95 protein-coding genes, 2 tRNA genes and 1 pseudogene (1 of these 98 cut by a window edge) are annotated in these 106,941 nt (G+C 64.8%); 41 read left to right on the top strand and 57 right to left on the bottom strand.

Features of this window, described 5'->3' with window-relative positions:
* The 3 genes from HZI36_RS14415 to HZI36_RS14405 form a co-directional block, all read right to left on the bottom strand.
* Positions 1-618 (bottom strand): porin (locus HZI36_RS14415; RefSeq protein ID WP_425485242.1); only part of this gene is annotated, 618 nt, incomplete at its 3' end.
* Between the two features lie 230 nt (positions 619-848).
* Positions 849-2,141 carry an MFS transporter gene (locus HZI36_RS14410; protein WP_179403314.1) on the bottom strand — a complete coding sequence of 431 codons (1,293 nt, stop codon included), beginning with the start codon at positions 2,139-2,141 and terminating at the stop codon, positions 849-851.
* 39 nt (positions 2,142-2,180) lie between these two features.
* The gene (locus HZI36_RS14405; protein WP_179403313.1) at positions 2,181-3,131 is read right to left on the bottom strand and encodes a hemerythrin domain-containing protein; all 951 of its coding nucleotides are present in this window, start codon (positions 3,129-3,131) and stop codon (positions 2,181-2,183) included.
* Between the two features lie 368 nt (positions 3,132-3,499).
* Here HZI36_RS14405 and HZI36_RS14400 point away from each other — a divergent pair, with 368 nt between their 5' ends.
* Positions 3,500-6,259 carry a LuxR C-terminal-related transcriptional regulator gene (locus HZI36_RS14400; protein ID WP_179403312.1) on the top strand — a complete coding sequence of 920 codons (2,760 nt, stop codon included), beginning with the start codon at positions 3,500-3,502 and terminating at the stop codon, positions 6,257-6,259.
* A 148-nt stretch (positions 6,260-6,407) separates the two neighbouring features.
* Here the strand turns inward: HZI36_RS14400 and HZI36_RS14395 are convergent, their stop codons facing one another.
* The 6 genes from HZI36_RS14395 to HZI36_RS14370 all read right to left on the bottom strand — a co-directional run bounded on the left by HZI36_RS14395 (position 6,408) and on the right by HZI36_RS14370 (position 13,090).
* The gene (locus tag HZI36_RS14395) at positions 6,408-7,046 is read right to left on the bottom strand and encodes a DUF2894 domain-containing protein (RefSeq protein ID WP_179403311.1); all 639 of its coding nucleotides are present in this window, start codon (positions 7,044-7,046) and stop codon (positions 6,408-6,410) included.
* Positions 7,039-7,722, bottom strand: coding sequence for an OmpA family protein (locus HZI36_RS14390; RefSeq protein ID WP_179403310.1), 684 nt, complete (start codon positions 7,720-7,722; stop codon positions 7,039-7,041). Before HZI36_RS14390 ends, HZI36_RS14395 begins: the two co-directional genes overlap by 8 nt.
* Positions 7,719-10,109, bottom strand: coding sequence for a DUF802 domain-containing protein (locus tag HZI36_RS14385; RefSeq protein WP_179403309.1), 2,391 nt, complete (start codon positions 10,107-10,109; stop codon positions 7,719-7,721). Before HZI36_RS14385 ends, HZI36_RS14390 begins: the two co-directional genes overlap by 4 nt.
* A gap of 10 nt (positions 10,110-10,119) precedes the next feature.
* Positions 10,120-10,962 carry a DUF3348 domain-containing protein gene (locus HZI36_RS14380; RefSeq protein ID WP_179403308.1) on the bottom strand — a complete coding sequence of 281 codons (843 nt, stop codon included), beginning with the start codon at positions 10,960-10,962 and terminating at the stop codon, positions 10,120-10,122.
* Positions 10,963-11,122: 160 nt separating this feature from the next.
* Positions 11,123-11,428: a hypothetical protein gene (locus tag HZI36_RS14375; protein ID WP_179403307.1), complete on the bottom strand. Its 306-nt coding sequence runs from the start codon at positions 11,426-11,428 to the stop codon at positions 11,123-11,125.
* A gap of 276 nt (positions 11,429-11,704) precedes the next feature.
* Entirely contained in the window at positions 11,705-13,090 is a 1,386-nt protein-coding gene (locus HZI36_RS14370; RefSeq protein WP_179403326.1) for a purine-cytosine permease family protein, read from the bottom strand.
* Between the two features lie 299 nt (positions 13,091-13,389).
* Between HZI36_RS14370 and aqpZ the strand changes: the two genes are divergently transcribed.
* From aqpZ to HZI36_RS14350, 4 genes are all read left to right on the top strand, one after another.
* The gene (gene aqpZ, locus HZI36_RS14365; RefSeq protein WP_179403306.1) at positions 13,390-14,094 is read left to right on the top strand and encodes an aquaporin Z; all 705 of its coding nucleotides are present in this window, start codon (positions 13,390-13,392) and stop codon (positions 14,092-14,094) included.
* A gap of 127 nt (positions 14,095-14,221) precedes the next feature.
* Positions 14,222-14,659: a nuclear transport factor 2 family protein gene (locus HZI36_RS14360; RefSeq protein WP_179403305.1), complete on the top strand. Its 438-nt coding sequence runs from the start codon at positions 14,222-14,224 to the stop codon at positions 14,657-14,659.
* Between the two features lie 75 nt (positions 14,660-14,734).
* Positions 14,735-15,745 (top strand): NAD(P)H-dependent flavin oxidoreductase, encoded by a 1,011-nt coding sequence (locus HZI36_RS14355; RefSeq protein ID WP_179403304.1) that lies wholly within the window; start codon positions 14,735-14,737, stop codon positions 15,743-15,745.
* A 49-nt stretch (positions 15,746-15,794) separates the two neighbouring features.
* Complete coding sequence (locus tag HZI36_RS14350; RefSeq protein WP_179403303.1) at positions 15,795-17,303, top strand: AMP-binding protein; 1,509 nt, start codon at positions 15,795-15,797, stop codon at positions 17,301-17,303.
* Here the strand turns inward: HZI36_RS14350 and HZI36_RS14345 are convergent.
* A complete protein-coding gene (locus HZI36_RS14345; RefSeq protein ID WP_246327077.1) occupies positions 17,296-18,084 on the bottom strand; it encodes a TetR/AcrR family transcriptional regulator in 789 nt (262 codons plus the stop codon). The two genes, HZI36_RS14350 and HZI36_RS14345, sit on opposite strands and share 8 nt — an antisense overlap.
* A 239-nt stretch (positions 18,085-18,323) precedes the next feature.
* Between HZI36_RS14345 and HZI36_RS27015 the strand changes: the two genes are divergently transcribed.
* The 3 genes from HZI36_RS27015 (at position 18,324) to HZI36_RS14335 (ending at position 20,642) form a co-directional block, all read left to right on the top strand.
* Positions 18,324-18,551, top strand: a complete 228-nt coding sequence (locus tag HZI36_RS27015; protein WP_246327083.1) for a hypothetical protein — start codon at positions 18,324-18,326, stop codon at positions 18,549-18,551.
* A gap of 136 nt (positions 18,552-18,687) precedes the next feature.
* Positions 18,688-19,473 (top strand): gamma-glutamyl-gamma-aminobutyrate hydrolase family protein, encoded by a 786-nt coding sequence (locus HZI36_RS14340; protein ID WP_179403302.1) that lies wholly within the window; start codon positions 18,688-18,690, stop codon positions 19,471-19,473.
* Between the two features lie 50 nt (positions 19,474-19,523).
* Positions 19,524-20,642 (top strand): polyamine ABC transporter substrate-binding protein, encoded by a 1,119-nt coding sequence (locus HZI36_RS14335; protein WP_179403301.1) that lies wholly within the window; start codon positions 19,524-19,526, stop codon positions 20,640-20,642.
* A gap of 134 nt (positions 20,643-20,776) precedes the next feature.
* On the opposite strand, the gene HZI36_RS14330 is transcribed toward HZI36_RS14335, so the two are convergent.
* The 7 genes from HZI36_RS14330 to HZI36_RS14300 form a co-directional block, all read right to left on the bottom strand.
* Complete coding sequence (locus HZI36_RS14330; protein ID WP_179403300.1) at positions 20,777-21,100, bottom strand: DNA-binding protein; 324 nt, start codon at positions 21,098-21,100, stop codon at positions 20,777-20,779.
* Positions 21,101-21,446: 346 nt separating this feature from the next.
* Positions 21,447-22,688, bottom strand: a complete 1,242-nt coding sequence (locus tag HZI36_RS14325) for a cystathionine gamma-synthase family protein (RefSeq protein WP_179403299.1) — start codon at positions 22,686-22,688, stop codon at positions 21,447-21,449.
* Positions 22,689-22,798: 110 nt separating this feature from the next.
* Entirely contained in the window at positions 22,799-23,371 is a 573-nt protein-coding gene (locus HZI36_RS14320; protein WP_343050182.1) for a cytochrome b, read from the bottom strand.
* A gap of 253 nt (positions 23,372-23,624) precedes the next feature.
* Positions 23,625-24,755, bottom strand: coding sequence for a porin (locus tag HZI36_RS14315; RefSeq protein WP_179403297.1), 1,131 nt, complete (start codon positions 24,753-24,755; stop codon positions 23,625-23,627).
* Between the two features lie 124 nt (positions 24,756-24,879).
* A complete protein-coding gene (locus HZI36_RS14310) occupies positions 24,880-26,475 on the bottom strand; it encodes a GMC family oxidoreductase (protein WP_179403296.1) in 1,596 nt (531 codons plus the stop codon).
* Between the two features lie 3 nt (positions 26,476-26,478).
* Positions 26,479-27,963 (bottom strand): APC family permease, encoded by a 1,485-nt coding sequence (locus HZI36_RS14305; RefSeq protein WP_179403295.1) that lies wholly within the window; start codon positions 27,961-27,963, stop codon positions 26,479-26,481.
* A 328-nt stretch (positions 27,964-28,291) separates the two neighbouring features.
* On the bottom strand, positions 28,292-29,053 hold the full coding sequence (locus HZI36_RS14300; protein ID WP_179403294.1) for a DeoR/GlpR family DNA-binding transcription regulator: 762 nt from the start codon (positions 29,051-29,053) through the stop codon (positions 28,292-28,294).
* A gap of 227 nt (positions 29,054-29,280) precedes the next feature.
* Here HZI36_RS14300 and HZI36_RS14295 point away from each other — a divergent pair, with 227 nt between their 5' ends.
* The 3 genes from HZI36_RS14295 (at position 29,281) to zwf (ending at position 32,808) form a co-directional block, all read left to right on the top strand.
* Entirely contained in the window at positions 29,281-30,318 is a 1,038-nt protein-coding gene (locus HZI36_RS14295) for an SIS domain-containing protein (protein WP_218883910.1), read from the top strand.
* On the top strand, positions 30,315-31,235 hold the full coding sequence (locus HZI36_RS14290) for an ROK family protein (protein WP_179403293.1): 921 nt from the start codon (positions 30,315-30,317) through the stop codon (positions 31,233-31,235). The genes HZI36_RS14295 and HZI36_RS14290 overlap by 4 nt, the downstream gene beginning before the upstream one ends.
* Positions 31,236-31,326: 91 nt before the next feature.
* Complete coding sequence (gene zwf, locus HZI36_RS14285; RefSeq protein ID WP_179403292.1) at positions 31,327-32,808, top strand: glucose-6-phosphate dehydrogenase; 1,482 nt, start codon at positions 31,327-31,329, stop codon at positions 32,806-32,808.
* Positions 32,809-32,833: 25 nt separating this feature from the next.
* Here zwf and HZI36_RS14280 read toward each other — a convergent pair whose 3' ends face one another.
* The 4 genes from HZI36_RS14280 to HZI36_RS14265 are packed head-to-tail and all read right to left on the bottom strand — an operon-like array spanning position 32,834 to position 37,098.
* Positions 32,834-33,022 (bottom strand): H-NS family nucleoid-associated regulatory protein, encoded by a 189-nt coding sequence (locus HZI36_RS14280; protein ID WP_179403291.1) that lies wholly within the window; start codon positions 33,020-33,022, stop codon positions 32,834-32,836.
* Positions 32,985-33,197, bottom strand: coding sequence for an OmpA family protein (locus HZI36_RS14275; protein WP_246327076.1), 213 nt, complete (start codon positions 33,195-33,197; stop codon positions 32,985-32,987). The genes HZI36_RS14280 and HZI36_RS14275 overlap by 38 nt, the downstream gene beginning before the upstream one ends.
* A gap of 51 nt (positions 33,198-33,248) precedes the next feature.
* A complete protein-coding gene (locus tag HZI36_RS14270; RefSeq protein WP_179403289.1) occupies positions 33,249-33,653 on the bottom strand; it encodes a hypothetical protein in 405 nt (134 codons plus the stop codon).
* A gap of 34 nt (positions 33,654-33,687) precedes the next feature.
* The gene (locus HZI36_RS14265) at positions 33,688-37,098 is read right to left on the bottom strand and encodes a YadA-like family protein (protein WP_179403288.1); all 3,411 of its coding nucleotides are present in this window, start codon (positions 37,096-37,098) and stop codon (positions 33,688-33,690) included.
* Positions 37,099-37,486: 388 nt separating this feature from the next.
* On the opposite strand from HZI36_RS14265, the gene HZI36_RS14260 reads away from it, so the two are divergent.
* A complete protein-coding gene (locus HZI36_RS14260; RefSeq protein ID WP_179403287.1) occupies positions 37,487-38,542 on the top strand; it encodes a helix-turn-helix domain-containing protein in 1,056 nt (351 codons plus the stop codon).
* A 2-nt stretch (positions 38,543-38,544) separates the two neighbouring features.
* On the opposite strand, the gene HZI36_RS14255 is transcribed toward HZI36_RS14260, so the two are convergent.
* From HZI36_RS14255 to HZI36_RS14220, 8 genes are all read right to left on the bottom strand, one after another.
* Positions 38,545-40,773 (bottom strand): xanthine dehydrogenase family protein molybdopterin-binding subunit, encoded by a 2,229-nt coding sequence (locus HZI36_RS14255; protein ID WP_179403286.1) that lies wholly within the window; start codon positions 40,771-40,773, stop codon positions 38,545-38,547.
* On the bottom strand, positions 40,770-41,234 hold the full coding sequence (locus HZI36_RS14250) for a (2Fe-2S)-binding protein (RefSeq protein ID WP_179403285.1): 465 nt from the start codon (positions 41,232-41,234) through the stop codon (positions 40,770-40,772). The genes HZI36_RS14255 and HZI36_RS14250 overlap by 4 nt, the downstream gene beginning before the upstream one ends.
* A 74-nt stretch (positions 41,235-41,308) precedes the next feature.
* On the bottom strand, positions 41,309-42,541 hold the full coding sequence (locus tag HZI36_RS14245; RefSeq protein WP_179403284.1) for an MFS transporter: 1,233 nt from the start codon (positions 42,539-42,541) through the stop codon (positions 41,309-41,311).
* A 132-nt stretch (positions 42,542-42,673) separates the two neighbouring features.
* Entirely contained in the window at positions 42,674-43,627 is a 954-nt protein-coding gene (locus tag HZI36_RS14240) for a fumarylacetoacetate hydrolase family protein (RefSeq protein WP_179403283.1), read from the bottom strand.
* A gap of 123 nt (positions 43,628-43,750) precedes the next feature.
* Positions 43,751-44,695 carry a 3,5-dioxohexanoate:acetyl-CoA acetone transferase gene (kce, locus tag HZI36_RS14235; protein ID WP_179403282.1) on the bottom strand — a complete coding sequence of 315 codons (945 nt, stop codon included), beginning with the start codon at positions 44,693-44,695 and terminating at the stop codon, positions 43,751-43,753.
* The gene (locus HZI36_RS14230) at positions 44,695-45,735 is read right to left on the bottom strand and encodes an NADP-dependent oxidoreductase (RefSeq protein WP_179403281.1); all 1,041 of its coding nucleotides are present in this window, start codon (positions 45,733-45,735) and stop codon (positions 44,695-44,697) included. Before HZI36_RS14230 ends, kce (HZI36_RS14235) begins: the two co-directional genes overlap by 1 nt.
* 36 nt (positions 45,736-45,771) lie before the next feature.
* Complete coding sequence (locus tag HZI36_RS14225; RefSeq protein WP_179403280.1) at positions 45,772-46,794, bottom strand: amidohydrolase family protein; 1,023 nt, start codon at positions 46,792-46,794, stop codon at positions 45,772-45,774.
* Positions 46,791-47,726 carry a VOC family protein gene (locus HZI36_RS14220; protein WP_179403279.1) on the bottom strand — a complete coding sequence of 312 codons (936 nt, stop codon included), beginning with the start codon at positions 47,724-47,726 and terminating at the stop codon, positions 46,791-46,793. Before HZI36_RS14220 ends, HZI36_RS14225 begins: the two co-directional genes overlap by 4 nt.
* 352 nt (positions 47,727-48,078) lie before the next feature.
* Here HZI36_RS14220 and HZI36_RS14215 point away from each other — a divergent pair, with 352 nt between their 5' ends.
* From HZI36_RS14215 to HZI36_RS14200, 4 genes are all read left to right on the top strand, one after another.
* Positions 48,079-49,551: a benzaldehyde dehydrogenase gene (locus tag HZI36_RS14215; protein ID WP_179403278.1), complete on the top strand. Its 1,473-nt coding sequence runs from the start codon at positions 48,079-48,081 to the stop codon at positions 49,549-49,551.
* A gap of 124 nt (positions 49,552-49,675) precedes the next feature.
* A complete protein-coding gene (locus HZI36_RS14210) occupies positions 49,676-50,383 on the top strand; it encodes an NAD(P)H-dependent oxidoreductase (protein WP_179403277.1) in 708 nt (235 codons plus the stop codon).
* A gap of 94 nt (positions 50,384-50,477) precedes the next feature.
* A complete protein-coding gene (locus tag HZI36_RS14205) occupies positions 50,478-51,278 on the top strand; it encodes an enoyl-CoA hydratase/isomerase family protein (RefSeq protein WP_179403276.1) in 801 nt (266 codons plus the stop codon).
* A 113-nt stretch (positions 51,279-51,391) separates the two neighbouring features.
* Positions 51,392-52,324, top strand: a complete 933-nt coding sequence (locus tag HZI36_RS14200) for an AraC family transcriptional regulator (RefSeq protein WP_179403275.1) — start codon at positions 51,392-51,394, stop codon at positions 52,322-52,324.
* A 34-nt stretch (positions 52,325-52,358) separates the two neighbouring features.
* Here HZI36_RS14200 and HZI36_RS14195 read toward each other — a convergent pair whose 3' ends face one another.
* The 4 genes from HZI36_RS14195 to HZI36_RS14180 form a co-directional block, all read right to left on the bottom strand.
* The gene (locus HZI36_RS14195) at positions 52,359-53,141 is read right to left on the bottom strand and encodes an enoyl-CoA hydratase (protein WP_179403274.1); all 783 of its coding nucleotides are present in this window, start codon (positions 53,139-53,141) and stop codon (positions 52,359-52,361) included.
* Complete coding sequence (locus HZI36_RS14190) at positions 53,138-54,190, bottom strand: alpha/beta hydrolase (protein ID WP_179403273.1); 1,053 nt, start codon at positions 54,188-54,190, stop codon at positions 53,138-53,140. The genes HZI36_RS14195 and HZI36_RS14190 overlap by 4 nt, the downstream gene beginning before the upstream one ends.
* A gap of 5 nt (positions 54,191-54,195) precedes the next feature.
* Positions 54,196-55,788, bottom strand: coding sequence for a PHA/PHB synthase family protein (locus HZI36_RS14185; protein ID WP_179403272.1), 1,593 nt, complete (start codon positions 55,786-55,788; stop codon positions 54,196-54,198).
* 229 nt (positions 55,789-56,017) lie between these two features.
* Entirely contained in the window at positions 56,018-57,202 is a 1,185-nt protein-coding gene (locus HZI36_RS14180) for an OmpP1/FadL family transporter (RefSeq protein ID WP_179403271.1), read from the bottom strand.
* A 613-nt stretch (positions 57,203-57,815) separates the two neighbouring features.
* Here HZI36_RS14180 and HZI36_RS14175 point away from each other — a divergent pair.
* The 6 genes from HZI36_RS14175 to HZI36_RS14150 are packed head-to-tail and all read left to right on the top strand — an operon-like array spanning position 57,816 to position 64,261.
* Entirely contained in the window at positions 57,816-59,423 is a 1,608-nt protein-coding gene (locus HZI36_RS14175; protein ID WP_179403270.1) for an FAD-dependent oxidoreductase, read from the top strand.
* 2 nt (positions 59,424-59,425) lie between these two features.
* Positions 59,426-60,502, top strand: a complete 1,077-nt coding sequence (locus HZI36_RS14170) for a VOC family protein (protein ID WP_179403269.1) — start codon at positions 59,426-59,428, stop codon at positions 60,500-60,502.
* Positions 60,503-60,559: 57 nt separating this feature from the next.
* On the top strand, positions 60,560-61,573 hold the full coding sequence (locus HZI36_RS14165) for a fumarylacetoacetate hydrolase family protein (RefSeq protein WP_179403268.1): 1,014 nt from the start codon (positions 60,560-60,562) through the stop codon (positions 61,571-61,573).
* The gene (locus tag HZI36_RS14160; protein WP_179403267.1) at positions 61,570-62,586 is read left to right on the top strand and encodes an NADP-dependent oxidoreductase; all 1,017 of its coding nucleotides are present in this window, start codon (positions 61,570-61,572) and stop codon (positions 62,584-62,586) included. The genes HZI36_RS14165 and HZI36_RS14160 overlap by 4 nt, the downstream gene beginning before the upstream one ends.
* A 4-nt stretch (positions 62,587-62,590) precedes the next feature.
* Entirely contained in the window at positions 62,591-63,517 is a 927-nt protein-coding gene (kce, locus tag HZI36_RS14155; RefSeq protein ID WP_179403266.1) for a 3,5-dioxohexanoate:acetyl-CoA acetone transferase, read from the top strand.
* Between the two features lie 60 nt (positions 63,518-63,577).
* Complete coding sequence (locus HZI36_RS14150; RefSeq protein ID WP_179403265.1) at positions 63,578-64,261, top strand: TetR/AcrR family transcriptional regulator; 684 nt, start codon at positions 63,578-63,580, stop codon at positions 64,259-64,261.
* A 12-nt stretch (positions 64,262-64,273) separates the two neighbouring features.
* Here HZI36_RS14150 and HZI36_RS14145 read toward each other — a convergent pair whose 3' ends face one another.
* A complete protein-coding gene (locus tag HZI36_RS14145; protein WP_179403264.1) occupies positions 64,274-65,458 on the bottom strand; it encodes an acetyl-CoA C-acyltransferase family protein in 1,185 nt (394 codons plus the stop codon).
* A gap of 136 nt (positions 65,459-65,594) precedes the next feature.
* On the opposite strand from HZI36_RS14145, the gene HZI36_RS14140 reads away from it, so the two are divergent.
* From HZI36_RS14140 to HZI36_RS14120, 5 genes and pseudogenes are all read left to right on the top strand, one after another.
* Positions 65,595-66,593 (top strand): GlxA family transcriptional regulator, encoded by a 999-nt coding sequence (locus HZI36_RS14140; protein ID WP_179403263.1) that lies wholly within the window; start codon positions 65,595-65,597, stop codon positions 66,591-66,593.
* A gap of 217 nt (positions 66,594-66,810) precedes the next feature.
* On the top strand, positions 66,811-67,374 hold the full coding sequence (locus HZI36_RS14135; RefSeq protein ID WP_179403262.1) for a TetR/AcrR family transcriptional regulator: 564 nt from the start codon (positions 66,811-66,813) through the stop codon (positions 67,372-67,374).
* A 913-nt stretch (positions 67,375-68,287) separates the two neighbouring features.
* Positions 68,288-69,298: a DAPG hydrolase family protein gene (locus HZI36_RS14130; protein WP_179403261.1), complete on the top strand. Its 1,011-nt coding sequence runs from the start codon at positions 68,288-68,290 to the stop codon at positions 69,296-69,298.
* Between the two features lie 45 nt (positions 69,299-69,343).
* Positions 69,344-69,544, top strand: a pseudogene (locus tag HZI36_RS27530) (helix-turn-helix domain-containing protein); the annotation flags it as partial.
* A gap of 133 nt (positions 69,545-69,677) precedes the next feature.
* Positions 69,678-69,881, top strand: a complete 204-nt coding sequence (locus HZI36_RS14120; protein ID WP_179403183.1) for a hypothetical protein — start codon at positions 69,678-69,680, stop codon at positions 69,879-69,881.
* Between the two features lie 72 nt (positions 69,882-69,953).
* Here HZI36_RS14120 and HZI36_RS14115 read toward each other — a convergent pair.
* Both HZI36_RS14115 and HZI36_RS14110 read right to left on the bottom strand, forming a co-directional pair.
* A tRNA-Arg gene (locus HZI36_RS14115) sits at positions 69,954-70,030 on the bottom strand.
* Positions 70,031-70,159: 129 nt separating this feature from the next.
* Positions 70,160-70,990: an undecaprenyl-diphosphate phosphatase gene (locus HZI36_RS14110; RefSeq protein WP_179403259.1), complete on the bottom strand. Its 831-nt coding sequence runs from the start codon at positions 70,988-70,990 to the stop codon at positions 70,160-70,162.
* A gap of 322 nt (positions 70,991-71,312) precedes the next feature.
* On the opposite strand from HZI36_RS14110, the gene HZI36_RS14105 reads away from it, so the two are divergent.
* The 6 genes from HZI36_RS14105 (at position 71,313) to HZI36_RS14080 (ending at position 77,324) form a co-directional block, all read left to right on the top strand.
* Complete coding sequence (locus HZI36_RS14105; protein WP_179403258.1) at positions 71,313-72,791, top strand: sensor domain-containing diguanylate cyclase; 1,479 nt, start codon at positions 71,313-71,315, stop codon at positions 72,789-72,791.
* A gap of 339 nt (positions 72,792-73,130) precedes the next feature.
* On the top strand, positions 73,131-74,042 hold the full coding sequence (locus HZI36_RS14100) for an aldose epimerase family protein (protein ID WP_179403257.1): 912 nt from the start codon (positions 73,131-73,133) through the stop codon (positions 74,040-74,042).
* 122 nt (positions 74,043-74,164) lie between these two features.
* Complete coding sequence (locus tag HZI36_RS14095) at positions 74,165-74,881, top strand: peptidoglycan DD-metalloendopeptidase family protein (protein ID WP_179403256.1); 717 nt, start codon at positions 74,165-74,167, stop codon at positions 74,879-74,881.
* Between the two features lie 395 nt (positions 74,882-75,276).
* Positions 75,277-75,600 (top strand): DUF2288 domain-containing protein, encoded by a 324-nt coding sequence (locus HZI36_RS14090; protein ID WP_179403255.1) that lies wholly within the window; start codon positions 75,277-75,279, stop codon positions 75,598-75,600.
* Between the two features lie 10 nt (positions 75,601-75,610).
* Positions 75,611-76,990 (top strand): MATE family efflux transporter, encoded by a 1,380-nt coding sequence (locus tag HZI36_RS14085; RefSeq protein ID WP_179403254.1) that lies wholly within the window; start codon positions 75,611-75,613, stop codon positions 76,988-76,990.
* Positions 76,991-77,153: 163 nt separating this feature from the next.
* Positions 77,154-77,324: a hypothetical protein gene (locus HZI36_RS14080; protein ID WP_179403253.1), complete on the top strand. Its 171-nt coding sequence runs from the start codon at positions 77,154-77,156 to the stop codon at positions 77,322-77,324.
* Positions 77,325-77,570: 246 nt separating this feature from the next.
* Here HZI36_RS14080 and HZI36_RS14075 read toward each other — a convergent pair whose 3' ends face one another.
* A complete protein-coding gene (locus HZI36_RS14075; protein WP_179403252.1) occupies positions 77,571-78,377 on the bottom strand; it encodes a GNAT family N-acetyltransferase in 807 nt (268 codons plus the stop codon).
* A 150-nt stretch (positions 78,378-78,527) separates the two neighbouring features.
* Complete coding sequence (gene sixA, locus HZI36_RS14070) at positions 78,528-78,989, bottom strand: phosphohistidine phosphatase SixA (protein ID WP_179403251.1); 462 nt, start codon at positions 78,987-78,989, stop codon at positions 78,528-78,530.
* A 106-nt stretch (positions 78,990-79,095) separates the two neighbouring features.
* On the opposite strand from sixA, the gene HZI36_RS14065 reads away from it, so the two are divergent.
* Positions 79,096-79,172 (top strand) — tRNA-Pro (locus HZI36_RS14065).
* A gap of 62 nt (positions 79,173-79,234) precedes the next feature.
* Here HZI36_RS14065 and HZI36_RS14060 read toward each other — a convergent pair.
* Together HZI36_RS14060 and HZI36_RS14055 are read right to left on the bottom strand one after the other, a co-directional pair.
* Positions 79,235-79,516 (bottom strand): helix-turn-helix transcriptional regulator, encoded by a 282-nt coding sequence (locus HZI36_RS14060; RefSeq protein WP_179403250.1) that lies wholly within the window; start codon positions 79,514-79,516, stop codon positions 79,235-79,237.
* 3 nt (positions 79,517-79,519) lie between these two features.
* Positions 79,520-79,837, bottom strand: a complete 318-nt coding sequence (locus HZI36_RS14055; protein ID WP_179403249.1) for a type II toxin-antitoxin system RelE/ParE family toxin — start codon at positions 79,835-79,837, stop codon at positions 79,520-79,522.
* A gap of 458 nt (positions 79,838-80,295) precedes the next feature.
* Here HZI36_RS14055 and fusA point away from each other — a divergent pair, with 458 nt between their 5' ends.
* Both fusA and rpoD read left to right on the top strand, forming a co-directional pair.
* Positions 80,296-82,344: an elongation factor G gene (gene fusA / locus HZI36_RS14050; protein ID WP_179403248.1), complete on the top strand. Its 2,049-nt coding sequence runs from the start codon at positions 80,296-80,298 to the stop codon at positions 82,342-82,344.
* Between the two features lie 240 nt (positions 82,345-82,584).
* Complete coding sequence (rpoD, locus tag HZI36_RS14045) at positions 82,585-84,537, top strand: RNA polymerase sigma factor RpoD (protein WP_425485241.1); 1,953 nt, start codon at positions 82,585-82,587, stop codon at positions 84,535-84,537.
* Between the two features lie 109 nt (positions 84,538-84,646).
* Here the strand turns inward: rpoD and HZI36_RS14040 are convergent, their stop codons facing one another.
* Complete coding sequence (locus tag HZI36_RS14040) at positions 84,647-84,850, bottom strand: cold-shock protein (protein WP_059610410.1); 204 nt, start codon at positions 84,848-84,850, stop codon at positions 84,647-84,649.
* 145 nt (positions 84,851-84,995) lie between these two features.
* Positions 84,996-85,262 carry a translation initiation factor IF-1 gene (gene infA, locus HZI36_RS14035; RefSeq protein WP_179403247.1) on the bottom strand — a complete coding sequence of 89 codons (267 nt, stop codon included), beginning with the start codon at positions 85,260-85,262 and terminating at the stop codon, positions 84,996-84,998.
* A gap of 795 nt (positions 85,263-86,057) precedes the next feature.
* Between infA and HZI36_RS14030 the strand changes: the two genes are divergently transcribed.
* The 3 genes from HZI36_RS14030 (at position 86,058) to HZI36_RS14020 (ending at position 88,524) form a co-directional block, all read left to right on the top strand.
* Positions 86,058-86,546, top strand: coding sequence for a TadE/TadG family type IV pilus assembly protein (locus tag HZI36_RS14030; RefSeq protein WP_179403322.1), 489 nt, complete (start codon positions 86,058-86,060; stop codon positions 86,544-86,546).
* A gap of 178 nt (positions 86,547-86,724) precedes the next feature.
* Positions 86,725-87,984: a pilus assembly protein TadG-related protein gene (locus HZI36_RS14025; protein ID WP_179403246.1), complete on the top strand. Its 1,260-nt coding sequence runs from the start codon at positions 86,725-86,727 to the stop codon at positions 87,982-87,984.
* 99 nt (positions 87,985-88,083) lie between these two features.
* Entirely contained in the window at positions 88,084-88,524 is a 441-nt protein-coding gene (locus tag HZI36_RS14020) for a hypothetical protein (RefSeq protein ID WP_179403245.1), read from the top strand.
* 73 nt (positions 88,525-88,597) lie between these two features.
* Here the strand turns inward: HZI36_RS14020 and ppx are convergent, their stop codons facing one another.
* Positions 88,598-90,112: an exopolyphosphatase gene (gene ppx, locus HZI36_RS14015; RefSeq protein WP_179403244.1), complete on the bottom strand. Its 1,515-nt coding sequence runs from the start codon at positions 90,110-90,112 to the stop codon at positions 88,598-88,600.
* 271 nt (positions 90,113-90,383) lie between these two features.
* Here ppx and ppk1 point away from each other — a divergent pair, with 271 nt between their 5' ends.
* Positions 90,384-92,447 carry a polyphosphate kinase 1 gene (gene ppk1, locus HZI36_RS14010; protein ID WP_179403243.1) on the top strand — a complete coding sequence of 688 codons (2,064 nt, stop codon included), beginning with the start codon at positions 90,384-90,386 and terminating at the stop codon, positions 92,445-92,447.
* A gap of 50 nt (positions 92,448-92,497) precedes the next feature.
* On the opposite strand, the gene phoR is transcribed toward ppk1, so the two are convergent.
* The 11 genes from phoR to HZI36_RS13955 form a co-directional block, all read right to left on the bottom strand.
* Positions 92,498-93,823 (bottom strand): phosphate regulon sensor histidine kinase PhoR, encoded by a 1,326-nt coding sequence (phoR, locus tag HZI36_RS14005; RefSeq protein WP_179403242.1) that lies wholly within the window; start codon positions 93,821-93,823, stop codon positions 92,498-92,500.
* A 56-nt stretch (positions 93,824-93,879) separates the two neighbouring features.
* Positions 93,880-94,581 carry a phosphate regulon transcriptional regulator PhoB gene (gene phoB / locus HZI36_RS14000; RefSeq protein ID WP_179403241.1) on the bottom strand — a complete coding sequence of 234 codons (702 nt, stop codon included), beginning with the start codon at positions 94,579-94,581 and terminating at the stop codon, positions 93,880-93,882.
* Between the two features lie 33 nt (positions 94,582-94,614).
* Entirely contained in the window at positions 94,615-95,319 is a 705-nt protein-coding gene (gene phoU, locus HZI36_RS13995; protein WP_179403240.1) for a phosphate signaling complex protein PhoU, read from the bottom strand.
* A gap of 23 nt (positions 95,320-95,342) precedes the next feature.
* Positions 95,343-96,146: a phosphate ABC transporter ATP-binding protein PstB gene (pstB, locus tag HZI36_RS13990; protein ID WP_425485240.1), complete on the bottom strand. Its 804-nt coding sequence runs from the start codon at positions 96,144-96,146 to the stop codon at positions 95,343-95,345.
* A gap of 60 nt (positions 96,147-96,206) precedes the next feature.
* Positions 96,207-97,103, bottom strand: a complete 897-nt coding sequence (gene pstA / locus HZI36_RS13985) for a phosphate ABC transporter permease PstA (protein ID WP_179403238.1) — start codon at positions 97,101-97,103, stop codon at positions 96,207-96,209.
* Entirely contained in the window at positions 97,100-98,086 is a 987-nt protein-coding gene (gene pstC, locus HZI36_RS13980) for a phosphate ABC transporter permease PstC (protein ID WP_179403237.1), read from the bottom strand. The genes pstA and pstC overlap by 4 nt, the downstream gene beginning before the upstream one ends.
* A gap of 94 nt (positions 98,087-98,180) precedes the next feature.
* On the bottom strand, positions 98,181-99,212 hold the full coding sequence (gene pstS, locus HZI36_RS13975; protein WP_179403236.1) for a phosphate ABC transporter substrate-binding protein PstS: 1,032 nt from the start codon (positions 99,210-99,212) through the stop codon (positions 98,181-98,183).
* A gap of 189 nt (positions 99,213-99,401) precedes the next feature.
* A complete protein-coding gene (glmM, locus tag HZI36_RS13970) occupies positions 99,402-100,757 on the bottom strand; it encodes a phosphoglucosamine mutase (protein ID WP_179403235.1) in 1,356 nt (451 codons plus the stop codon).
* A 21-nt stretch (positions 100,758-100,778) separates the two neighbouring features.
* Positions 100,779-101,687: a dihydropteroate synthase gene (gene folP, locus HZI36_RS13965; protein ID WP_425485239.1), complete on the bottom strand. Its 909-nt coding sequence runs from the start codon at positions 101,685-101,687 to the stop codon at positions 100,779-100,781.
* Between the two features lie 77 nt (positions 101,688-101,764).
* Positions 101,765-103,648 (bottom strand): ATP-dependent zinc metalloprotease FtsH, encoded by a 1,884-nt coding sequence (gene ftsH, locus HZI36_RS13960; RefSeq protein WP_179403233.1) that lies wholly within the window; start codon positions 103,646-103,648, stop codon positions 101,765-101,767.
* 166 nt (positions 103,649-103,814) lie between these two features.
* Positions 103,815-104,477, bottom strand: coding sequence for an RlmE family RNA methyltransferase (locus tag HZI36_RS13955; RefSeq protein WP_179403232.1), 663 nt, complete (start codon positions 104,475-104,477; stop codon positions 103,815-103,817).
* A gap of 158 nt (positions 104,478-104,635) precedes the next feature.
* On the opposite strand from HZI36_RS13955, the gene HZI36_RS13950 reads away from it, so the two are divergent.
* Positions 104,636-105,163 (top strand): YhbY family RNA-binding protein, encoded by a 528-nt coding sequence (locus tag HZI36_RS13950; protein ID WP_179403231.1) that lies wholly within the window; start codon positions 104,636-104,638, stop codon positions 105,161-105,163.
* Positions 105,164-105,241: 78 nt separating this feature from the next.
* Here HZI36_RS13950 and HZI36_RS13945 read toward each other — a convergent pair whose 3' ends face one another.
* From HZI36_RS13945 to carB, 3 genes are all read right to left on the bottom strand, one after another.
* Positions 105,242-105,700 carry a DUF4149 domain-containing protein gene (locus HZI36_RS13945; protein ID WP_179403230.1) on the bottom strand — a complete coding sequence of 153 codons (459 nt, stop codon included), beginning with the start codon at positions 105,698-105,700 and terminating at the stop codon, positions 105,242-105,244.
* 14 nt (positions 105,701-105,714) lie between these two features.
* Complete coding sequence (greA, locus tag HZI36_RS13940; RefSeq protein WP_179403229.1) at positions 105,715-106,191, bottom strand: transcription elongation factor GreA; 477 nt, start codon at positions 106,189-106,191, stop codon at positions 105,715-105,717.
* 119 nt (positions 106,192-106,310) lie between these two features.
* Positions 106,311-106,941, bottom strand: the 3' end of a protein-coding gene (gene carB, locus HZI36_RS13935; protein WP_179403228.1) for a carbamoyl-phosphate synthase large subunit. It continues 2,624 nt past the right edge of the window; the window shows 631 of its 3,255 coding nt (coding positions 2,625-3,255); its start codon lies off the right edge, out of view; it ends in the stop codon at positions 106,311-106,313.

Here is a 106,941-nt window from a genome sequence, read left to right as displayed (position 1 = left end):
CGGCACGCCGCCCGGCGCATACTCGAGCCCGAGCGACGCGCCGTAGAACTTCGGCGACTGGTAGACGAGCGCGTTGCTGTCGTACAGCGCGCCGATCGGCACGTTCGAGTTCGTGCCGGGCCAGCCGGCGGCCTGGTTCAGCCCGAGCCACGCGCTCAGGATGCTGCCGAAATACTGCGCGTTGCGCACGTCGGTATCGGCCATCGCATAGATCATCGGCGTGAACTGCCGGCCCGCGTCGAACGTGCCGAACGGCCCGGAGATGCCGACCGTCGTCTGCTGGTTGAACACCGCGGTGCCACCCGTCGTGTCCGCGAGCCCGAGCTTGCCGGTGCCGCTGTTGAACACGCCCTGCAGCCGGAAATTCACCTTGTAGCCGCCGCCGATGTCCTCGGTGCCCTTCAGCCCCCAGAAGCTCGAATAGATACCCGCATCCTTGTAACCGAACACGTGGCCGAGGTTCTTCGCGTTCGACGCGAACGACGCGGCCGCCGTGCTCTGGTAGACGAGCCCCGAATCGATCGCGCCATACAGCGTGACCGACGATTGCGCATGCGCGGTGCCGGCCACCGCCGTGAATGCCGCGAATGCCGCGATACCGCTCCACTTCAACTTCAGCTCCATCGACGTCTCCTCCGTTCCTTTTGATGGCCGGTCGGTGCCGGCCAGATGTTTGCGGGTTGTCGGGCCGGCCGGGATCGTCGATCCCGGCCACGGCCGGCTACGCTCTATCGGCGCACGCGTCGCGGGCACGGCTGACCCGGCGCGCGGCGCCATCGGCATCGCGGCGAGCACGCGTGCCGTTTCGTCGGCGCGGCCGGCACGCGGCCGCGCGTGAGGGGAATCGATCAGCCGGCGTCGCGCTGCGTGACCCGGCGCAGATCGTCCGGGTAGTAACGCTTGCCGATCAGGAACAGGATGGTCGCCACGACGGTCGCGAGCTGAACCAGCTGCAGCGCGCCGTGCAGGCCGACCCGGTCCGCGATGATCCCGGTTAGCACCGGGCCCGCCGCCAGGCCGAGCAGGTTGTTCGCGAGCGACCAGACCGCCATCGCGGTCGCGTGGATCGACGGCGGCGTCAGGTCGGCGACCATCGCGCCCGACGGCCCGACGGTGCCCGCCGCGAGGAACATCCCGGCGCCGATCAGCACGAGCTGCGCGGTGCCCGGCGGCAGCAGGAACGCGCCGCCGAGCGCCACGCCCGAGCCGACGCAAAACGCGATCGCGGTGATCCACTTGCGCTCGGAATGGCGGCGGCTCACGCGGTCGGTCAGCATCCCGCACAAGATCATGCCGACGCCCGTCGTCAGCACGAACACAGCGGCGAGCACGCTGGCGCGATCGACCCGGAGTCCGTAATAACGTACGAGGAAGCTCGGCAGCCACGCATACATCGCGCCCAGCGGAATCAGCTGCAAGCCGCAGCCGACGTACGCGAACTTCAGCGACTTCGACGCGAACAGCGCGGGCCCGAGGCTCTTCAGCGTGAATTTCGAGCGCGCCTTGCGCAGCGCGGCAAGCGCGGCGACGTCGCCGCCGGGCGCGAGGCGCCGCTCGGTCACGACGGCCCGGTACAGCAGCGCGAGCACGAGCCCGAAGATCGCCATCGTCGCGAACGACCAGCGCCAGCCGAAATGCGCGGCGACGATCCCGCTCAGCGCCATGCCGAGCATCGAGCCGAACGCGCCGCCCGCGAGGAACGCGCCGGACAGCGTCGCGCGCAGATGCGCGGGGAACACGCTCAGCACGACCGCGAGCCCGACACTGCCGTACGCGGCCTCGCCGACGCCGACGAAGAACCGCGCGGCAAACATCTCGCCGTAGTTCGCGGACACCGCGCAACCAAGCGTCGCGAAGCTCCACAGCACGGCCATCAGGATCAGGCTGCGCACGCGACCCCAGCGGTCCGCGAGCAGCGACAGCGGAAACGTCAGCACGCCCACCATCACCGACACGATGCTGCTCAGCGAGCCGAGCTGCGTGTCGCTCAGCAGCCACTGCACCTTCAGCAGCGGGAACACCGCGTTGAGCACCTGCCGCGACATGTAGTCCGCGAGCAGCAGGCCGAAGGTCAACGCGAACACACTCCAGGCGTACGCCCGGGATACGGCTGGTGCGGGCGCCAGGGCGTCGTCGTCCATTGCCGCGGTTGCATGCAATCCCACTTTCGTCTCCTTGATTTAATTATCGCGGCGGGGCATCGCCCGCGTCATATCGGCCCACGCGTCGCACGGCCGCGCGGCGGCCGCCGCCGAAAACGCGGCATCGACGTCGGCCCAGTCGGCGCCCGTCAGATAGCGCCGCGCGGCCGGCAGAATCACGCCCTCCTCGCGGCCGACTTGCTCCCACACGCCCTGCGCGTACTCCGTCACCTGCCGCGCGAGCGGCGCGAGCCCGCCACCCGCCGCATATCGGTCGAGCGCCGCCGCGAGCGCGTCCGCGCGCTGCGCGGCACGTTCGTGCTGGCGCTCGAGCTCGTCGAGCTCGGCGTCGAGCGTCGATGTCCGCTCGCGCAGACGGCCGAACAGCAGCGTCTCCTCGAGCGGGTCGTGATGCAGTGCATGAAACGTTTCGACGTAGCGGACGAACGGGCGCATCCGCGACGCGGCGGGCGCGCCGTCGGCGCCGTCGAGCAGATCGAGCCACGCGTGCAGCACGGCCGCGAGTGCGCGATGGTCGTCGAGAACGATGCGGATCGCCGGCGAGCGGACCGGCGCGGGCGCCGGGAGCGTCAGCGCCGGGATGCCGGCCCGCGCGAGCGCGGCTGGCGCGGCGCCGTCGCCCGCATCGGCATGGACAAAAACGAGATCGCAGCCGGCGTCGCGCGCCGCATCGGGCAGCGCGTCGGCCGGCACCGCGCCGCGCGCATCGGCCGACGCGCACGGCACGCCCTGAGCGCGCGCGACCGCCTCGGCCTTCGAGAGCCGTTCGCGCGCCACGTGCACGCGGCGCGCCGGCGACGCGTTCGCGCCGTCGGCCGCATTGTGCAGCGCCATGAATGTCACGCGCGCGCCGACCATTAGCGCGAGATCGACCGCCGCGATGACGACGGCGGTCGCGCCGTCGGTGCCGTCGACCGGCACCAGCAGATGGCGATACGCGATCGCGCCGCCGAGCGCCGGCGCGTTCATGCGCGCGAGCCTACCGGTAGAAGCGACCGAGGCGACCGGGCCGACCCGGCCGTGCAACGGACGGCGCGCCGGCACACGGCGTTCGCGCCGTCCGGCCTTGCCTGCGTCTGCGTCTGCGTCTGCGTGCCTGCGTCCATCGCCGCCTCCGTCACTTCGAGAGAAGTCCTGACCTGAGTGCATCGTAGGACGCCGCCGGGCCGCCCGCGCCCTCCTTGTAGGAGGGGGGGCGCCGATCGCCCCCTCCTTCCGGCGATGGGCATATAATCGCCGAGCCGCATGCCCGCCCGCCGCGGCGCCAGGTGGGCGAGCGAGCCAGCGAAAACGCCCCCAGCACGCATGCCGGTTCCCAGCCACCCCCGATCCGTCAGATGATTTCCGAGACCCGCGGCGCAGAGGCCGTGTATTCCGAACTCACGCTCAGGACCACACCGCCGCGCGCGCCACGGCATCTGCTCGCGCGGCCGCGCGTCAATCTCGACAGCGACGCGCTGCGCGACGTGCCCGCGATCATCGTGCAGGCGCCGCCCGGCTTCGGCAAGACGCTGCTGCTCGCGCAGTGGCGCCGCGAGCATCTGGCGCGCGGCGCCGCGGTGGCGTGGATCTCCGCCGACGCGCACGACGATCCGCAGCGCTTTCTGCATGGCCTCGTGCTCGCGGTGCGCGTCGGCTGCGCGCGGCCCGCGTTCGGCCGCACGCTGCTCGAAGGCGGGTCCGTCGCGCCGGACGGCACAGAGGGCCTGACCGTCTGGCTCGCCGAGATCGCGCAGACGCCGCTCGACGTCGTGCTGATCGTCGACGAGGCCGAGCGCCTGTCGCCGGTCGCGCGCGCCGCGCTGCTCTATCTGGTGCACAACGCGCCGCCGAACCTGCGCGTCGTGATCGCCGCGCGCGGCGGCTTCGACGCGGCCGTCGTCGACCTGACCGCGTACGGCCAATGCGTGTGCATCGGCGCCGAATCACTGCGATTCCGCCTCGACGAGACGATGGCGCTCGTGCAGCACCGCTTCGGCGAGCGCGTCGACGCCGACCGCTGCGCGCGTCTGCACGAGATGACCGACGGCTGGCCGCTCGGGCTGCAGCTCGTGCTCGCGGCGATGGAGCGCAGCGCCGATCCGCGCGGCGTCGTCGACGCGCTTGCCGAGCGCCCCGCGGACGAAGGCGAGCAGCTGGTCGGCAGCCTGATCGCGCAGCTCGCGCCGGACGACGTCGCATTCCTGACCCGGATCGCGGTCGTCGACATGCTGCATCCGGATCTGTGCCGGGCGCTCATTGACGGCGATGGCGACGATGGCGACGCCGACGCCGACGCCGACGACAAAGGCGACGGCAGCGCCGACGCCGACGCGCCCGCGCGGCTCGCGCGTCTCATGCGCGACACGCCGATCTTCATGGCCGGCGACGGCAGCGACTGGTGCCGGCTGCACACGCTCGCGCACGGCGTGCTCGGCGCACGCGCCGCGGAGCTGCCGGACGACGAGCGCCATGCACTGCACGTGCGCGCGATGCGCTGGCTCGCCGAGCATGGCATGAATGAGGAAGCGGCGCGCCACGCGCACGCGGCGGGCGAGCGCGAGACCGCGTACGACCTCGCCGGCCGGTCACTGTACGACGCGGTGATGCAGGGCCGCGTCGCGACCGCGCTCGACTGGCTCGAGCTGCTGCCCGGCGACGCGCTCGACCGTCATCCGGGCCTGCGCCTCGCGGCCGCGTGGGCGCTCGCGCTCAGCGAGCGGCACGGCGAAGCCGAGACGCTCATCGCACCGATCCTCGCGACGCCGGACGCCAGCGCCGCGCTGCGGTACGAGTGCGCGCTGATCCTGAGCGTCGCCGCGTACTACGCGGACGAACCCGACCGCTTCCTCGCGCTGCTCGCGCCGTGGAGCGAACGGCCGCCGCTCGACGGGCCGCGGCAGGTCCAGACGCACGCGAACCGCGTCGCGATGTCCGCGCTGCTGCACGGCCAGCCGGCGAACGCGCGTCGGCATCTGCAGCAGGCGCCGCGCGGCGACTTCGGCAAAGGGCATCGCTACGCGGCGCGCTGGGGCGAGTTCGTCGCCGGGCTCAGCTATCTGCGCGAAGGCCAGGTCGTGCTCGCCGAGGACGTGCTGCGGCCCGCGCTGACCGACGCGGAAAGCGACCTCGGCCGCCGGCATCCGCTGCCGTGCATGCTCGCCGCGCTGCTCGCGTCGGCCGCGTACGAGCGCGACCGCGTCGACGAAGCCGCCGCGCTGCTCGCGAACCGGCTCGACGTGCTCGAACGCGCGGGCGCGTCGGAGACGTCGCTGCTCGCGTACCTGAGCGCCGCGCGCGTCGCGGCCGCGCAGGGCGTCGAGCGCCGTGCGCTCGACCTGCTCGAGGCGCTGCACGCGGCCGGCATCGCGCGCGCGCTGCCGCGCCTGTGCATCGCGAGCGTCGCGGAGCAAGTGCGCATTCATGCGGGACACTCGCGCGCGGAGACGTGCCGCGCGCTGGCCGCGAAGCTCGACACGCTCGTTGCGCAGGCCAGCGGCTCGCACGGGCCGCTATGGCAGCGCGATATCGCGCTGCTGCAGGCGATCGCGCACGCGTATGCGGCCGTCGCCGCGCAGGACTGGCCGCAGGCGCTCGACGCGCTCGATCGCGCGCAACCGCTCGCCGACGAGACGGCAAGCGGCCACCAGCGGATCGAGATCCTCGCGCTGCGCGCGTTCGCGCGCCGCAACGCCGGCGACGGCCACGATGACGGCCGCCCGCTGATGCAGGAGGCGATCGACCTGACGCGCACGTACGGCCTCGCGCGCGTGTTCGTCGATGCGCATCCGGCGCTCGCCGACTGGGCGCGCGGCCTCGTCGAGGAAGGCGCGGGCGGCCCGGACGCCGGCCGCGCAATGCCGGTCGCGCGGATGCCGCGCCGCGCGCCGGCCGAGCCGCGCGCGGTGCCGAGCATGGTGCTGACGCCGAAGGAGCGCGAAGTGCTCGAGCTGCTCGCGCGCAATCTGTCGAACAAGGAGATCGCGCAGGCGATCGGCGTCGGCGAAGTCACCGCCAAGTGGCATGTGAAGAATCTGTTCGGCAAGCTGAACGCGAGCACGCGCAAGCACGCGGTGCTGCGCGCGCAGATGCTCGGGTTGCTGGAAGGCGGGGAGTGACGGCCGCGCCGCGCGACGTTACGCGGCTATTCGTGGGTTTCGGGCATTTCGTGCGCTTGGTGCGCTTGGTGCGCTTGGTGCGCTTGGTGCGCTTGGTGCGCTTGGTGCGCTTGGTGCGTTTCGTACGTTTTCGCGCGGATTCACTCAGTCAACGCGCCGTCAACGCGCGCGAGCCCTTCTTCGCGCCCTTCGCCCCTTTCACCCCCTTCGTCCCCTTCGCGCGCGGCGTCTCATCGGCGGCCGGCGCACCATCGCCGACCATCTGATCGAGCCACGACAACGTGTCCACGTACGACAGGAACTGCCGCAGATAATCGGGCGACAGCTCGCGCATCTGCGACAGCGCCCGATGCACGAGACTGCTCGAATTCAGCGGGCCCGCGTTTCTCGGCACCTGGTCGAGCGACTGCCGGAGCTGCCGCTCGGTGCTGAGCTTCGACCAGATTTCGCGGAAGTCGTCGAGCATCCCGACTTCCGGATACGTGCGGCCGGCGTGCGCGCTCGCGTGGCGTGCGATGTGATCGACCAGCGCCGCGAGCGGGCCGCGCGCCGGTTCGGCGGGCGACGCCGCCTGCGCGGGCGCGCGCGAGTGCGCGAGCGTGCGCGCATAGTCGGCGATCAACGCGGCCAGCCGCTCGTCGAGCATCCGGCGCACGGCGCCGTCGTGGCTCGCCGCGCGCCGCTCGAGCGCGTCGATCAGATGGAAGCGCACCGGATCGACTCGATCGGCGCCCTGCTCCCGCCATGCGTCGAGCATCGCCCGCGCGTCGGTTCCGGCGCTATCCACCGCGCGCTCCGCCGGCGGCACTCGGAACACTCGACGCACTCGATACACTCGCCGCGGTCGAGCGCGGCACCGGCGCAATCTCGACGCGGCGATTCCTCGCACGCCCCGCGTCGTCGGCATTCGAGCTGACCGGCTGCTCGGAGCCGAACGCGGCCGCGAACACCGACGACGCCGGCATCCCGGCGTCGATCAGCGCGCGCATCACGGTCAGCGCGCGCTGCGCGGACAGCTCCCAGTTGTCGGCGAAGCGGCGGTTGCCGGCCTTCACCTGCTGATCGTCCGCGAAGCCGCTGACCATCAGGATCTCGTCGCGCGACTTCAGGTACGCGGCCAGCGGCCCGGCGAGGCTCTTCAGCAGATCGCGGCCCGCGGGCTGCAACTGGTCCGAGTTCAGCGCGAACAGCACGTTGCCGCTGATCCCGATGCGCCCGTCGACGAGCGTCACGCGCCCGGCCGCGAGCGGGCCGGCGAGCGCCTGTTCGAGCGTCTTGCGCCGCTGCGCTTCGAGCCGCTGCTGCCGGACTGCTTCGTCGAGCCGCGACGACACCTCCATCTGCATCCCGATCACGCCGACGAGGATCAGCAGGAACGCGCCGAGCAGCACCGACATCAGATCGCCGAACGCGGCCCAGACCGGCGCCTCGAGCTCCGCGCCGCCGTCGATTTCGTCGTTCATGCGGCTTCGGCTCCGGCGGACGCGCGCTGGCCGGCGAGCCGCTGCAGGTCTTCGATGATCTGCTTCTGCGACAGCATGCTCAGGTCGACGACCTCGCGCGCCTGCGCGACATAGTACGCGAGCTGCTCGTCGCTGCGCGCGAGCGACTTGTCGAGCGCGGCTTCGAGGCGCTGCAGATGCGCGACGAGCGTGTCGTTCGATTCGCCGAACGCGCGAACCGCGACGCCGAACGCGTCGCCGACGCTCGCGACCTCGACCGCGCTGCCGGTCACGCGCGCGGCGATGCCGTCGAGCTTGCCGGTCTCGGCCTCGATCCGCTCGGTGAAGCGGTTGCCGACGCGCTCGAGCAGATCCGCGGACGTCGACACGAGCGCATCGACCGCGCTGCGCTGCTCGGTCGACGCGTGGTTCACCGCGTCGAGCAGCGTGTCGAGCGTCGCGAGCAGGCGGCTGCGCTCGTCGAGCATCGCGGTGTCGCGGACCATGCTGTCGGACAGCTTCGCACGCAACTCCGCGACGACCTCGGCCGCGGCCTTCGGCGCTTCCGACGCGGCCAGCACGAGCCGCTCGATCTCCGCGATCGTGTCGCGCGCGTGCGCGTGCGTTTGCTCGGAGATATCCTGCGCGGTTCGTGCGAGCGTGTCGCAGATGGCCTGCTGGCGGCTCGCGGTACGTTCGCCGGCCGCTTCCCATTCGCGATTCAGCGTCGTGGCGATCGTGCCGAGGGATTCAGTCCACGCGGCGAGACGCTGCTCGTCGCGTGATTCGAGTTGCGTCTGCAAGTTCGCATGCGATTCGCCGACCGTGCGCAGCAGCGCTGCCGCATGTTGTTCAAGCGTCGACGCCGCCGCCGTGATCGCCTGCTGATGGCGATCGGCCAACTGCTCGTTGATCTGCGTCTGCGCAGCGATGTCGCGCGCGGTCTGTGCGAGCGTGTCGCCGATGGCCTGCTGGCGGCTCGCGGTACGTTCGCCGGCCGCTTCCCATTCGCGGTTCAGCGTCGCGGCGATCGTGCCGAGGGATTCAGTCCACGCGGCGAGACGCTGCTCGTCGCGTGATTCGAGTTGCGTCTGCAAGTTCGCATGCGATTCGCCGACCGTGCGCAGCAGCGATGTCGCGTGTTGTTCAAGCGTCGCCGTGGCCGCCGTCATCGCCTGCTGATGACGATCGGCGAGCTGGTCGTTGATCCGCGTCTGCCGCGACAGCGCATCGTTCCATGCGTCGGACACGTTGCCCGCGGTCGCGTCGAGGCGCGCGGACACCGTGTCGACGAGCCCCGCCGAGCGCTGCTCGAACGCGTCGACGAAGCGGTCGAGCGACGCGCGCAACCGCTCGGCCAGCGCGTCGCCCGACTGCCGATGCGCGTCGAGCGCGCGATCCCAGATGTCCGCGACGCGCGCGGACGTCGCGTCGAAGCCGCTCGACAGCACGTCGAGCTGCCGCTGCACCGCCTGCGTAACGGCGTCGTGCAGCGCCGCCGTCTCGCGCGCAACGCCGTCCATCGTTGCTTCCATCACCGGCCGCAGCGCCGCGCCGGCCACGCGCGCGCTCTGCTCCGCGCTCTCCGTCAGCGACTGCCCGACCGACGACGCCAGCCCCGCATACGCGGCCTGAGCGTGATCGAGGAACGCCTGCTGGCTCGCGATCTGCCGCTCGTGCGACGCGTCGCTCTGCCGTTCGAGCGCGGCCATCATCGTCTGCAGCCGGTCGACGAGCGCCGGCATCGTGTCGGCCTGCCGCTGCAGCAGCCGGAACGTCTCGTCGCGCTGATGCGCATGCGTATGGACGCGCAACGTCGTCGCGATCGTCTCGTCGAGCTGCCGCGCGGCATCGAGCCGCTCGCGCCGGCACAGCGCGGCGAGCAGCCCGAGCATCGCGGACGTCGACACGCCCGCGATCGACGTGCCGAACGAGAACCCGAGCCCGCGAATCGGCGCCGCGAGCGACGCGCGGATCGCCTGCAGGTCGGTCGCGCCGGCGAGCGCGGCGCCGGTGCCGCGCAGCGTGACGACCATCCCGAGCAGCGTGCCGAGCATCCCGAGCAGCACCAGCAGGCCGACCAGATACGGTGCCAGCGCGGGCCCGGGCAGCGCGGCGCGCGCGCCTTCGATGCGCGCGCGCACCGCGTTGCGCAGGCTCGGATCGAGCGTGTCGAGCCATGCGCCGAGCGCGCGCGGCGGCTCGGACAGGCCCGCGAGCGCGTGCGACAACGTCGCGGTCGCGTGCCGGTAGCGGCGCAGTTCGAGCGCGCCGGCGACATAGCACGCGCCGACGAGCAGCGTGACCGCGAACGCGAGCGGATTCGACACCGCATAGCCGGCGCCGATCGCGCACACGGCGGCGAGACCGGCGAGGAAGACGACGAGATGAGCGTGAGATCTGGACATGAGGGCCCGGTTAGCTGGCGCGAAGGGCCGCGAGCAGCCCTTCGACCGGTTGAAAACGAACGTCGAGCTCGGCGAGCAGCACACTGCGCATGTCGTTGCGGAACGCATGCAGCCACGCGCCGGGCGTCGTTGATGGGGTCTGATTCGCTGGAGCGTCGCTGGCGTCGCCGGCATCACCCGTGTTGCTGGCGTCACCCGTGTCTGCGAGCCGTTGCCGCTCCGCGTCGCGCAGCCGCTCGAAATGCGCGCCGAGCAGCGTCGGGATCGACGCGAGGAGGCTCCGCTCACGTGCGCCGAGCGCCTGCTCCATGCTCGCGTCGAGCAGCGCGAGCTTCGCGAGGCCAGGCGTGCGCGCGGCCAGCAGGCGCCGCAGCCGCCCGCGCAACTGGCCGACGTCGGTCTGCATCGTCTGTTGCAGCGACAGATAGCGCTGACGGAAGTCCGCGTAGTCGGCCGTCGCCGCATCGAGCGCCACATCCGGCGCCACCATCGGTACCGCATCGCGTATACGCGCGTGCGCGCCGCCGTGACGGCCAACGCCGGACGGGTTCACGCCGACGATCGCCTGCGCGAGCGACGAGCGCGTCTGCGCGCACAGGCGCGCGGCATCGTCGGCGCCGGCAGGCGCGCCTATACGCTCACCTACACGCTCACCTACACGCGCGCCGGCGGCCGCGGGCGGGCTTGCGTTCAGCACGCCGGACAGCGTGATCGCGTCGGTCCAGCCGAGCCACTGGCTCAGCCGGTCCGACAGCGACTGTCCGGGGGCCGGAACGTCTATGTCCGACAGGCGCGCGAGCACGCGGATCAGCGTCGGACCGCTGAGCGCGCTGCGCTGCGAGGCTTGCTCCATACCACCACGAGAGTCGAAAAAAGGCAGCAGTTTACACGCTGGCGGCAGTGGCGCCGTGACTCTTCGCGGTTCGGGGAGGGTTAATACGGCATTCAGGTGCGCGCCGCGACGCGCCCCGCCGGCCGGCGGGGCCTGCGAGGTGCGCCGCGGCGGCCCGGCGTCACTGCGCGGGCGACGATGCGGCCTTCGGTGCGGCGCTCGGCTGGTTGGACGTGCCCTTGTCGGCCGACAGCCGATAGCCGTTCTTCTCGATCGCGTTGAGGTCCGCGTTCCGCTTCGCCCGTGCCGCCTTGTGCTTCGCCTTGCGCTGCGCCTTCATTTCCTGCTTGGTCATCGAAGCGCCCGCCGGGGCCGCCATCGGGGCTGCCGCCGAAGCAGGTTCCTGTGCGAAGGCCGCCGGCGCGTGCAGCAGCGCGATGCCGATCGATACTGCGAGCGCTGCGGAAGCCACGCGAAACTGGGTCATGTCGGATCTCCTTGTTGAATGTTGTCGTACCACGCCCGCGCCGCGGCGACCGATTTCGCCCGTGTGGCCCGAAGACGCGTGACTACAAGGTAGATGACTAAAAAAGGCTTGTCTCGACCGGGTCGTGAATTCTCCTGATTACACCGGCCATATGTTCCCCCTCCACGCGCGTGTTAGGGCGGCCGGGCCCGGCATGCCGCGTCGCCCGGAAAGCGTCACCCGGAAAGCGTCACCCGGAAAGCGTCGCCCGGAAACGCTGCGCGGGCGACGGCGGAATCAGCCGCGCTCGGCGGGCAGGATCAGCTGACGGGGAATGTCGCGCGCCGAACGGCTCGCGCCCGCGTAATACAACACCGCCGGAACGACGAGGCCGATGATCCACGAGATGTCGGTGCCGCCCAGCGCGTCGACGAGCGGGCCGGTGTAGAAGCTCGTCGACATGAACGGCAGCTGCACCAGAATCCCGATCACGTAGATCGAGATCGCCATCCCGTTCCAGCGCCCGTAGCGGCCGTCCGGATCGGACAGCGCCGGCACGTCGTAGCGCGAGCGCGTGAAGCAGTAGTAGTCGACCAGGTTGATCGCGCTCCACGGCGTGAAGAACGCGAGCAGGAACAGGATGAACGCGGTGAATTCCTTCAGGAACGAATGACGGCCGGCGATCGCGACGAGCGTCGACAGGCACACCATGCCGACGATATAGACGAGACGGCTGCGCGCGGACACGCCGCCTTTGCCGCGAAAGCCGCTGACGACGGTCGCCATCGACATGAAGCTGCCGTACGAGTTCAGCGCGGTGACGGTCACCTTGCCGAACGCGATGCTGAAGTACAGCAGCGCGGCGACGGCGCCGGACGAACCGAGCCCGACGATGTACGCGACTTCGTGATGCCCGAACTGGCTGCCGGCGAGCGCGGCCGCGAACACGCCGAACACCATCGCCGCCTGCGCGCCGATCACCGAGCCGAGGCCGACCGCGAAGAACGTGCGCACGGACGACGTCGAGCGCGGCAGGTAGCGCGAATAGTCGGCGACGTACGGGCCGAACGCGATTTGCCACGATGCGGACAGCGACATCGACAGCAGGAAGCTCGGCAGCGTGAAGTGCCGGTTCGCGAGCAGCGCGCCGACGTCGTGCTTCGCGAACAGCTGCGCGAACATGTAGACGAACGCGGCGATGCCGATCACGCTCGCGATGCGGCCGACCGAATGGATCAGCCGGTAGCCGCACACGGTCAGCACGACGATCACCGCGGCGAACAGCAGGATCCCGGTCGTGTCGTCGACGCTCAGCAGCTGCGCGACCGCCTGCCCGGCGAGCACCGAACCACTCGCGGAAAAGCCGACGTACATCAGGCAGACGAGCACGATCGGAATCGTCGCGCCGTACACGCCGAACTGCACGCGGCTCGAGATCATCTGCGGCAGCCCGAGCTGCGGCCCCTGCGCGCCGTGCAGCGCCATCACCGCGCCGCCGATCAGCTGCCCGAGCAGCAGCGCGACGAGCGACCAGAACACGTCGCCGCCGAGCACGACGGCCAGCGCGCCCGTCACGATCGCGGTGATCTGCATGTTCGCGGACAGCCACAGCGTGAACTGGCTCAGCAGGCCACCGTGTCGTTCGGTGTCGGGGATGAAATCGATCGAACGGACTTCGATCAGGCCACCGCCGGCGGCCGGTTTGCTCGTGTTTGCCACTTGCCAGATCTCCAGACAGATAAAGGCTGCGAATAGTCGGCGGAAGTCGGCGGAATGCGCGCTCCGACGCTGCGGAGCAGATGATCTTGTATATACAACTTCGGCGGTACTAGGTGAAACCCGGTCATGCTCTGGCCCCGACTTTTTACAATAGTTGACGCTGCCGTCGCGCCGCTTCCATTAGTCTGACAAAGGTCCGTTCGCGTGTGCGGTGCACCGGATCGACGTTCCCCTTTCGTTCTCTCTATCAGGCGTCCAACACGATGAAACTATCTCAGCGTCTTGCAGCGGAAGCATTCGGTACGTTCTGGCTAGTGCTCGGCGGCTGCGGCAGCGCCGTGCTCGCGGCGGCGTTTCCCGGTCTCGGCATCGGCTTCGCGGGCGTCGCGCTCGCGTTCGGCCTGACGGTGCTGACGATGGCCTTCGCGATCGGCCACGTGTCGGGATGCCATCTGAATCCGGCCGTCAGCGTCGGCCTCACCGTCGCCGGGCGCTTTCCGGCGCGCGATCTCGTGCCGTATATCGTCGCGCAGGTCGTCGGCGCGACGCTCGGCGCGTTCGTGCTGTATGTGATCGCGACCGGCAAACCGGGTTTCGACGTCGTCGGCAGCGGCTTCGCGACGAACGGCTACGCCGATCGTTCGCCCGGCCACTACTCGCTCGCGGCGGCGCTCGTCTGCGAGGTGGTGATGACGGGCTTCTTCCTGTTCGTGATCCTCGGCGCGACCGACAAGCGCGCGCCGGCCGGCTTCGCGCCGATCGCGATCGGGCTGTGCCTGACGCTGATCCACCTGATCTCGATTCCGGTGACGAACACGTCGGTCAATCCCGCGCGCTCGACGGGGCCCGCGCTGTTCGTCGGCGGCGACGCGATCGGGCAGCTGTGGCTGTTCTGGGTCGCGCCGCTCGTCGGCGCCGTGATCGCGGGCATCGTCTATCCGCTCGTCGCGGGGCGCGACGACCGCTGACGCGGGGCAAAAAACCTCCTTGCACCACCGGGCATCGCCTGCTAAAGTCCACAACTATTCAGTGCATAGTTTGGTGTGTGGGCGGCACGGCGCCATGTCGGCGCCGGCCCGATCCAAGGAGACAAGTATGGAAGTGAAGCATCTGTCGGAGGCGGCCCAGCGCACGCTGGCGACCTGGCACGACCTCCTCGAGCGCAACGCCATGGAGGAGCTGGACCCGCTGCTGTCCGACCGGATCGTGTTCCGCTCGCCGGTGGCCCACACGCCTTATCCCGGCAAGACCGCGATCAAGCTGGTGCTGAAGACCGTCAACACCGTATTCAAGGACTTCCGTTACGACCGCACCTTCGTCAGCGACGACGGGCGAAGCATCGTGCTGGAATTCAGCGCCACCGTGAACGGCAAGGCCCTGAAGGGCATCGACATGCTGCGCCTGGATGCGCAAGGCAAGATCGAGGAATTTGAAGTCATGGTGCGTCCCATGAGTGGCCTGCAGGCACTCGCTGCCGAAATGGGTGCGCGGCTCGCCGCCTCCCATGCGCTGCTGACCGGCAAAGACGCCTGACCTGCTTCCCGGCGGCGTGCGCCGATGCGCGCGGCTGCCCGTTTGTCCCCCCTCTTTATTCCGCTGGAGATCGAGATGTCCCTCCCCGCCATCCTGGAAGGCCGCCTGTCGCTGCCGGTCGTCTGCTCGCCGCTGTTCATCATTTCCAATCCCGACCTGGTGATCGCCCAATGCAAGGCCGGCGTGGTCGGCTCCTTCCCCGCCCTCAATGCGCGCCCGGCACCCGTGCTCGAAGAGTGGCTGGACCGCATCACCACCGAGCTCGCCGAGCACAATGCCAGACACCCCGACCGCCCGGCGGCGCCGTTCGCGGTCAACCAGATCGTGCACAAGTCGAACGACCGCCTGGAGCACGACCTCGACATGTGCGCCAAGTACAAGGTACCCATCACCATCACGTCGCTCGGCGCGCGCGAGGACGTGAACCGCTCGGTGCATGCGTACGGCGGCATCGTGCTGCACGACGTCATCGACAACCGCTTCGCCAGAAAGGCCATCGAAAAAGGGGCGGACGGCCTGATCGCGGTGGCGGCCGGCGCCGGCGGCCATGCCGGCACACTCTCGCCGTTCGTGCTGATCCATGAGATCCGCGAATGGTTCGATGGCCCGCTGCTGCTGTCCGGCGCCATCAGCAACGGCAACGCCGTCCTGGCGGCCCAGGCCGCGGGCGCCGATCTCGCCTATGTCGGCTCCGCCTTTATCGCGACGGCGGAAGCCAACGCGCACGAGAGCTACAAGCAGATGATCACCGAGAGCACCGCGTCGGACATCGTCTACACCAATCTGTTCACCGGGGTGCACGGCAATTACCTGCGCCAGAGCATCGTCAACGCCGGCCTCGATCCCGACGCGCTGCCGGTATCGGATCCGTCGAAGATGAACTTCGGGTCCGGCGGGACCACCAAGGCCAAGGCCTGGCGCGACATCTGGGGCGCCGGCCAGGGGATCGGCGCGATCAAGCGCGTGGTGCCCGCCGCGGAACTCGTCGAGCGCTTCGCCAGCGAATATCACGCGGCGCGCCAGCGCGTGAACCTGGCCCCGTGGGCCACGGCCGGCAAGGACAGTACCGTTGCCGCCAGCGCCTGATCCGCGCCACGGCCATCCAGCAGCGCATCGCGCGACATCAGGAGACACGATGGTTCCGAGCATATGGTTTGAAGGACGGCAGTATCCGGCCGACTGGATGCAGGCAGAGATCCAGCGGATCCTTGCCGGACTGAACGGCCTGCAACGCAAGGAAGGCGACACGGTTGCCGCCATGCTGCGCAACAGCCCCGAGTACGTCGCGCTGGTGCTGGCCTGCCGCCAGGCCGGCCTGTACCTGGTATCGATCAACTGGCACTTCAAGGCACTGGAGGCCGAACATATCGTCACGGACAGCGGCGCGCGCACGCTGTTCGTCGACGCGGACCTGCTCGGCCAGATCCGCGACGCGATTCCCGAAGGCGTCGACGTCGTCGCGCTGGCGCGCGGCGACGCCACCGTGGCGGACCGTCAGGTGCACCACTGGACGGATTTCGGCAGCGGCCTGCCGCCGATGCCGCCGCGCGCCGGCATGCAGCACGGCGCCATCACCTATACCTCCGGCACCACCGGCAAACCCAAGGGCGTTCGCCGCATTCCGTGGTCTCCCGACGAGCAGGCGATCATGCAGCCGCGCCTGCAGCGCGTCACCCATATCGTGTACGGAACCGGCACCGATGTGACGGCCTACCTGTCGGCGCCGATCTACCATAGTGCGGTGATGACCTATCTGTCGCACTTCTGCCAGCTCGGCGCCACCCTGGTGCTGGAGCCGCGCTTTGATCCGATGCGCACGCTGGATCTGCTGGCGCGGCACCGCGTCACGCATGCGTACCTCGTCCCCACCATGTATCAGCGGCTGCTGGCGGTGGACCCCGCGGTCCGCGCCCGCCACGATCTGTCCGCGTTGCGGCAGGTCGCCTCGACCGGCTCGCCCTGCCCCATCCCGCTCAAGCAGGCCATGATCGACTGGCTCGGCCCCATCGTCACCGAGGCCTACGGCTCGAGCGAGGCGGGCTACACGACCTTCATCGACTCCGCCGACTGGCTGCGCCACCCGGGCTCGGCGGGCCGCCGGTTGCCCGATGCCGAAGTCCGTATCCTCGACGAAGACGGCAATGCACTGCCCACGCGGGAGATCGGCCTGATCTATGTGCGCCAGCACGCGGTGCCCGACTTTACCTATATCAACCGGCCCGATGCGCGCGCCGCGGCCGAGCGCGAAGGCCTGGTCACGCTGGGCGACATGGGCTATTTGGACGAGGATGGCTTTCTCTATATCTGCGACCGGAAGGCGGATATGGTGATCTCGGGCGGGGTGAACATCTATCCGGCCGAAATCGAATCAGTACTGCTGACCATGCCCGGCATCGAGGATTGCGCGGTCTTCGGCATTCCCGACGCGGAGTTCGGCGAGGGGTTGGCCGCTGCAGTCCAGCCGCGCGCCGGCAGCCGGATCGAGGCCGATGCCGTGCAGGCATTCCTGCGCGAGCGCATCGCCAACTACAAGGTGCCTCGCCTGGTCGAGATCCACGCGGCGTTGCCGCGCGAGGATAGCGGCAAGATCTTCAAGCGGCGGCTGCGCGAGCCGCATTGGCAGGGCCAGACGCGCGTCATCTGACGACCAGCGCGGAGAGGCAAAACTGGACGACGATGTCGGCCAGTTTCTCCGCGGTGGGATTCTGGGTCGACGAGATGGAGACCTTGCGGCGATCCAGCGTCAGCACCGCGAGGCCGTGTGTGGCGGCCCAGATCGCGAACGCGAGTTCCTCCTCACTCAGCACCGAGACGTCCGCGCCTTTCAGGCAGGGGGCGATCGCGCGCCTGAGCATATGAAAGGAAGCCGAACCCGCTTCCACCAGTTCCGGATACTGCTCGCGGTGCTTGATCTCGGGCCCGAACATCAGGTGAAAGCGCGCCGGATGCGCCTGCGCGAATTCGACATAGGCCAGCATGACCGAGCGCAGGCGGCCGGCCGCGTCGTCCGGGTCGACCTCTTCCAGTCGCGCGCGGCGGACGCTCACCAGATCGCGAAAGGCCTGGGCCGCGATGGCCGCCAGCAATCCATTCCGGTCCTGGAAGTGATGAGCCGGCGCCCCCGGCGAGACCCCGGCGAGCTTGGCGGCCGTGCGCATGCTCATGCCCGCGATCCCTTCGGTGTCCAGCAGATGCGTTCCCCACGCAATCAACGAAGCGCGCAGATCGCCGTGGTGCCATTGCCCCTCCGGCTTGATGGTCCCGCCCGCCATACCTTCGGACACTTTGCGCTTCGGCGGCCGCGCGTCTGGTTCGGATGCTGATCTGGTCATGGGCTGCAGTGTATCAGGGCAGTCCGGAAAGCCCGGCTGGACGCGGCTCGCCAGTTCGGCAGGTAGCGCGGCGCCAGCGTTGAATATTCTCATCACTTCACCGCGACAATGAACAGGGAAACCGCCACACATCAGACGAATCCGGTCTGATCGACGACCGATTCGGTCGCGCGTGATTGCCGCGCACCATCCTAGGGAAAATACCGACGCACGCTTACACGAAAATGTTTGACGCCGCCGATGGCCGGTATATGCTGGCGCTTCGGTCGATACGAACCTTTCAGCGCGGGTCGCAGGCATCGCGCGGCGACGCTGGAAGACGCCGTTCGGTGATGCCGATCGCATCGCGCCGGCGACTCGATGCGTTAAACGCATACTGCGTTCGAACGGCCGAGTGTTCAATACATTCAACAAATCAGTCAAGTGCCATCGTGAGAATCCGAGGTTCTCTGCCGGTCCACATCATGCTGTCCCGTCGCGCCGTCCGGCGCCACAACGCGATCTCCGCGCGCGCCTTCGTCGCCGTTCACACCGACGAAGTCGCATCGCTGCTGCCTTAGCTCCCCCTTTCTCGTCTCCGTCGCCGTTTCGCCTGCGCGAGCGGCAACGGCCGATGCGCGTCCGCGCCCATGCGCCGAGCGGCGCGCGTTCATTCGGCATGCCGTGCGCCACGTCTTTCCTGACCCACTTTGCACCATGAAACAGAGACCGCTCGTCGGCATCACCGCCGACCTTACGCAAATCGATGCTTACCGCTCGCACACGTGCGGCGAAAAATACGTGACCGCGATCGCCGAGAGCGCGAACGCATTCGCGGTGGTGCTCCCCGCGCTCGGCGAACGACAATCGATCGCCGACGTGCTCGGCACGGTCGACGGGCTGCTGTTTACCGGCAGCTATTCGAACGTCGAACCGCACCACTACGGCGGCGCGCCGAGCGCACCGGGCACCGCGCACGATGCCGCGCGCGATGCGACGACGCTGCCGCTGCTGCGTGCGGCGATCGCGGCCGGCGTGCCCGTGCTCGCGATCTGCCGCGGCTTCCAGGAGCTGAACGTCGCGTGCGGCGGCACGCTGCATCAGCGCGTGCACGAAACGCCGGGCTTCGACGATCACCGCGAAGACGAAGACGCGCCGCCCGACGAGCAATTCGCACTCGCGCATACGGTCCGCGTGACGCCGGGCGGCGTGCTGCACCGGCTCGCGGACGGGCGCGACGAAGTGCGCGTGAACTCGCTGCATCACCAGGGCATCGAGCGCCTCGGCGCGCAGCTCGCGATCGAGGCGCGCGCGCCGGACGGTCTCGTCGAAGCGGTCAGCGTGATCGACGCGCCGGCGTTCGCGCTCGGCGTGCAGTGGCATCCCGAATGGCATCACGCGCAGGATCCGCTGTCGATCGCGATCTTCCGCGCATTCGGCGATGCATGCCGCGGCCGCCAGCGCGCGCGGATCGCGGAAGCGGCCCGCGCCGCGCTCGCGTGAGCGGTCCCATCCACGCCTCTATCTATTTACCCACGGAGATGACTTCCACGATGCGTACTCGCCCCCTTCGCCACGCCCTCTCCCTTGCCGCGCTCGCGTCGATCGCCGGCGTCGCGTTCGTCGCCAGCTCGCCGGCCGATGCCGCCGGCGAGCTGAACGTCTACAACTGGTCCGACTACATCGCGAAGGACACGATCCCGAACTTCCAGAAGCAGACGGGCGTCCACGTCCGCTACGACAATTACGACAACGACGACACGCTGCAGGCGAAGCTGCTGACCGGCCACTCCGGCTACGACATCGTCGTGCCGACGTCGAACTACATGGCCAGGCAGATTCAGGCGAGCGTCTATCAGAAGCTCGACAAGTCGAAGCTGCCGAACCTCGCGAACCTCGATCCGGTGCTGATGAAGATGGTCGCCGATGCCGATCCGGGCAACCAGTACGGCGTGCCGTGGGCATACGGCACCGACGGCATCGGCTACAACGTGCAGAAAGTCAAGGCGGCGCTCGGCGACAAGGCGCCGGTCGACAGCTGGGCGCTCGTGTTCGATCCGGCCAACATGGCGAAGCTGAAGACGTGCGGCGTGTCGTTCCTCGATCAGGCCGTCGACGTGTTCGCGGCGACGCTGCAGTACATGGGCAAGGATCCGAACAGCACGAACCCGGCCGACTACCAGGCCGCGTTCGACGTGCTGAAGAAAGTCCGCCCGTACATCACGCAGTTCAACTCGTCCGGCTACATCAACGATCTCGCGAACGGCGACCTCTGCGTCGCGATCGGCTACTCGGGCGACGTCGGCATCGCGCATCGCCGCACGGCCGAAGCGAAGCGCGCGTACGACATCCGGTTCAACAATCCGAAGGAAGGCGGCCTGCTGTGGTTCGACATGATGGTGGTGCCGAAGGACGCACCGCATCCCGAGGCCGCGCTGCAGTGGATCAACTACATTCAGGATCCGAAGGTCAATGCGGCGATCACGAACGCGGTGTTCTACCCGACCGCGAACAAGGCCGCCCGGCAATTCGTCAGTCCCGCGATCGCGCACGATCCGACCGTCTATCCGACCGACGACGTACTGAGGAAGATGACGTTGCTGAAGCCGCTGTCGCCGGACATCCGCCGGCTCGAAAACCGTCTGTGGTCGCAGTTGAAGACCGGACGTTGAGCGGCATGCGGACGGAACAGATCGACGCCGGCGACGGCAAATGATGCAAAAACGAAACCCACCGGGCGATGCGCCGCGGTGGGTTTTTCGTGCTTCCCGGTGTTTCGTCTGCTTTACGTCTGCTATGGGCGCGATCAGTCCGGATACGCGTCGTCGACCTTGATGCGCGTGAGCTTGAAGATCGTCCGCAGCGTACGCGGATTGATTTCCCGCTGCGCCGCGAGCGACGACATGATGAATTCGAGCACCTTCGAGTATCGGAGCAGCAGCAGCGTGCTGGCGACGTCCGCGGCGTTCTCGCGCAGGCGCTCGGCGAGCTTCGTCATTTCGATCGACAGATCGCGCGCCATGTCGAGCTCCATCTGCTGCTTCTCGCCCCAGACCGGCTGCGGCTGGTTGAGCAGCTTGCTCAGGAACGCCTGGAATTGCGCATCGATCTGATTCGGGACCGCAGCCATGTTTTGCTCCATTCCGGGGGGCGAGCGGTGTGCTGAATGCGCTCGGGCGGTTGCTCGTGTCCGCACCGTCGGGTGGGTGCGGAGGCTCGTGTGAGCTGGAGCAGGAACCGTACCAGCGGGCCGCAGGCGACGCGGCGAAACATCGGGGGAAAGTGCGGCGACGGCCGCTCAGGCCCGTCCGCAGGCGGGTTGGAGGGAGTGGGAGACTTGCGTTATCGATACGCTTCGCCAAGAACGTCGCGCGACGATACGCGGTGATACGCAGTAAACGGCGAAATGATTCATCGATGTAACGTAACGCGAGGCCGGTGCGCCGGCCTCGCTCGCGATCACGACGACCGGAACGTTACGCGGCAAGCTTCAGCGCTTGCGAGAAGTCCGCGATCAGGTCGTCGATATCCTCGATGCCCGCCGACAGCCGCAGCATGCCGTCGGAAATGCCCATCGCCTTGCGCGTTTCCGGGCCGGCTTCGAAAAAGATCGTCGGTGCAACGGGAATGATCAGCGTGCGCGTGTCGCCGAGGCCGGTCGCCTTGATCGGCAGCTCGAGCGCGTTGACGACGTCGATCATGCGCTCCGCGTTGAGCAATTCGAACGACAGCAACCACGACGCGCCCTTGAACAGCGCTTGCGCGATCTCGTATTGCGGATGGCTCTTCAGGCCGGGATAGAACACCTTGCCGACGGCCGGGTGTCCTTCCAGAAACTGCGCGAGCGCGAGCGCGTTGTCGCTGCTCTGCTTCACGCGCAGCGCGAGCGTTTCCGCGCCCATCGCGATGGAATGCGCCTGCTCGGACGACAATGCCGCGCCCATGTCGCGCAGGCCCTTCTTGCGGATCTGCAGCAGCCCCTGCTCCTTCGCCGTCGAACGCCGATAGTCATCGGCGATGTTCGGGTACGCGCTCCAGTCGAACAGGCCCGTATCCGTCACCGCGCCGCCGAGCGCGGCGCCATGGCCCGCGATCGTCTTCGTCAGCGAGTTGATGACGAGGCTCGCGCCCACCGCCTTCGGCTTGAACAACGCGGGTGACGTAATCGTGTTGTCGACGACATACGCGATGCCGCGCTCGCGGCACACGTCGCCGATGGGCTGCAAGTCGGGAATCTGCGTGCCCGGATTGGCGATGGTTTCGACGAACACCATCCGCGTATTCGGCCGGATCGCGCGCTTCACGTCCTCGACGTCGCCTGCATCGACGGTCGTGACGTCGACACCGAGCGTGCGCAGCGTGCCGAACAGGCTGTTGGTGTTGCCGAACACGTAACGGCTCGAGACGAGATGATCGCCCGCGCGCAACAGCGTGAGAAACGTCGCCGTGATCGCGGCCATGCCGGTGCCGAAGCAGATCGTGCCGACACCGCCTTCCAGGCTCGTGATCTTGCGCTCGAGCGCGGCCGTGGTGGGCGTGCCCTGCCGCGCGTAATTGAAGCCGCCCTTCTTCGTGCCCTGGAACACGCCGATCAGATCCTCGACGCGCTCGAAACCATATTGCACGGACGTATGAATCGGCTGGCGCACGTCGCCGTGCTCGGTGCCCGCGATTCTGTCGCCGTGAACGATGCCCGTGGTGAAACCTTGCTTGTCCATCCGCTCTCCGCTTCTCAAGTCGATTGCTTCCGCTCGATTATCTCCGGGAATCCGGGGTCCGCGAAAGTTTCAGCACCGCATCCCGTCATGCGCCACGGCCGATCGCGTGGTCAACGATCCAGTCTCGACGATCGTCTCACGGATAACCAGCCTGGCAGCATCGACGCGAGGACATCGTCTTCGAGCACGAAATGATGGTACAGGCCGGCGAGCGCGTGAAGTCCGGCGAGCCACATGATCGCGTCGCCCAGCCAGCCGTGAACCGATGCGATGGCGGCGCCCACGTCATGCGAAGGCGCGACGGGAGAGCCGATTTGAATGCCGGCGACCAGCGTCAGAGGATGCCCTTCGAGCCACGCGCCGGCAATCGCCGTCAGCGGCAGCGCCAGAAGAAGCATATAGAGCGCCCACTGGACGACCGTCGCGGCGACGGTCATCCATTTCGAGGTCAGCGGCGCGACCGGTCGCGCATCGACCGCCCGCCATAGCAAGCGCATGGCGGTGCTCGCGAATACGCACAATCCCAGGGTTTCGTGGATTTGCCGCCCCACCTCGTGCCCGGACGCGTAGACGCGCTGTTCAGGTCCACCCGGGCCGTAGATGAACGCCGCCAGCACAAGCATGGCGACCAGCCAGTGAAAGAATTGGGCGACAGGCCCGTAGCGGTCAACAGAGGATTTCACCGTCCCCCCAATCATTTCCCGCGCGCTTGCATACGAAATGCTTTCGCGGAACCACCCTGCTTGCGTTACCTGAGCGACCAGATTCCCCAGAGGGCAATCAACAAGCCCAGGCCGAATCCCACGCCCAAAATGATATACGTTTCCATTTCATGCCTTCAGAAAGTCAGTACGGGACGCGATGCGTCGAGTCCGCGAATACTACTCCTGGCAGCTTTCAGTACGCATTCCGGCGCAAAGTGGTACCGCGACGAAGTCAGAATTTCTGGCGAAGTCCCACGATGGCGAGCGCCTGAGAATTTCTTCCCGCATCGATGTCGTACGATCCGACCACCGCCTGCGCGGCCCCCTGCCCGTTCTGGCCACTCGCATGGGTGTAACCCGCCATTGCATAGACGTCCGTGCGCTTGGACAGCGAGTAGTCGACGCCCAGATTGAACTGATGGTATTTCGCGGACGAATCGCCGCTCGAGGCGGTGTAGTTGTATCCCGCGATCGCCTGCACCGCCGGCGTGATCTGCCAGAGCGCGAACAGCGACGCGTTGTTGAACTTCTCCGACCGGTTGAACGAAGAAGACGCATCCGCCGCGTATTCGGTGAAGCTGTATGCCGCGCCGGTCGTGACGGGTCCCAACACGACCTGCCCGCCCGCACGGGCGATCGTGACGGATCTCGCCGTCGCATAGGCGGCATTGACCGAACTGTTGAACAGCGAATCGGCCGCCGACGTGCCGCGGGCCGATGCTGCGGCATTCCCGTTGTCCAGGTGCGTGACGCCCGCCCCGAGCGACAGCGGACCGTTGACATAGCCGAGCGCGCCGGAATACGCCGCGCCGGATCCGGTCGCGCCGGCCACCCCGCCAAACGCGTACATGAGCTCGCCAGTGAATCCGGCCCAGGTCGGGCTGACCCATTTCACCGCATTGTTGAAGCGCGCGCTGTCGTCATAGTTGTCGAAGTCGCCCGGCGGCGCGAACGTGCCGCTGAACTGATCGCCGGTCAGCGGCTGAACCACGTCGGTGACGGGATCGTACTGCCGCCCCAGCGTGAGCGTGCCGATGCGCGCGCCGGTCACGCCGACGAACGCCTGCCGGCCGAACATGCGGCCGCTCGGCTGAAGCTGGCCGGATCCCATGTCGAAGCCGTTTTCCAGCGTGAAGACCGCCGCGAGCCCGCCCCCAAGATCCTCCTGCCCCTTCAGCCCCCACTCCGAGCCGGACAGGTTGCTGCTCGAAAACCTGATCTGCGTGCTCGCGCCGCCGCTATTGTGGACATAGGCCACGCCGGCGTCGACGATGCCGTACAGCGTGACGGAACTCTGCGCGTGCGCGTGCAGTGCCCATCCGCACAGCCCGACCGACATCATGGAAATAGCGAGTTTCTTCATCTTGACCACCCCTTGTTTGTTTGGATAACTAATCAACTTCCGTGCCCCGGGAGGATTCATTCATTCTTGTGACCGCATGCCGGCGCATTATGATCCGGCTCGTTCGTCACGAGCCGGATCGCGGTTATATCGTCATCGTCGCGGCGATCTTCTCCGCTGCCATGATGATCGGTGCATTGATGTTCGCCGACGGCACGCGAGGCAGGATCGATCCATCGACGATGCGCAACCGGTCGAGCTCGTGCACGCGCCCCACGTCGTCGGTGACGGCGCGTTCGTCGGCGCCCATCCGGCAGGTGCTGGTCGGATGATGCTCGGTGTTGGCGACGGTCTTGAGCCACGCCGCGATGTCCGCATCGGAGTCGTTCAGCGATGGGGTATCGACCGCCTCACCGCGATATCGCGCCCATGCGGGCTGGGCGACCATGTCGAGCGTCTTGCGGATGCCGTCGACCATTTCCGCGGTGTCCCGCCCGTCGGTGAGATAGTTGAAACGGATCATCGGCTTGTGAGCGGGATTCGCGGACTTCAACGACACGCTGCCGCGGCTATAGGGCCGCATCTGGCTCACGAAATATTGGAAGCCGTCGGATATCGTCACCTTGCCGGACTGAAAATCGGCGAGAAACGGCAGGAACTCGTGCTGCATGTTGAAGTAATCGACGGCATCGCTGCTCTTGAAAAACGCGCCGACTTCAAAGAAGTTGGTCGCGCCGAGCCCGGTCTTGAACAACGACCATTCGATACCGAGCTTCACGCGGCCGAGCGTGCTCAGCTGGCGGCAGATCGATACGCCCTCGGACGAACGGAATCGCAACGGCGCGACCACGTGATCCTGAAGATCGGCGCCGACGCCCGGCAAATGCACGCGAGACGCGATCCCGTGCTCGCCGAGGTGTGCGCGGTCGCCGATGCCCGAGAGCATCAACAGGTGCGGCGAACCGATCGTCCCGGCACACAGGACGACTTCGCGAGCCGCGCGAATCTGCATCTTCCCGCCCTGCCGGGAAAGGCTGACGCCCGTCGCGACGCGACCTTCGAACGTGATGTTCTCGACAAGGCAATTCGTCATCACCGTCAGGTTCGGGCGTTTCAGCGCCGGGCTCAGGTAAGCGAGGCTCGTGCTGCACCGCACGCCGTCCCGAATCGTGGCCTGGGTGACGTGCACGCCTTCCTGATCGCCGCTGTTGTAGTCGCCCGCATCACGCAGCCCGAATTCCGCGCCCGCGCGCAAGAACGACCGGTACAGCGGATGGTCGGCCTGACTGCGCACCACCGACAACGGCCCCGTGCCGCCACGACGGGGATCGCGCCCGCCTTCGAAGCTCTCCATCTTGCGGAAGAACGGCAGGCACGCGTCGAAATCCCAGCCTTTCACGCCGAGATCGCGCCATGCGTCGTAGTCCTTCTCGCTGCCCCGCACGTACACCATCCCGTTGATCGACGAGCTGCCGCCGAGACAACGCCCTCGCGCCTGGCCGATCACGCGCCCATGCAGTTCCGGCTCCGGCTCGCTTTCGAATTTCCAGTTGAAGACATCGCTTTCGATCGGGAACGTCAGCGCGGCCGGCATCCGGATGAAAATGCTTTTGTCGCTCGGGCCGGCCTCGATCAGACACACTTCGACCGCGGGGTCTTCCGTCAGCCGGTTCGCCAGCACGCAGCCGGCGGAGCCCGCACCAACGATCACGTAATCAAACTCTCGAGTTCTGTTGCTCATGTTTCAATCGGCAAGCATGCCGTCCTGATGGCGAATCGCCGAAGGTTCCGTATGCGTCGCCTGCGTGCCACTGTCGACGACATATCGGGACAGCGTGCGCCAGGTGGTCCGCCCGCTGCGCTCGAGACGCCACAGCATCAGCAGCCCGATGACCAGCAGGATGCCGAACACGATCGGCGCATAGCTGACCGGCGGATCCGGCAGCGGCACGAGCGAGTAGTACAGCACGTAGCCGAGCGCGACGGTCGAGATGACCGGAAAGACGAGATGAATCAGCACGTTCAGTTCACGACGGGCGGTCGTCAGGAAAAACTTCGCGACACCGATATTGCCCATCAGGTACACATACACGTAGATGATCGTCGCCAGCGTGCCCAGCATGAAGAACGATTGATCGGGCTGAATCAGCGAACCGCCCACCACGCCGACGATCATGGCCAGAACCGTCTGGGCGATGACCGCCGTGTGCGGCGTGCGATGCACCGGGTGGATACGGTTCAGCCAGGCCGGCATGGCTTCCGCCCGTGCCATCGCATACCAGTTGCGCGTCGAGTCGACCGTGCAGGCGATGCAGACCGCGATCCCCGAATTCAGCAGCGCCAGCAACACCAGCAGCCAGCCATGGCCCCACAGCCGATGCGCGACGATGAAGGCCGGATTCTCCTTTGCGTTCGCCAGCGCGTCGAGATGCTGGGTACCCCAGCCGATCTGAATGCCCCACGCGCAGAACACGTAGTAGATGCCGAGCAGGATGATCGAACCGATGATGGCCTGCGGAATGACCTTGCGCGGATTGCGCGCCTCTTCCGCGACCGCCGCCGCGCCTTCCCATCCCGTGAACGCGAAGATCGACAGCACGACGGCCAGGAAGAATCCGTGCGACGTGGTGCTGCTGGCCGGGTTGAAACCGGCAACCGTGATCCCGCCGGGGCCGGGGGAAAGCAATCCGGACAACGCGAGCGCGGCGACGATCAGCATCTCGACGATCGACAGCACCGTGAGCATCTTGCCCGACGTCCTGATGCCCTTGTAACCCGTATAGCCGACGATCAGCAGGATGACGCAGGTGATCGCCTGCCACGGCACATTGATGCCATAGTTCTGGCTCAATTCGGTCTGCAGCACATAGCCGGTGTACGACGCGAGCCCGCCGGGGATCAGCGCGACGATCCACGAGTACAGCCAGCCGACCATGAACCCGCTGCGCGGCCCGACGGTCGCGCTCACATACGTGTAGAAGCCGCCCGCCGACGGCAGATGCTTGCCGAGCTGGGCCAGCGATATCGCGACCACGAGGCCGATGATGAAGGCCGCGATGTAGGTCGACGGCGCGCCGAGGCCGGCTTGCTGCGTATTGAAAGCGATGGTCGTCAACACGCCGACCGCGGGTGCGATCTGCGCGATGCTCTGCATCAGAACGGTCGGCAGCCCGACGGAATTACGCTGAAGGCCGCGCGCGCCCCCCGAATCCGGATAGTCCCTGCTCATCGATATCTCCTCACTCTACGGGTCATGAGGCCGCGGTTCGCCCGCTCACGCCTCAAATTGTGAGCGAAGTATCAATGCACGAAAACGTGCAGTCAAGTCTCAAATACGTGCATCACCGGGAAATCCGGTGATCCGCGCGGACGATCCGGACCATGCCACCCGCACCGGAAGAAGGATTCCCGCATGCGCTCGGGAGCGCGGAAGCCAATATCGGCATGGCATGCGGGGCGGCCCGCGCCGCCCGGAAGATGTGTGCGGGAAGGCTATCGCCCAGCCGCCTAGGGATTTACACGGATGCCCGGTTTCGTGCACCGTCGACGCCGGCGATTCACGCCTCCACGATCAGCAGCTTGTCGCCATACTTGCTTTCGTTCTTGATCGGTCGGCGATTGTCGGTGATGACGCGCTCGATCGCGCTCAGCGCGCAGACATGGGACAGTGCCTGATAGCCGACTTTGGAGCTGTCCGCCAGCACGACCGTGCGTTCGGCGGCGGCGATCATCGATTGCTTGACCGGAATCTCGACCGTATTGATGTTCGTGATACCGCCTTGAAAATGCACGCCTTCCGCGCCGAGAAAGGCCCAGTCCACGTGGAGATGCTCGAACTTGCGGGTCGTGTCCGGGCCGACGAGCGTATAGACGTTGTTCAGCATCACGCCGCCCGCGACATGCAGCGTGATGCTGGGGTGTTGCGACAGCTGCATCGCGGTCATCAGGTCGTTGGTGATGACCGTGATGTTCTTGCGCGCCTTCAGCGCCACCGCCAGCTGAAACACCGTCGAACCGTTGTCCAGGATGATCGACTGGCCATCCTCGATGTCGCGCAGGGCCGCGAGCGCGATCGCCGTTTTCTCCTGGACATTCAGGTTCCGGCGCACGTTGTACGGCGTGTCGCCCGACGCCGCATCCTGCGCGGGCAGCAGGCCGCCGTGCGTCCGGATGATCTTGCCGGTCTTCTCGAGGATCGACAGATCCCGCCGGATCGTCGAGCCGTCCACCAGGAACATTTCCGACAGCTCGTTGGCGTTGATGTAGCCACGCCCCCTCAAAAGCTCAACAATCTGTGTGCGTCGCTGTGTTGCGGTCATTTGTCTTATGAAAAAATTGCTGCATGTATGCGGAGAATGCCATGGCTGCACGCTATCGGGCGATGCCGGTCAGTGGGCCGACGTTACCACACGATCACGGGCAAAGCCGATAGGCGGAGCGGACGGACGCGCATCCTGCCCGCACGCCTACTCTCGAATTCGTGCATTGACTGCACGTTTTCGTGCAGTTACCATGCACGTATCCAATTCATACCGGGAGTTCCGCCGTGTCTTCGCCTATCCAGCCGAGCCCTTACGAGCAAGATATTGACGATCAACTGACCGCGCTCGCCGATCAGCTCGCGCACCCGCTGCCCGCGGCGCTGCATGAGCTCGATCTGTCCCGCTACGAGCGGATCGTGCTGACCGGTATGGGCTCGTCGGATTTCGCGACGATTCCGATCGAGCGCGACCTGGCTTCGCGCGGCTACCCGGTGTGGCGTGTCGACGCCGGCAGCCTGCTCGATTTTCCGCAACTGATCAACAGCAAGACACTGCTGTGGATGACGTCGCAATCCGGCATGAGCGGCGAGATCGTGACGCTGCTCGATCAGCTCGATGGCGCGCGCCGGCCGGCCACGATCATCGGCGTGACCAACGACGAGCAGAGCGTGCTCGCGAAACGGTGCGACATCCTGATTGCGCTGAAGAGCGGCCAGGAAGCGACGGTCAGCTCCAAGAGCTACGTCAATACGCTCGTTGCGCAATACCGCGTGCTGTTCGCGCTGTTGCGACGCGATGAGGCGTCGCTCGTCTCGACGTTGCGCGAGCTCGGCGGCGAATTCGCGGCGCTGATCGACGACCGCCGCGCGGCGCAGTCGATTACCGGCCGCGCGTTCGAGCATGGCGAGCCGCGCGTTGCGCTCGTCGGCATCGGCGCCGACGGCGCGACCGCGATGACCGGCTCGCTGATCCTCAAGGAGGCCTGCAAGGTCATGGCCGAAGGCTACCTCGGCGGCGAGTTCCGGCACGGTCCGCTCGAAACGTCCGGCCCGGGGATGATCGCGCTGCTGATCGGCGACGGCACGGACGTCACGCTCGAAGCGCTTGCCGCGGAACTGGTGTCGAACGGCACGGAAGTCGTCACGATCGGCCCGAAAGCGTACGCGGGCAGCCGGCACCTGCCGACCGGAACGCATCCCGAAGTGGCGCGCCTCATTGCCGGCATTCTCTACGTGCAGCACTTCACGGTCACGATCGCCCGCGCGAAAGGACTGGTGCCGGGCGAGTTTCTTTACGGCAGAAAGGTCACGGTGACGCTATGAGCAGCCGAGCGGAAAACGGCGTGCGCGCCGGCATCGACCTCGGCGGCACCGGTGTGCGGATCGTCGTCGCTGATCAGGGCGCGGAACTGGCGTCGCGCACCCTGCCGACCGCGCTGTTCAGTTCGATCGCGCAGGAAGACAGGACGCTCGAACTCGCGAACGCCGTCCGGCAGATGGTGCCGGACGGTAGGACGCTGCTGTCGCTCGGCATCGGCGCGAGCGGGCCGGTCGATTCGACGCGTGGCGTGATCGAAAACACCGACACGCTGCCGGCGTTTTCGCACTTTCCGCTCGTCAGCGAGATGTCCCGGCTGCTCGAGGTGCCCGTCGTCATCGACAACGACGCGGTCGTGGCGGCGATCGGAGAGTTTCATCTTGGCGCCGGCGCCGGCAGCAGGCGCATGCTGATGGTGACGCTCGGCACCGGCGTCGGCGTGTCCCTTCTGATCGACGGGCAACCGTTCAGGGCTGCCAATGGAACACACCCGGAAGGCGGCCATATTCCGGTGTTCGGCAATGCGATTCGTTGCTATTGCGGGCTGCAGGGGTGCTGGGAAAGTCTCGCGTCGCGAAGCTGGCTTCAGCAGGAACTGCTGAAGGTGCTGCCCGACGTCGCGTACGCGAGCCACGATCTGCCCTTCTTCCAGGAGCAGTGCCAGCGCAATCCGCCCCTTCAGGCGCTGTTCCACCGGTACGGCCGATATGTCGGACGCGGGCTCGGCACGCTGATCATGCTGTATGGCCCCGACGTCACCGTCCTCAGCGGCAGCGCCGCCCGCCTCTATCCGCTGTACCGGCAAGGCGTCGAGGAGTCGCTCGACCGGTCGGCCGGTTTCGCGGTGAACAGGAACATCGTTCAGTCATCGCTTGGCGACGCCGCGGGCGCAATCGGCGCCGCATTGCTTGCCGCTGCTTGAAACCGTCACGTCAAATCCGTCACGTTGAATTCGCCACGTTGAATTCGCCACGTTGAATTCGCCACGTTGAATTCGCCACGTCAATTCCGCCATGCCAGCCACTGACCACCACGCGCCAGCGCTTCCCGTCGATCTCGTGATCTTCGGAGGCGCGGGCGATCTGACGATACGCAAGCTTCTGCCGGCACTTTACATGGCGTGGCTGCATGGCAGCCTGCCGGCGAACATTCGCATCATCGCGACGGGCAAGCAGGCGTGGTCCCTGGACGACTATCGCGCGTACGTCGAGTGCAACGTGCGTCCTTTCATCGACGCCCGCGCATTGCAGGACGACGTATGGGCACGGTTTCTCGCGCGGTTCGACTATGTGCGCATCGACGCGACGTGCGCGGACGACTACCGGGCCCTTGCCGACCTCGCCCGTCATCCGGCGCAACGCATTTTCTATCTGGCGACGTCGGCGTCGCTGTTTACGACCATCTGCGAATCGCTGGCGAGCGTGCGGCTGGTCGACGAGCACGCGCGCATCGTGCTCGAGAAACCGCTCGGGCACGACCTGGCCTCCGCGCGCGCGATCAGCGACGACGTCGCGAAGTATTTCTCCGAAGCGCAGACTTACCGGATCGATCATTACCTCGGCAAGGAAACGGTTCAGAACCTGATGGTGCTGCGTTTCGGCAATCCGATTTTCCAGCCCATCTGGCAAGCGCCGAGCATCCGCAGCGTGCAGATCACTGTGGCCGAAACGGTCGGCGTGGAAAGCCGCGCGGGCTTCTACGATCACACCGGTGCGCTGCGCGACATGATCCAGAATCATCTGCTGCAGCTCCTGTGCATCGTTGCGATGGAGCCGCCCGTGTCGCTGCACCCGGATGACGTGCGCGACGAAAAACTGAAGGTGCTGCGCTCGTTGCACCGCATGTCCGTCGACGACGTCGCCCGATACACGGTGCGCGGCCAGTATGCGCGGGCCGAATCCGATGAAGCGGAGATCGGGCCTTATTCCGCCGAACAGGGCGTGGCGCACGGCAGCCTCACCGAAACCTTCGTCGCCGTGCGCGCGCAGGTCAACAACTGGCGATGGTCCGGCGTGCCGTTCTACCTCCGATCGGGCAAGCGCATGCACAAGCGCACGTCCCAGATCGTGATCGACTTCGCCGAGGCGCCGTTCTCCATCATGCCGCGCGACACCGGCGTGTCGGCCAACCGGCTGATCATCACGCTGCAGCCGGAAGAATCGATCCGGTTGCAGATCCTCGCCAAGGAACCCGGCTCCGGCATGCGATCGCTGCCGGTCGACCTCGACCTCGATCTTGCGCAGGCCTTCACCGAACGGCGCGCGGAGGCCTACGAGCGCTTGCTGATCGACGTGATTCAAGGTCGCCTGACCCATTTCATGCGGCGGGACGAGCTGGAGGCCGCGTGGGCATGGACCGATGCGATCCAGTCCGGATGGGCCGCGATCGATCAGGCACCGCAGTTGTATCCCGCCGGCACGGCAGGCCCGCCGGCGTCCGACGCGATGCTGGCGCGTGATGGGCTATCGTGGTTCGACGTGGATGGCACAAAGTAAACCTCCGCGGTAACGCCTGACCGAATCAGAATGTCTTTGGCGGTCGGCCACGTTTCGGCCGCTCAGCGTATCCCAGCTCCTGTGCCGTAATGCCGAACTCGGAAATCAAGCTCTTGATTTTTGAAATCGCATCCCTGACCTCTTGCGCTCGCGCCGCTTCCATGCGGGACTGCAATTCAGCAAGATCCACCTTCAACTCGGAATATTTTTTCATAAATTTTCCTAAATATGTTGGTGGAAATCGGGTCCGCCGTGCCGTGTCCACGTATATTCCACGCACGGCTCTGCAGCCCGTGCGCCCGAAGATACGTCGCAACCGCGCCTGCCCGCCGATCGGACAAATCCAGGTTGTAATTGACCGGACCGCGTGCGTCCGTATAGCCGTCCATGTCGACCCGACGAAACATCCGACCGTGGCTTTCCGTCAGGAATTCGTCGAGCTATTCTTTTGCACGGGGCGTCAGTTCAGCTCGGTCGAACTCGAAATTCGCGTCGCCAGCCAAGTCGAGGTGTTTGAGCTCGACCGATGCGGCGACCGGCGCAGCGTCCACGCTCGACTCGGCCGGCAAAGCGCCGCACTGGAATGTCAGCGTGCGCGCATCATCCGGGTGTCCGAGCCGCGCTCGCTCCTCGATCGGCCTAACGATCTGGTCGTGACAGATTTCGCGAGCGTGGTCCTGGCAGACTCGAGAACTTTCCACGAGTCCATGGCATTCGACACGATAGGTCGGCACGCCGTCTTGCGGATTAACCTGGTACGCATTGAAGGTCGGACCCGATGCACTCGTACAAGCCGCGAGTACCAGGGCCAGCGCCAACGGAGATAACACTGCAGTCTTCATCATTTTGATATCGTCTCTCTGGATTCGATCACAAGGCTTACCACTGCATCGACGCGCCCGCGCCAAACGCAGTGCCATTGCCCGGGCTGGAGCTGACACCGGCGCGCACTTTGATGTTTTCGGTTACACGTGCCGTGCCGCCGATGGCGACAGCCGCATAACCGTGGTAAAAACCCGAGCCAACGCCTAACGCCAGCGTCTTGTCCTTGTCGACATCCGGGATCATCGTCAGCGCTGTCGCGGCGGCCACCCCCGAGTAAGCATTGCGCGCCGTCGAATCGATGTCCTGTTGCAAACCGTTGATCTGCTGGCTGACGTAGTTGTTCACTTGGCCTATCGAGACGTTGAGCTGACTGACATTGACTGCGTCAGTCGCGGCGGTTCCGGCCGCGACGTTCGTGACCTGACGCTCTGCGCCAACCGATCCGACACTGACCACATCGGCACGGCCACCGTCGCTGGAGTGATTGCCCAATGCCACGGAATTGCTGCCGCTGCTGACGGCCCCACTGCCGACCGCGGTGCTGTTCGCTCCAGTCGCCTGCGGCGCGGCATACGTCGCCGGATTACCCGTGACCCACCTGTTGGAGGCGGCCTGCAGCCCTGCTCCGACGTTATTCACGGCACTCGCGCCAGATCCGCCGCCATTGTTGCCCGAGCCCCCGGTCGACGAACTGAAGTTGTAGTTCGGCGCACTGACGGCACCGGTAGCATCGTTGAACGCAGCGCCGCCACCGAGATTGCTCGCCACAGTGCTGCCAAGGCTGCTGACTTTGGTTGCCAAAGCCGTGATCGCCTGGTCGGTGGCATTGAGCTGCGAACCATTGATCGCATCGGTGCTGGTGCCGTTCACCTGGCCCGCGGCGACATGGGTGATCGTGCGCTCGGCGCCAGGCGCCCCGATACTAACGGTTCCGATCGGCGCGCCGCCCGCATACGTGTACGTCACGCCGTTGATCACAGCGCCAGGTGTCGCCACCGCCGCCGAAGCGATGCTCCCGGCACCCAATGCGACGTCGTCCGTGTCATTGGCAATCGCGTTCGGCCCGATCGCTACGCTGTCTTGCCCGAGTGCCTGGCTATCCGGCGCCGTACTGTTGGCGTGGAAGTACTTGATGCCGGTGGTGTTGATAGCTTGCAGCGCAGCGTTCACATTGTTCACTGTACCGGCGGTACCATCGGCGTAGTTCACCGTGTACGAGGGTGCCGTAATCGCCCCAGTGGTCGGATTAACCGCGGCTCCACCGCCGAGCGCGCTCGCGACGCCACCCAGTTGATTCATATTGACCGCATCCGTCGGGGCAACGCCGGGCGCGACGTTATGCAGCGCAACGGGTGCCGACGTCGCACCCACCAACGTAAGATCCTGCGTGGGTGTGCCGCCATTCGGCGTGGTCGGCGTACTCGGGTTACTGTACTGCACCGGCCCTACCCCGCCGTTGGCTACCGAATTCGTCAATTGATCGATCTGCTGGCTGGCCTCATAAAGTTGCGATCCATTGACGGCATCCGTGCTTGTTTTGCTGACTGCGCCAGGCGCCACGTTCGTGATCGTCGTGTTGGCCGCGTTGAGCCCGCTGCTCGTCAGGCTCGGACCGCCCGTGATCGTCAAGCCGTTGTTGTTCAGCAGCGAATTACCCGTCTCCACGCTCGTGAATACCGGATTATTCGCAAACTGGATCTGCAATTGCCCGGTCGACGAATTCGCATACGTCTGAACGTTGGCTGAACTGTAGGTCCCGTTCGTCGGCGTCGCCGACGACAGTGCGCTTACCGCGCTCGCCGTGGCACCGATAATCGGGAGCGTCCCCCCCAGGTTTTCGTGCACGACATTCGTGCCAGTTGCATCGGTAAAATTCAAGCCCGATGCCTGGGCTGCCGCGATCGCTTGATTCGTTGCATAAAGCTCCGATCCATTCACCGCATCCGTGCTCGTCGCGCCGACTCTGCCGGCGGCCACGTTGGTCACGGTGCGCTCCGCGTTGACCGCGCCGACACTGACCGTGCTTAGCGGATTCGTGCCCTGCACCGCATATGTCGCACCGCCCACCGTCACGCTCGAGGTCTGGACCGCGGCTGAGGTGCTCGACCCGGAACCCAGTGCCACATCGTTGGCGTTATTGGCAGTTGCGCCATCGCCTTCAGCGATGCCGTAGTTACCGCCGACGGTGGCACCACGCCCCACCGCAATGCCCGACGTGGCGCCAGCCGCCACGCTGGATTGACCACCAATGGCGACGGCGTCGGTCGCGCTCGCCTGGGCGCCGGCCGTTGCGTTGCCGCCGATAGCCGTTGCGCCTGCGGCATTGGCGACAGTGCCCGTGCCGAGCGCGGTCGTATTTGTCGCGCTCGCGCTTGCACCGGACATACCCGCCACCGCCGAGCCCGCCGTTCCCGAGCCGATTGCGACGGAACCCGTACCGCTCGCATTGGCTCCAGCGCCGCCGACGCCAGCCGCCGCGGTTCCGCCCGCGCCGCCATCCCCCAACGCAATCGCCCCCGAGCCGGTCGCCATCGCGCCAGCTCCGCCGATCGCCCCCGCCACGGAACCGCCGGCACCGCCCGCACCCAACGCGATCACGCCCGCGCCCGTCTTCGCGGTGGCTCCCGCCCCCCCATCGGCGACGCCACCGGTACCCGCCGCGCCAACTGCGATCGCGCCTACCGTCTGCGCCGAAGCGCCCCCGCCCACCGCGAAGGAAGCATTGCCCGCCGCACTGGCGCCGGTGACGCTATTACCGCCAAGTGCCACCGCACCGATACCTGCGGCGTTTGCGGCATACCCGATTGCATTCGCATAATTGGCCGTCGCGTGCGCACCCGGCCCGATCGCCTCGGCGTAATCACCCGTTGCAGAGGTACCTGCGCTATATGCATTTCCACCGATCGCAACAGCATTTTTTCCACTCGCGATAGCCTGATCCCCGATCGCGACCTGCGAACCGGCGCCCGTCGCTTTAGCGCTTGCTCCAATCGCCACTGGCGAAGAACCCGATGGAGATGTACTCACTGCCTGTGAATAACCGCCAATCGCCACCCCTGCATCGGAAGCTCCTGGAGTGGTGTTATTGACAGCGGCAGAGCCACCGATCGCCACTCCGCCAAACGCAGTCGACCCACTACTTACATATGCCGACGTGCCGAGCGCCACCGCGCCATAGCTGGCGCCATTTACGGTACCGCCGCCAGCAGCGTACTCGGCAAACGCCGTGCCTTGCGCGGCAAGGCCGAACAGCATCGCTATTGCCGCGGCGATCCCCAAACGGTTCGGATATCGAATGAAGTGCTGCCTCCCTCTCACAAAACCGTCAACGCTGGTACCCGGAGAACCAGCACGAACCTGACTCCGACAATGCTCACCGACCACCACCACGATGCCGCAGGTTTTACTATATTTTGTTTTGGATGATTTATTCAATTCTTCCTCCACCATAAGTTCATCAGCCACACTTATCCGCGGAAATAAATTTCACAAGGATAAAAACCCCGCTAACCAATCCATTAACCTTGAACAAAAATGGATGATTTGTTGTGAAATATTACGTATCGCCACGCCGCGCGCACCCCAAAACGTCCCAACTTCCCCGCGATGCGTCCCATCCTTTCTCATCCCGGAGGATTTAAAAAAATCAGATGACCAATGAGCATGACGAGATTCTCATTCATCAGACTTTTTAAGATGCCGCATCCGAATACCGCGGACGATTATTCAATCGGCATCACGGAGCCCGTTTCAACACGTATGAGATCGAATCGATGGATTTGACAATCCTTCACACTCGAAACAGGGAAAATTGAGACAATCGAGATCCATTGCGTCACATGGATGGTGCTAAATGGAAGCGGATTCACGCCCTCCGATCTTCACGTTTTCGACGTGCGATTTACCTCGACGGGAACGGCTTGATGCCTGGCGCGCCCAGCATTCCGGCTTGGTTGAATTCAGCTCAACCTCGGGGACCCATGATCCGTTCGAAATGTCAATGCAGGCGATCAGCCTGGGACAGGCTATATTGGTCAATCGAAAAACGCTGCCTTATATCAGCCCGCAGTCTTATCGTGTACGCCAGCCGTTTCGACCTTTTGGAGGCGGAAATTCCGATCATTACTATCTCAAACTGCACCTCACGGAATCGACGCAAGGGTACGCCGCCAACGAGGTAATTGATGCCCGCGCAGGAGATTTGTATTTTTTTGATTCGGCGCTGCCGCTCGATGCCACCATCACACTCGGTGATGCGACCTACGTCAACCTGCCACGTCGATTGTTTCCATTCGACCTATCATCCTTGCATGGGAAAAAATTATCCGGCCCCCTATTTTTTTTGCTATCCGACTACATTCGATCCCTGAATTTCAGAATCGACTCCATATCCGGCGTGGATGCATTGAACGTGGGGATGGCAACCGCGCAACTGGTACTCGCGTGCTTACAAAACGACCGCGACCGGTTAGTGGAGACGCAAAGCGAGATCAATCATCTACTGGCGCAGCGAGTCCGAACATTCATCGAGGCTCACCTCACTGAACCTAGCCTGGGCGTCGATCGAATTTGCAAGGAAGTGGGCGTTTCCCGGTCGTCGCTTTACAGATTGTTCGAATCGACCTCTGGCGTTTCACATTACATTCAGAACCAACGCTTGCAGCGCGCGCATGCCGCATTGGCCGAACCGACCGCTCGGACAATACGTGTCGGTGAGATCGCGTGCGAGCATGGCTTTTCAAACGACAAGCAATTTAGCCGGGCGTTCAAGGCGACATTTGGCTATGCACCACGCGATACGAAAAAAATCTCTCTTGAAAATATAGCGCGTACGGCACCGTCAAGCATTTCGGTCGACTCGGAATACAGCGCCTGGATTCTCGATTTTATCGGTTCGTCAAAACGCTGAATTCAAGCCAGACGCTCGAGAACCCTGGCCGGCGCCATCGGTAGATCGCGCAAGCGGGCACCGCTTGCATGCGCGACCCCGTTCGCCAACGCAGCGCCCGTCGGGCCGACCGAACATTCGCCCGCGCCGAGGGAACCCGCATCGGGAGGCTCCACCAGCACGATGTCGATCGGCGGCACCTCGTCGAAGGTCAGGATCGGGTAGTCCTGCCAGCCGCGGGTGGTGATTTCGCTGCGGCTGAACATCACGCGTTCCTTGAGCGCCCAGCTCAGCGACTGGACGATGCCGCCTTCGAGCTGGTTTCTCACGCCGTCGGGATTGATCACGCGGCCCACGTCAGCGGCCGCAGTCACGTGGGTCACGCTGATCACGCCGGTGGAGCGGTCAACGTGCACATCGACGACGACCGCCACATAGGCGCTGATGTTTTTGTAGCGCGCATAGGCAAAGCCGCGTCCATGCTGCCCATCGCCCTTCGACCCGGCCTGCCATCCGGAGCGTCGCGCCGCCTCCCGCACCACGGCGATCGCACGCGGATCGCTCAGGTGCGCGAGACGGAACGCAACCGGATCGGCATTCGCCGCGAGCGCGAGTTCGTCCATGAACGACTCGATCGCAAATATATTGCCGTGCGCGCCCAGCGTGCGGAGCGAGCTCGTACGAATCGGAGCATCCAGCAGCAGATGGTTCGTGATTTTCTTGCGCGCCAGATCGTAGAGCGGCACCGCGTTGCGGTCGCCGTTGCCATAGGGCTGCGGAATCGGCACGGGCGCCGATGGCTGAAAGGGCTTCGCGAGGTGCCACGCGGCCAGCAGATTGACGCCGCCCGGCTGGCCTGGCCGCATCGCGTGCGAATTGCTCCATATGTCGTAGTTCCAGTCGACGATGCGGCCTTCTCCGGAAAGACCCGCCTCCACGCGCATCACCATGGCCGGACCGATCGGCGCCCATGCGAATTCGTCGTCGCGCATCCATTGGAGCTTGACCGGCCGTCCCGCCACTTCGCGAGCGAGCAGCGCCGCGTCCAGCGCCACATCGTCGGCGCCATTGTGGCCGTAGCATCCCGCGCCGGGCACGTGCACCACGTCGACCGCATTCGTGGGCATGCCGAGCACCGTCGCGAGATTGCCCCGCAGCGGAAACGCGCCCTGCGTGTGAGACCAGACGGTCATGTGCCCGTCCTTGAGCAGCGCCACGGAGCACGAAGGTCCAATCGAAGCGTGCGACAAGTACGGGCGAGAGTAGGTCGCCTCCAGTCGCGTCGCGACATTCGGCGCGGGCGCATCCTGCCCCGACACGCCCACCACGGCATCTTCGCTTCGCCAGTGCAGCAGCGCGGCCTGGAGATGGTCCGGGTCCGGCAGCGCCACATCGTCCGCGCTCCAGTGCGCGGCCGCCTGCAATGCGCTGCGCGCCGCAATCGCCTGCTCTTCGCGCTCGGCGACGACACCGAGAAAATCGCCATTTCGCACCACGGCAACGACCCCTGCGAGCGCCTTGACGGGTGCGTCGTCAACCGATACGAGCCGCGCGCCCATCCTCGGGGGCCGGACGATTCGGCCGAACAGCATGCCGGGCAGACGCATATCCTGAACGAATGCCGCTCCGCCGGTGAACTTTGCCGCGAAGTCGATGCGCGGAACCGACTTGCCGACCAGCTTGTACTCCGACGGACGCTTTGGCGTGACGTCCGCCGTCACCTCGCGCGCGAGCAGTTCCCGCTCGTTCTTCGCGATCTCCGCGTAGGTGATGCGACGGCCATCCGAGGCCAGAATCACGCCGTTCTCGACGCGCAGATCCGCGACCGGCACGTTGAATCGCTGGCTCGCGACGCCGAGCAAGACCGCCCTCGCCTGTGCCGAGGCAACGCGCAACGCCCCTCCGCCCTGTTCGATCGATTGGCTGCCGAAGGTATAATTTTCATTCGGACTGCGAGACGTATCGGCGGAAATCATGCGCACGCGGGCCAGGTCCACGTCGAGTTCGTCCGCGGCGATCTGCAACAGCGCGGTGAGAATACCCTGCCCCAACTCGGCCTTTCCCGTGAAGATCGTGACCGTGCCCGCCTCGTCGACTCGAATCCAGCCGTCGAGCCGGTGATTGCCGCGAAGATCGATCGGTAAATTGGGCTCGGCCCGCGCGAACTCGGAAAACGGCGCCAGCGAAAAGGTGGCGACCACCGCGCCGGCCAGCTTGACGAACGCGCGTCTGGAAAGGTTAGTGGTCTTCATTCCTGCAACTCCCGTGCCGCGCGCTGAATCGCGCGCACGATCCGGTTGTGCGCGCCGCACCGGCATTTCTGGCCGGCCAGCTCGCGCCGGATCGTCGCCGGATCCGGGTCCGGGTTTCGGTCCAATAGTGCCTTCGCCGCCATCAGCATGCCGCTCGAGCAATAGCCGCACTGCGCGGCCTGCTCGGCAAGGAAAGCCTTCTGCAACGCATGAAGCCGTTCGCCGTGGCCCAGGCCCTCGACCGTGGTCACCCGGGCCTCGCCTACCGCGCCGACCGGCACCACGCAGGAGCGCGTCGCATCGTTGCCGACCATGACCGTGCATGCGCCGCACTGCGCCTGTCCACAACCGAACTTCGGGCCGTTCAATTGAAGGTCGTTGCGCAGCACGTAGAGCAATGGCGTATCCGCCGCCACACTCAGACGATGACGTTTCCCATTCACCGTAATCGAAATGCTCATATCGACTCCCTCAATCTCTCGAACATGAAACGTCAAGTTGAATGTTGCGCCGACGGCGCACGTGCATGGCCGGCCTAAGCCGCACTCGCCCCGGCCCCCGCACGCGCATCGTCGGGCGAAACATACGCATACGGCCCGACGGCCAGGATGCAGACGCTGGCCATCGCGAGCGCCACGCCGCAGCCGATAAACCCGATCTGGTAGCTATGGAAGCGGGTCGACGCGGCCCCCAGCAGAAACGGCCCCAGGCCGGCCCCTACGGTGAAGATCGAGAAGAACACGCCGTATAGCTCTCCGAAACGCTTCAGGCCAAAATAGCGAGACACGAAGAAGCCGACCATGTCGACCTCCGCGCCCGCGGCAAGCCCGATCGCCACCATGCCCAGCACCGGATTGGAACGGCTTCCGAGCAGATAGAGGCCCACGATCGCGAGCGCGAAAAAAGTCGACGTGACATAAGCGGCGAACATCCGGTCCATCAGATAGCCGGCCAGCAAGCGCCCCACCAACCCCGCGACTCCGGCCGCCGCGAGCACCCGCGCCGCCGCGCCCGGCGTCCACCCGGCATCGACCAGCAGCGGCACCACATGGACGAGCGCCCCGTTGACGGCAATCGACGCCAGCAGCACGGTGCCCGCGATACACCAGAACGCGCGAAGCCGAATCGCCTGACGAAGACCGAGGCCGGGCCCCTGTGCGGTCGACGCGGGCGGATAATCGACGAGCGGATTGACCTGCGGATTGGCCCGCGGCTCGCGCAGCAGCAATCCGACGGCCGGCAGCGCGACGACGACGATCGCCGCGCCGAGCCCCAGATAGCCGGCACGCCAGCCGTAGGCCCCAATGAGCCATTGCACGTACTGCGGAATGAGCGCGGTACCCAACCCGATGCCGCTCATCGCGATGCCGATGGCCAGCCCGCGTCGGCGATCGAAGTAGCTCGCGATCGACTTGACGTAGCCCATTGGGCTCTGAGCGGCGCCCGTCAGGCCCGTCAGCGCCGTGAGCAGGATGAACCCCGTCAGACCGTGCGCCTGGCCAATCAGCGCGACATTGAGTCCAAACAGGCCAATTCCCCATGCCAGCAGACGCCGCACGCCGAATTTGTCCATCAGCAGGCCCACGAACGGCAGCGACAGCGCCGATACCAGCGCGCAAAGCGCCGTCGCGAGGCCAAGCGACGCACGACTCCAGCCGAACGCGCTCTGTAGCGGCACCATGAACACACCGAACGCGAACACGCTGATCGGCCCGTTTCCGACGATCAATCCGAGCGTGCCACCCGCAGGGACGAGCCAGTTCCTCATGGAGCCGTCGGACTCTCCCACCAACTGGCCGCCTGCCTCTGCTCTCACGTGTGTCTCCTTTCCTCGTTTCGGTGCCGGCCTGATCCGGCTATGGCGGGACGACACCCGCGATTCCGTGCCGGCCCGGTCCGGCTATTGCGGGACCACACCCGCGACGGTGTTGCGCAGCCCGCCGAGCACCTGGCCGCTCGCGGTGTCGGTCAGCGTCGCGGTGACGACATCGCCGGGCCGAAGGAACGGGCGGCCCTTCGTCATCTCGATGCGAAGTTCGTCCCGCCTGATTTCGTCATGCAGAAGATGCGTCTGGATGATCTCGACCATGCGCGGCGTAACCGGCGTCGTCACGCCACCGGGCGTGCCGGTCAGCAGCAGGTCGCCCACGCGCATGTCCAGGATCGTGCCCACGAAGTTGAGCGTCTCCACCGGCTTCCAGATCAACTGTTGCGACGTCGCGTGCTGTCGCAGCTCGCCGTTCACATGCAGATGGATCTCCAGCCGTTCGAGCGCGGACGCGACTTCGCCCGGCTCCAGCAGCCAAAGCACGGGGCCGACCGGACAGAACGTGCGATAGCTCTTGCCCCGGAACCATTGCAGCAGCGATTCCCCGAACTGGACGTCGCGCGCCGAGACGTCGTTGCAGAGCACGACGCCGGCGACATACTCGCCGATGTTCTCGCGGCTGATCCGATCCTGAGCACCGAGCGGCTTGCGCATCACGAGGGCGAACTCGACCTCGTAGTCCAGCAGCTCGACCTCGGCCGGGCGCACGATCTCGTCGTACGGGCCCGTGATCGACGATCCCGCCTTGCCGAATATCAGGTTGGTCTTGCGCTCGGCGTGCTTCGCTTCCTGTGCATGCGACGCATAGTTGAGCCCCTGGCAGATCAACGCGGCATCGGCGGTGACCGGCGACATCAGTGCCGACGCGTTGATCGTCACCGCCTGCTTCTCGTCGGCGGCGCCAAGACCGGACGCCTCGGCCAGGAATTCCGCCGTCGTTGCGCACTGCAACGGAAGCGGCGCCAACCGGACGGCGTCGTCCCCGGTCTGCGGCGCGGGGCCGAGGAGTTCTCCCCAACGGATCATTCCGTTGTCCTCATAACGGACTATCGATCTCGACACGTTCTGCTCTCCATTTCGCTAGTTTGATTCATGCGATCCCGTCACCCGGGTCGATACGTTGCGGCGAGTTGGGGTGACCCGCGCGCGTCAGAAGTTCACGTTGTCCGCGCCCTTCAGGTCGAGCAGCGCACGCGCTTCCGCCGGCGTGGCAATCTCCAGCGACAGCGTTTCGAGCACACCTCGCAACAGCGCCACCTGCTCCGCGTTGGAGGTCGCCAGCCGTCCCTTGCCCGCATACAGGCTGTCCTCGAGGCCCACGCGCGCATGCCCGCCGTTCAGCGCGCCCATCGTCGTGAAGCCGAGCTGGTGGCGCCCCACCGCCATGACGGACCAGTGGTAGTCGTCACCGAACAGCTTGTCGGCGATCCGTTTCGCGTGCAGCAGGTTTTCCGTGTCCGCGCCCTGCCCGCCCAGCACCCCGAAGATCGATTGCACGAACAGCGGCGGCGTCACCAGCTTGCGGTCCAGGAAGTTGGCCAGCGTGTACAGGTGGCTGACGTCGTAGCACTCGAACTCGAAACGCGTGCCATGCCCTTTGCCGAGCCGCTCGAGAATCTGCTCGATGTCGGCGAACGTGTTGCGGAAGATCCAGTCGCGCGAGCGCTCGAGATACGGCGCCTCCCAGTCGTGGCGGAATTCCTGGTAGCGATCGAGGGCCGGGAACAGCCCGAAGTTCATCGAGCCCATGTTCAACGACGCCAGCTCCGGCGACGCGCGCAGCGCCGCGGCCAGGCGATCGTCGAGCGACATGCCCTGCCCGCCTCCGGTCGTGATGTTCACGATCGCATCGCAGGCCTCGCCGATCCGGGGGAGAAACTCCATGAATACGTCGGGATCCGGCGTCGGGCTGCCATCGCGCGGGTTGCGCGCGTGCAGGTGCAGCACGGCTGCGCCGGCCTCGGCCGCCGCGATGGATTCGCGCGCGATCTCGGCCGGCGTCACCGGCAGATACGGGCTCATCGACGGCGTATGGATCGAGCCCGTGACCGCGCAGCTCAGGATGACCTTGCGGGATGCTTTCGGCGCGTTCATCACTGACCTCCGTCGGCCGGCGCGTGCTCGTCGCGCAGGCGGATCAGCAGCTTGCCGGCGTTGCCGCCGTCGTACAGCGTCCGGATCAGTCCCGGCGCGGCCTCCATGCCTTCACGCACATCCTCGCGATACTTCAACTGTCCGGCGCGAATCCAGCCCGCCAGATCCGCGATCGCCTCTTCATAGCGGGCCTCGAAATCGGTCGTCAGGAAACCGCGCATCGTCGCGCGTTTGACCAGCAGATGCCGCTCCGGGCGCGGCCCCACGTTCCACGGCTCCCAGCTCGCGAACGAAGCCGTGCCGCAGATCGCGATCCGCGCATGCACGTTGATCTGGCGCACCACCGCGTCGAGCGCCGCGCCGGAGGTATTGTCGAAGTATGCGTCGATTCCGTCCGGGCACGCTTTGCGCAGCGCCGCGTCGAGATCCGGCTCGCGCTTGTAGTCGATGGCGGCGTCGTAGCCGAATTCCTCCATGCATTGCCGGACCTTGTCTTCTCCGCCCGCGATGCCGATCACCCGGCAACCCTTGATGCGCGCGATCTGGCCCACGGCGGAACCGACGGCCCCGGCCGCGGTGGACACGACGACCGTCTCGCCCGGCTTCGGCTGGCAGACGTCGAGCAGTCCGAAGTATGCGGTCAGCCCGTTGAGGCCGAGCACGCCCAGCGATAGCGACAACGGCAGATCGTGCTCGCGCACCTTGCGCATCACCTGTTGAGGGCGCACGGCCGCATAGTCCTGCCAGCCGAAGATGCCCATCACCTGCTCGCCCACCGCGTAGTCGGGGTGTCGCGACGCAATCACTTCGCCGACGGAGAACGCGCGCATCGTATCGCCCACCTCGATCCGGGGCCAGTACGTGCTCGTGTCGGCAATCCAGCCCCGCATCGCCGGATCGACGGACAGGTAACTATTGCGGACCACGAATTCACCGTCCGACGGCGTGGGGATGGGTGCCATCCGGATGGCGAAGTCCTCGGCTTGCGGGATGCCGTTCGGCCTGGACTTCAGCCAGACCTGGCGATTGCTCTCTTCCATGATTGCGATGGTCTCCGAAAGGGATGAGTTCACGGGTCAATGATGGGAATGGACGGCGTCCGGCGGCGATTCGCCCAGGAAGCGCATCGCGTTGCCCGACAACAGCAGGTGCCGGGTGTCGTCGTCCACATCGATCTGATCGAGTCGCTGCACCGGCCGGGTATCCTGGATCACGAACGGATGATCGGACCCGATGCAGAGTTGCGTCGCGCCAAAGGTCGAGATCAGATGCTCGAGCGTCGGCCCATCGTAGACGAGCGTGTCATAGAACAAGCTGCGCGCCTGCTCCCACGGCGACCTCCGGTGCCCCAGCGCGAGCTGCTCCCAGCCGGCCGCAAGGCGCGGCAGCGTGAGTGCGAATCCGCCCGCGCCATGACTGAAGGCGATGCGCAGCCGGGGATGGCGCTCGAGCACGCCACCGGTAATCAACGACGCGGCCGCCAGCGCGTTCTCGCCCGGAAAGGCCACCAGCTGGATCAGGCCCGGCGGGCCGATCAGCCGGTTCATCCCGACGGCCCGCAACGGGTGCACGAAGATCGACGCGCCGAGCTCCTCGGCCGCGGCGAAGAACGGTTCGAAGCGCGGGTCGCCGATCACCACGTCGTCGATGTTCGTGCCGATCTCGACCCCACGGAAGGCGCCCATTTTCATCAGGCGCTCGAGCTCGCGCGCCGCGAGGTCCGGGTCCTGCAGCGGCACGCAGCCCAGCGCAACGAAACGCTCGGGCGCCTGCGCGACCATCTCCGCCATCGTCTCGTTGATATGCCGGCATAGCACGAGCGCATCCTGCGCCGGCATCCAGTACGACAGCAGCTCCGGCATCGGCGACAGCACCTGCCGGCCGATACCCGTCTTCTCCATATGATGCAGACGCTGCTGCACGTCCCAGCACTCGTGAGACACCGTGCGGAACAGCTTTCCGTCGATCATCACGTTGCGGTGATTGCACTGCGCGCATTCGGCCATCTGCGGCCAGGACGGGACGGGCGACGTGCCGGCGTAGGCCGGGAAATCGTGTGGAACGATATGCGTGTGAATGTCGACGGTCGGCGCGCTCATGCTGCGTCCTCCGTCGGCGTCTGCCACCCCGAGCCGACACGGTAAGGCTGCACCAGGCCGGTCGCCGACATCCGCGGATCCCGGGTGCCGCCCCAGTCATCGAGCGATTCCGGCCGGGCAGGCAGCACCCTCGGCTGGCGCGGGGCGACCTCGGGGAACTCTTCCATGCCGAAACTGTATTCGAGCGTCAGGCCGTCCGGGTCCAGAAAATAGAGGAAGACACTGTTCGACGCCGGATGGCGACCGGGTCCGAAAACGATCGGAACGCCCGCGCGCTTGAAGCGATTGATCGCCACACCGATATCGTCGATCTCGGACACCATGAAATTGACGTGGTGCAGACCATGATGCGGGCCGCGCCCGACGCCTATCCCATGGTGATAGGGGCTGGGCGGCGGCCGCATCAGCGTGATCATGCCGTCGATATCATCCGACGTGGCAAAACCCAGCACGCCATGCATGAATGCCACGGCCTCCGCACGCTGCGGCGTACAGAAAACCACATGGCCAAGGCGCTGGATTTTCGCGACCGTCGGCATGAATTCGGGGGGCGTGGCGGCGCCGTGAACCAGGCAGAACTCGAACGCCGCGTGGGTGTGGGGTTCGGCGATGCGCGTCGCGCGCACAAGACCGCGCGCGTCGCACTCTTCGGGCGACGCGACATCGTAAGCCACCCCGTGCTCGCCCAACTGCCGGTGCAGTGCGTCGAAAGCCGAATCGTCCTCCAGTGTCAATCCAAGCGATCGGTAGCCGGGGATGACGGATTCGTGCAGCACCACCACGCAGTCGTCCGTGCCGCAGAGAAACGACACCGAGCCGTCCGGATTGGCGCCGACCCATTGCAGCCCGACGATCTCTTCGTAAAACTTGCTGGACAGATCGAGATTCGTGACATTCAATTCGACACGAACCAGTTTCTGGTATCGGACCATATTCATCTCCTTCCGATGAAGCATCTTTGTCTCATTCCGGTGAGTTCATCTTATGCAGTCCGATTAACCAAATCTATCCGATTTACGCGCAAATGAAGCGCCAATATCCAGTTTACGCAAACGCCTGAAGGCCCACGCCACGCCTGTCTGGCCCGGCGGCACGCGTGACATGCCCGTCCCTTCCCGATACGAGGAAAAATCGGATATCCATTCCAATGAAATCGATCTTGATTGACGACACCGTCAAAACAATCCGTTGCAGCCCATCATCTAGCAGTCGATTAATGAGTTAACTACTATCCGCAATCAGCACTCACTCACGCATGCAATCGCCGTCGACACCGGAGTCACCATGAGCATCAATGCATCCCCCCGCCTTCTCGATCGCGACGTCTGGCACGGCCGGCTCTTCACCGGTACGTGGCGTGACGGCGCAACCACGACCGACGTCATCGAACCCGCGACAGGCGAACACCTCGCGCGCATCGGCATGGCCGATGCCGCGTTCGTCGCCGCCGCGTCGAAGGCGGCGTACGACGCGCAGCAGGCTTGGGCCGCACTGCACTACGACGAACGCGCCGCCGTCCTGCGCCGGGCCGCTCGGCTCGCCGAAGAAACGTTCGACGAGATCGCCGACTGGATCGTGCGCGAAAGCGGCTCGACGCGCGGCAAAGCCGCGTTCGAAACGCAAGGGACCGTGAAGGCACTGCTCGAAGCGAGCGCGCTTCCGTCGCGCGCGGCGGGCGAGGTGCTGCCCTCCGTGCCGGGCCGCCTGTCGCTCGCGCGCCGCCGTCCGCTGGGCGTGGTCGGCGTGATCTCGCCATTCAATTTCCCGCTGTATCTGGCCATGCGCGCGGTTGCGCCCGCGCTGGCGCTCGGCAATGCGGTCGTGCTCAAGCCGGACCCGCGCACCGCGATTTGCGGTGGTTTCGCGATCGCGCGGCTGTTCGAGCTGGCCGGCCTGCCGGCGGGCGTGCTGCAGGTACTGCCCGGTGACGGCGCGGCGGGCGCGGCGCTGACGAGCGACCCGCATATCGCGATGATCCAGTTCACGGGCTCCACCGCCGCCGGCCGCAAGGTGGGCGAAGCCGCCGGCCGCCATCTGAAGAAGGTCTCGCTCGAACTGGGCGGCAAGAATTCGCTGATCGTCCTCGACGATGCGGACCTCGATCTCGCGGTCGCCAATACGGCGTGGGGTGCATACCTGCACCAGGGCCAGATCTGCATGGCATCGGGCCGCGTGCTCGTGCACCGCAAGATCTACGACAGCTTCCTGCACAAGCTCGTCGCGAAGGCGCAAAGCCTGACGGTCGGCAATCCGGCCACCGACAACGTGACGCTCGGCCCCCTCATCAACGCCGCGCAGCGAGATCACGTCGTCGGTGTGCTGGCCTCCGCTCAACAAGCGGGCGCACGCATCGAGACGGGCGGAGGCTTCCGCGACCTGTTCTTCGAGCCGACGGTGCTGAGCGGCGTGACCGCGCAAAACCCGGTGTTCCACGAAGAGATCTTCGGGCCGGTCGCCGTCGTCGTGCCTTTCGACACCGATGAGGAAGCCATCGCGCTGGCGAACGACACGGAGTACGGACTCTCGATGGCCGTCATCACGCCGGACATCGGCCGCGCGCTGCGCATGGGCGAACGTCTGCGCACGGGGCTTCTGCACATCAACGATCAGACCATCAACGACGAAGTGATCAATCCGTTTGGCGGCGTGGGGGCCTCGGGCAACGGCACGAGCATCGGCGGCTCAGCCAATTGGGAAGAGTTCACGCAATGGCAATGGCTCACCGTGAAGGGCGAAGCTCCGCTTTACCCGATCTGAGCGTGTCCTGTTTCGCATAATTTATGTCGGTTTAGACAATGTACAACCCGTCATCGCGCAGGGAAACTGCTCATCAAGCGTTGTTGAATTGTTTCCTGCTTCACTTGATAGGGATGCTTCCGCCATGAAAGTTTTTATCGTCCACGCACATCCGGAGCCGAAATCGTTCAGCTCCACGCTCAAGACCACCGCGGAAGCGGTGTTCCGCGAGGCCGGGCACGAAGTCCAGGTGTCGGACCTGTACGCGATGGGCTTCAATCCCGTTGCTTCCGCGAACGACTTTGGAACGAGAGCGGATCCGGAGTACTGCGTGTATGCGCTGGAGCAGCGCCACGGCGTGTCAAACGGGACGTTGGCGGACGATATCCAGAGCGAACTGAAGAAGCTCATCGACTGCGACTTGCTCGTCCTGAATTTTCCGCTGTTCTGGTGTTCCACCCCCGCGATTCTCAAGGGCTGGCTCGATCGGGTCCTCGTCTCCGGGGCCGTCTACGGCGGCATGCGCTTTTACGACCGCGGCGGCCTGCGGGGAAAGCGCGTCATCGTGAGCCTCACGCTGGGGGGGCAGGTGCACATGTTCGACACAAACGGCGTACACGGTCCGCTCGAGGGCATGTTGAAACACCTTTTGCAGGGCACCCTCGCGTATACCGGCCTCGATGTGCTTGAGCCGTTCATCGCGTGGCACGTGCCCTACGTGACCCACGAAAAGCGGTTGGAGTATCTGGACGCATGGCGAAAGCGGCTGCCGTCCCTGATGAATGAAGCGCCTCTGCCGTTCCCGAGTCTCGATCGATTCGACGAGAACCTGTACCCGCTCGCAATCGATTGAAGTGGCGGACGCAGGATCCCTCGGCCGGAAACGCGGACGCGGCTTCTTCCAGTACAAGTCAGGCCGAAAGCTTTTTATTCCTTTGGAGGACAAAATGACGGATCGCCATGAAGATGCTGTGTTGCTGGACATGCAAAACGGTATCGCGCGCGTGCGCTTCAACCGGCCGCGTCATCTCAACGCGATTTCTCCGGAGCTGGCCGCGTGCTTTCTTCAACGCTGCCGGGACATTCAAGCGGACCGGAATTGCCGCGCCGTCGTCATCAGCGGCGAAGGACGCGCATTCATGGCCGGCGGCGATCTCAGTTGCTTCCATGAGGATTTTTCTCGCGCGGCCGAGACGGCCAGGATCATCATCGAGCCGATGAATGAAGCGCTTTCGATCCTGGTCTCCCTCCCTTTTCCGGTCGTGGCGAGCCTGCATGGCCCGGTGGCGGGAGCCGGCATGAGTGTGGCACTTGCCTGTGACCTGGCCATTGCGTCCCAGGACGTGCAGTTTTCATTTGGCTATACACAGATTGGCACGAGTCCGGATGTTGGCCTGTCCTGGATGTTGCCCCGCATGATCGGCTTGCGCAAAGCCATGGGCATCGCGCTGCTCGGAGAAAGCCTGACGGCGGATCAGGCCTTGCAACTCGGACTCGTCAATCGCGTGACAGCGAAGGAAGACCTCGCTGACGAAACGGACAAGCTGTTGAGCGCGCTTGCGGCCGGCCCCACGGTCGCGTACGGGCAAACGAAGCGACTTCTGCGCACGTCATCCGGACACAGTCTCGAGCAGCAGTTATCCGCGGAACTCGAGTCGTTCCAGACCTGCGCCAACACGGAAGATTTCGCGCGGGGCGTGACAGCGTTCATCGAAAAGCGCAGGGAAATCAAGTTCGTCGGCGCATAGCGTCGCAACGCCCGTCGGATGCGCACGAACCCCAATTGACCACGTTGACTTTTGCTGCCTAAGCTCTAGACGCCATGAGACAGGCGCACCCGTCGGTGCCTGGTGGAGCCAGGATGCATTTGCTCGTTCGCCACAAGCTTCCCTTTTTGAGGTCGTCCGAACCTGCGGAGATGGGCCGGCATCTGTCCCGATACCTCGCGCCAACCATCGTGAAGCCACTGGGTGGCGTCGTCCGTCCGGCTCGCGTGAGCGGCATTCAGATTGGCGTTTTCTCGATCGCCGTGGTGGCATTGGGAACGGCCGCCGCGATCGAGGCCACCGGGCAAGGCGATTACGCGGTGATGATCGTGTGCCTGGAAGGCTCCGGTGAAGTCGCGGATAACGGCCACGTCGTTGCGCTGCGTGCCAACCAGGGATATTTCGCCTGTCCTCGAGGGGTGATGCGCGCGCGATTCTCCCGCGACTGCGTCCGACTGGTGATTCGCATCGAGTCCAGCCTGCTCGGGCGGCATCTCCTGCGCAACGGCGTTCACTTCGACATCACGAACCCGGCGCTCGGGCCCTGGTTCGACTACATCCAGTTTCTCCTGTCGTCGCAAGCGTCGATCGAAGCGATCGTCAAACACCACGGCATACGCGAGCATACCGAAGCGCTCATGGTTGCGTTACTCGTGAACACCGTTCTGCCGGCCATCCAGGATATCGATCGGCCGCCCGATGCGAGAAGCGAAGTGCGGCGCGCCGAGTTGTTCATCCGCGAGCATCTCTTCCAGAACGTGAGCCTCGAGGAAATCGCCGAGGCGACAGGCGTCAGCGTGCGGACCCTGCAAACCAGTTTCAAGCGTCACCATAAAGTCTCGCCGATGCGGTATCTGCGCGATCTCAGGCTCGATGTGGCGCGCGAGCGGATCCTGGCCGGCACATCAGTGGCGGCAGCGGCGTTCGAATGCGGGATTGCTCACCCGGGGCGCTTCGCGCAATACTACCGGTCTCGATTCGGACACCTGCCGTCCACGACCGGACAGGGGCCCGAACGCTCCTCTTGAAAGACGGGCGCCGTGATCGGCGCCCTCATCTTCGTCAGCGCGCGTCGATCGCCCAATGCGGCGCGCGCTTGCCGAGAAATGCGGCGACGCCTTCGCGTGGATCGGGCGTGTCGAACAGGTCGACGAAGCGCTCGCGCTCGACCGCAAGCGCCGCGCTTCTCGGCACGCCCCGCCGCGCGAGCGCGATCAATTCCTTGCTGTAAGCGACGCCGTGCGGACTTTGCTTCGCCACGCCGCGTGCCAGCGCGAGCGCCGCGTCGCGCGATGCGCCGCGCTCGACGACATCCTCGACAAGACCGATCCGCAGCGCGGTCGACGCATCGACGCGCACGCCCGCGAGGATCATTTTCTTCGCCCAGCCTTCACCGACGAGCCAGGGCAGCGTTTGCGTGCCGAGCCCGGACGGCAGCAGCCCGACCGACGCTTCGGGCAGCGCCATCTGCGCATGCTCTTCCGCCACGCGGATGTCGCACGCGAGCGCGCATTCGAGCCCGCCGCCCATCGCATAGCCATTGATCGCCGCGATCGTCACGATGCGGGCGTCGGCGAGCGTCTCGAATGCCGCGCCGAAGCGCGCGGCCATCTCGCGCGCAACCGCGCGATCGCCGTCCGCGAACGTGTTCAGGTCCGCGCCCGCGCTGAAGAATTTCGGGCCGTCGCCGGTGATCACGAGTGCGCGCACGCGCGGGTTCGTATTCAGCGCCTCGATCGCCTCTTTCAACTGCAACAATCCTTCCGCGCTAAACGCGTTCGCGGGTGGGCGCTTCAGCGTCGCGCAGGCGATCGCGCCGTCGTCGACAAATTCGAGTTCAATCATTTCGTGTCCTTTTCAAAGGAGGGGATGGGTGTGCTCAAGAACAATCCGACGCGCTGATAGAGATCGAAACGATTAGCCTCGAGCGACATCGAATGCGTACCGCGCCCGAGCACTTCCAGGCGCTTGTACGGTGCGGCCGTCAACCGGCTGAACAGTTCCTGGGCCATCTCGGGTGGCGTATCGACGTCCCACTCACCCAGAATCAACATGACCGGCACGGTGATACGCGCCGGATCGTAGGTGGGAACCCCGGCGGCCCAATATTCGAGCAAGTCGGCGACAACACCTGTCGGCACGGTCAGTCTCGGCGGTGCATGTGCCGCGCCGACCGGATCGGCGCTGATCACCTGTTGCCACCAGCGTTCCAGTATGTCGTCAGGGCAAAGCTCGGCGGCGGTACGTGAGTCGAGTCCGCGAAACCATCGGCGACGCACCTCCGCGAGATCGGTGGTACGAAAAGCCGCAAGACTTGCCACATACAGCGGTGCCAATGCGGGGAATATCGCGAGTGGAGCAAGTGCCAGAGGCCAGTCCACCCTTCTTCGCACGATCCACAACGGCGCATACAACACAAGGCGCCCTACCTTGCCTTCATGTGTCGACGCGTATCCGCCGGAAATGGCGGTTCCCCATGACCAACCGACGAGATCCACACGGTCCGCGCCGGTTCTCGCAAGAATGAAATCAACGGCTGCGCTTAAATCCGCAATAGCCTCATCGGTCCGCGCATACGGCTTTTGCGCCCGCCAATCGCTCAAGACGGTGCCGGGAGGCGACGATAAGCCATAACCGCGTATATCAATCGCATACGCGTCATGTCCGCATGCCGCCACAAAGTCCAGCCAGGATCCGCCGGGCAGTGCAGGATCGAATGCCGGGACGCCCGAGTAAGTCGCGCCGTGAACGAAAACGATCACGCTACAGCCGGCCCGTGCCGCGCCCGATGCAGGGTATTTCCTGCGCAGATGGAGACGCACGCCGGATGCCGACAGCGGCAGGTAAAGGTCCTCGCAGAGAATCCCCGCCGTCTGATCGATAAACTGATGCATATTGATCAGCGCACCCGCTCAGTCACATAACGTCCAGGTGCGGGCTCGATCTCCTGGTGCATCGCGCTCCCGAGTGGCGAGCGCGCATCGATGACGCCGCCCGACTGCTTTGCAAGCCACGCGGCCCAATGAGGCCACCAGCTGCCGCCCATCGATCGCGCGGACGCCAGCCATTCATCGGGTTGCTCGCCGAGCTGCCCATCGACCCAGTAGTTGCGCTTGTTCTTCGAGACAGGGTTGATCGGTCCGGTGATGTGTCCGCCGCCGCCGAGTACGAACTCGACGTCTCCATTGAGATGAGTCACGCTCTCATACGCCGATCGCCATGGCACCAGATGATCGTCCGATGCGGCGAACAGGTAGGTCGGAACGCCAATGCGCCCCAAATCAACGGGTGTGCCGAGCATCGACAATGCGTCCGGCTGGACAAGCTTGTTTTCGATGTAGCAGTGGCGAAGGTAATAGGCGAACATCGGCCCCGGCAGATTGCTGTCGTCCATGTTCCAGTAGAACAGGTCGAACGCATCGGGCGTTTTGCCCTTGAGGTAGTTGTTGACCACGAACGACCAGATCAGATCGTTCGCGCGAAGACTCGAGAAGGCCATGGTGAGTTCCTTGCCCGAGACGAGCCCCCCGTTGGCATACATCGCCTCGCGCTGCGCGATCGTCGCCGGATTCATATAGACGCCGATCTCGCCCGGATCCGAGAATTCAAGCATGCTCATCAACAAGGTCATGCTCGCCACCGGCCACTGTCCGTGGGCCGCGCGCACGGCGAGCGCACTGCTGAGCAATGCGCCGCCCACGCAATAGCCGACCGCATTGATCTGCTCGCACCCGCTGATCTCGCGGGCCACCTCGATCGCCTTGAGCACGCCGTCGCCGACATAGTCGTCCCAGGTTCGCCCCTGCAACTGCGGCGTGATGTTGCGCCAGGAGACGATGAACACCGTAAAGCCTTGCGAAACCAGGTACCGTACCAATGACGTCTCCGGCGTCAGATCGAGAATGTAGTACTTGTTGACGACCGACGGAACGACAAGAAGCGGGACCGCCTTCACCTTCCCGGTCATGGGCGAGTACTGGATCAGCTGAATCAGATCATTCTCATAGACCACCGAACCGGCCGTATTCGCGAGGTTGCCGCCCACTTCGAACGCCGCGGTGCCGGACAACGAAATCCGCCCCTTCTCGAGGTCCTGCATCAGGTTCTTCAAGCCATTTGCGAAACTCTCACCCTTTGTCTCCATGGCAAGCGCGAGCACCTCAGGGTTGGTCATCGCAAAGTTCGCCGGTGATGTCGCGTCGATCAACTGCCGGGTATAGAACCGCATCAGCTCCTTGGAATTCGCATCCAGTTGAGCCAGTTCGATCGCGTCGAGCAACGCTTTTGAGGTCTGCAGATACGACTGGCGGATGAAGTCGAAGACTGGATACTGATTCCATTCAGGCGCATCGAATCGACGGTCGGCCTTGGAGGCTGTCTCGGCAGACTGACTTCCACCGCCGCCGAGCATGCGCATACCGAGTGCCAGCTGCTCCTGATAGTACTGGCCAACCAGATGTATGCTGGCAAGCAATGTATCGATGTCAACCATGACCTTCTCCGTATCAGCAGCACTACTGAATGAGTGTTGAGGTGGTCGCCATGAAATGACGCAGATGGCGAGTGATGTCACGCTTGCCTGTATCCGGGTGGTTGAGCCTGGCTCACAGTCGCGCCTGTCTTGGTGGGTAAGTTTAAGCAAGCACGGGCCACGTATCGATGCTCACACCGCTCAATCACGTTAAGCGTTTTTGCCATACCGGCGACGGTGTGTTACGACGTCAAAATTTTCTCGTGTAAGAGAAAGAGACGAGATTCTCCGTCGCGTAAGGATTGGCTCCCGCGCTCAAGCCTGCCCCGTTCACCTGAACACGCGGCGATACCGCGTACGCGAACGATAGTTCCGACGCCTTGCCTACCTTATAGGTTGCGCCAATCGTGTAGGTTCGATTGGGTGTGACCGGGACAAGAAAGGTGAACGCCGTATTTTTCGACGTCAGGATTTGATCAGTCATTTCAAAGCCACCGCGAATCGTGAGCTTATCGTTCACCTCGTATTGCACACCGAAGCGATAGGCGTTGATATTGGCGAGGCCAAACCCGGTTCCGTCGACGCTACCAAACGGCACGGCGAAGTTGAGCGGATTGCCGAGCACGCGCGTATTGCCGTAGTTGAATCGGATCCAGTCGAATCCGAGCAACAACCTGGGAATGGGTCGAACCGCGATACCGACGCCATACTGCTCCGGCTCGTCGAATCTCGCACCGTCCGCAAAGATGTGGCCATACTTGTCCCAGGGCTGATATCGGATCTTCGATCCATAGAACGCGCCGATCGAAAGCTGCGGTGTGATCTCGCTCATCCAGCCGATCTTGAACCCATAGCCGGGTTTCCAGTTTCGCCCCTGATTCGGCAAATCGGATTGAGCCTGAACACCTTCGATATCGATGGTCGAGAGTGCACCGACGAAGGACAGCGCGATCGCGTTGTTCTTGTTCTCGCCGAAGCGGTACGCGATCGTGGGTTGAAGGTGCATGAAGACACCTTGCGAAAACGTGTGCGAATTTCCCGGAATGCTCGCGTACGGCCCCCTGTAACTCACCGACGCGCCGGACGCCCACGACGCGACACCGAATACGAGAGAAGGCGATATGGACTTGACATACCCCAATTCGGGCAGCGCCATGATACCCGTCCTCGCATGATAGGACTGGCCATTGTCTTGCTGTCCTGCCTGCAGGAAGAGCAGCCCCCCGCCAACATCCAGGCGGTCACCGGAAAAAGCGATGCCTGCGGGATTCGTCGCAGGCGCGAGCGCCGATTCGCCGGTCGCTATGGCCACGCCGCCCATGCCCTGCTCGCGCGTTCCGTATCCGGTGGTATAGATGCCGGTGCCCGCAAAAGAAACATTCACCATGCTGGCTGAAATCACTACGGCCAGCGATACGACTCTGCGCTGTTCCATCTCATCTCCTTTACTGTTCTATCGTTTGCATTCGTGTGTCGCCGCGCAACGGGTTTGAAACGACTTGATGTCGTCCATTCATCGCGCGCCATGGATACGTCAGACTTCATTGATTAAATATGGATTCCTAATCGTTCTTTCGTGAACGGCCGCAATCCAGTCGCATCGCACTCGGTCAAGCGGCGCGCCGCACACCTCGCACCGGGTCCTCCGGCGCCCCTTCTTCCGTCGCTTTGGCCGCAACAGGTGTCAACCGACAGCTTACACAGCCAGCCGATGGGAGGAAATATATATTTTTACGATCGTGGAGTTTATTGGGGGCGTCCCTACCTTGGCTGCGCAGTCGAACGGTTGATGGATGGAGCCACATCCAATCATCAGACACTATTAGTGAAGCCATCATTCCGACATCTGGTCCACGGCATCCGGGAATGTCCCTACCCGCTGGCACCGGGGTGATCCGGGCGCCGTTCACGAGCGAGCGTCTCGTCCACCCGACCAAATAAACTCCACGACCGTAGTATTTTTAAAAAAGACGTGCTAACCTGAAGCCATCAGTTGCAGTACCCATCAGAGGCGCCCGCGAGGGCGAGAACATGGAAGGAGATATATCGTGGTCGACGTACCTGTACTCGTAGTAGGTGCGGGCCCGGTCGGGCTCGCTACGGCGCTGGAGCTTCAATCACGCGGCATCAAGGTGCTCGTGGTCGAACGCAACCCCGGTACCACCCGGCATCCGAAGATGGATGTCACCAACGGCCGCAGCATGGAGCACTTCCGCCGCCTCGGCGTCGCGGACCGCATTCGCAGCGTCGCCGTGCCGCCCGAGAATTGCATGGACGTGTCGTGGGTCACTCGCCTCAACGAGTGGGAATTGGCTCGATTCCCCTACCCCGACGTGCATGCCTGGCGTCAGCGCATTCGCAACCAGAATGACGGCTCCCAGCCGCTGGAGCCGAACATGCGCCTCAGTCAGGTCGTTCTCGAACCGACCCTGTGCGACGTGCTGAAGGAGTCGTCTCTGGTCGAGCTTCGCTTCGGCTGGGGGATGCAAAGCTTCGTTCAGGATGCCGATGGTGTCACCGCAACGATACGCGAGACAGCAACCGGCCGAACCGAGGAGGTACGCTGCTCGCTGCTGGCCGGATGCGATGGCGGCAGCAGTATCGTTCGGGAATCGATGGGCTTCTCGCTGGAAGGCCGCTTCTCGATCGCGCGGTTCTATATGGTCCATTTCCGTTCATCGTCCAAAGACCTCCTTCAGCGTTTCGGCATTGCTTGGCACTACCAATCACCTGTCGGCGGCACGTTGATCGCTCAAGACGACAAGGATACCTTTACGCTCCATAACATCCTGCCCGATGGCGTCGATCCGGCGACCGTCGATCCCAGGCAACTCGTCTATCAGTCGATCGGCACGGAATTCCCGCTGGAAGTCATTCAGGCCAACCCGTGGTCCCCGCACCTCGTGCTGGCGACCGGTTACGGCCGAGATCGCGTCTGGCTGGCCGGTGACGCTGTCCATCAATACATCCCGACTGGCGGCTACGGCATGAACACCGGCATCTGCGATGCCGTTGATCTGGGCTGGAAGTTCGCGGCCGTCCTCCAGGGCTGGGGCGGTCCGAAACTGCTGGAGAGCATCGAGGCGGAACGGCGCCCGGTCGGCGCGCGTAATCTCGAGGCCTCCGGCTCGCACATGGCGGTCCGCTTCCGCATTGCCGAGGCCTACGATCCGAAGATCCATGAAGACAGCCCCGACGGCGCGGCCGCGCGTGCGGAATACGCCAAGCTCATCGAGGAACTCGGCAACGCGGAAAACGATTCGATCGGCATCGAACTCGGCTTCCGGTATCGCGGCTCGCCCATTATTTGCGGCGAGGATAACGAGCCGGAATGGAACCCCCTCAAGTACGTGCCGAGCACCTGGCCCGGGGTTCGCGCTCCGCACCTCTTCCTTCAGGACGGCCGCGCCATGTTCGATCTCTTCGGCCCGTGGTTCACGCTGCTTCGGTTCAACGACGCCAGTGCCGAACCGCTGATCGAAGCCGCCCGGGAACGTGGCGTTCCGCTCACCGTGGTCGACATCCGCGACGACCATGCACGGAGCATCTACGAACGCGACTTCGTGCTGGTGCGTCCCGACCAGCACGTCGCGTGGCGTGGCGACGCCATACCGTCGGATCCGTACGCCGTCATCGATACGGTTCGGGGAGCGTGACGATGGAAAACCGTGCTGATTCACACGAGAAAACGGACCTTCCGCCAATCGAACGTCCGGTGCCCGTCGTGCGGGCCGTTGCCGTCGCCCATGTCGTCTTCGAACGAAAAGACGTGGAGAACATGGGACGGTTCCTCGAGGATTTCGGATTCAAGCCCTGTGACGGAGAGAAGGGCGCAACGCGATATTTCCGAGGCTACGGTACGTTTCCATATTGCGTCGAGATCATTCCGTCCGACCGCGACGCATTCGTTGGATTCGCACTCCTGGCCAATAGCGCAGAAGACCTCCGGACACTCGCCGACGCGGAACGCACCAAAATCGAGCCGTGCGACGGCCCTGGTGGTGGGTTGCGTGTTCGCCTGACCGATCCGGACGGACGGCGCGTGGACTTCGTTCACGGATTCACCGCCGTTGAACCGATCGACACGCATGCGACCCTGGTGGCGATCAATACGCCGATGGAAAAGCGACGCGTCGATGCGCCCATTCGCATGCCGGTGCAGCCTGCTCCGGTCTTCCGAATCGGCCACGTCGTCCTCCAGACGCCGAGCTTCGACGTAACCGCCGGATGGTACATGCGGCGCTTCGGTTTCATTCCGTCGGATGTTCAATCGCTTCCGGACGGAAGCCCGGTGCTCGGATTTTTTCGCTTCAATCGTGGCGACGACCCCACCGACCACCACAGTCTCGCGATTCTCGAGGGACCGGCGCCGGCGATGCTGCATATCTCCACCGAAACCTTCGATATCGAAGCGGTCGGTCAAGGGCATCAGTATCTGCGCGCACGGGGGTGGACGCCGCATTGGGGTATCGGCAGACACAAGCTGGGCAGCCAGGTCTTTGACTATTGGAAAGACGCCGTTGGCGACGAGTGGGAACACTACGCGGATGGCGACGTGATGACGGATCAATATCCGACGGGTTATCACCCGCTCGAAAGAGGGAGCTTGTGGTCATGGGGAGACGACCTCCCGGACTCGATGCGACCGAGCGAGCGTATTCCCGAGGATGCTCCCCCCAAGGTCAAGGCATTCCTCGAAGCGCTGCTGAAGCCACCTCGCCCGTGGCTGCGGTAAGACCCAGCCCCCCCATCATCCGCTCAACAATTCAAGTAAGCGAAGAGGTCACCTGAAATGGCTGCTTTAATCCTTCGATATCGCGACGGCGACGGCGCATCCCGCTGGGCCAGGCTCGTATCCGCTCCGCCGGCACATCCCACTGACGTCATCGACGTCAGCGATCTTCCCCTTGCGCCGAATTCCACGACCGACGCCGTCATCGCTGCCTATGGCCGGAACCCGGAACGCTTCGAGCGCGCGGACGTGGTGAAAATCACGGCGGCGCAATTGCAGAGTCCGGTGACCAGCGATGCCACCATCATCTGCCAAGGACTGAATTACGCGACGCACGCCGCCGAAGCGGGTCATCACGAACGCAAGCAGAACCTGCTGTTCGCGAAGTCGAGCACCTCGCTCTGCGGCCCCTATGACGAGATCATTCGACCGGCGGGCGTCCAGCTCCTCGACTACGAAGTGGAAATCGGCGTTGTATTGCGCTCCACACTGACCGCCGGCACCGTCGTGGACGACACGAACATCGGTGAGTACGTCGCCGGTGTGGTGCTCTGCAATGACGTATCGGCGCGCGATGTCATGTTTGGCGCGTCGTTCATGCAGTGGTACCAGGGAAAGAGCTACCGGACTTTCTGTCCGACGGGGCCGCTCCTTTATCTGATGTCGCCCGACGAAGTCGCGACGGCCCTCATGAACCTGGAGATTTCCCTGACCTATCGCAATGTCGAGCGGCAGCGCGCCGTCAGCTCGCAGCTGATCTACAAGCCTGCCGAGACACTCACGCAACTTGCCGCGATCATGGACCTGCAGCCGGGCGACCTGATCCTGACCGGCACACCAGGCGGCGTCATCGCTCAAGGCACCCCGACATTCATCGAGAGCCTCAAGACGCAACTGTTCGACGACGCGCGCCGTCGGGACGAGCTCGTTGCGGAGATGAAGACGCTCGCCGATTTTCTGCAGCCTGGCGAAACGCTCACCTTGACCATGCGCGACCTGCATAGCGGCCTCAGCTTGGGAGGGCAACTCAGCACCATCGTGGAAGGCGCCCCTGACGGAGCGTCGGCAGCATGATGAACCATCGTGTGATCGTGAAGGCGCGACCGCAGGGGATACCACTGTCCGAGCACTTCGAACTGGATTCCACTCCACTTCCGGCGCTCACCGAAGGTCAGATACGGGTGCGCAACCATTACCTGTCGGTCGACCCGGCCATGCGCGGCTGGCTGGCCGATACCCAAAGCTACGGCGCCCGAATCGAGATTGGCGATGTGATGCGTGCATTCGCTGTCGGCGAAGTCATCGAATCCCGCAACGATGCGTTCGCGCCCGGGGAACGGGTCATGGGGCTGTTCGGCTGGCAGGAATACTCGGCGGTCGACCCGAGCGCAGTCCTCTTGCGAATCAGTGAGCCCGACTTTCCGATGTCGCTGTCTCTCGGCGTGCTCGGGCTCAATGGCGTCACGGCCTACTTCGGCCTGATGGACGTGTGCGCCCCCAAGGCAGGCGACACCGTGGTGGTATCGACCGCCGCCGGTGCGGTCGGTTCATGCGTCGGCCAAATCGCGCGAATTCTCGGCTGTCGTGTCATCGGCATTGCCGGGGGCGCCGAGAAATGCAAGCTATGCATCGACGAATTCGGCTACGACGACGTGGTGGACTACAAGCATGAGCCGGACCTCGAAGCCGCGATCGCTCGCGCATGTCCCGACGGTGTCGACGTCTATTTCGACAATACCGCCGGCCCGATCAGCGACGCCGTGATCCGACATATTTCAGTCGGCGCGCGCATCGCGATATGCGGCACCGCCTCGATTTCCAGTTGGGATCCGTGGCCGTCAGGTCCTCGATACGAACGGCATCTGCTGGTCAAGCGTGCGACCGTGCGAGGCTTCATTGCACTCGACTACGTCGATCGTTATCCAGAGGCCGTCGCACAACTAGGACGCTGGATCAAAGCAGGCCAACTGCGTTATCGCGAAGAAATCCTGGACGGGATCGAGCAAGCGCCCGGCGCGATATCCCGGCTCTATACGGGTGCAAACCAGGGGAAGTTGCTGATCCGCCTTCCTGCATCGAGAGGATAAGACCATGTCGAAAGTCATTATTAGCTGTGCGGTCACGGGTTCCGTCCATACCCCGACCATGAGCCCGCACCTCCCCATCACGCCCGAGGAGATCGCGGCACAGGCGATCGATGCGGCTGAAGCGGGTGCGTCCGTCTTGCACCTGCATGCACGCGATCCGCTGAATGGGAAGCCCACCCCGGATCCGGAAGTCTTCATGCGCTTTCTGCCGCGCATCAAGGAAGGCACCAACGCCGTCGTGAACATCACCACCGGCGGCGGTCAGGGGATGACGCTGGACGATCGAATCGCGGCTGCGGAACGCGCATCGCCGGAACTGTGCTCGCTCAACATGGGCTCGATGAATTTCGGCATGTACCCGATGCTCGGGCGCTATCAGGAATTCAAGTACGACTGGGAACGCCCGTACCTTGAAGGATCCCGTGACTGGATCTTCCGCAACACGTTCAACGACATCGAAATCATCGTCGAACGACTCGGGAAAGGTCACGGCACCCGGTTCGAGTTCGAGTGCTACGACATCAGCCACCTCTACACGCTCGCACACTTCCTCGATCGCAAGCTGGTGACCCCGCCACTGTTCGTTCAATCGATTTTTGGCATTCTCGGCGGTCAGGGCGCCGATACCGAAAACCTGCTCCATGCCAAACGGCTGGCCGACAAGCTTTTCGGCGATGACTACCGCTGGTCCGTCATGGCGAGCGGCAAGCATCAGATGCCTTTCATCACGATGGGCGCGATCAATGGTTCGAACGTGCGCGTGGGTCTGGAAGACTCGCTTTACGCGCGCAGGGGGACGCTCGCGACCTCGAATGCTGAACAGGTTCGACTGATTCGTTCCATCCTCGAACCCCTTTCGCTCGAGATCGCCACACCGGACGAAGCGCGCGCAATCCTCGCCCTGAAAGGCGCGGACAACGTCAAATTTTGAGGGTGTCGAGATGACGAATTCCCGCGTGTCGGGGAATTCGTCTCATACGCGGGAGTTCATATGCCACAACGCACCGTGTCCACGAAGCAGCGCGCCAGAAAAGGTCGGCCGGACGAATTCATACGCGCCGAGCAGCAACGCGCGCAAGAAACCCGGGCCGCCATTCTCGACGCGGCATTCGCGGAATTTGCCACGAAAGGCTTCGAAGCCGCGAGTATCCGCAACATAGCGGATCGCGCCGGGCTGCCGCACGCGCAAATTACCTACCATTTCCGGTCAAAGCACATTCTGTGGCAGGCGGTGGCTAAATCCGTCTTCGAACGTATCCGGCGCGAGGCGGACAAGTATCTGACGGATACGCCACCCGCGCGCGCGTCGGAGCGGGTGCGACTCGTGTACCAGGCCATTTTCCAATTCACGGCCGAATATCCGGAGTTCCATCGCTTCATGCTGCAGGAATCCCTCGGATATAGTCCACGGCTGCAATGGCTCGCCGACACGATACTGAAACCATTCATCAACTGGCTGCTTCCGCAGATACGAGAGGCGCAAGACGAAGGCACGTTACCGAAAGTCGAGCCGATCATCATTCACTATCTGCTGAGCAGTTTGACGGCCACTCTGTCCGGTTTCGGGGCGGAGATGCTGACCACGGCCAATGTTTCCGCGTCGGACCCGAAGGTGGTGGATGCCCATTGGCGAGCGGTCGAGGCACTCATTTTCAATCGACAAGCGCCCCGATAGCGCGACAAGACTTCAAACCCGCTCGTAAATCGCTGCGATACCCTGCCCCCCGCCGATACACATCGTCACCAGCGCATACCGCCCGCCGATCCGGTGGAGTTCGTGGATGGCTTTGACCGAGATGATCGCGCCCGTTGCGCCGACCGGATGACCGAGCGATATTCCGGAACCGTTGGGATTCACTTTGGCCGGATCGAAATCCAGTTCCTTTGACACCGCGCACGCCTGAGCCGCAAAGGCTTCATTCGACTCGATGACATCCATGTCCTCCACCTTCAATCCCGTACGCTGCATGACGAGACGCGTAGCAGGAATGGGGCCGAGGCCCATGTATTCCGGTTCAACCCCGGCGTGGGCGTAGCCCACCAGACGGGCCAGGGGCTTGAGACCCATTGCGGCCGCCTTGCCGGCCTCGGCCAGAACAATGGCGGCGGCCCCGTCATTGATGCCTGATGCATTTCCGGGTGTCACCGAGCCCCCTTCCTTGAACACCGGCTTCATCTTCGCCAGGGCGTCGGCCGTGATGTCCCGGCGAACGTGCTCGTCAGTATCGAACTGGACAATACCTTGGCGAGTCCTGATCTCCACCGGAACGATCTGGCTCGTGAAGCGCCCCTCATCAATCGCTTTCGCCGCGCGCAGCTGACTCACCATCGCAAGCTCATCCTGTTCCGCACGCGAGATGCCGTAGCGCTGCGCAACGTTCTCCGCGGTCACCCCCATATGAATACGCTTCCATGGATCGTGCAGGATGCCGGTCATGTAATCGACCATCTGGGTGTCGCCCATGCGCACGCCCCAACGAGCGGCTGGCGTGATGAACGGCCCCCGGCTCATGGATTCGGCCCCGCCACCCACGGCAAAGTCGGCGTCGCCGAGCATGATCGACTGCGCCGCGTTGATGATTGCCTGAAGACCGGACCCACAGAGTCGATTGACGTTGAATGCCGGCACTTCCTTCGGAATGCCGGCGTCCATCGCTGAAACACGACTCAAATAGGCATCCTTCGGTTCGGTCGGGATGACGTTACCCATCACGACATGCCCGATGTCGGCGGCCGGAACGCCGGAGCGTTCGAGCGCCGCACGAACGACTGTCGTGCCCAGGACGCTCATCGGCACGTCCTTCAGTGAACCACCAAACGTTCCAATGGCAGTACGCGCTGCGCCTACCACAACCACTTCACGGTTACTCATTGAGGGACTCCTTTTCCGCTCAGGCTTCTCGCCCGGCAAGAATCAACGGTATTGGCAAACGGAATGCACTCAAGTTTCCGCGCGCGCCAACATGCTGTACATTGTCTAAACTGACATTTACCGTGCGAAATCAGACATGCCGCGCGCCGCCATCCTGGTGTATGACGATTGCTACGCCTCCAGTGTGGGAGGCTTTGCCGACATACTTCAAATCGCGAACTCGCACTTGCGCCGACAGCAAAGCGGGGCGACCGCTCTGTTCGATTGGAAATTCGTGTCGCCTACGGGGCAGCCCGTCAGGGCGAGCAATGGGCTCGAGTTGAACACGCAGCCGATCCGCCCGCGGGAGCGGTTCGATCTGATCTTCATCCCGAGCGCGCACTATGGAGGCAGCACCGCATTGGACCGGCTATTGGCGCGACAATCCGTGGCGTGCGACTGGCTGGTCAGTCAGTGGAAAGCTGGCGCCTGGCTCGCGGCAAACTGCACGGGCACCTTTGTCCTTGCCCAAACGGGCCTCCTGGACGATCGGCCGGCCACGACGACCTGGTGGCTAGCCGAGCAGTTTCGCGGCAAATTCCCTCGGGTCGATCTCCAGCTCGAACCCGTCATCACCGAAGCTGACCGGCTGATTTGCGCGGGTGCCTCCGCGTCATATCTTCTGCAGACCATTCACATCATCGAGCGCTTTTCCGGTCCGCTCATCGCATCGCAATGTGCGAAGACCATGCTCATCGATGTCAGCCAGACGAAGCAAACACCTTACCTGCCCCTGCTCACCGACAAGGCGCACGCAGACTCCCTGGTCCACCGCGCGCAGCACTGGCTGCAGAAGAACATGGCAAAAGAAGTTAAGATGTCCGAAATGGCAAATCGGCTCGGTGTCAGCGAACGAACCATCGCTCGCCGGTTTCAAGCCGCGCTGAATCAAGCGCCGTTGCGCTATTTGCAGAGCCTGCGAATCGAGGCGGCGCGCGGTCTGCTGGAGGCCGGCGACCTCAACATCGAGGCCATTGCCGCAAAAGTGGGTTACAACGACGTCAGCTCGTTTTGTCGGTTGTTCAAAGAAAAGGTTGGACTCAGCCCCGGCGCTTACCGTAGCCGGTTTCGTCCATCGGCAGCGACGGACGAATAGCGTGTCTCATCCCCCGATGGGCAAGACACATGCTTGCATATCCGAGCGGGCAGCGTATATCCTGCCCGTCATGGCACGGCCCTTCTGAAATTGTATGAGTCGCACACTCAAGACTGTCGAGACACCCAAGCCCTCTCCTCCGTCACCCACCCTCGGGCGCAGGAGTGATTCGAATCGGCGTGAGCAGTCCCGCTCCATCGAGACCCGCCGGGCCATCATGGACGCTGCGCTGAAAGAATTCGCCGAGCGCGGTTTCGACGGGGCAAGCATGCGCCATATCGGCGAACGGGCCGAACTCGAGTACACGCTTATTACTTATCATTTCCGTAATAAGGATACGCTCTGGCGCGCGGTCGCCGAAGATGCCTTCGCACAAATCGAGGCCAAGTGGAACGAGGCGATCCCGATCGATTCGGACATGTCTCCCGCCAACCGGGTACGAGAGGAATTTCGTATGTTCCTCAAATTTACCATTGAGCATACGGCCTTCCATCATTTCATGCTCCGGGAGAATATCGGCGACAGTCCAAGGCTGGCCTGGCTGGTGGAAAATGTCGTCGCGAAGACGATGGGTCGCATCTTGCCGCAGATTCGCGCGGCACAAGCCGAAGGAACACTGATCAAGGGCGACCCCAACCTGATCTGCTACATGCTCATTGGCATGACCTCCGTCCTTTCCTCGCTGAAGGGCGAAATGAGCGCGATGATCGGTTTTTCGATCGACGATTCCAAGGCGGTCAACCAGTACTGGAAGTTGATTGAGAAAGCGGTGTTTCGATAGCGGTCCAAGCTGATGTGCCGGTCCGCAATGCCAAGCGCATGAAGATAAAGCCGGTGACGTTTTGACCGCCGCCTGACGGTTTCGGGCAGAAGCGGCGGCGCAATGCCGCCAGGCGGTTCTTCGCCTAGGTCTCATCGGCCAGGCACAAATCACAATCTCACTGTTCCTGAGAGACGTCCACTCTGCGTCGATAAAACGACGACTGCTGGGCGAATGGGCTGAGCGGACAGGGAAGCTCGATGCAGCCAGCACGGCCGCACGCCTATGGCGCTCCCACTTGCCACTGCACCGTACTTTGGAGCAATCCCGACGCCTTGAAAAGGTTGCCCTAGCCAATCCCGACAGTTGCCTCCCACGCGCCTGCGACACGGAAGCCGCCGGCGGGACGACTTGCTTTCCTCCCAAATCGCCAACTGTCTCATCCATGACCTCCTGTCTCCCTTGACATTGAAATGATTCATCGCCAGACTCCGCCATGTACCGTATAACGGATATAGTGTACCGATATACGGTACACTGAGCGAAAAGGTTCAAATGCAAAACCATTCCAGTCACCTGAGCAAGGCGGGAGCATTGTCGCTACTGCTTGCCGCCTGCCCGACCATCATGGTGGGATGCGTTCTCGCCCCGGGACTGCCAGGCATCGCAGCCGGGATGGCGATTGCCTGGAGCATTCGCCCTCGTCTCGGATCGGACGTTGACCGCACATCGGCCTGAGGTGTTATCCAAGACTCGTGGCGAGGACTAATCAATATGGATTACTAATCATCAGGATTTTTTGGCGATCGTTTCGCCAACGCGCATCTCGGCAGGATATCGCTTCGGTTCCCACGTGCTCGTGGCCGAATTCCGCCGTCTCCACGGCTTTCTCCTCGCGAATACCCGATTCACCCACTCAACCGAGAGGAATGACATGCAAACCAACCTGAAACGTCGAAGAATTCTCAGCGGCGCGCCTGCGCTCCTGGCCGGGATGGCCGCGGCGAACGCGTTGCCGTCCATTGCATCGGCGAGCCCATCAGTTGCGCCCGGCGGCCTAAGCGCAGACCGGACGCGGATTACGTACTTTCAAGTCCCGATGCAGAAGCAGTGGCCGCTCAATGAACAACTGGTGAAAAGCAAGCCTTACGCGAAATACTTCACCAAGGATCTCGTGGCGCCGGTGGACATGGTCAACGCGCTCGCGGGCGGCCCGCTTCCGCCGGAGCATGTGCTCCCGCCGACAGTCGACGGGTTGGCCAAGATGATGCGCACGTTCCCCGATGCGCCGGTGTCCGGCTACGCATTCATCGACGAAGGCCCGCTCGCGTTTGCGCAGAGCCGGCACGTTTTCCCTGGGGTGACCGCAAAAATGTTCGAGTGGTGGTTCACGTGGCATCCGATCGAAAGCGAACGCTACATGCTGTGGTTCCCGCACGCGCACATTCACAATTCGGTTGCCGATCCCGTGCGACTCGCCAATGACAAGCTGACCTACGGCGAGCGTCTGTATGGCAACCCGAACCATGTGACCGAATACATCGGCCCGATGCTGCTCGACAGCTATATCAACTTCGACGCGCCGGAGAACTTTGGCGTCGACCCGGCAGCACTGAAGGCCAACGGGTTCACGTTCAATGCAAGCGGCATTATCACGCCGATAACGGACCGTCATTCGCCGCTGGTTCTCATGATCCACCTGGGCCGCGATACGCCGGCCGGACTGGAAATGATCAACCGTTACTGGATCGGCACGCACGCGTCTTATGACCGCTTCAAGAAATTCCCGGGTGGTGCGCATCTCTCCCGCGAACTGGTCAAGAAGATGAAACTGGACAAGGTGATACTCGAGAATCTCGCCTATGAAATGGCCATTCACGACATGACCGAATTCACGTGTCTCGGTAAATTCCTTCCGGATATCTACCGCGAGTACGGCGCCTAACGCGGAACGGCAAGGCGCCCGGTGCGCTCGGGCCGCACGAAAGTATGGTTCGATGCGGTGCGCCAGATCGGCAACCCGGTTATCGGCGCCTACCTGCAGGCCCTGCTGCTGACCGGCGCGCGCCGCGAGGAAATGGCGAGGCTCCGATGGGAGGACGTCGATTTCCAGTGGCGCAGCAAATTGGCCGAGCGGATGAACACGGCGCAATCGACCATCGCACGCATGGAGAGTGGCCGCACGCTGCCGTCGCCGCGGACTCTGTCCCGCTACGCGCAATGTCGTGCAGTACCAGGTGCCGCAGAAGCGCTGAGCGTCCTGCGGTACCCCTCCCGCTGGAAACCTTGTAGATTTCGGGTGTCAACCAACGGGAGGGTCAACCATGCCAGGCGTTTTCGAGAACGACGGAACACCCCTGAAACCGGGCGACCGCGACGCGATGGAAGAATGGCTCGAGGAGCTGGATGAGCCGACGTCGACGACGTGGGACATTCGGGTAGAGAACCCGCCGCACGCGGGATACACCGGGTATCTGCCCCATCCCGAATTGCCTCCCGGCGAGAAGAAGCCGCCCACTCAGGACTGACGCAATCTGCCCAGACAGCAAAAACGCCGCTGTCGGAAGCGGCGCAAAGCCTTGCTGCATAAGGGTTTGAGCTGGCCCGCCCTACACGATTCGAACGTGTGACCTACGGCTTAGAAGGCCGTTGCTCTATCCAACTGAGCTAAGGGCGGTCGCGAAACCACGAGACATCGAGGAGACATCGACATTCCCACCGGGACGTCGAAAAAACGAAACGGGCCCGGCAAGCGCCGAGCCCGAAATTATACCCGATCAGCGTGCCGCATCAGCACGCCGGCGCGTCAAACCGGTTGCGCATGCAGCATGAACCAGCCGAGAAAGAACACCCCGGCCACCACGCAATACAGCCCGAACGACGCAAGCCGCCCCCGCCCTTCGAAATAGCGCATCAGGAACCGCACGCTCAGATAAGCGGCCACCGCCGTCAGCACGCCGCCGAGCAGCGCGTCGCCGAGTTGGTCGGGCGCATGAAACAGCTTCGGCAGCTCGAGCACGCCGGCCGCGAAGATGATCGGCGTGCCGAGCAGGAACGAGAATTCCGCCGCCTTGTCCGCCGTTAGTCCCGCCGCGTTGCCCGCGATCATCGTGAGCCCGCTGCGCGAGAATCCGGGAATCAGCGCGCCCACCTGCGCGAGACCGACGAAGAACGCCTGCCCGAACGTCAGTTTCTCGGGCGGACGATGCGCGCGGCTGCGCTGCAGGCGATCGCCGAGCCACAGCAGCACGCCGTTGACGATCAGCGCGATCGCGACGATGCGCAGATCGTGAAACACACGCTCGATGCGCTTCTCGAGCAACAGCCCGACGAGGCCCGCCGGAATCGTGCCGATCACGAGCGCCCACATCATGTGCGCGTCGTCGTTGCGACGACCGCCGAGCGACGCGAAAAAACCGCGGAAGAGCTCGATCCAGCGCGCGCGGAAATACCAGAGCAGCGCGAGCGCGGTGCCGAGGTGCAGCGCAACGAGGAAAGGCAGAAGCTGCGGCGCATGCTTGTCGACGTGCATGCCGACCAAGGCCGGCACGAGCAGCGTATGGCCGAGACTGCTGACGGGAAAGAGTTCAGTGACGCCCTGCAGGACGCTCAGGAATAGCAAAAACCAAAGGGTCACGCGTTGGTCCTTTTTACGAAGATGGAGCGGAAAGGAAATCGGGACGACGCGGCGCATCGTTCCGAACGCGCGCTGATTATGCCGACCAGGCATGACCGCGCCAAGGCATGTGCGCCAATTTTACAGTGATCCATACAAACGCTTGCAATTTGTAATGCATCGGAAAGCAGAAAGCCCGCCTTTTGAAATATATTCGCGGATTGCCGTCCACGAGCGCTGAGCGACGTCAAATGTGTCAGCCCCTTGCGATTTGGTATCTTACTTCTTTAGTATGCGCAAGCTTGGCTCCTCCCGGGCCCGGCCGCAATCAACGAGGAGACAGATGCAACCCCGGTCGACGGCCCCCTTTTACGTCGTGGTAATCGGCATCGTAATCGCTTGCGCGCTGATGGGTCTGTGCTTGCTCCAGTTGCTCCAGAGCCGACAGGACGCGCTCGACCGCGCCAGCGAAACCTCGCGCAATCTCGGCCTGATCGCCCAGCGCGACATCGAACGCAATTTCGAGCTCTATGACCTGTCGTTGCAGGCGGTCATTCACGGTCTGGAGCGCCCCGACGTGATGGCCGCGCCGCCGGCCTTGCGGCGCGGGGTGCTGTTCGACCATGCGATGACCGCCCAATTTATCGGCTCGATGCTCGTGCTGGATGCCGCCGGCAACATCATCCTGGATTCGGCGAACGACGCCCCCCGCCAAGGCAATTTTGCGGACCGCAAATACTTCACGATCCACCGGGACAATCCGAACGTCGGGCTCTACATCAGCGATCCGTACGAGTCCCGCCTGCGCGGCGGCACCCGCAGCATCGCGCTCACGCGCCGAGTCTCGCACCCGGACGGCTCGTTCGCCGGAATCGTGCTGATCGCGATCAACCTCGAGTATTTCCACAAGCTGTTCGCCGGCCTGTCACTCGGCCCGCACGGCTCGATCTCGCTGATCGGCAAGGACGGCATCATGGTGATGCGCCAGCCGTACGATGTGCACACCATCGGCCGCGATATCAGCCAGGCCGCGACGTTCCGGCGGTTCAGGGCGACACCGGAGGGCACGTTTTCCGAAACGGCGTCGATCGACGGCGTGCGCCGCCTGTACTACTTCAAGAACCTGCCGGCTTTGCCGCTGATCATCATGGTCGCGGAGGCCGAGCAGGACATCTATGCGGCATGGCGCGGCCGCGCGATCACGATCGGCGCGCTGGTGGCCGCGTTCGGCGCGGGCTTCATCGCATTGTCGATCGTGCTGAGTGCGCAGTTGCGGCGCCGGATGCGGGCGGAATCGGAGCTCGTGCTGCTCGCGCGCACCGACGGCCTCACCGGACTGAACAATCGCCGCACCTTCGGCGAGGTGCTGGATCAGGAATGGCGCCGCGCGCGCCGGGCGCGCTCGGTGTTCTCATTGCTGTTCGTCGACGTCGATCGTTTCAAGGCCTACAACGACACCTATGGCCACCAGGCCGGGGACGATGCACTGGCCGCCGTCGCGCGCTGCATCGGCGAGAACATTCGCCGCCCCGGAGATTGCGCGGCCCGCTACGGCGGCGAAGAGTTCGTCGTGCTTCTGCCGAATACGCCGATAACGGGTGCCGAGCACATTGCCGAGAAGATTCGTGCGGCGATCGACGAGTTGGGAATCGAGCATGCGAGCAGCGAGTTCGGGCGCGTGACGGCCAGCATCGGCCTGGCAAGCTGGACACCGGAGCAAGATAGCGAGGCGGGCGCGGTGATCAAGGCGGCCGACGAGGCGTTGTACAACGCGAAGGCGACCGGTCGGAACAAGATCGCTCAATTCCGGACCCCGGACTGACCGACGCAGAATGCAAAAAGCCCGCCTTTTACGAAGGCGGGCCTTGCCGATCGGGAAAAGCGGAAAATCTTGCCGCTAGCGGCCGAGCTGATAGAAAAAGAACACGGTGCTGCCCGTAAACATGCCGAACAGTGCGATACCCATTGCCATCGCCAGATCCATGCTCGCTCCTTGTAAATCGCTTTCCGGTGACAAGTTGATGACGGTTCGAAAGCATTATCCGGGCCGTTAACGATCTTTAAAACTCGCGATTTCCCGAGAAGGGTTTTCCCCAACGCATCGCGGCCCGATAGAATGGTGCGCAGATCCGCCCCATCCTCTTCCCACTGCCGAACCGCCATGCCGACCTTTCAGCAGCACGAGATTCACGAACTCCACGCCGGCGCGTCGCTCGTCCGGATCGCGCCGCAATTCGGCGGCCGCCTGCTGTCGTGGCACGTCGACGGCGAGCCCGTCATCTTCTGGCCCGACAGCGCCGACTGGAGCAACGTCGCGCGCGTGCGCGGCGGCAATCCGATCCTGTTCCCGTTCCTCGGCCGCCATCTGGTCGACGGCCAGATCGGCCGCTGGCGCGACGCGTCGGGCTCGGTCCGCGATCTGCCGATGCACGGCTTCGCGCGCGACCTGCCGTTCGCCGCGCAAGCGTCCGACGACGGCACCGCGCTGACGATGACGCTCGACAGCCACGCTACGCCGCGCGCCGATTATCCATTCGACTTCCGCTTCGACGTCACGTACCGCCTCGTCGATCCGCACACGCTCGACGTCGTGCTGACGACGGCCAATCTCGGCAGTGCGCCGCTGCCGTATTACGCGGGGCATCACTTTTATTTCGCACTCCCGCACGACGAGCGCCATACGACGACGCTCGAGCTGCCGCCGACGCAGCGCCGCCATCAACTCGCCGACGGCACGATCAGCGCGCCCGAGCCCGGCGACGCGCGCTATGCGCTCGACGATCCGCGCATCCACGATCGCTTCCATTGTCTCGACGGCGTGCCGTCCGGGCCGGTGCGGATCACGATGCCGGGCCGCGGCCGCACGATCGAGATCGCGCTCGACGTGCCCGGCTCGGTGCCGTGGTATGCGGTCACGACGTGGACCGAAAAGCCGGAATCGGATTTCTATTGCGTCGAGCCGTGGCTCGGCCTGCCCGACGCGATCCACAACGGGCTCGGCCTGCGCCACGTCGCGCCCGGCGCGACCGAAACCGCCGCGCTGCGGCTGCACGTCGGGCCGCGCGCCGGCTGACGCGGCGTCCGCCGCGCGCAAGCGCGGCGGCGCCAAAAGGCAAACCGGGCTTCGAACCCGTTAAAATCGGACGTTTTGTATCGCCGTGTCGCATACCGCGCGGCAGGATCCTGAGAGATTCCATGTCCGGAACAACAATCAAACGCCTCGTCGCGGCCTCGTCCGCCGCGCTTCTCGTCGCCTGCGGCACCGCGTCCGTCGACTCGTCCGGGCCCGTCGGCCCCGGCTACTATCGCGTCGCGCGCGGCGACACGCTCTACAAGATCGCGCGCGCGAACCGTCAGTCGGTTCAGAACATCGTCCGCTGGAACAACATCGCGAATCCCGATTCGATCGACGTCGGCCAGATGCTGCGCGTGACGCCGCCGGGCGGCGCCGCAACCGCATCGTCGCCGAGCACCGGCAGCACCGGCAGCACCACGAGCCGCCCCGCGCAGTCGGCGGCCGCCGATTCGTCCGCGCCGCCCGCGAACGGCATCTCGCTGATCTGGCCGGCACGCGGCAACGTGGTCCGCAACTTCGACGGCGGGAAGTCGAAAGGCATCGATATCGCAAGCGCGGTGGGCACGCCGGTCGTCGCGGCCGCGCCGGGCGTCGTCGTGTATGCGGGCAACGGGCTGCGCGGCTACGGCAATCTGCTGATCCTGAAGCACGACGGCGATTACCTGACCGCGTATGCGCACAACCGGCGCCTGCTCGTCAGCGAAGGGCAGTCGGTCACGCAGGGGCAAACGATCGCGGAGATGGGCGACACCGACAACGATCGTGTCGCGCTGCATTTCGAGCTGCGCTACGCGGGCCGTTCGATCGATCCGTCGCGCTATCTGCCGGCTCGTTGAACGTTTGCTCGCGGCACCGACGCGCCGCATGCGGCGCGCGCACGGCGGTGCCGCTCGTTCAACGCTTGCGGAGGCGGCCGCTCAGACGGCCGGAGAGAGGATCGACCCGGCGCGCGAACCTCACCAGCGCGCCGATACCGATCAGGCTGAGCCCCGTGGCGATCAAAAACCCACTCATGGTCGTATCGGAATAGTTGGGCCGATGATACGCATCATTTCCGAATCGCGCACAGCGCATTCGCCCGCGCGGACGTCCGAATCTTCCCTAGGATACGCGCGCTTTCTCCGTCCGCGCCCGTGAAAATCCGGTGCCGCGCCACGTTCGATGCACGCGCACCGGGCGCGCGACGCGATGGTTTATAGTGGCGCTCACACGCCGTTTTTTTCCGAATCCGATGTCCGAACACGAATCCCCCACCCCGGGCGCGTCGCATAGCCCGCACTACGCGAAACTCCTCGGCGAAACCGCCAAGATCGACTGGTGCGACCTCGAACGCTTCTTCGCGCAGGGCAAGCTGCTGTCGGTCGCGCGCGATCTCGATCTCGTCAGCGTCGCTGAAGCGATCGCGAACGACGACGCCGACCAGATCACCCGATGGCTCGCCGCCGGCCACGTCAGCCGGATGCCGGCCGAGACCGCGCGCGATTACGCCGAGCGCAATCCCGAACTGTGGGCGGTCGTCGTGTCGCCATGGGTCTGCGTGCAGGCACGCACCTGACGCGGCCGCCATGTCCGAATCCGCGTCATCCTCCGCCGCCGCGCCACGGCCGGCGGCCGCGTCGCACCGGCGCGTGCTTGCGCTCGCGTTCCCGATCGTTATCGCGAACCTGACCCAGCCGATCCTCGGCGCCGTCGACACCGCGGTCGCCGGCCATCTCGACGGCGCGCAGTTCCTCGGCGGCGTCGCACTCGGCGGGCTGTTCTTCAATTTCGTGTTCTGGGGTTTCGGCTTCCTGCGGATGGGCACGACCGGCCTCGTCGCGCAGGCGCACGGCGCGCGCGACACGAACGGCATCCGCCTGAACGTGCTGCGCGCGCTCGCCGTCGCGTTCGTGCTCGGCATCGCGGTGCTCGCGCTGCAGGCGCCACTCGTGTCGTTCGCGCTGACCGCGCTCGGCGGCAGCGACGCGGTGCGCGCGACCGCGCACGCGTACTGTCGCGCACGGATCTGGGCCGCGCCGTTCGCGCTCGCGAACTACGTCGTGCTCGGCTATCTGCTCGGTGTGCAGCGCGTGCGGCTCGCGCTCGTCACACAGGTATTCATCAACGCCGTGAACATCGTCGCCGTGCTGCTCTACGTGTACGGATTCGGCTGGGGCATCGCCGGGATCGGCGCGGCGACCGCGACCGCCGACGCGTGCGGCTTCGCGCTCGGCGCGTGGCTGCTGTGGCAATTGCGTCCGCGCGGGCTGCCGCCGCTCGTGCCGCGCGCGCTGCTCGACCGCGCGGCGCTCGAGCGTCTCGTCGTGCTCAATCGCGACATCTTCATCCGGACGCTGTGCCTGCTGGTCGTGTTCGGCTGGTTCGCGCATCTCGGCGCGAAGCAAGGCGACGCGACGCTCGCGGCCAACGCGCTGCTGCTGAATTTTCAGACGTTCATGGCATACGGCCTCGACGGCTTCGCGCACGCGGCCGAGGCGCTCGTTGGCGCGGCGGCCGGCGCGCGCGACCGCGCCGCGTTCCGGCAGGCGGTGCGGATCACGCTGTTCTGGTCGGTGCTCGGCGCGCTCGGGTTCTCGCTCGTCTACTGGATCGCCGGCAGCTGGATCGTCGCGGGCCTGACCGATCAACCCGCGGTTCGCGCGGTCGCCGACCGCTACTTGCCGTGGGCCGTGGTGTCGCCCATCGTGTCGGTCTGGGGTTTTCTGTTCGACGGCGTGTTCATCGGCGCGACGCAGACGCGTTCGCTGATGCGCGCGATGGCCGCGTCGTCCGCGGTGTTCGCCGCGGCAACGCTCGTGCTCGCCGCCCCGCTCGGCAATCACGGCCTCTGGCTCGCGCTGCTGCTGTTCATGGCCGCGCGCGGCGCGACGCTCGCGCGCTACCTGCCCGCGCTGTCGGCCAGCGTCGGCGTCGACATCGACGCGTCGCCCGCGCACGCGACGTAGCGCCAAAATGGGCGAAAGCGGACAAACGCGTGCGAAAGCACGCGGACGCCGCCCGCGCCGACGAGGTCCGACCCCGGCTTTTCGCGCGATTGCCCCTACGAAAAGCGATTGCAGTTGTCCTAATATGTACAGCATGGCGCTTTGCCGAGTGAAGGAGGCTGCCATGACTGCTGAAGAAATCGCCGGCCTGGTCGGCCTGCTCGTCGGTGTGATGGTTCTGGTGGCGCTGTCCGTATTCGAATCGCATGAATACAAGCGTTCGCACGGCGGCGAAGGGATAGTCCACCACTGGATGGCGGAACACCATCTGCTCGACTGGCGGCACCGGCACTGAGCCGGGCGCGCCGCCCTCCCCGATCCGACTTTTTACGCACGCCGAAGCGCGTGGCGTGATGATGTGCCGCGCGTGCCGGCGGGAGCCGGCATGTGCGTTGCGCACCGCGATCGGACTGGATATTCGTCCGGACGCCTGACGTCCTGAACATGCCGCCGCGCGGCATCGCGCCGCGTGGCGGTGTACTTGTGCGCGCGCGGCCGCCCGGGCGCGCGCGCCGCTTTGCCGAAAGGCAAGCGGAAACGCTCAGCCGAGGAAGTGGCGGGCGTAGCGCGCGTTGATGTCCGACAGGCGGAACAGCGTCAGGAAATCCGCGCAGTTGAAGTCGGGATCCCACGCGGGCGCGCCGCAGATCTTCGCGCCGAGACGCAGATAGCCCTTGATCAGCGGCGGCGGCGCGACGGCGGTGCCGGTCTGCAGGTCGTCGACCGGCAGCGGCGTGTGCGCGAACGCGCGATATTCGGGCGCGGTCAGCGCGCTCGCGGACAGCGACTGATAGAGGTTCGCCGCATAGTGGCCGCCGTCGGCCATCGACACGCTCGCGCAGCCGAGCATCGTCTCGTAGCCGTTCTGCATCATGTACGCGCCGAGGCCGCCCCAGAGCGCCATGATCACGGCGCCGCTGCGATAGTCGCGATGCACGCACGAGCGGCCGACCTCGACCATCTTGCCGCGCAGGTGCGTGAGACGCGACAGGTCGAATTCGCCTTCCGCGTACAGGCGGCCGATACGCGCGGCCTGATGCGGCGGCAGCACGCGATAGGTGCCGACGACTTTCAGCGTATCGAGATCGCGCACGAGCAGATGGTCGCAATAGGCGTCGAACGCGTCGACGTCGAGGCCGGCGGGGCCGCCGACCTGCGCGCCCATCTCGTCGGCGAACACGTTGTAGCGCAGGCGCTGGGCCTCGCGCAGTTCGTCTTCGGTGCGTGCCCACGCGGCACGCAGACGATATTCCGACGTGACGGTTTCAGCCGCGCGCGGCAGATGGCGGCGCGTCGTGTCGAGGGGCAGCGAGGCGAAGGGGAGCGTAGGCGTCGGCAGTTCTCGCATTAGGCTTTCCTGATCGTAAGGAATAGGACGACATGCCCGCCAATGTAGTAACCGGCCATGACGCTCGCATGGCAAAACGGTGTCCTTTCAATGACATGTCGCCAACCTGACTTGACGGAAAGCCCTCCGAAACAATCGGATGAATGGGAATCAGACGAGATCCGGCGAGATCACCGCCCGCAGGATCGCCTGCCGGTCGCCATCGCGCGCGCGGCTCGCGAGCCACACGATGCCGCCTTTTTTCACGCTCCAGCTGTCGGCGCTGCCGGTGATCAGGTGCGCGGCGACGCTGCCGAGCGTCGGCTGGTGCCCGACGATCACGACGGTCGGCGCGATCCCGTCGGGCCAGCCGGCGGCGGTCAGCACGTCATCGACGGTGGCGCCGGGCGAGAGCGAGTAGTCGGTCCGGTACTGGTCGGTCAGCGACTCGGCGGTCTGCACGGTGCGCGCGGCGGGGCTCGCGATGATCACGTGATTGCTCTCGAGCCGGCTACGCAGCCACTTCGCCATCGCCTGCGCATCCTTGCGACCGCGGCCGGTCAACTGGCGCGCGAGATCGCACGTCGCATCCTCCTCGGCTTCCGCGTGGCGCCACAAGATCAGGTTCATCATCGTCGTCTCTCCGTCCGGAATGGGAAGCGCCACGGCTCGGATCTGGCGGCGCGGGCGCAAGGAATTTGACCAGGTGTGATATTAAGCGATAGAATCATCGATTCGTCGGAGCGTAGCGCAGCCTGGTAGCGCATCTGATTTGGGATCAGAGGGTCGTAGGTTCGAATCCTATCGCTCCGACCAAGGGAATCAAGGGGTTACACGCCATTGGCCTGTAACCCCTTTTCTTTTTTCTGGACAAGGCGCTAGCGCGCCGCCTCAAGCCGCACCACTGCACGACTCCCTGTCGCCTCGGCGTAACGGGATAACGTGCGCAGCGACGGTAAAGTCCGCCCGCTCTCCATCCGCGCAATGGTCGATTGCGTCGTCTGCATCTTCTCGGCCAGTTGTTCCTGCGTCAGTCCGGCACGCACCCGCGCCGCGATGAGCTCGCGCGCAACGGCAAATTCCGGCGCCTGCGCGTCATACTCGGCTTTGGTTTTCGGATCCGACAACAGACGCTTTTTCAAGGTCGCGAGGGCGGTCATCTCTCAATCCTCCTTCATTCGTGCGCGGGCCGTCTCAATCGCACGGCGCGGCGTCTTTTGCGTCTTTTTGACGAAGATGTGCAGCACAGTCAGACGCTGCCCCGTCTGCGTGACATAGATCGCGCGCGCGATGCCATCCCGCCCCGTCATACGGATTTCCCATAGTTTGGCCTCGAGCGGACGAACATGGGGCATCCCTACACGTTGCGGCCCGAATTCGACCAGCATCTCAGCGATGTGAAGGAAACGAGCGCGCATATCCTCGGGCAGGGACATCAATTCGGCTTCAGCCTGAGGTAAAAGATCAATATGCCACGCCATCAGTTTATCTCTTTTTTGCTATAAACGCACGCTGCTACGCCATTGCCGACGAACGCTGTCGGACGCACGATCAGGCAGCCCCCCAGGATCGTCACGTTGTCGGCGTCGGATCGAGTCAGCAGATCAAGGCGCTCGCATTGACCGCCGGGAACCCCCAATCCGATTGACGTTCACGCTGCTGGTTCCTCCCTTTCAATGCCTCAAGCTGACGCATGGCAAATATCGGAGGGTTAAACGGTCAAGGCAGTGTTGGTCTGGGTATCAGCCGCAGGAATGAGCCAGGCCTCTGCAACGAGATCGACGCTCTCCCATCGAGCCAGCATGGTCTCGCCAACCCGCGTCGGCCAGGAAAACATTGGCCGGATGGCGACCAGCCCGCCCCTCCACTCACCACCTACGGCAAATCCCCCATTTTTCGCCAATAATGGCTAAGTACCCACTGCTGGACGATGGCGGCCATGAATGACAGCCCCGAAGCCATTCGTACTATCGCCCTGGTCGGGCACGCCGGATGCGGAAAGACGTCGCTTGCCGAAGCGCTGCTGCACCAGGGCGGCGCCCTGCACGCGCCGGGCAGCGTGAACCGCGGCACCGCGCTGTGTGATTTCGATCCGCTCGAGCGCAAGTATCACCACTCGCTCGGCTCCGCCGTCGCCCACTTTCACTACCACGACACGCGCATCTATCTGCTCGACACGCCCGGCTATCCCGACTTCGCCGGCCTGGCGATCAGCGCGCTGCCCGCCGTCGAAACGGCCGCGATCGTGATCAACGCCCGCACCCGCATCGAATTGACCACGCGCCGGATGATGGCGTACGCGCAGCAACGCGAACTCTGCCGGATGATCATCGTGAACGGCATCGACGGCGAGAAGGTCGATCTTCCGGGGCTACTGGCACAGATTCAGGCGACGTTCGGCAACACATGCCTGCCCATCAATCTGCCCGCGCGGGGCGGCAGTGACGTGGTGGACTGTTTTTTCAACCCGGCGGGCGAAGCCGACTTTCATTCGGTGGAAGCCGCGCACAATGCGCTCATCGACCAGGTGATCGAACTCGACCCCGAATTGATGGAGCTCTATCTGGAACAGGGCGAAGCCATCCGCCCGGAACAACTGCACGCGCCCTTCGAGCGCGCGTTGCGCGAAGGCCATCTGGTGCCGGTCTGCTTCACATCGGCGGCCACCGGCGCCGGCGTCCCCCAGTTGCTCGACGTGTTCGTACGACTCCTGCCCAATGTCACCGAAGGCAACCCGCCCCGCTTCTACCGCGAAGTCGACGGACGGGTGACGACCATGCATGCGGAGCCTGTCGCCGGCAAGCACGTGCTCGCGCATGTATTCAAGATCGCGATCGATCCCTATATCGGCAAAATGGCCGTGTTCCGCATCCATCAAGGCACGGTGGTGCGCGATGGCCAGCTCTATATCGGCGACGGGCGTCAGCCGTTCAGGATAGCCCGCCTGTTGATGCTGCAGGGCAAGGAACACACCGATATCCTGCGAGCCGGGCCCGGCAATATATGCGCTGTCCCGAAGGCCGACGAGATCGGCTTCGACGCCGTGCTGCACGACGCCCCCGAAGACGGCAACGTCCACCTCACGCCACTCGATTTCCCCACGCCGATTTATGGCCTCGCGATCGAGCCGGCGCGCCGCGGCAACGAACAGCGTTTGTGGGAGGTCCTGCAAAAGCTCGCGGCCGAGGATCCGTGCCTGCTGATCGAGCACCCGGCCGGCACCAACGAGACCGTCGTGCGCGGGCTCGGCGAGCTGCACGTGCGCTTCATGCTCGAGCGGCTGACGGACCAGTACAAGCTCGAAGTCATCACGAGGCCGCCGACCATCGCGTGGCGGGAAACCATCGTCGGCAAGGCGGAGGGCCACTACCGGCACAAGAAGCAAACCGGCGGCGCCGGCCAGTTCGGTGAAGTCATGCTGCGCGTGGAGCCGCTGCCGCGCGGCGTGGGGTTCGAGTTCGTCGATGCCGTCAAGGGCGGCGCGATTCCATCTCAGTTCATTCCGGCGGTCGAAAAAGGCATCCAGCAGGTCATCGAGAGCGGGCCGCTGGCGGGCTTTCCGATGCAAGACGTGCGCGTCACCGTATTCGACGGCAAGAGCCACCCGGTCGACTCGAAAGAAGTGGCTTTCGTCACGGCAGGCCGCAAAGCCTTTATCGACGCGGTGCTGAAAGCCCAGCCGATCGTGCTCGAACCGATCGTCGACATCGAGGTGGTCACGCCCGAAGCGACGATGGGCGACATCATCGGCGACCTGTCCGCGCGCCGCGGGCAGGTGCATGGCACGCGCACGGCCGGCGGCGATGCGGTCGTCATTGCGGGAAAGGTTCCGCTCGCCGAACTCGACGACTACCAGTCGCGCCTGAATGCGATCGCGAGCGGACACGGCGGTTACAGCATCCAGCTGAGTCATTACGACCCCGTCCCGCCGGCCCAGCAGGAACGGCTGGCGGCGCAGCACAGGGGCCGGGGCGAAAACGCCGAGTAACCTGGTGTTCGCCGCATATTGCACCGCACAACAATATCCGGTATCATTTAGGATTCCCCATTCTGCGCACACTGAATTCCGCGAGAGGCATTCCGGCCTCGACTGCCTGTGCGCCGTTCCACGATTTCGTTCGCGCCCCGACAGGCAAGCTGGCCTGCCGACCTGCGCACGACGATCGTCGGTCAATCTGTCGAGGAGAATATATTGGCAAATCCCGTTCGCGACGATTCAGCATCCCGCATGGTTGCGGTCACGTCGAAGACCGGCCGTCGCGCCCCAAAGGGAAAGCCCCAGGCCGTAGCAACACCGCCGGACGCCGCGTCGATCGCGCGTCAGGACGATGAGCGTCAACGCCAGATGCGCGCACTGATCGCGCTGGGCCGTGAGCGCGGTTATCTGACCCACGCTGACATCAACGATCACCTGCCCGACAATTTCGCGCAAACGGCTGCGATGGAAACGATCGTCAGCACGTTCGGCGATATGGGGGTGGCCGTCTACGAGCAGGCGCCGGACGCCGAGACGCTCCTGCTGAACGGCACCACGGCTGCCGTGGCATCCGACGATCAGGCGGACGAGGAAGCGGAAGCCGCCCTGTCGACCGTCGATTCCGAATTCGGCCGCACGACCGATCCGGTCCGGATGTACATGCGTGAAATGGGGGCCAGCGAGTTGCTGACCCGCGCCGGCGAAATCGAGATCGCAAAGCGAATCGAAAGCGGCCTGCAGGACATGATTCAGGCGATCGCGGCGTGCCCGTCCGTCGTTTCCACGATTCTGGCCGATGCGGACCGCATCGTCGCCGGCGAACTGCGTATCGACGAACTGGTCGATGGCATCAGCATTGCCGTGGATGAAAGCGAAATCACGGCAGGGTCCGACGAAGCGCCCCCGGAAGTGGACGCCGCCGACGCCGACCTGGACGGTGACGACGCCGAAACGGACGCTGGGGATCCCGAGAAAGCGAACGCAGCCCGCCTCGAAGAACTCACCCACGACAGTCTCGCGATTTTCGCGCGCGTGCGCGCGCTGTTCGAGCAGTTGCCGGATGCGCCCGTGACCGGCAAAGCCCGTTCCGCGGCCGTTGCGCAAATGCGCGCGGAGATCCAGCACGAACTGGCGCCGATCCGCTTTACCGCCAAGGCCATCGACCGCCTGTGCGCCAGCGTGCACGAGCAAGTGACCGAGATTCGCGCGATCGAGCGCGGTATCCTGGAGATCGCCGTCGACCGTTGCGGCATGTCGCGCGAGTCGTTCGTCGAGTCGTTCCCGGGCCACGAAACCGACCTCGAATGGACGAGCCGCGCGGCGGCAGCTTCGCGGCAGCATGGCGCGGCGCTCCTGCGGCATCTGCCGGCCATTCAGGCCGGGCAGCAGAAACTCATCGACATCGAGGCGCGGGTCTCGCTGCCGCTCCAGCAACTCAAGCAGATCAATCGTCAGATGAGTGCCGCGGAATTGAAAATGCGGCAGGCCAAGCGACAAATGATCGAAGCGAATCTTCGCCTCGTCATCTCGATTGCCAAGAAATACGTGAACCGCGGCATGCAGTTCCTGGATCTGATCCAGGAAGGCAATATCGGCCTGATGAAGGCGGTGGACAAGTTCGAATACCGGCGCGGCTGGAAGTTCTCGACGTACGCCACCTGGTGGGTCCGGCAGGCCGTCACGCGTGCGCTTGCCGATCAGGCGCGGACGATTCGCGTGCCGGTGCACATGATCGAGGCGATCAACAAGCTGAACCGCATTTCGCGCGAACTGCTGCAGCAGACGGGGCAGGAAGCGCATCCGGCCGTTCTCGCCGAGCGCATGGAGATGTCCGAGGAAAAAGTGCGCAGCATCCTCAGGGTCGCGAAGCAACCCGTGTCGCTCGAAACGCCGGTGGGCGACGATGCCGACGCGACGCTCGGCGACATGATCGAGGATGTCTCCGCGAGCTCGCCGGCCGAGGCCGCCATTCACGCGAACATGCGTGCGGCGATCGATGAGGCGCTCGACGAGCTGTCGCCGCGCGAGGCCAAGGTCCTGCGGATGCGATTCGGGCTCGATATGACGTCCGACCACACGCTTGAAGAGGTCGGCCGGCAGTTCGACGTGACCCGCGAGCGGATCCGTCAGATCGAGAGCAAGGCGATGCGCAAACTGATGCAACCCAGTCGCGCCGACAAGTTGAGGCCCTTCCTCGATCGCTGAGCACACGCGAAAAGGGCGCGCCGTCTTTCGACGGTGCGCCCCAGTCCGCAGCGATCACTCGACAGGCTGATCGCTGCGCCGACAGGCCGCGCGAGCGGCCGCGGATCCCTTACAGCGGCTTGATGTTCGCTGCCTGCTTCCCCTTGGGGCCCTGCTTCACGTCGAAGCTGACCTTCTGGCCCTCTTGGAGCGACTTGAAGCCGCTTCCCTGAACTTCGGAGAAGTGCGCGAACAGGTCATCGCCGCCGTCGTCCGGCGTAATGAACCCAAAGCCCTTCGTATCGTTGAACCACTTGACGGTACCAGTTGCCATTTTTTGAATATTCCAAGAAAACGAGTTGTAGACGACGTCACCGGCCTGCGCCAGACGTGCGGCTACCTTGTATCACAGGTCGACCATCGCCGACAATCCGATTTTCAGGTGGCGCCGACTCGCGGCACCACGACATCGCACGCCATCAACGACGGCGAGTCGACGGACCGCGTGCCGCGCCGCCGCTCCGCTCGTCCTTGTGACGGAAATTGATCCGTCCTTTCGTCAGGTCGTACACCGACAATTCGAGGGTGACGCGATCGCCCGCCAGAATGCGGATGTGATTCTTGCGCATGCGCCCGGACGAATAGGCGCCAACGACAACGCCATTGTCGAGCGTGACGCGGTAGCGGCTATCCGGAAGGACTTCGTTCACGATGCCATCAAGTTCAAGCAATTCTTCTTTCGCCATGCGTAACTCCTGATCAATGGGGCGTAAACGTGTTCCCGCGCGCAGCAACCAGCAGAACGGCCGACGGGGTCAACCGCGTGCCACGGTGGCGGGCAGGCCGGAAAGCGTTGCGCGTCGCGCGCGGGCAGAGAGGAAGGCATTACCCCGCCCCAACGGGCGCGGAACCCAGCCGTCCGGTTACACGGATACGGTGAATGGAAAACACGTAGGCGCCGCGTCGGCGTCACGTGCATGAAGGAGGTGTCGAAGATGTTGGGGACACGCCGGCCGATTCAGCCGACACTACTATTGCCATCCTCTAATTGCGCATGATTATGCGCCAAATTCACCCGATTGACCAGCAAAAACTTCCATCGCCGGCGATCTCGATGAGGCACGATGATCAATGTCGCGGGCAAGAGGCGCCTGGCCGCTCGTGCTCCGGCTCCGTTGCCGCCCTCAACCGGTTTCCAGCCTGAATCAAATTCTCGGCTCCGCCGACTCGCGAAGTCCCCGCTCCGCTCGGTATGACGTCGCAGCCGGCAATCGCCACCGCGCCGACGGTCGAAATCGAAGGGTCAATCGCCGCCCCCGTTTCAAACCTGAAACATCGACCCGCGCCCTAAATGATCCGTGCACGCCTGCTGCGTCGACTGCCGCGCCGTACCTCGATTTCGCCGAATTGGCATGATCCCTGCTCGTACGAGCCGCAAAGGAAGACCAAGACGTGGATGGGAAGCGAGCGAACTCGCCCCATCCGGACAATTCAATAAGCTCGGGGAGCCGCTGATGAGAGCGTTTGCGCATACCAACAGCATGATTGCCCATGCAGCGGGCGGCTCGCACCGCGCATGCTCGAGGCGGCGCGAGACGGGGGCGGCGGTCGTCGAATTCGCGATCGTGCTGCCGCTGCTGCTGCTGCTGTTCTTCGGGATCGTCGAATTCGGCCTGATGCTCTACGACAAGGCCGTGATCACCAATGCGAGCCGGGAAGCGGCACGGGCAGCCGTCGTGTATAACCCGTTGGCGACGCCTCCTTATCCGTCGACCTCCACGATCGGCACGAATGAAACGACCAATGTGTCGACCAATCTGATCAGCCTCGGCTCGAATGGCAAGCCCAGCGTCACCTTCCCCTCAACGTGCGTCAATACCGGCGATGCGCTGACGGTGACGGTGAGCTACACGTACACCGGCCTGTCGATAGGCAAGGGGCTGATCATGGGCACCTCGATGAATCCTTTGGCCAGCACGTCGAACAATTCACTCACGATGTCGGCAACGACGACGATGCGGTGCGAATGATTTCGAGTTGACGTTCGGACTACGCGAGTCGGATTGGCGCTCGACGGAGAGATCGAATGACGTCCTCATCGGAATGGGGCGTCATTTGGTTCGCGGCGCCGCGAATCGTTTCAGTATCGATACATTTTCGAATGGCGCGTCAGTCTCGAACCAGAGCAAAAGCGCGTGCGGGGGAGCCATGAAAAGCAGACCGAATATCGGCATGCCGAAATCAGCAGTCGGAGCGCAGCGTCGGCAACGCGGCGCGGTAGCCGTGATGACTGCGTTGTTCATGGCGGTGCTGCTGGCCATTGCGGCATTCGTGATCGACATCGGGCGGGCTTACGTCGTCAGGAACGAGCTGCAAAATGCCGCCGATGCGGCGGCCCTGGCAGGGGCCGAATGTCTTAATCCCAACAGCGCCTGCGGAAACGCGACGGCCAGCGGGCCGGACTTCACGACCGCCGCGACGAAGGCCACCGCCTACATTCCGGAAAACTCGGCGGTCAACGTCGCGCTCCAGACCGGCCAGGTCACGACCGGGGGCTGGAATCCGGCCTCGCCGGCCGGCGGCGTGACGGCCGCTCCCGTGACGTTGAGCGCCAGTCAGCTTCCAGCGGTCAGCGTCACGATCAGCGAGGCCGGTAAGGACAACAACGGTCCGCTCACGCTCCTGTTCGGCCAGTTCGTCGGAAAGACCACGCTTCCGATCTCGGCGACCGCGGTCGCGACGGGCGGATACATCGCGCAGGGACATGGGTTCCCGATGGTGATCAACGAGTGTCTGTACAACAAACTCTCCCAGCTCTGGGATTCGACCAACAACGCACCGCTGAATGTCCCCGCCTCTCAAGACGGACAAACGCTCAGCTCGATCAACCCCACACTTTGGGGCACCGATCAGAATTTTCCGCAGATCAAGAATTTGCCCTACATTATTCAGATCAACTCGTCATACAACAACACCTCATCCACTGGCTGCAACGCCGGACAATGGACCGAGATGATTTATGACACCAGCGACAATGGCGGCGCCAACCTGATCAAAAATTATGTTTCGGGTACTACGGCAACGCCGCCCGTCAGCATCGGGTCGAGTATATTCATCGACGACGGCAAGAAGGACAGCGCGTTCGGAACGACCGACGCCTGCAGCGAATACGACGGCACTGGCACTTGCGGTTACGAATTGTTCCCGATCATCAACCAGCAGCCGATACCGACAGGCACCAATGCCACCGTTGTCGGATTTGCGTGCCTCGAAATCTTCTCGGCCCAGCAAGGGAATTCGGTCAAAAGCAAAAATCCGTATTTCGGCAAGGGTGGAACGTATACGTACCCTTCAGGCAGTTACGTCGCGGTCCAACTCGTGGCCAACAGCGCCAACAAATGCCCGACCGGCGGCGTCGGCCTGAACCCCGGATATGGCACTTACGGGCCAGTGCGTCTGGTGCAATAGCTGTCTTTACATTCATTCAGCGCGGAAAGGACAAACCGCCGAACACCTATTCGAACTGCCGGAACACGCGATAATAGGCAAACTCACCGCCTATTGCGCATGAAACATCCGATTCGCACCGCCCTGCTCTGCGCGTTGCCGGCCTTGGCCGTCCTGATTGCCGCCCCCTCGGCCGCCGCCAAATCGATCGACGACGGCCTCGACTGCCACAGCACCGGCCACGCGTACGTCGCGCCGCTCGTCGCGGCCGGCGACATCGAGCGCGTGCCGATGCACGTCGAGGACAATTCGGTCAACGCGTTCCACACCACGCATTCGCTGACCGCCTACGGCTTCGGCGTCTACGTCGTGCTCGGCTATCAGGCGAACGACCCGCTGTTCCGCCACGGCCCCGGCATGCCGATCGGCGACTGGGCCTACGGCGTAGTCGTCAGGGGAACGAAACAAGCGGTCGAAGCGAAGGTGCGCGCGGCCGGCAGCGACGCGACGGTCGCGAGGGCATTCCCGTTCCTCACGGCGATCGTCTGCTCGTCGCCGTGACGGCCCATGCAGGTGCACACCACGGCGCACACCACGCCGCACATCACGCCGGCATCACGCGCCGGCGCCGACGTCACGCGCCGGTATAGACGACACGATACGGAATCCCGATTTTCTCCCATTCCGCCGCCTCCTGACTGAGGCTGTAGTCCGTCAGCGGATTCTGCTCGACCCACGCGCTCGGCAGCCGCACCTCGTAGCCGCCCTTCTTCATCTGCGCAACGGCGATGTCCGGCAGCCCCGTATCGGTGCGCCGCCGGCACAGCAGCGCCGCGAGCCGCAGGCAGAACAGCAGCGGCCATTCGATCTCGCGCGTCTGCGACAGCTTCGCGAGCTTGCCCGCATGCCCGAGCACGAGCGCCGCGAGCCGCGCCTGATCGGTGCGCGAAAAGCCCGGCATGTCGGCATTGCTCGCGATGTACGCGGAATGCTTGTGATACGCGCTGTGCGAAATCGACAGCCCGATCTCGTGCAGCGCCGCCGCCCAGCCGACGAACATCCGGCTCTCCTCGCGACGCTCGTCGTCCGGCTCGCCGAGCTGGTCGTAGAAACGCACCGCGAACGCGGCGATCCGGTCCGCCTGCGCGCGATCGACGCCGTAGCGCCGCGAGAAGCCCTCGACCGTCACCGCGCGCATGTCCTCGTGCTGGGTCCGGCCGAGCAGGTCGTACAGCACGCCCAGACGCAGCGCGCCGTCGGTCGTGTCGACGTAGTCGACGCCGAGCTCCTCGAACACCGCGAGCATGATCGACAGCCCGCCCGCGAGCACCGGCACGCGGTCCGGCTTCAGCGCGATCAGCTTCAGGCGGTTCACGTTCTCGGCCTTGATCAGCGCGCGCTTCAGGCGCTCGAGGCCGCCGCGCGAAATGCCGTGCGGCACGCCCGCATCGTTGAAGCCGTTCGCCTCGACGAGCTCGGCGAGCGCGCGCGCGGTGCCCGACGAGCCGATCGCCTGATCCCAGCCCGCCTTCTTGTATTCGCTCGAGATGATCTGGATCTCGCGCTTCGCGGCGAGTTCGGCCTGCCGCATCGTGTACTCGTCGACGTTGCCGGCCGGGAAGAACGTGCGGCTATGGCTCACGCAGCCGATGTAGAGGCTCTCCATCACGAGCGGCGTGTAATGCGAGCCGATGATGAATTCGGTCGAGCCGCCGCCGATGTCGACGACGAGCCGCTTGCCGGCATTCGCGGGCACCGAGTGCGCGGCGCCCGCATAGATGAGGCGCGCCTCTTCGCGGCCCGCGATCACTTCGATCGGAAAACCGAGCGCGGCTTCGGCCTCGCCGAGAAACGCCGACGCGTTCTTCGCCACGCGCAGCGTATTGGTTGCGACCGCACGCACATGATCGGGATGGAAATCGCGCAGTCGCTCGCCGAACCGCTTCAGCGCCTCCCAGCCGCGCTCCTGCGACGCGCGATCGAGCATCTTGTCGCTCGACAGCCCGGCCGCGAGCCGCACCGGCTCGCGCAACGCGTCGACAGGGTAGATGACGCTGCCGGCCGACGTCTCTTCGACTCGCCCGACGATGAGCCGGAAGCTGTTCGAGCCGAGATCCACGGCAGCCAGCAAGTGGGGAGTGTTGACCATCAAAAAGGGGCTCCGTGCGCGTTCGTCCGCGGCGGCAGACGGCCGCGACGGTCATTCGAAGCCGACATTTTAAGCGTGGATCGCTTGCGATTGTCACGTTCGGCGAAATGCGTCAAACCGAGGCGTCCATCGACGAAACATTTATGGGTCTGAAGGGTTTAGAGCGTAAAATCCAGCGCTAAATACAACGTTGTCATATGAACGTCATCAAATTGTGAGAGTTTCCGAGCGTCCCTTCGAGCCCTCCCCCGATCTTCCCTATTCATTGCCGATGTCCCTCCGCTTCCCGCTACTGAACCGCGAACTCGGCATCCTCGGATTCAACGAGCGCGTGCTCGCACAGGCCGCCGATCCGAATGTCCCGCTCCTCGAGCGGCTGCGCTTCATCTGCATCACGAGCAGCAACCTCGACGAATTCTTCGAAGTCCGGATGGCCGGCCTGCACGAGCAGATGCGCGACAATCCCGGCGCGCTCGCGCCGGACGGCATGTCGCTGCAGCACGTGTACGACCTCGTCGTCGAGCGCGCGCAACGGCTCGTGCATCGCCAATACACGATGCTGCACGAAACGGTGCTGCCCGCGCTCGAGCAGGAAGGCATCTATTTCCACAACAGCGATTCGTGGAGCGACGAGCAGGTCGAATGGGCGCGCCGCTACTTCCTCGACGAGCTGTTGCCGGTCCTGACCCCGATCGGCCTCGATCCCGCGCATCCGTTCCCGCGCGTGCTGAACAAGAGCCTGAACTTCGTCGTCGAGCTCGAGGGCCGCGACGCGTTCGGCCGCCAGGCGGTGCTCGGCATCGTGCAGGCGCCGCGCGCGCTGCCGCGGCTCGTGCGGATGCCGCAGTCGCTGTCCGGCTTCGAGCACGGCTTCGTGCTGCTGAGCACGTTCCTGCAGCGCTTCATCGGCGAGCTGTTCCCGCAACTCGTCGTAAAGAGCTGCAATCAGTTCCGCATCACGCGCAACAGCGAGCTGTTCGTCGACGAGGACGAAATCACGAACCTGCGCGTCGCGCTGCAGGGCGAGCTGCCCGCGCGCCATCTCGGCAACGCGGTGCGTCTCGAGGTGTCCGCCGACACGCCGCAGCACATCGTGCGGCGCCTGCTCGAGGAAAGCGGGCTGCGCGACAAGGACTGCTATCGCGTGAGCGGCTCGGTCAATCTCGTGCGACTGATGCAGCTGCCCGATCTCGTCGACCGGCCGGACCTGAAATTCACGCCGTTCACGTCATCGATCCCGTCCGCGATCGACAACGCGGCGTCGATGTTCGACGCGATCGACGCCGGCGACGTCCTGCTCCACCATCCGTACGAGAGCTTCCAGCCGGTGCTCGAGCTGCTGCAACAGGCCGCGAAGGATCCGAGCGTCGTCGCGATCAAGCAGACGATCTACCGTACCGGCACCGATTCGCCGCTGATGGACGCGCTGCTCGAAGCCGCGCGCAACGGCAAGGAAGTGACCGCGGTGGTCGAACTGCTCGCCCGCTTCGACGAGGAAACGAACATCAACTGGGCGTCGCAGCTCGAGGCGGTCGGCGCGCATGTCGTGTACGGCGTGGTCGGCCACAAGTGTCACGCGAAGATGGTGCTGATCGTGCGGCGCGTCGTGCACAACGGCAAGCCGATGCTGCGCCGCTATGTGCACCTCGGCACCGGCAATTACCATCCGCGCACCGCGCGGCTCTATACCGACTTCGGGCTGATGACGGCCGATCAGCGGATCTGCGAGGACGTGCACCACGTGTTCCAGCAGCTGACCGGCATCGGCGGCGAACTGACGCTGAACGAACTGTGGCAGTCGCCGTTCACGCTGCATCCGCGCATCATCGACTCGATCCGCGTGGAGATCGAGAACGCGCGCGCCGGCAAGCGCGCGCGCATCGTCGCGAAAATGAACGCGCTGCTCGAGCCGTCCGTGATCACCGCGCTGTATGAAGCGTCGCAGGCGGGCGTGAAGGTCGACCTGATCGTGCGCGGCGTCTGCGCGCTGCAGCCGGGCGTGCCCGGGCTGTCGGAGAACATCACGGTGCGCTCGATCGTCGGCCGCTTCCTCGAGCATCACCGAATCTACTACTTCCACGCGGACGGCGAGGAAAACGTCTATCTGTCGAGCGCCGACCTGATGGATCGCAACCTGTTCCGCCGCGTCGAAGTCGCGTTCCCGATCCGCGAGCGCAAGCTGAAGCGCCGCGTGATTCAGGAAGGCCTGTCGGTGTGCCTCGGCGACAATCAGTCCGCGTGGCTGATGCACAGCGACGGCCACTATCGGCGCCGCCGTGCCGGCAAGACGCCGCGCAGCGCGCAGCTCGGGCTGCTCGCGAAGTTCTGCTCGTAGTTCTGCTGTAGTTCTGCTCCCCCCGGCCGCCGGCGCGGCCGCCGTCCGGCTTACGCGCCGAACGTCGCCGCGCCGCTCGCGATCGCGACGGTCCGCTGCGCCGGGAAGTGCACGGTGAACGTGCTGCCGCGCCCTTCCTCGCTCTGGATCTTCATCTGCGCATCGTGCCGCTGCAGCACGTGCTTGACGATCGCGAGCCCGAGGCCGGTGCCGCCGGTGTCGCGCGAGCGGCTGCGGTCGACGCGATAGAAGCGCTCGGTCAGCCGCGGCAGATCGACGGCCGGAATGCCGAACCCGCTGTCCGTCACCGAGAACACCGCGCGCGCGCCGTCGCGCCGCCAGTCGACCGCGATCCGGCCGCCATCCGGCGTATAGCGGATCGCGTTCGTCACGAGATTCGCGAACGCGCTGAACACTTCGGTCTGCACACCAGTGACCGCGAGCGTGTCGTCGATCGAGAACGTGATCCGGTGATGGCCGTTCGACAGCATCTGCGCGTCGTCGCGCAGATGATCGAACACCGACGGCATGTCGATCACGTAATCGTCGCTCGGCTTCACGTCGCCTTCGAGCTTCGCGAGCACGAGCAGGTCGGTCACGATGTGACGCATCCGCGACGCCTGCTGCTCCATCAGCTCGAGATAGCGCGCGCGCTCCTCTTCGCCGAGCGGCAGCTCGCGCATCGTCTCGAGGAAGCCGGACAGCACGGTGAGCGGCGTCTTCAGCTCGTGCGACACGTTCGCGACGAAGTCGCGCCGCATCGCGTCGGTGCGCTCGAGCTCGGTGATGTCCTGCGTGAGCAGCAGCTTGCGGTTCTCGCCGTACGGAAACACCTGCACCGCGAGCACGTTCTGCCGCGTGCCGCCCATCCCGTGCATCACGAGCGTCTCGTCGTAATGCTGCGAGTTCAGGTAGCGGATGAAGTCGGGATGCCGAACGAGATTCGTGATGTGCTGGCGCAGGTCGCGCTTCGCGTCGAGGCCGAAATGCTTCTCGGCGATCTCGTTGCACCATTCGATCTGGTCGCGCTCGTCGAGCATCGCGACGCCGTTCGGCGACGCCTGTATCGCCTGGATGAAGCGCGAATGCTGCTGCTCGACCTGACGCACCTGCGCGTGCCACTGCTTCGCGAGCTTGTGCAGCCGATAGTAGATTTCACCCCAGATGCCGGGCGCGCTCGGCACTTCGCCATAGACGGGCGCGTCGAGCAGGCGCCATAGGCGCTGCGTGTGGAAGGTGCTGAAGAAGCCCTGCGCGATCAGCATCGCCGATGCGAACGCGAACCCGTACACCGGGCCCGCGAACACGCCGATCGCCGCGCTGATCAGCAAGAGCAACACGAGCGACACCAGAAAGCGCGCCCAGATGATGTTCATGATTCAGCGCCCGAAAAAAGAGAAGCCAGCCGCGGCGCCCTGTGCCGCGTCGCGCGTCACGCGTGCTTCGCGAGTCGGTAGCCGCTGCCGCGGACGGTCTCGATCATAGCATCGCAGCCCGCGGGCTTCAGCGCCGCCCGCAATCGTTTGATGTGCACGTCGACGGTGCGCTCCTCGACGAACACGTGATCGCCCCACACCTGATCGAGCAGTTGCGTGCGGCTGTGCACGCGCTCCGGATGCGTCATGAAGAAATGCAGCAGGCGGAACTCGGTCGGACCGAGATCGAGCTTCGTCTCGCTGCCGTCCGCGTGCGCGGCGACGCGATGCGTGGCCGGATCGAGCCGCAGCCCGTTGATCGCGACGACGTCCTCGGTCAGCTGCGGCGCGCGGCGGCGCAGCACCGCCTTGATGCGCGCCATCAGTTCCTTCGGCGAAAACGGCTTCGTCACGTAGTCGTCCGCGCCGATCTCGAGGCCCAGCACCTTGTCCTGCTCGTCGCCGCGCGCGGTCAGCATGATGATCGGAATGTGCTTGGTCCGCTCGTTGTTGCGCAGATCGCGCGCGAACGCGATGCCGGACTTGCCCGGCAGCATCCAGTCGAGCAGCACGAGATCCGGCAGCACGTCGCTGATCAGATTCGCGGCCTGCTCCGCGTTGTATGCGCGGATCGGGCAATGTCCCGCATGCTGAAGATTCACCGAAATCAATTCGGAAATCGCGGGTTCATCTTCGATGACGAGAATGTTGCTGGGCATCGGGTCCTCTTGTCGTCGTACGCGTGCGTCGCGTTAACTGTTGGCTTCGCGATCGAGCAGGTCGCGCGGCTGGTGCCGCACGTCGGTGCCCTTCACGATGTAGATGATGAATTCGGCGATGTTCTTCGCGTGGTCGCCGATCCGCTCGATCGCCTTCGCGATGAACAGATACTCGAGGCCGACCGAGATCGTGCGCGGATCTTCCTGCATGTACGACACGAGCTTGCGCACGAACGCGCGGAATTCCAGATCGATCTCCTTGTCGTCCTTCACGATCTGCGCGGCCGCGACCGTGTCGAGGCGCGCGAACGCGTCGAGCACGCGGCGCAGCACCGACACCGCCATCTCGCCCGACACCTTGATCTCGGCGATGTTGACCGCGCGCGCGGCCGGCTCGTCGATCAGGCGGCGCACGCGCTTCGCGATCTTCTCCGCCTCGTCGCCGGCGCGCTCGAGGTTCGTGATCGTCTTCGAGATCGACATCAAGAGGCGCAGGTCGCGCGCGGCCGGCTGGCGGCGCGCGATGATGTTCCCGCATTCCTGGTCGATCTCGACCTCCATCGCGTTCAGACGCTCCTCCGTCGCGATCACGTGCTCGGCCGTGTCACGGTCGAACTCGTTGAGCGCGTGCATCGCGCCGACGATCTGCGACTCCACGAGCCCGCCCATCTCCAGCACCTTCGACGACACCGCGTTCAGATCGGCGTCGAACTGGCTCGACAAATGTTTATCCGACATGGCTACCGTTCTCCGTCTTCACATCAGCCGAAGCGGCCGGTGATGTAGTCTTCCGTTTCCTTGCGTACCGGCTTGATGAAGATCTTCTCGGTCTCGCCGAATTCGATCAGCTCGCCCAGGTACATGTAGGCGGTGTAGTCCGAGCAGCGCGCGGCCTGCTGCATGTTGTGCGTGACGATCACGACCGTGTACTCGCTCTTGAGCTCCGCGATCAGCTCCTCGATGCGGCCGGTCGAGATCGGGTCGAGCGCCGAGCACGGCTCGTCGAGCAGCAGCACCTCGGGGCGGATCGCGATCCCGCGCGCGATGCACAGACGCTGCTGCTGGCCGCCCGACAGCCCGTAGCCGCTCTGGTTCAGCTTGTCCTTCACCTCGCTCCACAGCGCGGCCTTCGTCAGCGCCCATTCGACGCGGTCTTCCATCTCCGAGCGCGTGAGCTTCTCGAACATCTTCACGCCGAACGCGATGTTGTCGTAGATCGACATCGGGAACGGCGTCGGCTTCTGGAACACCATCCCGACGCGCGCGCGCAACAGCGAGATGTCCATGCTGGTGGTCAGCAGGTTCTCGCCGTCCATCATGATCTCGCCTTCGGCGCGCTGCTCCGGGTAGAGCGCGTACATCTTGTTGAACGTGCGCAGAAGCGTCGACTTGCCGCAGCCCGACGGGCCGATGAACGCGGTCACCTTGCCTTCGGGAATGCTCAGGTTGATGTTCTTCAGCGCGTGGAACTTGTTGTAGAAGAAGTTCAGGTTGTTGACCTCGATCTTCGCGTTCAGCGGCGCGAGCGGGCGGTCGTGCGACGCGCCGTTCGAGCCGGCCGGCATCGCGGCGCGATCGATGGGATTCAGGTGGCTTTCTGCCATGTTCATCGGATTGCTCCGCCGTTACTGTTTCGAGAAGATCGAGCGTGCGAGGATGTTGAGTCCGAGCACCCCGAGCGTGATCAGGAACACGCCCGCCCACGCGAGCGACTGCCATTCCGCGAACGGGCTCATCGCGAACTTGTAGATCGTGACGGGCAGGTTCGCCATCGGCTGGCTCATGTCGAGCGAGAAAAACTGGTTCGACAGTGCGGTGAACAGCAGCGGCGCGGTTTCGCCGGCGATCCGCGCAACCGCGAGCAGCACGCCGGTCACGATCCCGCCGATCGACGCGCGCAGCGTGATCTTCATCACCATCCGCCATTTCGGCGTGCCGAGCGCGAACGCCGCTTCGCGCAGCGCGTTCGGCACGAGCTTCAGCATGTTCTCCGTCGTGCGGATCACGATCGGGATCTGCAGCAGCGCGAGCGACACGACGCCGGCCCAGCCCGAGAAGTGCCCGGACTTGGCGACGACGATCGCGTACGCGAACAGGCCGACGACGATCGACGGCGCCGACAGCAGGATGTCGTTGATGAAGCGGACGACGCCCGCGAGCGTGTTCTTCTGGCCGTACTCGGCGAGATAGACGCCCGCGAGCACGCCGATCGGCGTGCCGACGAACGTGCCGAGCCCGACGAGCATCAGGCTGCCGACGATCGCGTTCGCGAGGCCGCCGCCCGCGGTGTTCGGCGGTGGCGTCGACTCGGTGAACAGCGCGAGCGACAGGCCGCCGATCCCGAGATGCAGCGTCGTGTACAGAATCCAGACGAGCCAGACGAGGCCGAACGCCATCGCGCCGAGCGACGCGGTCAGCGCGATCGCGTTGGTGATCTTGCGCTTGCGCTGCAGGCGGTTGCGCATCGCGTCGAGCGCTTCGCCGCTCGGGCCGCCGGGAAAGCTCATGACGGGTTCGCTCATTTCTTGCCCTCTCCTTTCTCGAGGCGCAGCAGCAGCAGTTTGGAGATGGCGAGCACGATGAAGGTGATCACGAACAGGATCAGCCCGAGCTCCATCAGCGCGGCCGTATGCAGGCCCGGGCCCGCTTCGGCGAACTCGTTCGCGAGCGCCGACGTGATGCTGTTGCCGGGCGAGAACAGCGACACGTTGTCGAGCAGGTTCGTGTTGCCGATCACGAACGTGACCGCCATCGTCTCGCCGAGCGCGCGGCCGAGGCCGAGCATCACGCCGCCGATCACGCCGGTCTTCGTATAGGGCAACACGATCTTCCACATCACTTCCCACGTCGTGCAGCCGATCCCGTATGCCGACTCCTTCAGCAGCACGGGCGTGACTTCGAACACGTCGCGCATCACCGACGAGATGTACGGAATAATCATGATCGCGAGGATCACGCCGGCCGCGAGAATGCCGATCCCGATCGGCGGGCCGGCCGTCAGCGCGCCGAGCACCGGCACGTTCTCGAGCAGCCGGCCGAGCGGCTTCTGGAAGTATTCGGCGAAGATCGGCGCGAACACGAGCAGCCCCCACATCCCGTAGACGATCGACGGGATCGCGGCGAGCAGCTCGATCGCGATGCCGAGCGGCCGGCGCAGCCAGACGGGCGACAGCTCGGTCAGGAACAGCGCGATCCCGAAGCTGACCGGCACCGCGATCACGAGCGCGATGAACGACGTGATCAGCGTGCCGTAGATCGGCACGAGCGCGCCGTAGTCGTCGACGGTCGGATCCCAGTTCGAATGCCACAGGAAGCCGAAGCCGAACTGCTTGATCGACGGGATCGACGAAATGATCAGCGATACGATGATGCCGCCGAGCAGCAGCAGGGTCACGATCGCGGCGAGAAAGGCGAGACCGCCGAACAGGACGTCGCCGAAACGGCCGGGCGCGCGTTGCTGCGCCTTGTCGGCGGCTCGGGACGACGCGTAGGGAATATCAGACATGGGAGCCTGTTTTCAGATGCCGGGCGCCGTGACGCCCGGCCTTACCGCACACACTGCCCGACCGGCTCGGCCGGGCAGTGAACCGCTGCGACGCTTACTCGGCGAGCGGCTTGCCGGCCGCGTCCGTGACCTTCGTCTTCCACTGCTTGCGGATCTCGTTCGTCACCGCCGGCGGCAGCGAGATGTAGTCGAGGCTGTCGGCCGCTTTCTCGCCGTTCTTGAACGCCCAGTCGAAGAACTTCAGCGTCTGCGCGCCCTGCTCCGGCTTGTCCTGCTTCGCGTGCAGCAGCACGAACGTCGCGCCGACGACCGGCCATGCGTCCTTGCCCGGCTCGTTCGTCAGGATCTGGTAGAACGACTTCGACCAGTTAGCGCCAGCGGCAGCGGCCTTGAACGTCTCGACCTTCGGCTCGACGACAACGCCGTCCGAGTTCTTCAGCGACGTGTAGACCATGTTGTTCTTCTTCGCGTACGCCCACTCGACGTAGCCGATCGCGCCCGGCAGACGCTGCACGAACGCCGCGACGCCGTCGTTGCCCTTGCCGCCCGTGCCGGTCGGCCAGTTCACGGTCGTGCCTTCGCCGACCTTCGACTTCCACTCCGGGCTGACCTTCGACAGATAGTCGGTCCAGATGAACGTCGTGCCCGAGCCGTCGGCGCGGCGCACGACCGCGATGTCGGTATCCGGGAGCTTGACCTTCGGGTTCAGCGCGGCGATCTGCGGATCATTCCACTTCTTGATCTTGCCGAGGTAGATCTCGCCGAGCACCGGGCCCGACAGCGTCAGTTCGCCGGCCTTCACGCCCGGCACGTTGATCGCCGGCACCACGCCGCCGACGACCGTCGGAAACTGGAACAGGCCTTCCTTCGCGAGTTCGTCGTCCTTCAGCGGCGCGTCCGAACCGGCGAAATCGACGGTCTTCGCGACGATCTGCTTGAGGCCGCCCGACGAACCGATGCCCTGGTAGTTGATCTTCGCGCCGCCGGTCTGCTGGTAATCCGCAGCCCATTTCGTATAGATCGGCATGGCGAACGTGCTGCCCGCGCCCGTGATGTCGGCAGCCTGCGCGGCAACGGCGAAGAGCGCGCCAGCGAAGCCGGCGAGCGCGGTTTGCATCAATTTCATGAGACCTCCAGTGTGTGAGCGGATAACTACGGCACGCGAAGATTAGGGGCTGCTCATGACACTAATGTGACAATCGATGAAGCTGGCATGACAGTAACATGACGGTCAAATGGCACCAACTGGACGATCGTGCGAGGTCGCCCGCGCGCGACCGGCGCGGGGAAGCAAGAAGCAGAATGAAGCAAACGGTCAGGTGGTCGCCGAGCGCACCGCGTCGGCGATCGCCTCCGCGTGCCGGCTCGCGTCCGCGGCCCGCTGCGCCTCGACCATCACGCGCAGCACCGGCTCGGTACCGGACGCGCGGATCAGCACGCGGCCGCCATCCGCCAGCTCGCGCTCGGCAGCGTCGATCGCCGCGCGGATCGTCGTATTGCCCTTCCAGTCCGCGCCCGGCTTCATCCGCACGTTGATCAGCTTCTGCGGGAACAGCGTCACGTCCTCGAGCATCTGCGCGAGCGTGCGGCCGCTGCGCTTGAGCGCGGCGAGCACGAGCAGCGCCGACACGATCCCGTCGCCGGTCGAATGCCGGTCCAGCGACAGAATGTGCCCGGACCCTTCCGCGCCGAGCTGCCAGCCGTGCTCGCGCAATTTCTCGAGCACGTAGCGGTCGCCGACCGCCGCGCGCACGAATCGCACGCCCTCGCGCTGCAGCGCGACCTCGACCGCGAGATTCGTCATCAGCGTGCCGACCGCCCCTTCGACACGGCCGTCGGTCGCGATCCGGTCCTTGACGAGCACGTACAGCAGCTCGTCGCCGTTGAAGAGCCGCCCGGACGAATCGACGACCTGCAGCCGGTCCGCGTCGCCGTCGAGCGCGATTCCGAGATCCGCGTGGTTCGCGCGCACCGCGCGCACGAGCGCATCGGGCGCGGTCGCGCCGACGCCGTCGTTGATGTTGAAGCCGTTCGGCGCGACGCCGATCGGCACCACTTCCGCGCCGAGCTCGTGGAACACGTGCGGCGCGACCTGGTACGCGGCGCCGTGCGCGCAGTCGATGACGAGCTTCAGCCCGCGCAGATCGAACGCGGCCGGGAACGTGCTCTTGCAGAACTCGATGTAGCGGCCGGCCGCGTCTTCGAGGCGCCGCGCCTTGCCGAGCCCGTCCGACGGCGCGCAGTCGAGCGGCCGGTCGAGCCACGCCTCGATCTCGGCTTCGGTGTCGTCGGGCAGCTTGTTGCCGTCCGCCGAGAAGAACTTGATCCCGTTGTCGTGATACGGATTGTGCGACGCGCTGATCACGACGCCGGCCGACAGGCGCAGCGCGCGCGTCAAGTATGCGATGCCCGGCGTCGGCATCGGGCCGGCCAGCATCACGTCGACGCCCGCGGCCGAGAAGCCCGCCTCGAGCGCGGCCTCGAGCATGTAGCCGGACACGCGCGTATCCTTGCCGATCAGCACGGTGGGACGGGCGCCGGCCGCGACGTCCGCGACGCCGGCCAGCACCTTGCCGGCCGCGTAGCCGAGCCGCAGCACGAAATCAGGCGTGATCGGTGCTTCGCCGACCTTGCCGCGAATGCCGTCCGTGCCGAAATATCGACGTCCCATAACGAACCTTCCTCCAGTCATTCAGATGTTGTGATGTCGTGCGGCATCGCGCACGGCCTGCCAGACCTTCAGCGCATCGACGGTCGCGCCGACGTCGTGCACGCGCACGATCGCCGCGCCCCGCTCCGCCGCGCAGACCGCGGCCGCGACGCTCGCCGCGATGCGCTCGGCCGGCGGCTTGCCGCCGATCACCGCGCCGAGCATCGACTTGCGCGACATGCCCGCGAGAATCGGGTAAGGCCGCCCGGCCGGGCGCGCCGGCGCGGTGTCCGGCAGCGCGGCGAGCAGCGCGTAATTGTGTTCGACGACCGCCTTGCCGAACCCGAAGCCCGGATCGACGCAGATCCGTTCCGGCGCGATGCCGGCCTGCATCAACGCATCCGCACGCGCGGCGAGAAAGTCGCGGACGTCGGCGACCACGTCGCGATAATCGGGCTCGTGCACCTGCATCGTCCGCGGCTCGCCGAGCATGTGCATCGCGCAGAGCCCGCAGTCGCCGTCGCGCACCGCATCGATCGCGCCGGGCTGCCGGAAGCCCCAGATATCGTTGATCAGGTCCGCGCCGGCCGCGAGCGCCGCGCGCATCACCGCCGGCTTGTACGTGTCGACCGACAACGGCACGCCGAGCGGCCGCAACGCGTCGATCAGCGGGATCACGCGCGCGAGCTCCTCGTCGAGCGGGACAGGCGGCGCGCCGGGTCGCGTCGATTCGCCGCCGATGTCGAGCAGGTCCGCGCCTTCGGCGAGCATCCGCTCGGCCTGGCGCAGCGCGTCGTCGCGCGCGAGAAAGCGGCCGCCGTCGGAAAACGAGTCGGGCGTCGCATTGAGGATGCCCATCACGAGCGGGCGCTCAAACGTTAGCGTGAAGCGGCCACAGCGGAGCGGCTCGGGCGTGAAAGACGGGGAAGACGGGGAACCGGGATTGGACACGAGCAACGAGCGAACGGATGAATGCAAAACGGGCCGGTGTGCGTCACACCAGCCCGTGAACGATGCCGGAGCCCGGGTCAGGCCGGCGCGGTCGCGTTGCCCGGCTTGTTGACTTCGGTGCCGGTGCCCGACGACGGATCGCCGGCCGCGGGCGTGCTCTTCGGCGAACGCGGCGGACGCCCTTCCATGATGTCGTTGATCTGATCGGCGTCGATCGTTTCCCACTCCATCAGCGCGGCGGTCATCGCCTCGACCTTGTCGCGGTTCTCGTCGAGCAGACGGCGCGCGAGGCTGTACTGATCGTCGAGCACGCGACGGATTTCCGCATCGACCTTCTGCTGCGTCGCTTCCGAGATCGTGCGCGTGAAGCCGCGACCGAACGGACTGGCGTCGTTCTCGTCGTCGACGTAGACCATCGGCCCGAGCGCGTCGGTCATCCCGAAGCGGGCGACCATCGCGCGCGCGGTCTGCGTCGCCTTGTTGAAGTCGTCCGACGCGCCGGTGCTGAGCAGGTTCAGGAACAGTTCCTCGGCCACGCGGCCGCCGAACAGGATCGCGAGACGGTCGAGCAGGTAGTCCTTCGAGTACGTTTCGTTGTCGTGCTCCGGCAATTGCCACGTGACGCCGAGCGCACGCCCGCGCGGAATGATCGTGACCTTGTGGACCGGATCGGCCTTCGGCAGCAGCTTCGCGATCACCGCGTGGCCGGATTCGTGATACGCAGTCGCGCGCTTCGCTTCCTCGCGGATCACCGCCGACTTGCGCTCCGGCCCCATGAAGATCTTGTCCTTCGCGTCCTCGAAGTCCTGCATCTCGACGATCCGCTTGCCACGGCGCGCGGCGAACAGCGCGGCCTCGTTCACGAGGTTCGCGAGATCGGCGCCCGAGAAGCCCGGCGTGCCGCGCGCGATCACCGCCGCATCGACGTCGTTCGAGATCGGCACCTTGCGCAGGTGCACGCGCATGATCTGCTCGCGGCCGCGGATGTCGGGCAGGCCCACGTAGACCTGACGGTCGAAACGGCCCGGACGCAGCAGCGCCTTGTCGAGCACGTCGGAGCGGTTCGTCGCGGCGATCACGATCACGCCGGAATTCGCCTCGAAGCCGTCCATTTCGACGAGCATCTGGTTCAGCGTCTGCTCGCGCTCGTCGTTGCCGCCGCCCATGCCGGCGCCGCGATGGCGGCCGACCGCGTCGATTTCGTCGATGAACACGATGCACGGCGCATGCTTCTTCGCCTGCTCGAACATGTCGCGCACGCGGGCCGCGCCGACGCCGACGAACATTTCGACGAAGTCCGAACCCGAGATGCTGAAGAACGGCACCTTCGCCTCGCCCGCGATCGCACGCGCGAGCAGCGTCTTGCCGGTGCCCGGCGGGCCGACGAGCAGCACGCCGCGCGGAATGCGGCCGCCGAGTTTCTGGAACTTCTGCGGATCGCGCAGGAAGTCGACCAGCTCGGACACCTCCTCCTTCGCTTCGTCGCAGCCGGCGACGTCGGAGAAATTCACCGCGTTGGTGTTCTCGTCGATGAGCCGCGCGCGCGATTTGCCGAACGAGAACGCGCCGCCCTTACCGCCTCCCTGCATCTGCCGCATCATGTAGAACCAGAAGCCGATGATCAGGATCGTCGGGCCGAGGTAGTACAGCGCGGACACCAGCGCGTTCGGTTCGTCATCGGCCTTGCCGCTGACCTGAACGCCATATTTCATCAGATCGCCGACCATCCAGATGTCGCCCGGCGAGATGATCTGGTATTTCTGGCCATCGGCCGGAGTGACGGTGAGGTTGCGCCCCTGAACGATCACGTTCTTGACCTTGCCGTTCTTCGCGTCATCCATGAACTGCGAATAGGACACGCCTTCCTGAACGCGGGGCTTGTCGAACTGCTTGAACACCGTGAACAGCACCAGTGCGATGACCAGCCACACTGCTGCCTTGGAAAACATATTGTTGTTCAAAGCACCACTCCTTCACTCGTAGACGAGCGCCTACATTTGCCTTGCGGCGCTCATCAGGCATTCTAATCCAGTCCGTCACCCCCTGCCATAAGCATCGTCAACCGCGCCGATAGCGCGCAGCTTTGTCTGGCAAGGGCCGGAGCCCGTTTCGGCGATCCGCCCCGCGTCAGCGGGGATGCTTCAGATGCCGTCCCAAAATGAACGTTTCGGACGATTTGTCGCGGGACGCCTTGGGTTTGCGTGGTGCGACGACCTTAAACTGATGTTTGAATTTCTCGACGATCTGGCTATAGCCGCTGCCGTGAAAACACTTCACGAGCAGCGCGCCGTCGGGCTTCAGGTGGTTCTGCGCGAATTCGAGCGCGAGATCGCACACGTGCTCGATCCGCGCGGCGTCCGCGATCGCCACACCCGACAGGTTGGGGGCCATGTCCGAGATTACAAGGTCCACCGGCCGGCCTTCGAGCACCGCCTCCAACTGGAGCAGCACGTCGTCCTCGCGGAAGTCGCCCTGGATGAAGTGCACGTCCGCGATCGGCTCCATCGGCAGCATGTCGAGCGCGACGATCGTGCCGTCGATCCCGCCCTCGCGCGCCGTGTCGCGCCGCTTGCCCTGCGCGAGCTTGTTGCGCACGTACTGGCTCCAGCTGCCCGGCGCGGCGCCGAGATCGACGACCACCTGACCCGGGCGGATCAGCTTGTCCTGCTCGTCGATTTCCTTCAGTTTGTACGCGGCGCGCGCGCGATACCCTTCCCGCTGCGCCATTTTGACGTACGGGTCGTTGATGTGGTCGTGCAGCCAGGATTGATTAAAACGATTCTTTGCCATTCGGAAGAAGATAACTGCCCATTTGCTTCGTGATGCCGCGCTTTTAGCGGATAATACGCGTCTCATTCGCGCGGCCGGCGGTCTGAACAACGCCCAGGCCGCGATTTTACGTGGTTTCGGCGCGCCGCTCGCGCGCCCTCATTCAGAATCGACACTCCATGCCCGCCCTTTCGCTTTCTCCCGCCGAGCGCTCCGCGCTGCGCTCTCAGGCCCATGCGCTCAAGCCCGTCGTGCTGATCGGCGCCGAAGGGCTCACCGACGCGGTGCTCGCCGAGATCAAGGTCCACCTGGCCGCGCACGAGCTGATCAAGATCCGCGTGTTCGGCGACGAGCGCGATGCGCGCGTCGCGATCTACGACGAGATCTGCGATCGGCTGAGCGCCGCCCCGATCCAGCATATCGGCAAGCTGCTCGTGATCTGGAGGCCCGAGGAGACCGAGCCGGCGCCGGTTCGCGGCCGCCGCGGCAACGCGCTGCCGAGCGCGGGCGAGGCCGCCGCCGACACGAAGGGCCGTTCGCCGCGCGTCGTCAAGGTCGTCAAGGTGTCGCCGAACAGCAGCCCCGTGCGCCGGCCGAAGCCGCAGAAGGTGGTCGTGAAGGGCAACGAGCGCGTAACCGCGGGCGGCAACGTGAAGCGTGCGAAAAAGCGCCAGACCAGCGCGAAGCGCCCGCATCAGGTCAAGTAACTCCGCCCGAGCGGCCCGCTCTCGGGGCCGCGCCCCGTCGTTGCTCGCCGCCCGGGGCACAACGCCGCCGGGTTTCGTTCACGCATCGCGCGCCGGCAGCTTCCAGATCAGCATCAGACCGAACACGCTCTCGGCCAGATAGAACAGGCTCGAGATGCCGTGCAGCATCCCGAAGCGACTCACATACGGCGAATTGGCGATGTCGGTGCCCGCCTCCATCGCCGCGGTGCGCAGCGCGTTCATGAACGGCTGCAGCGCGAAATATCCGATCAGCACGCAGCCGAGCATCGCCGCGAGCAGCCAGCGCACGCGCCGGTAATCGTCGCAGCCGCGCCGCACGAGCTGGTTCGACAGCGCGAGCAGCAGCACGCCGCTGACCGCGCCGACAATGCCCTCGATCCGGAACAACTGCGCGGCGACCGAGCCCGCGGCCATGCGCGTGAGCATCGAAAACAGCACCGGCGCGACCGCAAAGCCGATCGTCAGCAGGCTGCCGACCCAGACGGTCGCGAGCAGCCTGAACACACGGTGCGGCATCGCGACTGCCGCCATCAGATGTAGCTGACGGAGATGATTTCGTACTCGCGCACGCCGCTCGGTGCCTGAACCGCCGCGACGTCGCCTTCGGACTTGCCGATCAGCGCGCGCGCGATCGGCGAGCTGACCGAGATCAGGCCGTGGTCCAGATCGGCCTCGTCGTCGCCGACGATCTGGTACTTCACGGTGTTGCCCGACTCGAGATCCTCGAGCTCGACCGTCGCCGCGAACACGACGCGGCCGTCCGCGTCGAGCGCGGACGGGTCGATGACCTGCGCGGCCGACAGCTTCGATTCGATTTCCGCGATGCGACCCTCGATGAAACCCTGCTTCTCCTTGGCCGCGTCGTACTCGGCGTTTTCGGACAGATCGCCCTGCGCGCGCGCCTCCGCGATCGCGGTGATCACGGCCGGCCGTTCGACCGACTTCAGGCGTTGCAGCTCATCGCGCAGTTGGTCCGCGCCACGCTTCGTCAACGGAATGGTGCTCATAAACGACTCAATCGCTAAAAAAACAGCTCAAAAAAAATCACCGCGATTAAGCGCATCCCCGGCCTGACCGGGAACGCCGCTTAATCGCGGCACGTATTGCTTCGACGGTAACTGACCGCTTAGTTTAGGCGAGCGTGAAGACCTTGTAAATCATAGACTTCCAGGTTCTTCAGATAGCGCAGCCCTTCGACCGCGGCACGCGCGCCCGACATCGTCGTGTAGTACGTGATCCGGTGCGCCTGCGCGCTCATCCGGATCGAGCGCGAATCGGCGATCGCCTGGCGCGTCTCGTCGACCGTCGTGCAGACGAGCGCGATCTCGCCGTTCTTGATCATGTCGACGATGTGCGGACGGCCGTCCTTCACCTTGTTCACGACCTTCACCGGCACGCCGGCTTCCGCGATCGCCGCGGCCGTGCCCTTCGTCGCCGCGATCGGATAGCCGAGCTCGTGCAGCATCCGCGCGACCTCGACCGCCTTCGGCTTGTCCGCGTCCATCACGGTCAGCAGCACCGTGCCCGATTCCGGCAGGCGCGAGCCGGCCGCGAGCTGCGACTTGAACAGCGCCTCGCCGAACGTCTGGCCGACCCCCATCACTTCGCCGGTCGAACGCATCTCCGGCCCGAGCACCGGGTCGACGGTCGGGAACTTCACGAACGGGAACACCGCTTCCTTCACGCTGAAGTACGGCGGCTCGACTTCCTTCGTCACGTTCTGCTGCGCGAGCGTCTGGCCGACCATCGCACGCGCG

The organism is Burkholderia guangdongensis (assembly GCF_013403875.1).
Lineage (GTDB): Bacteria > Pseudomonadota > Gammaproteobacteria > Burkholderiales > Burkholderiaceae > Burkholderia > Burkholderia guangdongensis.
The sequence above is the reverse complement of the archived record's forward strand: the minus strand, read 5'-3'. Positions and strand labels throughout refer to the sequence as shown.

Coding starts and splice junctions, on each gene's coding strand:
- HZI36_RS14410 (WP_179403314.1), bottom strand. CDS start 2,141: ATGGACGACGACGCCCTGGCGCCCGCACCAGCCGTATCCCGGGCGTAC.
- HZI36_RS14405 (WP_179403313.1), bottom strand. CDS start 3,131: ATGAACGCGCCGGCGCTCGGCGGCGCGATCGCGTATCGCCATCTGCTG.
- HZI36_RS14400 (WP_179403312.1), top strand. CDS start 3,500: ATGATTTCCGAGACCCGCGGCGCAGAGGCCGTGTATTCCGAACTCACG.
- HZI36_RS14390 (WP_179403310.1), bottom strand. CDS start 7,722: ATGAACGACGAAATCGACGGCGGCGCGGAGCTCGAGGCGCCGGTCTGG.
- HZI36_RS14385 (WP_179403309.1), bottom strand. CDS start 10,109: ATGTCCAGATCTCACGCTCATCTCGTCGTCTTCCTCGCCGGTCTCGCC.
- HZI36_RS14380 (WP_179403308.1), bottom strand. CDS start 10,962: ATGGAGCAAGCCTCGCAGCGCAGCGCGCTCAGCGGTCCGACGCTGATC.
- HZI36_RS14375 (WP_179403307.1), bottom strand. CDS start 11,428: ATGACCCAGTTTCGCGTGGCTTCCGCAGCGCTCGCAGTATCGATCGGC.
- aqpZ (WP_179403306.1), top strand. CDS start 13,390: ATGAAACTATCTCAGCGTCTTGCAGCGGAAGCATTCGGTACGTTCTGG.
- HZI36_RS14360 (WP_179403305.1), top strand. CDS start 14,222: ATGGAAGTGAAGCATCTGTCGGAGGCGGCCCAGCGCACGCTGGCGACC.
- HZI36_RS14355 (WP_179403304.1), top strand. CDS start 14,735: ATGTCCCTCCCCGCCATCCTGGAAGGCCGCCTGTCGCTGCCGGTCGTC.
- HZI36_RS14350 (WP_179403303.1), top strand. CDS start 15,795: ATGGTTCCGAGCATATGGTTTGAAGGACGGCAGTATCCGGCCGACTGG.
- HZI36_RS14345 (WP_246327077.1), bottom strand. CDS start 18,084: ATGAGAATATTCAACGCTGGCGCCGCGCTACCTGCCGAACTGGCGAGC.
- HZI36_RS27015 (WP_246327083.1), top strand. CDS start 18,324: ATGCCGATCGCATCGCGCCGGCGACTCGATGCGTTAAACGCATACTGC.
- HZI36_RS14340 (WP_179403302.1), top strand. CDS start 18,688: ATGAAACAGAGACCGCTCGTCGGCATCACCGCCGACCTTACGCAAATC.
- HZI36_RS14335 (WP_179403301.1), top strand. CDS start 19,524: ATGCGTACTCGCCCCCTTCGCCACGCCCTCTCCCTTGCCGCGCTCGCG.
- HZI36_RS14330 (WP_179403300.1), bottom strand. CDS start 21,100: ATGGCTGCGGTCCCGAATCAGATCGATGCGCAATTCCAGGCGTTCCTG.
- HZI36_RS14325 (WP_179403299.1), bottom strand. CDS start 22,688: ATGGACAAGCAAGGTTTCACCACGGGCATCGTTCACGGCGACAGAATC.
- HZI36_RS14315 (WP_179403297.1), bottom strand. CDS start 24,755: ATGAAGAAACTCGCTATTTCCATGATGTCGGTCGGGCTGTGCGGATGG.
- HZI36_RS14310 (WP_179403296.1), bottom strand. CDS start 26,475: ATGAGCAACAGAACTCGAGAGTTTGATTACGTGATCGTTGGTGCGGGC.
- HZI36_RS14305 (WP_179403295.1), bottom strand. CDS start 27,963: ATGAGCAGGGACTATCCGGATTCGGGGGGCGCGCGCGGCCTTCAGCGT.
- HZI36_RS14300 (WP_179403294.1), bottom strand. CDS start 29,053: ATGACCGCAACACAGCGACGCACACAGATTGTTGAGCTTTTGAGGGGG.
- HZI36_RS14290 (WP_179403293.1), top strand. CDS start 30,315: ATGAGCAGCCGAGCGGAAAACGGCGTGCGCGCCGGCATCGACCTCGGC.
- zwf (WP_179403292.1), top strand. CDS start 31,327: ATGCCAGCCACTGACCACCACGCGCCAGCGCTTCCCGTCGATCTCGTG.
- HZI36_RS14280 (WP_179403291.1), bottom strand. CDS start 33,022: ATGAAAAAATATTCCGAGTTGAAGGTGGATCTTGCTGAATTGCAGTCC.
- HZI36_RS14275 (WP_246327076.1), bottom strand. CDS start 33,197: ATGGACGGCTATACGGACGCACGCGGTCCGGTCAATTACAACCTGGAT.
- HZI36_RS14270 (WP_179403289.1), bottom strand. CDS start 33,653: ATGATGAAGACTGCAGTGTTATCTCCGTTGGCGCTGGCCCTGGTACTC.
- HZI36_RS14260 (WP_179403287.1), top strand. CDS start 37,487: ATGGAAGCGGATTCACGCCCTCCGATCTTCACGTTTTCGACGTGCGAT.
- HZI36_RS14255 (WP_179403286.1), bottom strand. CDS start 40,773: ATGAAGACCACTAACCTTTCCAGACGCGCGTTCGTCAAGCTGGCCGGC.
- HZI36_RS14250 (WP_179403285.1), bottom strand. CDS start 41,234: ATGAGCATTTCGATTACGGTGAATGGGAAACGTCATCGTCTGAGTGTG.
- HZI36_RS14245 (WP_179403284.1), bottom strand. CDS start 42,541: ATGAGGAACTGGCTCGTCCCTGCGGGTGGCACGCTCGGATTGATCGTC.
- HZI36_RS14240 (WP_179403283.1), bottom strand. CDS start 43,627: ATGATCCGTTGGGGAGAACTCCTCGGCCCCGCGCCGCAGACCGGGGAC.
- kce (WP_179403282.1), bottom strand. CDS start 44,695: ATGAACGCGCCGAAAGCATCCCGCAAGGTCATCCTGAGCTGCGCGGTC.
- HZI36_RS14230 (WP_179403281.1), bottom strand. CDS start 45,735: ATGGAAGAGAGCAATCGCCAGGTCTGGCTGAAGTCCAGGCCGAACGGC.
- HZI36_RS14225 (WP_179403280.1), bottom strand. CDS start 46,794: ATGAGCGCGCCGACCGTCGACATTCACACGCATATCGTTCCACACGAT.
- HZI36_RS14220 (WP_179403279.1), bottom strand. CDS start 47,726: ATGGTCCGATACCAGAAACTGGTTCGTGTCGAATTGAATGTCACGAAT.
- HZI36_RS14215 (WP_179403278.1), top strand. CDS start 48,079: ATGAGCATCAATGCATCCCCCCGCCTTCTCGATCGCGACGTCTGGCAC.
- HZI36_RS14210 (WP_179403277.1), top strand. CDS start 49,676: ATGAAAGTTTTTATCGTCCACGCACATCCGGAGCCGAAATCGTTCAGC.
- HZI36_RS14205 (WP_179403276.1), top strand. CDS start 50,478: ATGACGGATCGCCATGAAGATGCTGTGTTGCTGGACATGCAAAACGGT.
- HZI36_RS14200 (WP_179403275.1), top strand. CDS start 51,392: ATGCATTTGCTCGTTCGCCACAAGCTTCCCTTTTTGAGGTCGTCCGAA.
- HZI36_RS14195 (WP_179403274.1), bottom strand. CDS start 53,141: ATGATTGAACTCGAATTTGTCGACGACGGCGCGATCGCCTGCGCGACG.
- HZI36_RS14190 (WP_179403273.1), bottom strand. CDS start 54,190: ATGCATCAGTTTATCGATCAGACGGCGGGGATTCTCTGCGAGGACCTT.
- HZI36_RS14185 (WP_179403272.1), bottom strand. CDS start 55,788: ATGGTTGACATCGATACATTGCTTGCCAGCATACATCTGGTTGGCCAG.
- HZI36_RS14180 (WP_179403271.1), bottom strand. CDS start 57,202: ATGGAACAGCGCAGAGTCGTATCGCTGGCCGTAGTGATTTCAGCCAGC.
- HZI36_RS14170 (WP_179403269.1), top strand. CDS start 59,426: ATGGAAAACCGTGCTGATTCACACGAGAAAACGGACCTTCCGCCAATC.
- HZI36_RS14165 (WP_179403268.1), top strand. CDS start 60,560: ATGGCTGCTTTAATCCTTCGATATCGCGACGGCGACGGCGCATCCCGC.
- HZI36_RS14160 (WP_179403267.1), top strand. CDS start 61,570: ATGATGAACCATCGTGTGATCGTGAAGGCGCGACCGCAGGGGATACCA.
- kce (WP_179403266.1), top strand. CDS start 62,591: ATGTCGAAAGTCATTATTAGCTGTGCGGTCACGGGTTCCGTCCATACC.
- HZI36_RS14150 (WP_179403265.1), top strand. CDS start 63,578: ATGCCACAACGCACCGTGTCCACGAAGCAGCGCGCCAGAAAAGGTCGG.
- HZI36_RS14145 (WP_179403264.1), bottom strand. CDS start 65,458: ATGAGTAACCGTGAAGTGGTTGTGGTAGGCGCAGCGCGTACTGCCATT.
- HZI36_RS14140 (WP_179403263.1), top strand. CDS start 65,595: ATGCCGCGCGCCGCCATCCTGGTGTATGACGATTGCTACGCCTCCAGT.
- HZI36_RS14135 (WP_179403262.1), top strand. CDS start 66,811: ATGGACGCTGCGCTGAAAGAATTCGCCGAGCGCGGTTTCGACGGGGCA.
- HZI36_RS14130 (WP_179403261.1), top strand. CDS start 68,288: ATGCAAACCAACCTGAAACGTCGAAGAATTCTCAGCGGCGCGCCTGCG.
- HZI36_RS14120 (WP_179403183.1), top strand. CDS start 69,678: ATGCCAGGCGTTTTCGAGAACGACGGAACACCCCTGAAACCGGGCGAC.
- HZI36_RS14105 (WP_179403258.1), top strand. CDS start 71,313: ATGCAACCCCGGTCGACGGCCCCCTTTTACGTCGTGGTAATCGGCATC.
- HZI36_RS14100 (WP_179403257.1), top strand. CDS start 73,131: ATGCCGACCTTTCAGCAGCACGAGATTCACGAACTCCACGCCGGCGCG.
- HZI36_RS14095 (WP_179403256.1), top strand. CDS start 74,165: ATGTCCGGAACAACAATCAAACGCCTCGTCGCGGCCTCGTCCGCCGCG.
- HZI36_RS14090 (WP_179403255.1), top strand. CDS start 75,277: ATGTCCGAACACGAATCCCCCACCCCGGGCGCGTCGCATAGCCCGCAC.
- HZI36_RS14085 (WP_179403254.1), top strand. CDS start 75,611: ATGTCCGAATCCGCGTCATCCTCCGCCGCCGCGCCACGGCCGGCGGCC.
- HZI36_RS14080 (WP_179403253.1), top strand. CDS start 77,154: ATGACTGCTGAAGAAATCGCCGGCCTGGTCGGCCTGCTCGTCGGTGTG.
- HZI36_RS14075 (WP_179403252.1), bottom strand. CDS start 78,377: ATGCGAGAACTGCCGACGCCTACGCTCCCCTTCGCCTCGCTGCCCCTC.
- sixA (WP_179403251.1), bottom strand. CDS start 78,989: ATGATGAACCTGATCTTGTGGCGCCACGCGGAAGCCGAGGAGGATGCG.
- HZI36_RS14060 (WP_179403250.1), bottom strand. CDS start 79,516: ATGACCGCCCTCGCGACCTTGAAAAAGCGTCTGTTGTCGGATCCGAAA.
- HZI36_RS14055 (WP_179403249.1), bottom strand. CDS start 79,837: ATGGCGTGGCATATTGATCTTTTACCTCAGGCTGAAGCCGAATTGATG.
- fusA (WP_179403248.1), top strand. CDS start 80,296: ATGAATGACAGCCCCGAAGCCATTCGTACTATCGCCCTGGTCGGGCAC.
- rpoD (WP_425485241.1), top strand. CDS start 82,585: ATGGTTGCGGTCACGTCGAAGACCGGCCGTCGCGCCCCAAAGGGAAAG.
- HZI36_RS14040 (WP_059610410.1), bottom strand. CDS start 84,850: ATGGCAACTGGTACCGTCAAGTGGTTCAACGATACGAAGGGCTTTGGG.
- infA (WP_179403247.1), bottom strand. CDS start 85,262: ATGGCGAAAGAAGAATTGCTTGAACTTGATGGCATCGTGAACGAAGTC.
- HZI36_RS14030 (WP_179403322.1), top strand. CDS start 86,058: ATGATTGCCCATGCAGCGGGCGGCTCGCACCGCGCATGCTCGAGGCGG.
- HZI36_RS14025 (WP_179403246.1), top strand. CDS start 86,725: ATGAAAAGCAGACCGAATATCGGCATGCCGAAATCAGCAGTCGGAGCG.
- HZI36_RS14020 (WP_179403245.1), top strand. CDS start 88,084: ATGAAACATCCGATTCGCACCGCCCTGCTCTGCGCGTTGCCGGCCTTG.
- ppx (WP_179403244.1), bottom strand. CDS start 90,112: ATGGTCAACACTCCCCACTTGCTGGCTGCCGTGGATCTCGGCTCGAAC.
- ppk1 (WP_179403243.1), top strand. CDS start 90,384: ATGTCCCTCCGCTTCCCGCTACTGAACCGCGAACTCGGCATCCTCGGA.
- phoR (WP_179403242.1), bottom strand. CDS start 93,823: ATGAACATCATCTGGGCGCGCTTTCTGGTGTCGCTCGTGTTGCTCTTG.
- phoB (WP_179403241.1), bottom strand. CDS start 94,581: ATGCCCAGCAACATTCTCGTCATCGAAGATGAACCCGCGATTTCCGAA.
- phoU (WP_179403240.1), bottom strand. CDS start 95,319: ATGTCGGATAAACATTTGTCGAGCCAGTTCGACGCCGATCTGAACGCG.
- pstB (WP_425485240.1), bottom strand. CDS start 96,146: ATGCCGGCCGGCTCGAACGGCGCGTCGCACGACCGCCCGCTCGCGCCG.
- pstA (WP_179403238.1), bottom strand. CDS start 97,103: ATGAGCGAACCCGTCATGAGCTTTCCCGGCGGCCCGAGCGGCGAAGCG.
- pstC (WP_179403237.1), bottom strand. CDS start 98,086: ATGTCTGATATTCCCTACGCGTCGTCCCGAGCCGCCGACAAGGCGCAG.
- pstS (WP_179403236.1), bottom strand. CDS start 99,212: ATGAAATTGATGCAAACCGCGCTCGCCGGCTTCGCTGGCGCGCTCTTC.
- glmM (WP_179403235.1), bottom strand. CDS start 100,757: ATGGGACGTCGATATTTCGGCACGGACGGCATTCGCGGCAAGGTCGGC.
- HZI36_RS13955 (WP_179403232.1), bottom strand. CDS start 104,477: ATGGCAAAGAATCGTTTTAATCAATCCTGGCTGCACGACCACATCAAC.
- HZI36_RS13950 (WP_179403231.1), top strand. CDS start 104,636: ATGCCCGCCCTTTCGCTTTCTCCCGCCGAGCGCTCCGCGCTGCGCTCT.
- HZI36_RS13945 (WP_179403230.1), bottom strand. CDS start 105,700: ATGCCGCACCGTGTGTTCAGGCTGCTCGCGACCGTCTGGGTCGGCAGC.
- greA (WP_179403229.1), bottom strand. CDS start 106,191: ATGAGCACCATTCCGTTGACGAAGCGTGGCGCGGACCAACTGCGCGAT.